Origin of the sequence: Enterococcus silesiacus (assembly GCF_001886225.1) — a bacterium.
Taxonomy (GTDB): Bacteria; Bacillota; Bacilli; order Lactobacillales; family Enterococcaceae; genus Enterococcus_L; species Enterococcus_L silesiacus.
The window spans coordinates 57,672-144,379 of record NZ_JXLC01000008.1 but is presented as its reverse complement, the minus strand read 5'-3'; the positions used below and the strand labels follow the sequence as shown (position 1 = coordinate 144,379).

At 36.9% G+C, this 86,708-nt stretch carries 73 protein-coding genes and 1 CRISPR repeat array (1 of these 74 only partly in view); of the genes, 61 read left to right on the top strand and 12 right to left on the bottom strand.

Annotation, left to right across the window (positions count from 1 at the left end; translation table 11 throughout):
* Nucleotides 1-197: 197 nt before the first annotated feature.
* The 14 genes from RV15_RS07665 (at nucleotide 198) to RV15_RS07600 (ending at nucleotide 18,337) form a co-directional block, all read left to right on the top strand.
* Nucleotides 198-893 (top strand): DNA-binding response regulator, encoded by a 696-nt coding sequence (locus RV15_RS07665; RefSeq protein ID WP_071877471.1) that lies wholly within the window; start codon nucleotides 198-200, stop codon nucleotides 891-893.
* Nucleotides 894-1,027: 134 nt separating this feature from the next.
* Nucleotides 1,028-4,993 carry an isopeptide-forming domain-containing fimbrial protein gene (locus RV15_RS07660; protein WP_071877470.1) on the top strand — a complete coding sequence of 1,322 codons (3,966 nt, stop codon included), beginning with the start codon at nucleotides 1,028-1,030 and terminating at the stop codon, nucleotides 4,991-4,993.
* A gap of 12 nt (nucleotides 4,994-5,005) precedes the next feature.
* Nucleotides 5,006-5,362 (top strand): EF2685/EF0750 family sortase-dependent surface protein, encoded by a 357-nt coding sequence (locus RV15_RS07655; RefSeq protein WP_071877469.1) that lies wholly within the window; start codon nucleotides 5,006-5,008, stop codon nucleotides 5,360-5,362.
* Nucleotides 5,363-5,365: 3 nt separating this feature from the next.
* Nucleotides 5,366-6,175 (top strand): WxL domain-containing protein, encoded by an 810-nt coding sequence (locus RV15_RS07650; protein WP_071877468.1) that lies wholly within the window; start codon nucleotides 5,366-5,368, stop codon nucleotides 6,173-6,175.
* A 32-nt stretch (nucleotides 6,176-6,207) separates the two neighbouring features.
* The gene (locus tag RV15_RS07645) at nucleotides 6,208-6,990 is read left to right on the top strand and encodes a WxL domain-containing protein (RefSeq protein WP_071877467.1); all 783 of its coding nucleotides are present in this window, start codon (nucleotides 6,208-6,210) and stop codon (nucleotides 6,988-6,990) included.
* Between the two features lie 105 nt (nucleotides 6,991-7,095).
* Nucleotides 7,096-8,175: a WxLIP family cell surface protein gene (locus RV15_RS07640; protein WP_071877466.1), complete on the top strand. Its 1,080-nt coding sequence runs from the start codon at nucleotides 7,096-7,098 to the stop codon at nucleotides 8,173-8,175.
* A 31-nt stretch (nucleotides 8,176-8,206) separates the two neighbouring features.
* Complete coding sequence (locus RV15_RS07635; RefSeq protein ID WP_071877465.1) at nucleotides 8,207-8,872, top strand: hypothetical protein; 666 nt, start codon at nucleotides 8,207-8,209, stop codon at nucleotides 8,870-8,872.
* Between the two features lie 22 nt (nucleotides 8,873-8,894).
* Nucleotides 8,895-9,653, top strand: coding sequence for a signal peptidase I (gene lepB / locus RV15_RS07630; protein ID WP_083429129.1), 759 nt, complete (start codon nucleotides 8,895-8,897; stop codon nucleotides 9,651-9,653).
* Between the two features lie 23 nt (nucleotides 9,654-9,676).
* Nucleotides 9,677-10,384, top strand: coding sequence for a signal peptidase I (gene lepB / locus RV15_RS07625; RefSeq protein WP_071877464.1), 708 nt, complete (start codon nucleotides 9,677-9,679; stop codon nucleotides 10,382-10,384).
* A 35-nt stretch (nucleotides 10,385-10,419) separates the two neighbouring features.
* Nucleotides 10,420-13,023 (top strand): YfhO family protein, encoded by a 2,604-nt coding sequence (locus tag RV15_RS07620; protein ID WP_071877463.1) that lies wholly within the window; start codon nucleotides 10,420-10,422, stop codon nucleotides 13,021-13,023.
* Nucleotides 13,024-13,054: 31 nt separating this feature from the next.
* The gene (locus RV15_RS07615; RefSeq protein WP_071877462.1) at nucleotides 13,055-14,005 is read left to right on the top strand and encodes a DUF5067 domain-containing protein; all 951 of its coding nucleotides are present in this window, start codon (nucleotides 13,055-13,057) and stop codon (nucleotides 14,003-14,005) included.
* Nucleotides 14,006-14,023: 18 nt separating this feature from the next.
* Nucleotides 14,024-14,773 carry a hypothetical protein gene (locus tag RV15_RS07610; RefSeq protein ID WP_071877461.1) on the top strand — a complete coding sequence of 250 codons (750 nt, stop codon included), beginning with the start codon at nucleotides 14,024-14,026 and terminating at the stop codon, nucleotides 14,771-14,773.
* 304 nt (nucleotides 14,774-15,077) lie between these two features.
* Nucleotides 15,078-15,788 carry a winged helix-turn-helix domain-containing protein gene (locus RV15_RS07605; RefSeq protein WP_071877460.1) on the top strand — a complete coding sequence of 237 codons (711 nt, stop codon included), beginning with the start codon at nucleotides 15,078-15,080 and terminating at the stop codon, nucleotides 15,786-15,788.
* 263 nt (nucleotides 15,789-16,051) lie between these two features.
* Nucleotides 16,052-18,337 (top strand): glycosyl hydrolase family 18 protein, encoded by a 2,286-nt coding sequence (locus RV15_RS07600; protein WP_071877459.1) that lies wholly within the window; start codon nucleotides 16,052-16,054, stop codon nucleotides 18,335-18,337.
* A gap of 135 nt (nucleotides 18,338-18,472) precedes the next feature.
* Here the strand turns inward: RV15_RS07600 and RV15_RS07595 are convergent, their stop codons facing one another.
* Both RV15_RS07595 and RV15_RS07590 read right to left on the bottom strand, forming a co-directional pair.
* Entirely contained in the window at nucleotides 18,473-19,075 is a 603-nt protein-coding gene (locus tag RV15_RS07595; RefSeq protein WP_071877458.1) for a hypothetical protein, read from the bottom strand.
* Between the two features lie 188 nt (nucleotides 19,076-19,263).
* A complete protein-coding gene (locus RV15_RS07590) occupies nucleotides 19,264-20,058 on the bottom strand; it encodes a MurR/RpiR family transcriptional regulator (protein ID WP_071877457.1) in 795 nt (264 codons plus the stop codon).
* Nucleotides 20,059-20,220: 162 nt separating this feature from the next.
* Between RV15_RS07590 and RV15_RS07585 the strand changes: the two genes are divergently transcribed.
* From RV15_RS07585 to RV15_RS07550, 8 genes are all read left to right on the top strand, one after another.
* Nucleotides 20,221-21,669 (top strand): glycoside hydrolase family 1 protein, encoded by a 1,449-nt coding sequence (locus RV15_RS07585; RefSeq protein WP_071877456.1) that lies wholly within the window; start codon nucleotides 20,221-20,223, stop codon nucleotides 21,667-21,669.
* Between the two features lie 202 nt (nucleotides 21,670-21,871).
* Nucleotides 21,872-22,720, top strand: a complete 849-nt coding sequence (locus tag RV15_RS07580; protein WP_071877455.1) for a PRD domain-containing protein — start codon at nucleotides 21,872-21,874, stop codon at nucleotides 22,718-22,720.
* Between the two features lie 4 nt (nucleotides 22,721-22,724).
* Nucleotides 22,725-24,584, top strand: a complete 1,860-nt coding sequence (locus tag RV15_RS07575) for a beta-glucoside-specific PTS transporter subunit IIABC (protein ID WP_071877454.1) — start codon at nucleotides 22,725-22,727, stop codon at nucleotides 24,582-24,584.
* Nucleotides 24,585-24,683: 99 nt separating this feature from the next.
* Nucleotides 24,684-26,111, top strand: coding sequence for a family 1 glycosylhydrolase (locus RV15_RS07570; protein WP_071877453.1), 1,428 nt, complete (start codon nucleotides 24,684-24,686; stop codon nucleotides 26,109-26,111).
* 387 nt (nucleotides 26,112-26,498) lie between these two features.
* A complete protein-coding gene (lplA, locus tag RV15_RS07565; RefSeq protein ID WP_071877452.1) occupies nucleotides 26,499-27,512 on the top strand; it encodes a lipoate--protein ligase in 1,014 nt (337 codons plus the stop codon).
* Nucleotides 27,513-27,527: 15 nt separating this feature from the next.
* Nucleotides 27,528-28,259 (top strand): methionine ABC transporter ATP-binding protein, encoded by a 732-nt coding sequence (locus tag RV15_RS07560; RefSeq protein ID WP_071877451.1) that lies wholly within the window; start codon nucleotides 27,528-27,530, stop codon nucleotides 28,257-28,259.
* Entirely contained in the window at nucleotides 28,256-28,930 is a 675-nt protein-coding gene (locus RV15_RS07555) for a methionine ABC transporter permease (protein WP_071877450.1), read from the top strand. The genes RV15_RS07560 and RV15_RS07555 overlap by 4 nt, the downstream gene beginning before the upstream one ends.
* Before the next feature lie 17 nt (nucleotides 28,931-28,947).
* Nucleotides 28,948-29,769 (top strand): MetQ/NlpA family ABC transporter substrate-binding protein, encoded by an 822-nt coding sequence (locus RV15_RS07550; protein ID WP_071877449.1) that lies wholly within the window; start codon nucleotides 28,948-28,950, stop codon nucleotides 29,767-29,769.
* A 132-nt stretch (nucleotides 29,770-29,901) separates the two neighbouring features.
* Here the strand turns inward: RV15_RS07550 and RV15_RS07545 are convergent, their stop codons facing one another.
* The 3 genes from RV15_RS07545 to RV15_RS07535 all read right to left on the bottom strand — a co-directional run bounded on the left by RV15_RS07545 (nucleotide 29,902) and on the right by RV15_RS07535 (nucleotide 32,945).
* On the bottom strand, nucleotides 29,902-31,398 hold the full coding sequence (locus RV15_RS07545; RefSeq protein WP_071877448.1) for a helix-turn-helix domain-containing protein: 1,497 nt from the start codon (nucleotides 31,396-31,398) through the stop codon (nucleotides 29,902-29,904).
* 146 nt (nucleotides 31,399-31,544) lie between these two features.
* Nucleotides 31,545-31,724 (bottom strand): hypothetical protein, encoded by a 180-nt coding sequence (locus RV15_RS07540; RefSeq protein ID WP_071877447.1) that lies wholly within the window; start codon nucleotides 31,722-31,724, stop codon nucleotides 31,545-31,547.
* 12 nt (nucleotides 31,725-31,736) lie between these two features.
* Nucleotides 31,737-32,945, bottom strand: coding sequence for an MFS transporter (locus tag RV15_RS07535; RefSeq protein WP_071877446.1), 1,209 nt, complete (start codon nucleotides 32,943-32,945; stop codon nucleotides 31,737-31,739).
* A 252-nt stretch (nucleotides 32,946-33,197) separates the two neighbouring features.
* On the opposite strand from RV15_RS07535, the gene RV15_RS07530 reads away from it, so the two are divergent.
* From RV15_RS07530 to relB, 5 genes are all read left to right on the top strand, one after another.
* Nucleotides 33,198-33,854 carry a Crp/Fnr family transcriptional regulator gene (locus RV15_RS07530; RefSeq protein ID WP_069639381.1) on the top strand — a complete coding sequence of 219 codons (657 nt, stop codon included), beginning with the start codon at nucleotides 33,198-33,200 and terminating at the stop codon, nucleotides 33,852-33,854.
* 167 nt (nucleotides 33,855-34,021) lie between these two features.
* On the top strand, nucleotides 34,022-34,960 hold the full coding sequence (locus RV15_RS07525; protein WP_071877445.1) for a helix-turn-helix transcriptional regulator: 939 nt from the start codon (nucleotides 34,022-34,024) through the stop codon (nucleotides 34,958-34,960).
* 486 nt (nucleotides 34,961-35,446) lie between these two features.
* A complete protein-coding gene (locus tag RV15_RS07520; protein WP_071877444.1) occupies nucleotides 35,447-36,067 on the top strand; it encodes a type 1 glutamine amidotransferase family protein in 621 nt (206 codons plus the stop codon).
* Nucleotides 36,057-36,470, top strand: coding sequence for a DUF3224 domain-containing protein (locus RV15_RS07515; RefSeq protein WP_071877443.1), 414 nt, complete (start codon nucleotides 36,057-36,059; stop codon nucleotides 36,468-36,470). The genes RV15_RS07520 and RV15_RS07515 overlap by 11 nt, the downstream gene beginning before the upstream one ends.
* Before the next feature lie 112 nt (nucleotides 36,471-36,582).
* Entirely contained in the window at nucleotides 36,583-36,801 is a 219-nt protein-coding gene (gene relB / locus RV15_RS07510) for a type II toxin-antitoxin system RelB family antitoxin (RefSeq protein WP_069653997.1), read from the top strand.
* A gap of 210 nt (nucleotides 36,802-37,011) precedes the next feature.
* Here the strand turns inward: relB and RV15_RS19050 are convergent, their stop codons facing one another.
* From RV15_RS19050 to mazE, 3 genes are all read right to left on the bottom strand, one after another.
* Nucleotides 37,012-37,146 carry a hypothetical protein gene (locus RV15_RS19050; RefSeq protein ID WP_276205049.1) on the bottom strand — a complete coding sequence of 45 codons (135 nt, stop codon included), beginning with the start codon at nucleotides 37,144-37,146 and terminating at the stop codon, nucleotides 37,012-37,014.
* Nucleotides 37,147-37,248: 102 nt separating this feature from the next.
* The gene (locus RV15_RS07505; protein WP_071877442.1) at nucleotides 37,249-37,521 is read right to left on the bottom strand and encodes a hypothetical protein; all 273 of its coding nucleotides are present in this window, start codon (nucleotides 37,519-37,521) and stop codon (nucleotides 37,249-37,251) included.
* An 844-nt stretch (nucleotides 37,522-38,365) separates the two neighbouring features.
* Nucleotides 38,366-38,593, bottom strand: coding sequence for a type II toxin-antitoxin system PemI/MazE family antitoxin (gene mazE, locus RV15_RS07500; protein ID WP_071877441.1), 228 nt, complete (start codon nucleotides 38,591-38,593; stop codon nucleotides 38,366-38,368).
* A gap of 644 nt (nucleotides 38,594-39,237) precedes the next feature.
* On the opposite strand from mazE, the gene RV15_RS07495 reads away from it, so the two are divergent.
* From RV15_RS07495 to RV15_RS07445, 11 genes are all read left to right on the top strand, one after another.
* On the top strand, nucleotides 39,238-41,667 hold the full coding sequence (locus tag RV15_RS07495) for a CRISPR-associated helicase/endonuclease Cas3 (RefSeq protein ID WP_071877440.1): 2,430 nt from the start codon (nucleotides 39,238-39,240) through the stop codon (nucleotides 41,665-41,667).
* Nucleotides 41,668-41,711: 44 nt separating this feature from the next.
* Entirely contained in the window at nucleotides 41,712-42,443 is a 732-nt protein-coding gene (gene cas5c, locus RV15_RS07490; protein WP_071877439.1) for a type I-C CRISPR-associated protein Cas5c, read from the top strand.
* On the top strand, nucleotides 42,443-44,365 hold the full coding sequence (gene cas8c, locus RV15_RS07485) for a type I-C CRISPR-associated protein Cas8c/Csd1 (protein ID WP_071877438.1): 1,923 nt from the start codon (nucleotides 42,443-42,445) through the stop codon (nucleotides 44,363-44,365). The genes cas5c and cas8c overlap by 1 nt, the downstream gene beginning before the upstream one ends.
* Before the next feature lie 3 nt (nucleotides 44,366-44,368).
* The gene (gene cas7c, locus RV15_RS07480) at nucleotides 44,369-45,232 is read left to right on the top strand and encodes a type I-C CRISPR-associated protein Cas7/Csd2 (protein WP_071877437.1); all 864 of its coding nucleotides are present in this window, start codon (nucleotides 44,369-44,371) and stop codon (nucleotides 45,230-45,232) included.
* A 1-nt stretch (nucleotide 45,233) separates the two neighbouring features.
* Nucleotides 45,234-45,887 carry a CRISPR-associated protein Cas4 gene (gene cas4, locus RV15_RS07475; RefSeq protein ID WP_071877436.1) on the top strand — a complete coding sequence of 218 codons (654 nt, stop codon included), beginning with the start codon at nucleotides 45,234-45,236 and terminating at the stop codon, nucleotides 45,885-45,887.
* Nucleotides 45,884-46,912 carry a type I-C CRISPR-associated endonuclease Cas1c gene (gene cas1c / locus RV15_RS07470; protein WP_071877435.1) on the top strand — a complete coding sequence of 343 codons (1,029 nt, stop codon included), beginning with the start codon at nucleotides 45,884-45,886 and terminating at the stop codon, nucleotides 46,910-46,912. The genes cas4 and cas1c overlap by 4 nt, the downstream gene beginning before the upstream one ends.
* A gap of 9 nt (nucleotides 46,913-46,921) precedes the next feature.
* On the top strand, nucleotides 46,922-47,212 hold the full coding sequence (gene cas2 / locus RV15_RS07465; RefSeq protein ID WP_069653990.1) for a CRISPR-associated endonuclease Cas2: 291 nt from the start codon (nucleotides 46,922-46,924) through the stop codon (nucleotides 47,210-47,212).
* A gap of 167 nt (nucleotides 47,213-47,379) precedes the next feature.
* A CRISPR array of direct repeats spans nucleotides 47,380-50,130; the repeat unit is 33 nt; unit sequence GTCTAGCTCTGTTTAGAGCTAGTGGATTGAAAT.
* Between the two features lie 181 nt (nucleotides 50,131-50,311).
* On the top strand, nucleotides 50,312-51,019 hold the full coding sequence (locus tag RV15_RS07460) for a response regulator transcription factor (protein ID WP_071877434.1): 708 nt from the start codon (nucleotides 50,312-50,314) through the stop codon (nucleotides 51,017-51,019).
* Nucleotides 51,006-52,382 carry a sensor histidine kinase gene (locus RV15_RS07455; protein ID WP_071877433.1) on the top strand — a complete coding sequence of 459 codons (1,377 nt, stop codon included), beginning with the start codon at nucleotides 51,006-51,008 and terminating at the stop codon, nucleotides 52,380-52,382. The genes RV15_RS07460 and RV15_RS07455 overlap by 14 nt, the downstream gene beginning before the upstream one ends.
* A 120-nt stretch (nucleotides 52,383-52,502) precedes the next feature.
* Nucleotides 52,503-53,111 (top strand): PepSY domain-containing protein, encoded by a 609-nt coding sequence (locus RV15_RS07450; RefSeq protein ID WP_167364085.1) that lies wholly within the window; start codon nucleotides 52,503-52,505, stop codon nucleotides 53,109-53,111.
* Nucleotides 53,112-53,324: 213 nt separating this feature from the next.
* Entirely contained in the window at nucleotides 53,325-53,861 is a 537-nt protein-coding gene (locus tag RV15_RS07445; protein WP_071877431.1) for an HdeD family acid-resistance protein, read from the top strand.
* Nucleotides 53,862-54,194: 333 nt separating this feature from the next.
* Here the strand turns inward: RV15_RS07445 and RV15_RS07440 are convergent, their stop codons facing one another.
* On the bottom strand, nucleotides 54,195-54,560 hold the full coding sequence (locus RV15_RS07440; RefSeq protein ID WP_071877430.1) for a hypothetical protein: 366 nt from the start codon (nucleotides 54,558-54,560) through the stop codon (nucleotides 54,195-54,197).
* Nucleotides 54,561-54,752: 192 nt separating this feature from the next.
* Between RV15_RS07440 and RV15_RS07435 the strand changes: the two genes are divergently transcribed.
* The 13 genes from RV15_RS07435 (at nucleotide 54,753) to RV15_RS07370 (ending at nucleotide 69,927) form a co-directional block, all read left to right on the top strand.
* Complete coding sequence (locus RV15_RS07435; protein ID WP_071877429.1) at nucleotides 54,753-55,580, top strand: AraC family transcriptional regulator; 828 nt, start codon at nucleotides 54,753-54,755, stop codon at nucleotides 55,578-55,580.
* Nucleotides 55,581-55,693: 113 nt separating this feature from the next.
* Nucleotides 55,694-56,962: a PTS sugar transporter subunit IIC gene (locus RV15_RS07430; protein ID WP_071877428.1), complete on the top strand. Its 1,269-nt coding sequence runs from the start codon at nucleotides 55,694-55,696 to the stop codon at nucleotides 56,960-56,962.
* A gap of 2 nt (nucleotides 56,963-56,964) precedes the next feature.
* Nucleotides 56,965-59,181 carry a beta-glucosidase BglX gene (bglX, locus tag RV15_RS07425; RefSeq protein WP_071877427.1) on the top strand — a complete coding sequence of 739 codons (2,217 nt, stop codon included), beginning with the start codon at nucleotides 56,965-56,967 and terminating at the stop codon, nucleotides 59,179-59,181.
* A 203-nt stretch (nucleotides 59,182-59,384) separates the two neighbouring features.
* On the top strand, nucleotides 59,385-60,008 hold the full coding sequence (locus tag RV15_RS07420) for a nitroreductase family protein (RefSeq protein WP_071877426.1): 624 nt from the start codon (nucleotides 59,385-59,387) through the stop codon (nucleotides 60,006-60,008).
* A 34-nt stretch (nucleotides 60,009-60,042) separates the two neighbouring features.
* Complete coding sequence (locus RV15_RS07415) at nucleotides 60,043-61,134, top strand: FecCD family ABC transporter permease (protein ID WP_071877425.1); 1,092 nt, start codon at nucleotides 60,043-60,045, stop codon at nucleotides 61,132-61,134.
* A gap of 2 nt (nucleotides 61,135-61,136) precedes the next feature.
* A complete protein-coding gene (locus RV15_RS07410) occupies nucleotides 61,137-61,901 on the top strand; it encodes an ABC transporter ATP-binding protein (protein ID WP_071877424.1) in 765 nt (254 codons plus the stop codon).
* A 37-nt stretch (nucleotides 61,902-61,938) separates the two neighbouring features.
* Nucleotides 61,939-62,946: an ABC transporter substrate-binding protein gene (locus tag RV15_RS07405; protein WP_071877423.1), complete on the top strand. Its 1,008-nt coding sequence runs from the start codon at nucleotides 61,939-61,941 to the stop codon at nucleotides 62,944-62,946.
* 882 nt (nucleotides 62,947-63,828) lie between these two features.
* Entirely contained in the window at nucleotides 63,829-64,758 is a 930-nt protein-coding gene (locus RV15_RS07395) for a phosphate/phosphite/phosphonate ABC transporter substrate-binding protein (RefSeq protein ID WP_083429127.1), read from the top strand.
* Between the two features lie 83 nt (nucleotides 64,759-64,841).
* Complete coding sequence (phnC, locus tag RV15_RS07390; RefSeq protein ID WP_071877420.1) at nucleotides 64,842-65,606, top strand: phosphonate ABC transporter ATP-binding protein; 765 nt, start codon at nucleotides 64,842-64,844, stop codon at nucleotides 65,604-65,606.
* Nucleotides 65,606-66,385, top strand: coding sequence for a phosphonate ABC transporter, permease protein PhnE (gene phnE / locus RV15_RS07385; protein WP_071877419.1), 780 nt, complete (start codon nucleotides 65,606-65,608; stop codon nucleotides 66,383-66,385). Before phnC ends, phnE (RV15_RS07385) begins: the two co-directional genes overlap by 1 nt.
* On the top strand, nucleotides 66,385-67,164 hold the full coding sequence (gene phnE / locus RV15_RS07380) for a phosphonate ABC transporter, permease protein PhnE (RefSeq protein ID WP_071877418.1): 780 nt from the start codon (nucleotides 66,385-66,387) through the stop codon (nucleotides 67,162-67,164). Before phnE (RV15_RS07385) ends, phnE (RV15_RS07380) begins: the two co-directional genes overlap by 1 nt.
* A 17-nt stretch (nucleotides 67,165-67,181) precedes the next feature.
* Nucleotides 67,182-68,378 carry a bifunctional metallophosphatase/5'-nucleotidase gene (locus RV15_RS07375; RefSeq protein ID WP_071877417.1) on the top strand — a complete coding sequence of 399 codons (1,197 nt, stop codon included), beginning with the start codon at nucleotides 67,182-67,184 and terminating at the stop codon, nucleotides 68,376-68,378.
* Between the two features lie 22 nt (nucleotides 68,379-68,400).
* Entirely contained in the window at nucleotides 68,401-69,927 is a 1,527-nt protein-coding gene (locus RV15_RS07370; protein WP_071877416.1) for a bifunctional metallophosphatase/5'-nucleotidase, read from the top strand.
* A 122-nt stretch (nucleotides 69,928-70,049) separates the two neighbouring features.
* Here RV15_RS07370 and RV15_RS07365 read toward each other — a convergent pair whose 3' ends face one another.
* On the bottom strand, nucleotides 70,050-70,589 hold the full coding sequence (locus RV15_RS07365; protein WP_071877415.1) for a LysM peptidoglycan-binding domain-containing protein: 540 nt from the start codon (nucleotides 70,587-70,589) through the stop codon (nucleotides 70,050-70,052).
* A 419-nt stretch (nucleotides 70,590-71,008) separates the two neighbouring features.
* Nucleotides 71,009-72,157, bottom strand: a complete 1,149-nt coding sequence (locus RV15_RS07360) for an ROK family transcriptional regulator (protein ID WP_071877414.1) — start codon at nucleotides 72,155-72,157, stop codon at nucleotides 71,009-71,011.
* 137 nt (nucleotides 72,158-72,294) lie between these two features.
* On the opposite strand from RV15_RS07360, the gene xylA reads away from it, so the two are divergent.
* The 10 genes from xylA (at nucleotide 72,295) to RV15_RS07310 (ending at nucleotide 85,974) form a co-directional block, all read left to right on the top strand.
* Nucleotides 72,295-73,602, top strand: a complete 1,308-nt coding sequence (gene xylA, locus RV15_RS07355; protein ID WP_071877413.1) for a xylose isomerase — start codon at nucleotides 72,295-72,297, stop codon at nucleotides 73,600-73,602.
* Between the two features lie 21 nt (nucleotides 73,603-73,623).
* The gene (locus RV15_RS07350; protein ID WP_071877412.1) at nucleotides 73,624-74,910 is read left to right on the top strand and encodes an ABC transporter substrate-binding protein; all 1,287 of its coding nucleotides are present in this window, start codon (nucleotides 73,624-73,626) and stop codon (nucleotides 74,908-74,910) included.
* Nucleotides 74,911-75,010: 100 nt separating this feature from the next.
* Nucleotides 75,011-75,874, top strand: a complete 864-nt coding sequence (locus tag RV15_RS07345) for a carbohydrate ABC transporter permease (RefSeq protein WP_071877411.1) — start codon at nucleotides 75,011-75,013, stop codon at nucleotides 75,872-75,874.
* Nucleotides 75,871-76,695 carry a carbohydrate ABC transporter permease gene (locus RV15_RS07340; protein WP_071877410.1) on the top strand — a complete coding sequence of 275 codons (825 nt, stop codon included), beginning with the start codon at nucleotides 75,871-75,873 and terminating at the stop codon, nucleotides 76,693-76,695. The genes RV15_RS07345 and RV15_RS07340 overlap by 4 nt, the downstream gene beginning before the upstream one ends.
* A gap of 34 nt (nucleotides 76,696-76,729) precedes the next feature.
* The gene (gene yicI / locus RV15_RS07335) at nucleotides 76,730-79,015 is read left to right on the top strand and encodes an alpha-xylosidase (RefSeq protein WP_071877409.1); all 2,286 of its coding nucleotides are present in this window, start codon (nucleotides 76,730-76,732) and stop codon (nucleotides 79,013-79,015) included.
* A gap of 16 nt (nucleotides 79,016-79,031) precedes the next feature.
* Complete coding sequence (locus RV15_RS07330; protein WP_071877408.1) at nucleotides 79,032-80,468, top strand: glycoside hydrolase family 1 protein; 1,437 nt, start codon at nucleotides 79,032-79,034, stop codon at nucleotides 80,466-80,468.
* A 114-nt stretch (nucleotides 80,469-80,582) separates the two neighbouring features.
* The gene (xylB, locus tag RV15_RS07325) at nucleotides 80,583-82,082 is read left to right on the top strand and encodes a xylulokinase (protein WP_071877407.1); all 1,500 of its coding nucleotides are present in this window, start codon (nucleotides 80,583-80,585) and stop codon (nucleotides 82,080-82,082) included.
* A 10-nt stretch (nucleotides 82,083-82,092) separates the two neighbouring features.
* Nucleotides 82,093-82,962 (top strand): ROK family protein, encoded by an 870-nt coding sequence (locus tag RV15_RS07320; RefSeq protein ID WP_071877406.1) that lies wholly within the window; start codon nucleotides 82,093-82,095, stop codon nucleotides 82,960-82,962.
* Nucleotides 82,963-83,116: 154 nt separating this feature from the next.
* Nucleotides 83,117-84,448 carry a dihydrolipoyl dehydrogenase family protein gene (locus RV15_RS07315; RefSeq protein ID WP_071877405.1) on the top strand — a complete coding sequence of 444 codons (1,332 nt, stop codon included), beginning with the start codon at nucleotides 83,117-83,119 and terminating at the stop codon, nucleotides 84,446-84,448.
* A gap of 266 nt (nucleotides 84,449-84,714) precedes the next feature.
* Nucleotides 84,715-85,974, top strand: coding sequence for an MFS transporter (locus tag RV15_RS07310; protein ID WP_071877404.1), 1,260 nt, complete (start codon nucleotides 84,715-84,717; stop codon nucleotides 85,972-85,974).
* Between the two features lie 63 nt (nucleotides 85,975-86,037).
* Here RV15_RS07310 and RV15_RS07305 read toward each other — a convergent pair whose 3' ends face one another.
* Nucleotides 86,038-86,708, bottom strand: partial view of a hypothetical protein gene (locus RV15_RS07305; RefSeq protein ID WP_071877403.1) — the 3' portion only. Its footprint extends 499 nt past the window's final position; only the last 671 of its 1,170 coding nucleotides appear in the window; the start codon falls outside the window, past its right edge; its stop codon occupies nucleotides 86,038-86,040.

Sequence of the window (86,708 nt, the reverse complement as noted above, 5' to 3'; positions counted from 1 at the left end):
TTGATTTCCTGTTCTTATTTAGAATAGGAAACCCAGATATGAATCATAAAAAGTGGCAATCAGAGTCTATTTTACTATAAAACAGAATAAAATAATAATTTTGAACTATGAGATTGTTAGTTTTTATTTAAAAGTAAATACAGGATAAATTTAAAAGGATTAGCAAAGCATTATCATCAAGAAGAAGGAGGAAACAAATGTTTAACATAGGGCTCGTAAATACAGTTGGAAATTATCAATCAGAGTACATAGTTGCTTTAAAAGAAAGAAAATGTCTAATTCATCAAATTAATCTAAATGAAATGGCTGAACGAATCCCTATCATGGATGCAGTGATTATCATAGAACCTACATTAGAAGATATTGGACTGACATGCGAATTAATTATCAAAATAAGAAGCTTAACGAATCATTTTATCTGGATTTTGTCTAGTGAACCAACAAAAGTAAATCGAATCGTTCATCTTCAACTTGGGGCAGACGGCACATTTGATCGTCGCACAGAGTCAGATGAGTTTTGCTTATTCATTATGAATACACTTGAAAGAAGATCGAACAAGAAAGGTCAGCAGACTGCAATTCTTCAAACAACGGAAGGAGCGCGGCCAGCAATCCAACTAGTCCCCAACAATTTCTCCGTGAACATCGAAGGAAAAGGTGAAGTTGGATTGACTAAATTGGAATTTAAAGCTCTGGAATCATTGATTCAAAGAAAAGGTGAAGCAATCACATATGAAGAATTGTATAAAGAAGTCTGGGGAGAGGAAAAGGGCGATAAAAAATATCGGGTAGCCAATCTAGTCTTTCATTTGAGAAAAAAACTTGAAGACGATTCCTTTAAGCCAAAATATATTCGAACAGTTCGCTCTAGGGGGTATATGTTGTCTAGTTGATGGTTACGTAATTAATCTGGTTTCCATTTTTTTATTCAAGACTGGAAAATTCAGCTTGGGTTCAAAAATTGAAATAATATAGTGTGATCCGACACACCAAAAATTATACAAATAGAGAGGAGTTGAGAAAAATAATGAAGATCGGAAAAAAATCGATATTAGTTGTTTTGTTGGTTTCTTTGTTTAGTATTTTAGGATTTCTGATAGTTAGTAATCAAACCAAGATACAAGCTTCTGAGAAGAATAAAGGCCAATATACTCTTGAAAAAATTTCTGAATCAACAGATCAAATAGAGTTTCTTTTGAAGGTTAAAAATCCACAAAAAGAAGAAATTGTATTATCTTTAGATGAAAAAAAAGTAGGTCTTTTATTTGGTGAGGAGCTAATAGAGTCTCTACCATCAAAGGTTGTAAATGAGCTAAGTATTAAAGATTACGACCAAATGAATAAAATAGCTATTCAATTTAAAGAGACTACAGGAGAATATGAACTTCCAATAATTTTAAAGGCGCAGACAGCTGGGAAAAATATAGCAGATACACTTAAAGTCACTCAACAAGATACTGTGGTTGCAAAAGCTAGTTTTGATTTGAACTATCAGAAGCAAGTAGCTGAGTCTAAAAGTAACAATAATGCAATTGCCTCACCTGTTACTTTTAATGCAAGAAATTTAGTCACTGTTGAGGACTGGGGGACATTTGTGAGTGCTTTACAAAATCCTGCAGTCAGTTCGATCAAGTTGTCTAAAGATATTGCTCGTGGGAACTCAGCGCTGAATCCAGGTACTGTAAGCAGAAGTGTAACAATCGATGGTGCTAATGGAGTAGATAATTTTAGTTTAGATTTTGGGGCTAACGCTGGTGCTAATTTTAGAATTACTTTAGGATCAGTTGGAACAGCTTCAGAACTCAGATTTAATAATGTGAATCTGAAAGGTTCTGGTAGTGCAGTTACTAGCGCTGATGCATTGGTCTATGCGGCACCTGCTGTCAGTTCAAATTGGACAGCGGCCTTTAATAATATTTCATTAATTGAAGGACATACTAAACGTATTGCATATCTGCAAAATGGCGCTATTTTGATGGATGGAGGAAACATCCACCTGACTCATAATGGGGTAGGTACTGGCGGTGCTGGTGGAACAAGTATGAATGATAGCTGGCATAAATTGTTTGAAGCTAAAAATATAACTATTACTAATGGAACAAAGATTAGTGGAACATTCTCAGATATGTTCATGGGCTCTCAAGTAAATGATGCAACGATTCTCGTCAATCAAGGTTCAACGCTAGAATTGAATAATAGTAGAACAACCATGATTGCTATCGATGGGGACCGTGCAACAATGAAATTTGATGGTGAAGGAACAAAAGCAACCATTTATAGCTCACAAACTGGGACAGATCGATTTGGGGGGATCCTTTGTATACAAGGAGTGAATTCTTTAATAGAAGTAACGAATTCTGCCCATTTTTATCTAGATTCAGAATCGCATCCAGCAACAATTCTACAAGGGAACGGCAGCATTTTTAATATTAAAAATAAAGCTGTACTGAATGCAAAAATAAGAAATGATGCAAGAGGAAATGGTTTTGGAGCAGTTATGCGTTTTAGAACATCAAGCGATATGCAGTTTAATATTGAAAATGATTCAGAATTTTCAATCATTAAGGACGCTAGTTCAAGTTCTGAAACACTGCGCTTGTCTGGTGGGAACAATGCTGTAAAGGTTACTGGAGGATCAAAATTTAAAATAATTGGTAATGGTAACCAAGAGGCAATCAACTATACAGGTACGGGTAATTCGTTTAAATTGGAAGACAAAAATTCTAAGGTAGAAATAGTTTCTACTTTAGGAAGAGGATTCAGCTCAGGAAATCAAACAGTTATTGCTGGTGATCCAGGAACAGAGTTTACAATTGATGGGTACGGTACAGGTGGTACGTTTAGTTTTGGATCAAATTCGATTTTGGAATTTCACAATATGTTGTACTACGATTTTAGAAATAATAGCGGTAGCGTAGTTTTCAATGGTAGTGGTGATTTAAAAAATGTTTACTCTGATGTCAGTGTTTGGAAGCAGGGAAATGCTGCTCAACTAGAAGGTAATCCATATAGTGCATGGACACTGATCGATATGGGACTTTATGATACTGGCTTTAGATATGATTATCACAGCTCACGTGCGGCAAGATATCGCACATTCGAAATGAGTCAACTAAATTTACCAGGGACCTTTACGACGGATGATTCAGTTCATGCTGTATTAGGAAGTACTGCCAATAATATGCGAACAATGGCACGGATTAGTGGAAATAATGCTAATCCAGTTGTCGATGAATTACGAACACCAGCGAATGCTGATAAGTATGCATTTGGCCATGTTACTATTCCAGAAGGTGTTGAGGGTTCTCGTTCTGCTTGGACAGACGAAGTAACAGTCGTTTTAAAAGTTACCAAAGCGAATACTGGCGAAACCTATGAAATCAATGGAAAAACAGTTGGTGCTGATGAGAACTCACAAGGGCTAAATATTTATGGTGAAGGTGCCCGTCCGGGGTTATTCCAAGCTGAAAATAAGCGTATGGCAAATGGAGATACTGAATTTTTTGAAACAGGTGACAAAATTGAAGTGGTAAGAGCATGGCGTGGTGGAAAAGCTGGAGATTTAAATCCTGATCCTAACACTGTCCATCTAGGTAAGCCAGGTGATGAAGTTCCTGGAGATTTAAAAGACTGGGCAGAATCAGTCGCTACGATTGATGTTACACCACCAACCAAAGCAGTAGTAACAACAGATTTAAATAACGCAACAAAACAACTATCAGGGACAAGCGGTGAAGATGGTGCAAAAGTTTTCGTTAAAGTGAATGGGGAATGGTTAAAAGGTTCAGATGGTCAAGCAATCACAACAACAGTAAATGCTGGAGCGTGGACACTTGACCTGCCTAAATATTTAGATAAGACCGCTACAGTTGACATTTATTTTAAAGATAAGGCAACGATTAGTCCTTTACCAGCCTTTACATTACCGAAAACATATACACAAGAACCAGATGGTGTATTTGGAAATATCAGTGAAGAAGTTACTGGCTATGAAGCTTATTCAGGCTATCATGATGCAGTGAAATCTGGCACCAAAGATGACCGCTTTAATCCGGCAAATCGTTTGGTTGTTAAAGATGTCATTCCAGACCAATCAAAACTGGTTAAAACAGTAGCATCAAGTGGCGGCTCTGATAAAACGGCAATTGGTGATACGCTGACTTATACGTTGCAAGCTGAAAACCCTAAAGCAGAATCTGCCCCTTGGAAAAATATTGAATTAGTCGATGTCCTTGCAGCGGGGTTACAGTTTGATCCAACAAACCATGGTATTACCATTAATGGTGAGTCTATTGGTGCTGATCAAAGTAAATTTAGTTATGTTGAAGAAAGCCGAACATTGAAGATTTATGCTGGAGATTTAGCTGCCAACAAGAAGGTAACAGTAACCTTTAAAGTGAAACTTGGACAAAATGCGATTGTCGGTAGCGACATTAAAAATACAGCGAAAGCTACTGGTGATTCACCGCAAGAAAAACCATTTGTCCAAGGTCCGATCAATCCAGACTCAGCACATGAACTTCTTACAGTAACTTCTAATGAGGTTGGCTTACCGGGCGGAAAGGTCGAAGGCGTTCTTTCATTTGTTTCAGCCCCCAAAATGATTGATTTTGGGCTAAAAGAATCGGGAAGCTATGGTAATTTTTCTGCGGATGATCCAGAGTACGATCAATCTCTTGTTGTTAGTGATAGCCGAGAAATTTTAACTGATTGGAAGCTATCAGCTAAAGTAACAAAAGTGATGGAATCAACAGATGACCAATCTTATAAGTTACCAGAAGCGCTTATCTATAAAGATGGTGCACGTGATAATGTGTTGAAATTAGAAGAACCATACGACATTATCAAAAAAGCCAGAGGCAGCCAAAATGTGAGTGAAGAAGAATGGGTCAAAAAAGGAAATGGTTTTAAAATGGTTCTGGAAGCAAATCAATATAGAAAACTTGGCGAATACACTGCAACGATCAAGTTTACCTTAAGCGAAACCCAATAATGGAGGGATAAAATGAGAACAAAAAAAGTAACATATCTGCTTATCTTTTTCATTGCTTGGTTTACGCTATTCATTTTGCCAGCTCAAATGGTCAATGCACAAGGAGATGAAAATGGCGGCGGTGCTGTTCAAACAAATGGAGAAATTGGCTTTTATGAAGAAGATGGTTCAACTGAACCATCAACATCAACTAGTTTTTCAAAACCAATTGAAAAGGAAATGCCAGTCAAACCTAAAGGTAGATATCCTTCAACTGGTGAATTAGTAAGAACAAGTTTATCCATCAGTGGTGTCGTTGTGGTTGTAATTGTTTTAGCCTATTTTCTTTTGAAATGGAAAAAGGAAAAGCAAGAAGGAAAGGGGCATTAAGCAATGAAACGAATAATGACATTGTCTTTACTTGCCGCAATTCTTCTAGGTGCAGGACCTTTTATTACAGGGAGTCAGACTGTATCCGCTGAAGGAAGTTTAGATGGCACAGGTTCTATCAAGTTTACTGGTGACTATGACGATGTAGGGATTAGAGATCCGGAAAACCCGGATAACACTGTCGATGCAGGAGAAAGTCCAAGTTCATCTGGAAAACTGCGTATTGATTTTGTTCCACAGTTCAATTTTACTGGACGCAATAAAATATCTGATAAAGATATGATTTATTCAGTGAATGCTCAATTATTTCATGACGCAACTGAAGCGCGTGGGAATTTTATCCAAGTTTCAGATTATCGCGGCGGAGCAACGGGGTGGACTCTTCGTTTAAAACAAGAGACACAATTTCAAAATACGAAAACATCAAACAATCAATTAAATGGCGCCGTGTTGTCTTTGGACAAATCATGGACGAATTCTACAGTAGATAAAGCATATGCCCCAGTTGTTTCAGGTGATATTATTCGTCTGGAAAATATTGGAGAAACATATAACTTAGCAGAAGCAAAAACAGGCACAGGAGCAGGCACATGGTCTATTTCATTCGGAGCATCATCTGATAATCCGCTTGGAAGAGAAAATAGCTTGAAACCCAAAGTCGAATCAGACGGAAAGCCAATGCTTGATGCAAGCTTTGAAAATAAGCAAATACAAGAAAACAGCGCAATAACGTTGTCAATACCCGGAACAACGAAAAAAGATCCGGTACCTTACACTACGGTGCTAACTTGGACATTAGCCGAGTTACCATAAATAAAAACACACAATTTTAGGAGGAAATACAAATGAAATTAACACACAAATTATGCGGAGCAGCTTTATTAGCAGCAACAGGAGTAGCTTTAGCATTGCCAAACACAACAAAGGCAAACGATCTTGAAGGGTCTGGACACATTGAGTTCACTTATAACTCAGATGAGGATCCAGTCATCACTGATCCAGGTAATTCAACTGGTACAACAATCACAACAGGGATCACTACAACAAACCCTGGACCTATGGGAATTATCGGTATTAGCCCATTAGAATTTGATTCACACGATATTTTAACAAGTCAAACGCAACGTGATTATAATGCATTACTTATCACAGCAAATCCAGACAGTACAGAAGCAGATAAAGCGACTAATACTGAGAAATTTGACATGCAAAACGCTGTATGGTTCCAAGATTTACGTGCGACTGATAGCCGTCCATATCAAGTAAGTGCTAAAATCACTGAAAACTTCAAAGAAAAAACAAGCGGTACTTACTTGAAAGGTGCTAACATTACCTACAAAAATATCAATGTAACTTCAACAGCAGATCCAAGCTTAAAACCAGCTGAAAAAGCAGGAACATTGAAACTTACAGCAGGAGAAGCTGCAACAGCAGGCGACTCAGTAATTTTTGTTGATAACAAAGAAGCAGCAGACGGCGTTGGTTATGGTAAATTTGAACTTAATTTTGGTTTACACTCTGATGACACTGCTAAAGATGCAGTTGTCTTAAACATTCCAGCAACTACTGCAATTGGTGAAGGAGATTACTCTGCAAAAATCACTTGGACAATGGCTGACGTACTTTAAGTCGTAACCATTAATTCATTTTAAAGTAAAAAATAAGTACTGAGTGAGGTTCGCTGGCTCAATGAGTCGGCGAATTTCATTTCATAGAAAGGTTAGAGAACCGTAATGAAAAAAAGAGCAATTATATTTATACTCTCTCTTATATACATAGCTAGTTTTGTTTTGCCAACGCAACTGGCATTCGCCGATGATTCAAAAAAACAAGAGGAACAAAAAAATCCGTTAGGCTTCAGTTACAAAGTGATTAAACCAGACAATCAACAAAATCCACAAGTTGGTTATTATGATTTGAAGATGACGCCTGGACAAAAACAGACTGTTCAAATTGATTTGACAAATGATGGAGATCAAGAAGTGGAAGTAGAAGTTTCGATTAGTGGTGCCAAAACAAATGGAAATGGTGTGATTGAATATGGTCCGAGTTCAATCGATAATGATAAATCATTGAAATATGATTTTGAAGATATCGTCAAAGGAGAAGAATCTGTAAAAATCCCACCTAAAACAACAGTGCCATTGAAGTTAGCTATTACAATGCCAGAAAGTAGTTACGATGGTATGATTTCTGGTGGTATTGAAATGAAACGTCATATTAGCAAAGAAGAACAGGCAAAACAAAAGGGAGTTGTTAATGAGTATGCGTTTCTAGTTGGTATGGTACTGACTGAAACAGATGCCGTTGTACAACCTGAATTGAAATTGAACAAAGTATATGCTGGATTAAGTAACTACAGAAATAGTATTTTTGTGAATCTTTCGAATACGGAAGCAGCAATTTTAGATGAATTAACATTGGATGTTCAAATCATGTCAAAAGAATCAGATAGTGTTATTTATGATACTAAAAAAGCAGGTATGCGCTTTGCACCAAATAGTATGATGGATTTTCCGATTTCAATGAATGGTGAAAAAATGGTGCCAGGTAAGTATCGAGCACACGTTCTTGCGACTTCAAAGGATAGAAAATGGGAATGGAATGAAGAATTTACAATTACAGATGAGGATGCCGATAAGTATAACAAGCAAGATGTTAATTTAGTTCAAGAACAAGGGATTAACTGGAAGTTAATTGTACCAATCGTTGCAGGTGTCTTTGTTTTAGGAGTGATTATATTCTTTGTAGTTAGGACGCTTAATAAAAAAAGAACCCCAAAGAAAAAGAATGCTAAAAAAAGGAAACGCTAAATAAAAAAACTTAAAGGAGAGAGAGCCGAATATGAGTATGTTGGATTGGTCTTTTGTAACATTACTATCTAGTGCCCTGCTCTTTTTCCTGTTTGCACTATTCTCTGTTGCTCTTTCGATAATGACTAGACGAAAATTACGTCCATTGAAAAAGCGACCACCCAAAAATAAGCGCAAACGGAAACAATTTATTTTGAAACGCCGTAAATTTGAAAAACAAGTCAAACGCCAGCGAAATAGTGGGATCATTCTTTTTGTTTTAATGTTGATGACAACGGGAGGCGCTTTTTACACTCGTCATTACCAAATGAATAACTTGAATGCGAATGATTCAGAGTCTATCGTTCAAAGTTATTATTTGCTGGATGAAGTTGAGCTTCAATTAAGCAATATTAAAAATAATGAAAATCCACAAAAATCAATTAAAAATCTAAGGGAGCTTTCGCTATCTTTATCTAGTTATGGTGCGAGAAGAGCGTATCAAGGCTTAACAGAAGAAGGACAAATACTGTTGAATCGGCACTTTATTTTGCTGAAAGAACTTGGAACAAACTTAAGTAGTCAGACCGTAGACAGCTTAGGAAACACTGATACGATGGAAGGCTATCAAAAGGATGTAAAAAAAGTGAAAGATAGTCAAAAGAAAGTATTCAAACGATTTAAAGTCAATGAAGCTGCTTTGAAGAGCAAAAAGTAGCAGCTAGGTTGAGGTGAATCAAATGGAACAAGGCAATCAAAAGAAGAAACAACGTCCAGTAACCAAAATGAAACCAACTTTGAAAAAGAATACTACTAATCTCTCTAAAAAACGAAAAAAGGCTAGAGCACCGAAAGTAACAAAATCTTCAATAGACGCGAAAACTCGAAACAAACAGAAGCAACAGAGAGGTAAAGGAAAGCGATTAACAAAAAAACAGCGTATCACTTTAAAGAAGCAACAACGTAAAAAGCTGATTTTAGAAGTGATCATTACGATCGTTCTTACTTTGTCCTTGATTTCAGTCATTGCATATTTTACGTTCTCTATCCCTAAAGTTGAAGGCTATTCCATGACACCAACAGTGAATGATAAGGATCGCTTGTTCGTGAATAAATGGGGACAGGTCAAGCGGTTCAATTTAGTCTATTTCAAAGATCCTAAAAATCGGGAAGTCATGATTCGCCGTGTAATTGCTTTACCAGGTGAAGATTTTTCCTATAAAAAAGATAAATTATATATAAACGGAGAAGAAATAGTGGAACGCTTTATGTCTCAAAAAACAGAAGCTAGAGGGGAAAAAGATACCAATAGTACACCCGATTTTTCGTTACAGGAACTATTGCAAGAAACAAGTATACCCAAAGGGAAGTACCTTGTTTTGGGTGATAATCGACGCTATTCAACAGACAGTCGGTACTTTGGGCTGGTAGATGAAAAAGATATTATCGGTGTAGTAACAATGAGAATATTTCCAATTCATGAAATGACTCATTTTTAGTCTATGAATAACGAGGTGAAAAAATGAAACAGCCAAAATCAGAGCAGCTAGTACTTAGAAAAAGTCCTGCTGGTCATGCAAGAAAAAGAACACCTCATAAAAAAAAGAACACATTTAGCTACATACAAAGGCAACAAATGCTTGAAAGAAAAAAAAATCAAAAAGAAAGTCGAGCTGGGAAAGTACGTCGTTATTTTTCGAACTTGATTTTTCTGTTTTTTTTCATTGTTTGTATGCTGTTCTTGTTCCGGATGGCCACACATCAAGTAGCGGGGCATTCTATGGCACCGACTTTTGCTGATAAGGATCGTGTTTTGGTTGCTAAAGGAGTGCATCCATCTAGATATGAGATTGTTACCTTTGAGCCGAAAACGGCGCAGGGCGACTCTTATATCAAACGAGTCATTGGAATGCCAGGTGATGTTATTTGGGTAGAGGAAAATACGTTGTATATCAATCATCAAGCAGAAAACAATCCTAAAAATCTCTATGGCCAAAACTTAGCAGCTAAAGAACTACCAGATGGAACGATTCAGGTTAATGTTACAACCAAGGTTGCAAAGGCATTATCAGTATATTATAAGATACCTGAAAATGCTTATTTTGTTTTAGGTGATAATAGAAATCATTCTGAAGATAGTCGGATATTTGGCTTGGTTGATCAGAATCAAATTGAAGGAATCGTTGTCTATCGGTATTATCCGTTCAACAAGCTAGGGGTTGTCCGATAAAATGCTGGGAACTTTAAAGAAAGTGAGCGCTAAAAATGAAAAAACATAGAATAAAAGAGTTTCTAAAACAAAATAGTTTGGTGATGCTGCTGAGCTTTAGTATACCAGTTGTATTAATGGCAGTGACTTATTATTTTAACGATATTTATCCAGGTAGTAAATTAACGGTTTTAGCGAGTGATTCATTTACACAATATGCAAATTTTCATGCTAGCTTTAATAATGTTTTGCATGGCAAGCAAAATATTTTTTATACTTGGTCCGGCTCATTAGGCTTAAATTACTGGGCGTTGATGGCTTATTATTTAAATGGCTTGTTTACGCCACTCGTTTTCTTTTTTGATAATGGAAATATGGCGGATGCTTTGTATTATTTAACGCTACTTAAGTTTGGGGCAAGTGGCTTGGCTTTTTGGGTATTCGCTCACAACACGTTTAAAATCAATCGTTGGTTCGTTGCCGGTTTAAGTGTATCTTATGCATTAATGTCTTATAGTGTAGGATACTCGGAAGTTATCATGTGGCTGGATACCTTTATGTATTTACCATTGATTATTCTAGGTATCCATCGGTTGATGGACGGTAAGAAACCAATTCTATTGTTTGTTAGTTATCTACTTTTATTTTTATCTAATTTTTACATGGCTTTTATGGTAGGCGTTTTCTCTTTTCTATACTTTTTTGTCAGAGCAATCAGTAATTGGAGTGTTTATAAAAAAAGGATTCCTACCTATTTGATTACTTCTCTACTTGCTGGTGGTGCTTCAATGATCACCATATTGCCGACTATTTTTGATCTTAGTAATAATGGTGAAAGTTTGTCGGCGATTACGACTTTTTTAACACCTGATACTGGCCCATGGGATTTTGTAGCAAAAAGTTTAGTGGGTGTTTATGATACGTCTAAATTTGAAAGTATGCCTTTTATTTATATTGGTTTATTTGCATTGATTTTTTGTACGTTTTACTTTATCAGCAACAAGATTGCACTTAAAAATAAATTGCTTTATGGGAGCTTATTTATCTTATTGATTGCAAGTGTCTACATTTTACCACTTAATCTAGCGTGGCATGGCATGCATTCACCAAATATGTTGTTGTTTAGGTTTAGCTTTTTATTTTCATTTTTAGTGATTTTATTGGCTGGATATGGTTTAGAAGTATTTGAAAAGAGCGACTTCAATCAACTGTTGAATGGTGTACTGGGGATAGCAGGTCTGTTCATTGTCTTTTTGATTGCGTCTAATAAGAAAAGGTATGGTGTTATCACGACAATGTCGTTAGTTGTAACGATTAGTTTGCTTGCAGCGTATGTCTTACTTTTATATTTTTATGTGTATCAGCCAAGGTGGAAAAAGTGGCTACCTGTGTTAATTGTTCTGTTAATGAGTGGAGAGGCTTTTGTAAATGCACAAGCTTTAGTAAAAGGAATTAAACAGGATTGGAATTATCCTTCGCGTGACTTGATTGCTAAGCCCTATCCTCAAATCAAAGAGTTGTCAGATCAAGCCTCTAAAGCAAATGAAACTTTTTTTAGAATGGAAAATTTAAATCCAATTTCTTTAGACGATAGTTTTAATTTTGGCTATCATGGCATCGGGATGTTTTCATCGATTCGCAATAGACATTCTTCGCAATATATGAATGCATTAGGATTTCGTTCTTTAGGCAGCAATCTTCAGGTTCATTATGAAAATAATACTTTGCTGATGGATGCGTTGATTGGGATGAAATATACCGTTGCTAAAGGAAATCTAAACAAGTTTGGCTATGAAAAAATTGGTCAATCAGGTGACTATAGCCTTTATAAAAATGACTATGCATTACCTTTAGGAATTATGACTGATAACGGCATCTACGAAAAAGAAGCAGTCCGAAATCAAACAGAACTTTTCAATTATTTATCTGGTTCTGAAGGTGAATTATTTAGTTTTGGAGAAGCCACGATGGTAGACTCAAAAAATGTCATTATTACAGAGGAAGAAAACACAGTCAGCTTTGGTGAAGAAGAGCCAAATAAAATAAAATCCGTTACGTGGCTAATCACAGTTCCAGCACATTCACAAGGCTATTTAAGCTTAGTACCAACAGATTTAGGTGCAGCAATAGACACCAAAGTACATGTGACAGTCGATGGTGTAACACGTAGAACCGATTTACGTGATGATGGTCAATATCATTCAATAGGCTATTATGAAAAAACAAAAACAATAAAAGTGACGACTAGTTTTACAGGTGGTAAACAGAGAACTACGTTGTTTAAACCAGATGTTGTCTTTTTAAATACACAGGAATTTGAAAAATCGGTGAAAAAGATTCAAGAAAAAAGTGTAGACTTTAAAACGAATGGCCGCAAAGCACAGGCTCAAACTTCTTTTGATAAAGATAGAGTGTTGTTAACAACGATTCCATATGATAAGGGGTGGAAAGCCTATATTGATGGAAAACAGGTGACGATTCCAACATTCAAAGATGCCTTTTTAGCGATCCCAGTACCAGCTGGTGAACATGAGATCAATTTTGTTTTCTTACCGCAAGGATTTGTGCTTGGAGCAGCTTTATTCATTCTTTGTATACTACTATTTATTGGCTATATCTATTGGTTAAAAAAAAGAATTGAAGTAAAGATCGAGGTATAAAATCAAATCAAAGAGACAAAGGAGAAGTCACATGAAGCAATTGAAAGGAGTCATTTTCTGTACACTACTATTTTTTTTGACTAGTTGTGTGCATCCAAAGTTATCTGAAGAAAAAGAATACTTTTCAAAAGAAGGTGTAGAATATTCCTTTAATCTGCCAGCTGGTTGGAAGGGACAAGAGGATTATCAAGAGCAATATAATGAAGCCGCAGTTTTTGGTGCAGAAGATACAACTAGTAATGCTTATATGTTTATTCGTGTGCGCGATAGAGCAGGTCTTAAAGAAAACACGTTAGAAAAAGAAGCAAAAAAATTAGTCAAAGAATCTTTTGGTGTTGATCCTACTTCTTTGGAAAATATAAAATTAGACGACCAAGCAGCACTACGTTTCTCTTTTAAATATGTATTTAAGCAAAACCCAGTCTGGGTATCAGCCTATTATATTCTTCAAAAACAGCATTTAGTCGAGTATATTTTTTATACACCGCAAGATAATCAAGAAAACAAAAGAACAGTCTTTGATCAATCGGTCGAGACGTTAACAGTAGAAAGTATAACAGAGCAAACAACGACATCAGAACAAGCTTCAGAGAAAATACACAAAATTGAAAATGATTCATATGTTTTTGATTTAACAGGTTACAAAATTATTTCTGAAAATAATCAGCAAAATCTTTTGATCGTGCGTTACGTTTTTAAAAATAAAAGTGATATCAAGGTTTCTGCAAATCTATGGGAGACGTTAGTAACCGTGGAACAAGATGGGACAATAGTGAATAAAAGTCCGATAGCAGAACATACACAAGCAGAAGATTTATCCTATTTATTAGACAATGGCAAGCAGCTGATTGGAAAGAATGATTCTATAGAAAGTGCAGTGGTTTATCAGCTAAATGATCAATCGTTGTCAGATATTACTTTTTCGTTTGATAAGGAGCAATTTAAAGGAAAAACAGAGATTATTATGCCAATTAAAAAATAAATAGAAAGCAGGTTTAGTATGAAACAAGCAAAGATTGTCTTAGTATTGTTGCCATTAGTGTTTTTAACAGCCTGTAATGGAAGCGCAGAACAACAACCAGCATCCACTGCAAATCATAAACTGGATAAAAGTGAGCAAAAATTTGCTTGGTGGGGAGATCGTAAGACACCTTTTGGCGATTTTGAATATGGAAATATTTCAGAACAAGAAGCGCAAGAACTTATGGAAAAAAAATTTGAAGTGACAATACCTGAGAATATCGATTCTGCTAAGAAATTAATTACAAAAGATCTGGCAGTTGAAGGAAGCGAAAAAGAACCTGACTCCTATAGTTTATTTACCTCTGAGAATACATTGGAGTTTTCATGCTTTGTAAAATATAAAAGTAAAGCTGGAAAGTATTTGTCGTATGGAGAAATAAAATTGACGTATAACTATATTCCAATTCAAAAGAAAGTCAAACTATCCAGTGAAAAATTGGTTATTTACAACGCACCGGACGAAGGAGTTTTCCATGGACAAGATGTCATTGCTACCTTAAAAAATATGAGCAGTTGGTTAGATTTAACCGATCAAGATAAAGTCGTGAAAAAATTTGAAGAAGAAACAAAGGCCAAGGAATCGCTAGAAAATCAGGAAATAATCCTCTATAGAAATTTGGATGAAGCGAAGGAAAAGCGCCTTTTTGGGAAAAGTTTTGGTGTGAAGTACGGAACAAATGGAATAATATCGGAAATGTATGCTGTGGCTAGAGATTATCGTATTTAAAAATATATTGGATAAGTAGGACATAACAGAGTATAGCGCAAACAGATATTATTAAGAGGGAAACAATTATTTTTTGTTTCCTTTTTTTATTTATACGAAAAATAAAATGAAATTGATCTGGAATAAAAGCGCAGTTTAATCCCTTTTTATCAAAAAAACATTAAATTTACACTCGAATTTAATAATAAAAAAGTGATGTTTTTGCTTATACTAGTTTTTAGGAAGGAAAAAAAATGTGAATATTACGGAAAAATAAAGTGATAGATCTGAAATAATCAAAAAAATATAAATGAGGGAATGTAAAATGTTTAACATAGCAATCGTCAACAATGATAAAAATAGTAATTCTGCATACATAACAGCTTTAAAAGAAAAAAAATATGTGATCCGCCAGATGGATTTAGACGAATTGATGAAAGAAATATCTGGAATTCATGCTGTATTTATCATGGAGTCAGCAATTGAAAATATCGGTCAAACATACGAAGCGATCATTAAAACCAGAAGTTTATCAAATTGTTTCATCTGGATTTTATCCAAAGAAGCAACAAAAATAAATAGGATTATCCATCTTCAACTTGGAGCAGATGGAACTTTTGACAATGAAAACGATCTAGAGGAATTCTCACTCTATATTATGAAGACTCTTGAAAGAAGAGCCGGTGGACAAGAGTCGCAAGAGTCTATCGGATTTACTAGCCGTTCGGAAGAGGGAGCAAACGCTTTTGACATTCGCTTGATTTCTGGAAATTCTTCTGTAAAGATTGATGGAAAAGATGAAGTAACCTTGACGAGGCTAGAATTTAGAACACTAGAATTATTGCTTAAGCGAAAAGGCGAAGCTGTTACCTACGAAGAATTGTATGAGAATGTCTGGGGAGAAGAAGAGGGAGATAAAAAATATCGCGTTGCCAATTTAGTTTTTCATTTGAGAAAAAAACTAAATGATGATTCTTTCAAGTCAAAATATATTCGAACTGTCCGTTCGAAGGGGTATATGTTCCCTAGTTGCTAATAGGATTTCCGTTTATCTAGTTTAGGGTGTGGAGTAAGATAGATTTTTTGCTTATTTCACCCCTTTTTTACTGTCTTTTTATGCAATATATTTTTATTAATAAAAATATATCATTTCAAAGTGTATATCGTTAGCGCTTTCAAACTAAATGTTATATTCTTATGATGAGAATCAGTAGAATAGCAGGAGGGGATACTCAAAATCAGAAACGTAAGATTTATCGGTCATTACTGCACAACTAAAACTTAAACGAGGTGGAAAATTTGAAAAAAGTGTTTAGAAAAAATGTTAACGTTCTATCTGCTCTAGTCCTTATTGCTTCTAGTTTGGTTTTAACTTTATCTGCATTGTCACTAAATAAAACTGTGGAGGCCGCAGAACCTTCCCAATACCGTAATGTTATGTATTATGGTGATTGGTCGATCTGGGGTGGAGAAGACAATTTTTATCCTAAAGATATTCCAGCGGATCAATTAACTCATTTAAATTATGCCTTTTTAGATTTTGACAGTAGTGGGAATTTGAAGTTTACAGATAAAGATGCAGCAGTTGGCGCACCTGTTGGGCAAGAGGGTGTTCAATGGAATAGTGCTAGTGCAGGTGTTCTAAATGCAATCCAAGACATCCGTGCTAAAAATCCCAATTTGAAAATCGGTATTTCGATCGGTGGCTGGTCTAAATCAGGCGATTTCTCTGATGTTGCAGCAAATCCATCCATTAGAGCAAATTTTGTCAGTAATATTGCTAAGTTCATTAAATATACCAACATGGATTTTGTTGACTTAGATTGGGAATATCCTGCATCTGTTCGCGAACCAGATAAAGTCGATAATACTAATGATGAAGGCACGCCTCATGCAAAACCTGCCGACAAACAAAATTTTATTACACTCTTACAAGATATTCGGACTGCTATCGATAAACAAGGAAAAGATTTAGGGAAAACCTATGAACTTTCTGTTGCTTTACCTGCTTCACAAAATACCTTGAAAAATGGTGTGGATGTTGCACAATTATTTAAAGTAATCGATTTTGCCAATGTGATGACCTATGACATGAATGGTGCTTGGACTCCAAATAGTGCTCATCATAGCGCGCTTTATGGCAATCCAGCGGATCCTAATTATGCTAGCGGCTTCTCTGTTGATCAAACAGTCAAGTATTTGCAAACAAATGGGGCACCATCAAGTAAAATTGTGATCGGAGCAGCCTTCTATACGCGTGGTTGGAATAAAGTAGCAGCTGGAACAGATGCAGCGCATCCTGGATTATTCCAAGCGGCTGAAAAAAATAACAAAGATGCTGATTTATCTCCAACGTACGGTGCTAATAATAAAAATCCATTAAAATCAGGTGATGGTGGTCGCGCCGGTGGTGTTTGGCCGTACCGTAATATCGCAGATCTTAAAGTGAAATCACCAGACTTAAAAGAATATTGGGATGATGTAGCAAAAGCGCCATATATGTACAATCAAAAAACAGGTGAATTTTATACGTATGATAATCCTCGCTCAATCGGTTATAAAGCTGAATATGTAAAAAATAACCAATTAGGCGGCGTGATTTCATGGATGCAGTCTCAAGACAAAGCGACAGATACAACCAAGCGTGACGAATTGACCAAAGCAATCAAAACAGGTCTATTTGGAGCAACTGCATTGCCAGGTAATAAAACAATTTATGCTGATTTAAATGTTAAAGCGACTATTGCACCATACAACGAAAATGGCGCAGGATATGAAATCACAGTTAAAAACAATGAGACATCTAATGAAGCTGGGGACGTTTTAAAAGCTGTGGAATCTGCTTTTGAAACAGTGAAACTACCAAAATTATATATCCCTGTCAATGCAGCAGAAACGTTATCAGCAGGCGATTACAAAGCAGGAACGGTGACAATAGAAAATGGCAATGTAGTCGTAGATTTGTCTTCGGTTTATGATGCACAACAAATTCCACAAGGTTCAAGCTATACCTTTAGACTAAAATCCAGTGCTGCTGCAGTTGACGTCAATCGGCTCACTAGCATCGCGTTGACACAACGTATTGCCAAAAACGGTGCTGAACTTAGCAAACAAACTGTTTATGGCGGAGGTGCAGTTAATCCAGATCCGACAGACACAACGCCTCCGACAACGCCAGTGAATCTGGTTGCTGGAACGGTTACCGAAAATAGTGCTGTCTTAAGCTGGTCGGCTTCTACAGACAATGTAAAACTCGCTGGTTATAAAGTATATCGAGATGGCGCATTGGTTGGAACGGTTGCTGAAACAAGTTATACAGACACAAATTTAACCGCTAATACAACCTATAGTTATACAGTAAAGGCCTATGATGCTGCTGGAAATCTTTCAGCAGATAGTAATGCTCTTGCAGTGAAAACAAAAGAAAGTACAACACCTCCTGTAACCAACGCATGGGATGCAGCAAAAGCATATAATGGTGGCGATGTTGTGACGTATCAAGGCAAAACATACAAAGCAAAATGGTGGACGCAAGGAAATGTACCTGGAACAGAACAATGGGGACCTTGGGAACTAGTTGGCTAGAAAATAAAAGAAAGCTGAGGATGGGACAGAAGTGCTTACTTCCGAAGGGGTTACTTCTGCTTCCAACGTTTATTCGGATGCTAAGTGATTGGGTTGTAACTCGTAGAGTTATATCCCAATCACAGCTTCCTTTTTTTATTCTGGAGGTGTATCTAAATAGTCATGAATAAACTCCGCATATTTATCAACGATCACTTGTCCTTTATCCATCAAAACATAAATACCAGGATCGACCATGTTGACGATATAATCAGTAGTGAATTCCTTCTTCAGCAATTTGATTGCTTCTTCTTTAGTCCTGCATTTATTCAGTCCGTTATCTTCAAAGACCTCATTCAATTGACTTAAAGACCAGTAATCGACAACGGAAGCATCGTTTAAAATATCCAGATAATCAGCAAATAATAACTCATTGGTACTGGCTACAGGATCGATCCCAAGCTCCATTTCAAAGAATTCTGGAAAAACTCCAGTGGTGGAATCTTTTTCATTAACCCAATCAAGCAAAAGCACTTCTCCTGGCAGTAAGCCATCCTCATTTCGGATCATACTTTCTTTTGGAACGATTTTACCAGTTCCATTAGCGATCGATGCTACCCATTCATCAACATTTCGATCCGGCGACATTACCGGAAACTCTGGATATGTCTCATAAATTGCTACGATCTTTGCTACTTCAGCATCTAAATTGACGCCTTTTTGTGGTTCTTCTTTTTTTAAAAAATCAAACAATGCCATATTTTCCTCCTAAATTTAAAAGCGTAGCTGGCTCGTTTAGTTTCGAATGAAAAATAGGGGAATATGTATGTGAAGCTCTTTTTCACATACATATTTTATCTTTTTTCCGAGAAGCTAATCCGTTCAGCTAGTTTTTTAACATCATTGTGTTTTTTACGTGTATTAATACCAAAATGAAGTCAGCTCATCTAGCTAACATACAAACTTGCATAGCGTCGCACCAAATAATCCAAAAAGAAGGTCAACGGATAATTGCCGATCCGTACATAGTTTGTGGTTGTTACATTAATAGCTAGGTCAAATTGATTCGTCAAGGTGTTTTGTGTATGTTGGGTCAAAAAAATCGACTTTGCTGGGCTGTCACTGATTTTTCGCATTAGCTCACTGCTTCTGTTAAGTAAAGAGCCGTATGAGGAAATCACGATCACGATTGATTTTTCAGAGAGTTCCTCCACAAAGGCTTGCTGTGTTTCTTCTGTTTCCCCTACAAAAACTAATTTTTGACTTAGTAAAAAAGCAGTCTGTAGATCTTTTGCCAAGTCTAAGGTAGCGCTGTAACCGATCAGGACGATTTCTTCGGCTTGATGAATATCAGCTAATAGTTGATCAACTTGTTGGATATCGATTGTTTGTAAAACATCATTTATGGCAGTGGTGATCTCTGCTCCATAAGAAGTGAGGTAACCTTTAGGATCATTTTTCAATTCTAGCAATTCTTGTTCTTTCATACGTAATCCACTATGCTTTTTCATCGCTCCTAATGAAACTAAAGAATCCCGTAAAGAAGCAAAAGTAGAAATACCAAAGTGTCGACAAAAACGGGTTAAAGTAGCTGGTGAAACGAAACAACGTTCCGCAATTTCTGTAATGGTCAGTGTCCGGATTTCCTTCAGATGTGTAAAAAGATAAATGATGATTCGTGAATAGGTTGCATCACGCTTATTTGTGTTCAGATAATGAAGAAAATCAAATAGATCAAGCATCCAAAAACTCCTTTGCAGTCTTTCATTTTCATAATCATGAAAATGAAGCGAAATAATGAAAATAACACGCGAAACAAAAAAATAACTTTTCCGTTACTCATGCTAAGATAGATGTATTAAGTCAATTATACACTAAATCAATGACCGAGAGGATGGAAAAAGATGAGTGGATTTCCACAAAATTTTTTATGGGGCGGCGCAACAGCGGCCAATCAATTTGAAGGCGCATTTTTAGAAGACGGTAAGGGCTGGTCAACAGCTGATACAGCACGATTTATCAAAGCAAATGGAATCAGTATGGCCGAGTTGTTAAGACCTACAACAAAAGCAGATGTTGAATTTGCAATGAATGACAAAGAAGGCGTTTATCCTAAACGTCACGGGATCGATTTTTATCATCGCTATAAAGAAGACATCGCCTTGTTTGCCGAAATGGGTTTTAAAACATTCCGCTTGTCAATTTCTTGGCCACGTATTTTCCCGAATGGAGACGATTTAGAGCCTAATGAAGCAGGTTTAGCTTTTTATGATGCGGTTTTTGATGAATGTTTGAAATATGATATTGAACCTTTAGTGACAATTTCTCACTATGAGTTTCCTTTGGGCTTAGCGTTTAAGCAAAATGGGTGGGAAAGTCGTGAAACGATCGAAGCTTTTGAACGCTATGCTCGTGTGTTATTCAATCGTTACAAAGGTAAAGTGAAGTATTGGTTGACCTTTAATGAGATCAATATTATCGGAATGACAGGTTATTTAAGCGGTGGTATTTTAGCAGATGGGGAGAAAAATATGCTGCAAGCGCAATATCAAGCGGCACATCATCAATTTATCGCAAGTGCTTTAGCAGTTAAAGCCTGTCATGAAATTATCCCAGATGCACAAATTGGCTGTATGTTAGCTAGAATGGAAGCTTATCCAGAAACATGTAATCCATTAGATGTCATGGAAAGTGTGAACAGCGATCACAGTAACTTGTTCTATTCAGATGTTCAAATTCGTGGTTACTACCCAAGTTACATGAACAAATTCTTCCGTGACCACAATATTACGATCAAAAAAGAAGCAAACGATGAGCAAATTCTACGTGAAGGTACGGTTGATTTCATGTCATTCAGTTATTACATGAGCAGTATCGCTTCTCACAAAAAAGATGGCGATACAACAGGAGGTAATCTGCTTGGTTCTAAGAAAAATCCATACCTAGAAGCAAGTGAATGGGGCTGGCAAATCGATCCAGTGGGACTTCGTGTGACATTGCATAAATTATATGATCGTTATCAAGTGCCTTTGTTTATCGTGGAGAATGGTTTAGGTGCTAAAGATGTAGTAGAAGCAGATGGCAGCATTCACGATAGTTACCGCATTGATTATCTAAGAAGTCATATCGAGCAAATGGAACAAGCGATTGATGAAGGTGTTGATTTGATGGGCTTTACACCGTGGGGCTGTATCGATCTAGTTAGTGCAAGTACAAGTGAAATGTCCAAACGTTACGGATTTATCTACGTTGATTTAGATGATGAAGGTCAAGGGACCTTAGAGCGTTCACGTAAAGATTCGTTCTATTGGTATAAAAAAGTGATTGAAACAAATGGTGCAGATTTAAAGTAAACGTTGAATTCTGAGTGTAAATCCAATGAAAGCGTTGCATATTAAAATCAAATGCATTATACTAAAAACAAGAAAAAAAACGTTAATGGCGATGTAGTCATTTTATAGAGTATGTTACTGAATAATGCAGGCAGAACTCAAATTACCTAGGAATGTCCTTTCCTGGGTAGTTTGAGTTTTTTTTCTGGAAAGGAGTAAAAAAGTGAAAGTAAGTCAAATTTTAAACAACAACGTAGCAATCGTAAATCGTGGAGACAGTGAGGTCATTGTCTATGCGAAAGGTCTGGCATTTAGAAAAAAAGTTGGTCAGGTGATCTATGACAATGAAATCGAAAAGACCTATGTTTTGGATTCAAACGATATGCTGGAGCATTTTAGTTATTTGTTGTCTCATTCTGATGCCAGTCATATTACTTTAATCAATCAGATCATTGCTTACGGGGAAGAAAAGTTGGGTGAAAAATCAAATGATTATCTAAGTTTGACCTTACTGGATCATATTGAATTTGCATTGAAACGTGCAGCCAAAGGACAATTTATTCGCAGCCCATTGACTTGGGAAGTAAAGAAATTTTATCCGCAGCATTTTGACATTGGCATGTATGCATTGAATTTGATCAATGAACAATTTCAACTAACATTTCCAGAAGATGAAGCCGTTTCAATCGCATTGCACTTCGTCAATCTGCAGGAGGATAAGAATAATCTGGACGAAACGATCCGCTCAATGGAAAGTTTAAGAGATATCTTATCGATCATTCAGTATCATTTTCAACTCAAATTAGATGAAGGCTCTATAAATTATATGAGACTGATGACCCATCTGCAATATTTTATTCAACGAATCATGACTAAAAATAGTTATGAAGAAAGTGACACGATTTTAAATGAGCAAATTAAATTGATGTATGCCAGTTCATTTGAATGTGTGCAGAAAATCAGAGTCTATATTAAGCAAAAGTATGCCTGTGATCTAACGATCGACGAAGAAACCTATCTTATGCTCCATATTCACCGAGTGACGAATCGGAGTCAAAAAGAGAGGACATAAGACAATGAAATATCAATCATTCAATGAAGAAATCATCCGCTTGGTAGGCGGAAAAGAAAATATCCAAGCAGTCGTTCACTGTATGACTCGCTTACGTTTTACGTTGAACGATCGCTCAAAAGCGAATACCGAAGAACTGAAAGTCGTCGATGGTGTAATCGATGTTGTTTCAAATAATGTGGCATATCAAGTCATCATTGGCACTCATGTTAGTGAAGTGCATGCAGAATTGATCAATATGCTCGGATTAGCATCTAATACAGATGAAGAAACGGAAGAAAAAGAAAAGAAAAATCCATTCAAAGCTGCCATGGATCTACTTTCTGAAACGATGACACCGGTGATCGAACCGATTATTGCTTCTGGATTGTTAGCTGGCTTTTTATCCTTATTTTCAATCACAGGACTGATTTCAGCTGACAGCCCAACGTATCAATTATTGGATTCGATTCGTTCAGCCGTCTTCTTCTTTTTACCAATTTTCATCGCGATGTCTTGTGCAAAGCGTTTGAAAGCAAGTCCGTATTTAGCTGTGGCACTAGCTGCAACACTTGTTTCAAGTTCGATCAATGACGTAGCTGGACTAAGTATTTTTGGAATTCAACTGCCGCAAATGGCGTATGCAAACTCATTTATTCCAATTATTTTGGCCGTTTGGTTTATGGGGCAATTAACAGTTTTATTAAAGAAATATGTGCCTAAATTTTTACAATATTTTTTAAATCCGTTGTTGATCATGGTGATTTGTTTACCTGTGACGTTATTGATTTTTGGCCCGATCGGCATTTGGATCGGCGACGGTATCGGCTGGTTCTTTGAAGTGCTGCATAATACATTTGGTAGCTGGATCGTTGTGATGCTGTATGCTGCGTTTCAGCCATTCTTGATTATGTTGGGTGCAGGGAATTTCATGATGCCGTTAGCGTTGAACTTTGTGAATAAAATGGGCTATGATCCAATCTTTTTAGCAGCGGCAACTATTTCTGATTTAGCGGTATCTGGTGCAATGCTAGGATATTTCTTAAGAGCGAAAGATTCTAAACAAAAACAATTGTTTGGAACAGTTAGTTTTAGTGCTTTGATGGGGGTAACAGAACCCGCGATTTATGGTGTGTTTATCAAGTATAGAAGACCATTTGTTGCAGTGATGATTGGTGGGGGAATCGGTGGCTTGTTTGCAGGACTGATGAATGTTAAAACCTACTCGATCGTTTGGGGATTGATGGGATTACCTTCTTATGCGGATAATCAAGATTTTTCTAACTTAGTTTTCATGATTATTAGCGTTGTAATTGGTTTTATTGCAGCTGCGGTTTCGGCTTATATTTTAGGGATTCCACAAGAGGAAAAAGAAGTCGTCGTTAAAGAAGAGTTAGAAGGGACGACAGTTGAAAAAAACATTGAATTAAAGAAGGTTCCATTAGCATCAGTAGTTGAAGGGAAAGCTATTTCTTTAACTGAAATCAATGACCAAGCATTTTCGACCGGTGCGTTAGGCAAAGGTTTGGGGATCATACCAGCAGATGATAAAATCGTTGCGCCAGTATCGGGTGAAGTGTCAGCTGTTTTTCCGACCAAACACGCAATTGGTATTAAAACAGAACAAGGAGTCGAAGTGCTGATTCATATTGGGATTGATACGGTGGAGCTGGATGGTCAGTACTTTGACACGATCGTAGAACAAGGGGACAAAGTGAAACAAGGACAATTGTTGTCAACTGTTGATTTTGCAGGAATTCAAAAAGATGGGTATGACCCAACGGTAATCGTGGTCGTGACAAATACGATGGATTATCTAGATGTGATTCCAGCAGTGAAAGAAGATTTAGAGGCTCAGGATGAGTGTTTAACAGTTATTTTATAAATGAGTTACTAGAAAAAGAAGTGCTTCTTTACGTTTCGCTTTCTAGTATAATAAGAATCAAGTAGACGTTTTTTACTAAAGGATCAAGGGGATTTTTAAATGAAAAATAATGAATTTTTATGGGGCGGCAGTATTGCGGCTCACCAATGTGAAGGAGCTTGGGATCAAGATGGCAAAGGTGTTGCAATCATGGACCTTGTTACCCAAGGAACCTATGAAACACCGCGTGAAATCTGTCAGACGATCGAAGCAGATAACTATTATCCTTCTCACGAGGGGATTGATTTTTATCACCGCTACAAAGAAGATATTGCATTGTTTGCAGAAATGGGCTTTAAAGCATTACGCATTTCTATTGATTGGTCACGAATCTATCCTATGGGTGATGAAGAACAGCCAAACCAATTAGGGATCCAGTTTTATCAGAATGTTGTTGACGAATTGGTGAAGCATAAGATTGAACCGATCGTGACCTTATATCATTTTGAAATGCCTATTCATTTGGTGAGAGAATATGGTTCATGGACGAATTCCAAAGTGATCGATTTTTATTTAAAGTACTGTCAAACAATGTTTGAAGCGCTGAAAGGCAAAGTACATTACTGGGTAACCTTTAATGAAATGAATCATATCGATCCACAAACCGAAGCCTCAGATATTTTCACCTACATTATTGCTGGCTTGAAATATACAGAAATGAACGATAAAAAACAGACGCTAGCAACGATCAGCTATAATATGACTTTAGCTAGCGTGAAAGCTGTCAAATTAGCACGTATGGTCGATCCAACCAATCAAGTTGGCTGTGTATTTGGTTTGACACCAGCTTATCCGTTAAACTGTGATCCGCAAAATGTGATGAATTCATTGAAAGAAACTGACCGCGAATTTTACCAAATTGATGCCATGTGTATGGGCAAGTTTCCAGAATACAAATTTAAAGAATATCAAGCTCAAGGGATCAATTTAGAGGTCTCAAAAGCCGATCAGGAAGCTTTTAAAGAAGGAAAGTTAGATTTTATTGGTTTGAACTATTATTCTTCTAGTGTGGCACATTACGAAGGGGATGAGGACAATGAAGAAACGTTATTCGGCGGCGTCCAAAATCCGTATTTAGAGCAAAGCAAATGGGGCTGGGCAATCGATCCAACTGGGTTGCGGTATTTATTAAACTATGTGTATAGACGTTACGGACTACCAATTATCATTACTGAAAATGGCTTAGGTGCAGTAGATCAATTGGAAGCAGATGGTTCAATTCAAGATGACTATCGGATCGAATATGTCCAAAAACACTTAGAACAAATGGAAAAAGCCATTGTAGAAGACTATGTTGATTGCTTTGGTTATCTGATGTGGGGACCGATCGACTTAGTTAGCGCAACGACTGGTGAAATGAAAAAACGCTATGGTTTTATTTATGTGGATAAAAATGACGACCAGACAGGGACGTTGGAAAGGAAAAAGAAAAAATCCTTTGATTGGTACCAAGCGTATATTAAAAAGCATCCTCATTTTATTGTCTAATACTTTAGTGATCTCAAGCGACAACAAAACCAGAAGTGTAAGAAATAGTGACATTACCTACTGAAAATAGAGCGCCAAAAAAGCACTGATTTTTTACCACTGTTTCTTCTGAAGTAGAGCTCGAAGCAAAACTGATTTTTAGTTTTGTTTCGAGCTCTTTCGACTTTTTACTAGTGCATGTGTACCAAAATCTGTTCTAAATGAAAATTTCTGTTATATAAAATATCGATTTTCCTCACAATATAAAGCTTTTTTGAGCAAATATGTGTAATATTATAATTAGGAATGCTAGACTAAACCTATTGTTGGAATAATCAGAAATTTTTTAGCTTTTCGATTGAAAGCACTTTTATAGGAAAGCTATACAATTAAGAAAAGAGGAATAAAATGTATTATGTTATTATGCCCTCTCACGATATTCGTCGAAATTTAGCAACGGAGCAATATTTGTTGAATCAGCGAACATTTGATGAACCACTTGTCTTATTTTATATCCAAAAACCTTGTGTTATCGTCGGGCGCAATCAGAATGTGCGCGCGGAAGTTGATCTAAAGTATGCCAAAGAGCATCAAGTCACGATTACGCGAAGATTATCTGGTGGCGGAGCAGTCTATGATGATTTAGGAAATCTGAGCTTTAGTTTTGTTGTGAATGCTGACCATGCTTCTTTCGGTAATTTTAAGCTTTTTACCCAGCCAATCATTGATGCTTTACATGAAATGGGAGCAACAGGGGCTGAGGTCAGTGGTCGCAATGATTTAATGATCGATGGGAAAAAATTCTCTGGAAATGCTATGTATACAAAAAATAAAAAAATGTATTCCCATGGTACCCTGATGCTAGATGTTGATTTGGAGGAAGTCAGTCGAGTTTTAACTGTTTCTGAAAAAAAATTAGCCTCAAAAGGCACAAAATCAGTTAGAAGTCGTGTGACCAATCTTAAGCCATATTTAGCGAAAGAATATCAAAATATTACCACTGAAGCGTTTCGAGATCGTTTATTATTGCATTTATTTAAGGCTAAGACGATGGAATCCATCAAAACACAGGAATATCATTTGACCAAAGTGGATGAATTGGCGATCGATCAACTGGTCGCAGATATTTATGCCAATGATGCTTGGGTATTTGGTGAAGAACCTAACTATACGATCAAACGAGAAGAGAAGTTTAAAGGCGGACTAATCGAAGCGAATATTTCTGTGGAAAAAGACCGAATCACAGCACTCACAATTTATGGGGATTACTTTAGTCAAAAAGATACGCAGGAAATAGCGAACTTATTGATTGGCTGTCAATATGAACAAGAAGCAATCAAGCAAGTCTTAGCACCAGTCGCAATCGGGGATTATTTTGCAAATATTACTAAAGACGAATTTGTTCAGTTGCTGGTCGATTAAGCTGGGGGATATAAAATGATTACATTTGAACAGGTTTCAAAAAGTTACAGTCATGATGGTACTTTCGTTACAGCATTGGATCATGTTGATTTGAAAATTCAGGAGCATGAGATATTTGGCGTAATCGGTGAAAGTGGTTCTGGTAAATCAACATTGTTGCGTATGATCAATACCTTAGAGCTACCAAGCCAAGGGCAGATCAAAATCGCCGGAACTGATTTAATGCAGTTAAGTGATGCACAAAGGCGACAAAGCCGAAAAAATATCGGTATGATTTTTCAACAATTTAATTTACTTTACAATCAAACCGTGAATGAAAACATCGGACTGCCATTACGCTTGAATAAAACCTATGATCAACAGAAAGTCCGGGAAGTTCTGGAATTTGTCCGTTTGTCAGATAAAGGGAACCATTACCCTAGACAGCTGAGCGGTGGTGAAAAACAGCGTGTAGGGATTGCTCGAGCACTGATCACAAAGCCGGAGATTTTGCTTTGTGATGAGCCAACTTCGGCATTGGATGGACAAAATGCGTATGATGTTTTGGCATTGTTGCGGAGAATCAATGAAATGTTTGGGACTACGATGGTCATCGTCAGCCATGAATTAAATTTGATCAAACAATTGTGCAATCGGACGGCAATTTTAGAACATGGCAAAGTTATAGAAACGCTAGCAATTCAAAAAGCACAACAACAGCCACAATTTAGTTCTTATTATGAAAGAGTTCGGGAGAGTTTGGGATGATGACTGAATATATTGATAAAATTAGCTATTACCTCCCCGAATTAAGCAAGGCTTTGTCAGAAAGTGGCATCATGATTTTGATTTCGATCAGCGCCGCGCTGATCATTGGCTTACCACTAGGGACTTTTGTCTATTTAACCAAAAAATTACCAACAAAAACGAATCATTGGCTAGGGCTTTTATTAAATGGGTATATCAATATTGTGCGCTCATTTCCATTTTTATTGTTTGTAGTGGCACTAATTCCTTTTACTCGTTTGGTATTAAAGACAGCTTTTGGGACTTATGCAGCAGCATTGCCACTAAGTTTTGTCGCTGTTGCGCTATATGCCCGACTTGTTGAACAAGTATTATTGGAGATTCCAAACGATATTTTAGAGCTTGCCCAATCTTTAGGCAGTACGAAGTTTCAGCTGATTGTCCGTTTTTTATATGTTGAAGCGCGCTCTGGCTTGGTCCTTTCATTGACCTCGGTGATTATCAGCATGGTTTCTTATTCAACGGTTATGGGCGTGATCGGTGGCGGTGGTATCGGTGATTTTGCACTGCGTTATGGTTATCAACGGTATGAATATGCTGTAATGTATACAGCCATTGTACTTATGATTATCTTTGTCAGTTTGATTCAAATTAGCGGTAGTTGGTTAGCGAAAAAAATAAATAAAAAATAATAGTTAGGAGCAAAATCATGAAAAAAAAATTATTGATCAGTATGTTAGTGTTGGCAGGGGTAGCAATTGTTGGATGCGGTGGTCAGAAAAAAGCTGCGGATACAGAGAAAAAAGAAGATAAAATCATCAAAGTTGCTTCACACATCCCATCAACGGTTGAAGTAGTTGAGTTGGCGGCAAAAGAGATTGAACCTGGCTACAAAGTGGAACTAGTTCAAGTCAATGACAATATTCAATACAATGAATTACTGAATGCCAAAGAAATCGATGCAAACTTTGCGCAACATGAGCCTTTTATGCAAAAATTCAATGAAGAAAAAGACGGTAATTTAGTCATCGTACAAAAAATTTATAATGCAAAAGTTGGTTTTTATTCTAAAGAGTTTAAAGATATCAGCGATCTTCCTGAAGGGGCTAAAATTGCTTTGCCAAGTGACGTTTCCAATGAAGGTCGTGCATTAGCTATTTTAAATGAAGCTGGTTTGATCAAATTAAAAGAAGAAGTAGGGTTTAATGGGACAATCAAAGATATCACAGAGAATCCGAAAAAATTTGAATGGGTATCTGTCGACTTATTAAACTTAGCCGAAGCATACAACGAAAAAGATATTGCCATGGTCTACAATTACCCGACCTATATTGCTAAAATCGGTCTAACACCGAAAGATGCAATTTTATTAGAGCAAAAAGTTGATGATCGTTTTGCGATTAGTTTAGTTGCTAGAGAAGATAACAAAGATTCAGATAAAATCAAAGCACTTAAAAAAGCCATGACAAGTGATAAAGTGCGTGAATTATTGGAAACTAAATATAGTGAAACATTAACGCCAGCATTTTAAATCAGAATAAAGAGTGTGCTGATCTTCCATTATTTGATGGCTAAGATCCGTACACTCTTTATTTAGAACCAGAATTATTTGTCCAAGTATTTACCATACGCTGTATGGCTGATGTAGAGATTCAGGAGCTGACTAGACCTGTTTGTAGAAGACCTTCTTATATAATTGAGTACTAATATAACTAACCAATGATGCCCATTCGTTCTGATTTAAAGGGTTATCAAAATAAAAGAAGTTCTCATTTGGATAGCCTTTTTCATAGCAGTCAGAAATCAGAAAATCCGATTGGTTAATATCGTCAACGAAAGCAATCGATTCAGAGCTAAAGAAACTTGAAAGACTTCGCTCTATTTCTGCAGTAGTAATATGATTTTTTGAATATTGAATAAAAATTTTTAGTTGTTGCGGCTTTTTAGAATAATCTATAATGAAATAGAATAAATAGACCATGTATGTGAAAGAACCTTTTGATTTTAATTCACCGAGATAAGGTGCTTCAGAAAATAATTGTTTCGCAAGCTCTGAAAGTTCGGCTTCCATTTGCGGAAAGTCAGCAAAATCAGTACCTAATTCGGTGAGATTCTGGTTATGTTCAAACAAGTCAGTATTATCAATATCTAGATACGTAATGAAGGTCAACATAACTAGGAGTGAGTGATAAGAAAAAAGGTAATCCTCATAAGTAGGTTCAATAGAATAAGTTGTATAAATTCTATCTAATATAAATGTGCAACTCTTAGAAATCGGCAAATCAGATTGAATAAAAGCTCTTGCAATGTCTAGCTTCTGAGCTTTTGTGTCACTATTGTAGATGTAAAACCGACATAAAAAGCCAAAATAACTTTCTTCTTGAATAAGGGCTGCTTCAGAAATATTCATGTCAACTGAAAATTTTATTGGATGAATTGTATTCATTAACTGAGCGACTTCTAAAAAATCAGAATCAAGGGTTACTAGTTTATTCCTATAAAAAATCCTCCATGTACTGAGAGTTTGATAATAGTTTAAACGTACTTTTTGGGATTCGGAAATATTGTCTATAGGCACATCGATCTCTTTAAGGTAGCTTAAAGATTCCCTGAACGGCCAAATGATTCCCTTAAAAATAGCCCAATAATAATAAAAAAGAAATAATCGAATATTTATTTCTAAACCCTGAAAATTTGAATGGGATTTTTCACCTGTAAAAATGAGTTTTACACCGAAATAACCTAAGGCTCTATTGATCGCATTTAAGCTTTTATAAGTTTGAGCAACGCTTAAATTGATTTTTTGAGAAAGTGCTTCCACACTGCTAAAATAGTTCGTTAAAATAGAATGGAAAATCAAATACTCATGGGATTGTTGTATATAATGGAGTCTTAACGTATCAATAACAAAATTTATATTTAACGACTCATCTATCAAAATGGTGAAAAAAGTATTATTTTTAATTAGACGAACCTTGTTAGAAGAAAAAATTTCGGCTAAATCATTGTTAAGTGCTTTAAGTTTTTGGTAAATTAGATTCAATGATATATCAGATTTCTCTGAGAGTGGATTGACAGAAATACCATTTTTACTAAATAAAATCAGTTTGAATAGTTCAAATTTGTGCTGATCACTTTTCCTCATAAAAAAACCTTTCATAGTTTATAACCTCCTCTGCAAATCATACTGCTTATTATTAAATAATAAATAATAAATAAAAATATACAATAATTAAATGAGAAAAAACAAAAAATGACGAGAAAAGAAGCTTAGTTTCCCGAGCTTCTTTTCTCATCATTGATTTATCACATGATATTATTATTTTCTGTGGCCATCTCGATTGCTTGTGCGTAGTGATTCATATTCATCTGATACTTATCGATCGATGTAAGGTCTTTTTCGATATGACCTAAGCGTGCGTTCAATTCTTCTATTTTAGCTAAAGTTTGTTGTAAAACCTCAAGCATACGTTCATCTGTATTCATCTTGTATCTCCTTTACTGTTCGTTCAATTTATTTTCGTAAGTGGGTGCTTTTGATTGGTAAAACAAGGCGTAAAGAATTGTACAAATCACTGGAATCAACCCTGCAACGAAGTATAATCCTTGGAATGATAGCACTCTCTGTAATTCTCCTAAAACGTAAGGGCCAACACCCAAACCAAGATCTAAGCCAATGAAGTAAGTAGACAACGCAATACCGATGCGATGACTATTGGGACTAGCTTTTAAACAAATTGCTTGACCATTAGACATGAACGTACCATAACCTAAACCAATCAATCCACCTGAAACAAGCAACATCCAACCACTTGTGGTTACGCTCAATAAGAGTAATCCTGCCGTTAGAAAGACAAAACTAGGATACATCACCGCATTTTCACCACGCGCATCAAAGATTCTGCCAGACATTGGCCGAGTCGCTGTGATCACCAGCGCATAGACCACAAAGAAAAAGGAACTAGCACCGACTAGATCGATCACTTTGGCATAAGAGGAAAGAAATGAAAGGACGCTTGAATAAGAAAGTCCCATTAAAAAGGCAATAAACGAAATAAACAGCACTTTTTTTTCAATAAAACTATCAACTGTCCAACGAGATAAACTAGCTTTGTGAGCTGCACTTAATTGAATATTTTTTACAGGGAAGATAAAACAGGCAATCGTTGTCAAGAAAATCAGCACGATCGAAAACAGAATAATAAAATAAAAACTCGTTGTATTTAACAAAATCATCCCAATAAATGGACCAATTGCGGCTGCTAAACTAGTGCTTAGCCCATAATAATTGATTCCTTCACCATGTTTTGATTTAGGAATATAGGCCGTCACGATCGCATTTGTCGCAGTCGACACCGTTCCATAACCAAAGCCATTGAGTAAACGAACAAAATAAAGAATTCCGATACTTGGAATATAAAGATAAGCAATCGTTGTGATCAGATAAAACAAAGCGCCATATCGCAAGACCGCTTTTCTACCAAGTAACTCCAACATTTTTCCCATAAATAGCCGAGCAAATAAAGTCCCAATAATATAAATACCAGAGGCCAGACCGGCTTGACCTAATGAAGCATGAAGGGTATCTTGCGCAATCACTGCGATGATCACCATCAATAAGTAATAAACGAGATAGACCACAAAATTGATCAACGTAATGCTGATAAACCCTTTATTGAATAATTTTTCTTCTGAATGTTCCGTCATTGTTGCACGTTCCTTCTTTCTTGTTAGGATAAGCTTAAATTGCAAATTACAATTCTTTTCTGAAAGCTAGTTGTATAGATACTATACGAAAAAAGCCATTAAAAAAAATGTGGATTTGTTTCTAAAAAAAGTCATTAACAAAAAAGAACAACAAAAGTCATATACATTTGTTGTTGCTGTTCGATGTGTTATCATCTTAAATAAGAATAGCTTTTATAGAAAATTTTCATATAAACCGTGAGGAGTTACTAGATGGATAGCCACGTGTTACAAGAATACTTAGACGATCATTCGTTTCCAGTCGTAGTGAAGAAAAAGAGAACGTACCTTACTTATGAAGGGTTACAAGACCGTTATGCTTATATTTTAAAAAGCGGCATTATCAAAACCAGCGTTATTTCGCCAGATGGACGAGAATTCAATCTTAGATATATCAATAGCTTGGAAATCGTTTCGCTTTTAAGGGATGAATATTCTCAGTTTATCGATGCGCCGTTTAATATTCGAATCGAGTCAGAGCAGGCAGAGTTGTATCAGATCGATCGTGTTCAGTTTTGGAAGGATATCAATCAAAGCAAAGAACTGCAGATGTATGTGAAAGATTATTATCGTGTGCGTTTGATGTATTCAATGAAAAAGATGCAGCAGATGTTGATGAATGGGAAATTTGGTGCGGTTTGCACTCAGATTTATGAGTTATATGATACGTTTGGTGTGCAAATAGATGACGGATTATTGATTGATTTTGTGGTGACAAATGAAGAGATTGCTCATTTTTGTGGCATTACTTCTGCTAGTAGCGTCAATCGAATGATGCAGCAGTTGAAGGATTTAGGAGCAATTAAGATTCAGGAACGGAAGATTGTCATTACAGATCTGGAGATTTTGAAGGATAATATTATTTTGTAGAGTCACGTAGAGAAATTCTGATTTTGGACTGTTTGCTTACTGGATTAAATTGTGTGATAACCAGTTACGAAGTATAATGATATAAAAATCAAGAAAGAAGGAATCGATGAGCATTTAGCAAATGGATTCCTTTTTTATCTATATAGATACAGTGAAAAGGAGAAATTATGAAAATCGATCGCTTGCTCAGCTTGGTAAATTTATTGACGGAAAATGACCGAATGACCGCCAAAGGGTTGTCAGAACGGCTGGAAGTATCTAAGCGAACCATTTATCGTGATATTGAAACCTTGAATTTAGCGGGGATTCCGATTATTTCTTATTCAGGGATTCATGGTGGTTACGGTATTGTCGATGGTTACAAAGTAAGTAAACATGTTTTCTCAACTGAGGATATTTCGACGATTATGACAGGACTTTCAGCGATTCAAAGTATTTCAACATCTTCTGAAATTAGTCCTTTGTTGGCAAAAATTGCCCCGAATACGAGCAGGCAACAACCGCAAAGTGATTTGTTGATCGATCTATCTTCTTGGTATAAACCAAATGAAGGAAACAATAAATTGGATGATTTACGACAAGCGATAGCAACGCAGCAAATCATTGTGATTCAATACCATTCCAAGAAAGGCTATTCTGAACGGAAAATAGAACCATACAAGCTTATTTTTAAAGCTTCACATTGGTATCTGTATGGTTTTTGTTTAAAAAGAAAGGCATTTCGCATATTTAAACTGACAAGGATTCAAACATACGCGCTGTTAGGCGAGACATTTGAATCTAGACCACTAGACCCTGTAGAGCTAACCAGAGAGTCCAAAATTGATTATTTAGAAGCGATGGTATCGCCAGACGTTCAGCAAATCGTCTTAATTTACGAGCGAAAAGATAAATTATACTTGATCGATAAACTAGGGGCAGAATTTTTTCAGGAACATGAAAAGGATTCAACTATTGGAACAATTGTATTTCCACTGATAAATCATAAAAAATCAGTAGACTTTATTTTACGTTTACAGGATAAGGTACGAGTTGTTGAACCGCCGAGCATAGTAGAGGCAGTCAAAGCGAAAATCGAAGAAATGTATTTTCTTTACAAAAGCTGACAATCAGTTGTCACACTTCTGTTGTATGATGAACTCCAACAGGTACCTAGCTTATCCTTTTTCCATCAAAGCGGGAAGTTGTTACCGTTATCTAGCTATGCGGGCTAGCTCCTCAGTAAAAAGACAAAAATAGTTTGTGGTAAAAAGCACCACAATCGATTTTTCCTATTTTCCAGTCGGAGCTGAACGAGCCCGCTTCGCTTTTGCTTTGAAACATGCCAAGAAATACAACGAAGTTATGAGTTGATATTGATTGGTACAAGGTGACTGAAAGGAACGTTGCTTCCTCCTGTTATTAAGATGTTGAAAAGTACAAGGTGTAGCATAGCGGAACGTTGTTACCGTAAGTTATCTAGCTACGCGGGCTAACTCTTCGAGAAAAAGATAAAATCTAAATGAGGCAAAAAGCACCTCAGTTAGATTTTCCTATTTTCCTTTCAGAGTTAAATGAGCCCGCTTCGCTTTTATATTAAGGAGGAATAAATCATGACAGAAGTATTTTTTGTATTATTAGAAGATTATGCAGATTGGGAAGCAGCATCGATTGCAGCAGCCCTGAATCAGCAAGAGGGGTTCACGGTTAAAACTGTTTCAAATGAAAAACAAGCGATTCATTCAATGGGCGGTTTTTCAACATTACCAGATTATACGCTTGCCGAAGCGTGTCAAAAAGAGTTTGCTGCGTTGATTTTAATTGGTGGAAAATCTTGGCGAACGGATAAAGCAAAAGAAGTCGATGCTTTAGTAGCCAAAGCGGAGCAACAAGGTGCTGTGATTGCAGCGATTTGTGATGCGACTGTCTATCTGGGAAGTCTAGGGTTACTAAATGATCACAAGCATACGAGCAACCAATTACAAGACTTACAAGAGTATGCTGGCGCGTGCTATACTGGTGGGAATTTGTATGTAGAAACCCAAGCAATCAGAGTAGGTAACCTGATTACAGCCAATGGGACTGGGCATTTAGAGTTTGCAAGAGAAATTTTGTTGGCACTTCAAGTAATGCCTGAAAAAGAAGTGGAACAGTGGTATAACTTTTACAAGTTAGGTTACTATGAAGCAATCAAACAAGAATTAAGAAATGCAGGTGAGGATCATGTTGGCTAAAAGTACCTTTGAGCTTGTTTCATGGGAGGAAGAATTATTGGCAGATATCCCAACAGAACAACCAGTGGCGAAAGCTTCTGCTTGGTATAAAGCCTTACAAGAAATCACAGGCAGTTTCAAAGCAGATTATTTATTGCATTACTCGCAGTACAATCAAGAAAACCCTCATCTATCAGAAGCGACCTATTTAGGGTATCTGTTCTTTGAAGGGGTGCTAAAAGGCCGCAAAGGCACGTTTGTCTTAGAAGAACGAGGGACTTTTGAAAAGGGACTTCCGCACAATGAATTAGTGATAAAAGAGAACACTGGAACGGAAGAACTTTCAGGAATTCAAGGTACGGGTAAGTATTTTTTAGATGGAGCTAATTTGGTTATTGAGATTGATTATGGGATTGAGAAGTAAAGTGTTTATTAGTAGCGGAACAATCCAAAATGTAGTTTTAGTACAATTGAAAAATGTATGTAAATGTATTACGATAATCAGTAAGACGAATGTTTGAAGAGGAGGTAACTGAATGAATACAGTGTCATTTAGATTATCTAACGATGAAAAAGATTTTATGCAAAGGCTGGCTGACTCTAAAGAGATATCCTTATCTGAACTTGCTAAGACAACAATTTTGGAAAGCCTAGAAAATCAGATTGATTTAGAAACATACAATAATCTGATGAAAAAGCATCAAATAAATGACGAAAGTATTTCTCATGCTGAAATGATGCAGGAGCTTATTTAATGATAAGTGGACAGGTTGTTTATCGTGATAGGACAAGATAATAACAATTTTTATCACAGTGATTTTGCATAGGAAAACTGTTTATCAGTAATAGTAGCGAAAGGCTTAGAAAATAGTATTCATTTCTAGGTCTTTCGCTTTTATACGAAAACTACTTGAAAACAAGCGCCTATTAAAATTTTTAATGAATTGTTTCGTGAGAAAGACGTTCTATTTTGGAATAAATGAAATAATCCCTTCTTTATTTTTATAGTAGTAGAATTCTTGATTTTCTTTTATAGCTAATTTTTTTGGAAAGATAATAACAATTCTCTCTCCTTGTTTTGTTGCTTTTAGTAAATCCAACATAATCCCTCCCATTTTTAATGTGACTTAAAATAGTCCAATCATATTTTTGTTCCTGACACTATCTAAATACGCAAAAGATCATTCCTTTCATTTTTTTAATCAACTATTTTGATTTTGTGTAATAATAGCCAATTGTTTTTGCGACTCTGCTATCAATAACTCAAATTCTTTATTAAATGTTTCAAACAATTTGGCACTAGCGTAATATTGTTTTACGACCTGTTTTTTGTTGATTGGTGTCGTTGGATTGGTAAAATACTTTTCCAAAACTTCCAAGGGTTCTTTCCAAGATTCTAAACGTTCCAGTGAATCTCGAAGATTTAGAATCTCTTGATACGGGACCGTTTTAATGCAGATGACGGAATTATTCATGATAGTTCTCCTTTTCTTATTGGGATGTAGAACAAAAGAAAAAATGAAAGCTGTCCGTCTCTATCGTTGAATTAGGCCAGTATGTAGGGAACTTCTTTGTGTAACCAGAGAAAAATTCAAAAAGTGTCTAGAAATTCTTACAAGAATTAGGTACAATAAAGAAGCTAGTGCTTCGGTACTGGTAAATGGGCAACTTGGATAGAGAGGTACTGCTTTCTATTCAGGGCTTCATTGAACGGTTGGCGCCGAACAATGAAGTGCCTTTTTTGCTTTGAATCACTACGCTGTCGTTTCGATCGCATCAATTTCTAAGAGCTAAAGCTTTAAGAATTGAAGGACTGCGACTGGCTATAAGACATAGCGGATGATGAAAAGTACAACGTGAATAAAATGAACGTTGTTCCCCTGAAAGTTCTTCTTCGTCTCAAATTTTCTAGGATAGAAATAAAAAAAGACGATCCACAGGTGACCTGTAATCGTCTACAAATAGGCAAGATAAAGAAACTATAAAATGTGTCGTCACTATAGAAGTGTACAACAAAAATAGATCCATCCTTACGCTATTGGCAAAGTTGTTTTACAGATACTGCTGTTTAAACAAGGCTTCTGGTTTGGTTGGCGCCAGACCACGAAGAGCCAATTTATTTATTTTTAATGTTAGTTATTTCTATCCTATGCGTTTTATTATACAGAAAGAGTGGCTTGTTCACAACGAATTTTTTTGTGGGAAGGGATTAAATAACAGGGAAATTAGGTTCCTTATATATAAGGAAAAATAACAAAGTTTTTTTATGGTCGATTATTTTTGTTGATTTTGAATTATGCCGAATGGAAAAGTTCTCTTCTACCAAGGGGCTAATTCAGACCACTCATCAGCTTCGTAAAATTCACCCTCGTAACCTTCTGAAAATGGATCGTCTATTTTTTGTATTAATGCAACTGAGCCGCTAATTGCATAGACAACTATATATTCTTTATTTAGTTCAGTATTTAATTCAGTTTTTTCTCTGTTATGTGTAGGAAAATCTGTAATTGCAGAGTTTCTTTGTAATCTTGATTTTGCAAATAACATATTTATCACTCCTGGGTTATTATTTTGCTATAGGATATATAATTTTGTGGAAAATAATTGTTGAGTAAATAGTTATTGGAGTAGTCTTAGAACTATTCCAGCAATGGCTTAATGAAATTGTTTAAGTAAGCTTAGGTATTTATAAAGAATATCAGCCCAGAATATATAATCTGGGCTGACGATAGATGAAAATAGTAAATATAGAATCTTTTCAATCCACACACTAAAATGTGACAAATTACAAAGTATTATACCATAATAGTTGTTAAAATAAATTGAATTTCAAAGAAGTATTGACTGTCTTTAAATCATTTGTTACAATTTGACTATATAATCAAATTTTTCTGAAAATAGTATATATTGAATCGAATGTGAGGTAGAAGTGTGGAAAATAAGCAGTCTTTCGAAAAGTTATTGTTTGTCGTTATTAGTGGACTAATTCCAGTTATTATAGATAAATTTTGGGAGTATCAAATTAAACTTTCTACTTTATTCATACTAGCATTAGTAATTTTGTTAGTCGTCTACTTTTTTCTCTATCAATCAAAAAATTAACTCAACTATTTAAAATTTTAGATAGTTCTTTTTTTTATAAATGATATAATGTATTTAAGACAATTAGAAATCAATTAAGGAGATTAAGTATGTATATAGCACATGTGAGGAAATCAGATAAAGAGAACCAATATTTAAAAGATCATCTAGCAGAATGTGCCGAATTAAGCGCTGATTGGGGCGAAAAAATAGGACTGAGAAAAACTAGCTATTTAGCTGGTTTGCTTCACGATCTAGGAAAATATTCAAATGAATTCCAAGTGTATTTAAAAAAAGCAGTGGCTGATCCGAAAAGCGTGACACGTGGCAGTGTCGATCATTCAACAGCTGGCGGTAAGCTTCTGTTTGATTATTGTCACAAAAATAGTCGTGATCCATTTTCATATATTCTTGCTGAATTGGTAGGTAATGCAATTATTTCTCATCATAGTAGCCGAGGTCTACAAGACTTTTTTACCCCAGAAGGAGAAGCGACTTCAGATTATCTCAGACGAGTAGATGAAATTGAGGTCGTTGAGTATGAACTAATCAAAGGTCGTTTTTTCCAAGAAGTAATGTCAGAAGAACAGTTTCAGAAATTACTGTTGGAAGCAACAAAAGAATTGAAAGGGTTTTATCAAACTGACGGAAAGAACCGAGTCAAACAAAACGACACCTTTTTCCTTTTGAAATTCATCTATAGTTGCCTTCTTGATGCAGACCGAACAAATACGATGTTATTTGAAGAAAATAAAATATTTAAACAGCATGAAAATGACGTATTACTTCAATCCTATAGCCAAAGCTTAGAAGAATATATCTCAACATTTACAGCTGACACGCCAATCAATCAACTTCGTAGTCAAATGTCAGAACAGTGTAAAAATTTTGCTGAAAGAAAAACAGGGATTTACACCCTGTCGATTCCAACAGGAGGCGGGAAGACGTTGGCAAGTTTACGTTTTGCCTTGAATCACGCTATCAAACATGGAAAAGAACGCATTATTTATGTCGTGCCCTTCACGACTATTATTGAGCAAAATGCTGCAACCGTTCGAGAAATTTTAAAAGACGAAGTAAATATTCTAGAGCATCATTCCAACATTTTTACGGATCAGGAAGAAACGAAAGAAAGACAGTCGGAAGAATCAGAAGCAGAAAAAGAAGCCTTAGAGCAGAAACAAGCATTAATGAAAGACAATTGGGAAAGTCCAGTAATTTTTACCACAATGGTGCAGTTTCTAAATACGATATACAGCCGAGGAACGCGAAATCCACGTCGTTTTCATAACTTAACAAATGCGGTGATTATTTTTGATGAAGCACAAGGTGTTCCAACAAACTGCACTCATTTATTTAATGAAAGCTTGAACTTCTTAAAAAATTACGGCACAACGACAAGTGTTTTATGCACTGCAACTCAGCCATCTTTAGAAAATGTCGGTAGAGCGTTAGCCAAAGAATCCGATGGCGAAATGGTTTCTAACTTATCAGAAGTAGAATCAAAGTTTAAACGAGTAGAGGTTATTGATCGGACAACAGATGAAGCATGGACGCTTGAAGAGCTAGCAGAGTTTAGCGAAGAAATTTTAGCAGAAAAAGAAAACCTGCTGATTATTTTAAATACAAAAAAAGCTGTTCGAAGTCTCTATCAGTATTTGGAAAATAAGCAATTAGAGAATATTGAATTATATCATTTGAGTACTTCAATGTGTGCCAAGCATCGGAAAAATTTATTGGATGAGCTGCGTGAAAAGCTAAAAAGGAACGACACAAAACTCATCTGTATCACAACGCAATTAATTGAAGCTGGTGTGGATATCAGTTTCCAATCCGTTATTCGTTCAGTAGCAGGATTAGACTCAATTGCGCAAGCGGCAGGACGTTGTAATCGTCACGGCGAAATCAAACAGCAACCAGTCTATCTAATCAATCTTTCAGCAGACCTTGAAAATCTGACTCATTTACCAGAAATTAAACAAGGTCAAGAAATTACGCTAGATATTCTTAAAGAAAGCAGTGAACTAGAACAAAAGGAATTACTTTCTCATGATGTTCAAAAACGGTATTTTGATCGATATTATGATTGTTTTAAGGATGAATTAAATTATCCCGTAAAAAGGACATCCCTCAATCTCTTTAGTCTATTAGGTGAAGGGGCTAATGCTCTAGAGCACTACAAACGAACACATGGCTCTGCTCCTCTATTGGCTTTTAGAAGTAGTCCTAAAACAGTAGGAAAATATTTTCAGGTCATTGATAGCCCAACAACATCAGTACTTGTTCCGTATAAAAAAGGCAACGATCTAATCGCTGATTTAAATGGAGAGTTGAGACCAGAAGAGTATGCCCCTACTTTAAAAAAAGCACAACAATATATGGTCAATGTGTTTCAGCACGAACTGATGGAACTTCAAAAAACGGGTAGTATTTATCCGCTTCTGAATGGAGATATTCTAGCACTTACAAGTAATGCATACGATTTGAAATTTGGTATCGATTTAGAAGCTGAGGCTGCGAGCGGCTATTTAGAATTTTAGTTTTATCTAGCTGCATGGGCTCATTCAAAAAGGAGGAAGCATCAATGAAATATAAAAATCAAATTTCTTTTAGAGTTGAAGGTGAGTATGCTCTTTTTACTGATCCTTTGACAAAAATGGGTGGAGAAAAGATGACCTATCAAGTTCCTACCTATCAAGCCTTAAAAGGAATTACCGAAAGTATCTACTGGAAACCATCAATTGTTTATTACATTGATGAAGTACGTGTAATTAAATCAATTCAAATGGAATCTAAAGGCATGCGCCCAATGAAATACAATGACAGCAGTGCAAGTGATTTAGCTTATTATACGTATTTGAAAAAGCCTGTTTATGAAGTGAAAGTCCATTTTGAGTTTAATCAACATCGTCCTGATTTAAAAGGCGATTGGAATGAAGATAAACATTATCAAATTTTAAAACGTTCAATCAAAGCTGGCGGAAGAAGGGATATTTTTCTAGGTACGCGAGAATGTCAGGGATATGTGGAACCTGTTGAGTTTGGTGTGGCAAAAGGGGACTATGATGCGTATGAAGGTGAGCTACATTTTGGCACAATGGTGCATGGGTTATCCTATCCAGATGAAACAGGGAGAGACGAACTAGCTGTTCGTTTGTGGCACCCGATTATGGAAAAAGGGATTATTCAGTTTCCTCGCCCAGAAGCATGTACCTTAGTTCGACCGCTTAGAACGATGCAAGCTAAAACATTTGAACTTTCAGAAATAGAACCCGTCGATCAGTTATTTGAATCCTTGGAACAGGAGGTCGAATGATGAGTTGGTTGAATGACTTATATGAAACGTACAGAGAAAATGCCGACCAAGTAGGAAAAGTCCAACGAACTTCGGCTGGAAAAGAAATTGTACTTTTACCCATTGCACATGCGTATCAAAATGCTCAAATCGAAGTAACGATAATGCCAGAAGGTGAATTTTATTCAGCAAGCGTCGTTCCAAAAGAAGACGCTCAAACAATGATTCCTGTAACGATCGAATCTGCTGGAAGAGCAGGTTCAACGTCTGCACCACATTTAATCCATGACAATTTAGTTTATGTTGCGGGTGATTTTGAGCACTATGGTGGTGTTTACAAAAAGAATAAAGCTGGAAAAAATTCTTATCAGATGTATTTAGAAAACTTGCAGGCTTGGTGTGAATCAGATTATTCTCAGCCAGTCGTTAAAAGTGTTTTAAGTTATTTAAAAAAAGGCAAACTAATTGAAGATTTAATACAGGCAAAGGTAATGGTTGAGAAAAATCATCAACTTATTCCCAAATGGTCAAAAGAACTAGAAGCAGAATTTGGCGAGAAACCAGCATTATTCAGTGTAGTAGTTGGAGAACAAGCAACCTCTTTCGTTCGATTTGCTGTTCAAGAACCAGGAACAGGAAAACGACCACTCTGGGGAGATTCAGAAATCATTGACTCCTTTGTCGCTTATTATACAAACGAACTGACGAACGAAGGGCTGGATTATGTGACGGGCAAAATGTTACCTCTGACAGAAAATCATCCTTCGAAAGTGCGTTATGGCGGTGATATGGCGAAAATAATTTCTGGCAATGATTCGGTGAATTTCACCTATAAAGGTCGTTTTACAGATAAAAATCAAGTGGCTTCGATCAGTTATGAAGTCTCTCAAAAAGGCCATAACGCCTTAAAATGGTTGATTGGCAAACAAGCATTTATTTTAGATGGACGAGTCTTTTTAACCTGGGGGAAAAAAGAAACGAATGTTCCTAATCCAGAAGAATCCAGTGCTGATTTTCTTGATTTCGATGCTATTTTTGCAAAAGATGAAGAAGCAGAAGTTTTACTAAACCCAGATACAACCCATCAACAATTTTCTGAGTTGTTTAAAAAAGCCTTGAATGGTTATAGTGTAAAGCTTGCTTATCACGAACCAATTTACATCATGATTCTAGATGCAGCTACTCCAGGCAGAATGGGGATTCTGTACTATCGTTCGATTGAAAAAGAACAATACTTTGCTCGAATTGAAGACTGGCATCAAACTTGTTTCTGGCGACATACTTATGGCAGTAAAAATAAGCAGCGTTATACTTTTTGGGGAGCGCCATCTTTGAGGGATATCGCCGAAGCAGCCTATGGTTCACGAGCGAGTGATACGCTGATAAAAAATACAATTCATGAACTATTTCCTTGTGTTGTAGATGGAAAAAGGATTCCAATAAATCTAGTTCGAAATCTCCTACAAAGAGCGTCAAATCCTGTAAGCATGGAAAAATGGGAATGGGAAAAAACATTAAGTATTGCCTGTGCAGTAATGAAAAAACACTTTAATTTTAAAAAGGAGGAAAAAAATGTGGCTCTAGATAAAAATCAGAAAGATAGAAGTTACTTATTTGGAAGAATGTTGGCAGTTGCTGATGTGTTGGAAGAACGTGCCTTATATAAAGCAGGTATTAATAGAAGTACAAATGCGATTCGCTATATGAATGCTTTTAGTAATCATCCGTTAAAAACTTGGAGGATCATTCAAGAAAATTTGATTCCGTATCAAGCAAGGTTAAGAGGAAAAGGAAGTTATTATCAAAAATTATTAGATGAAATTGGTGATTCTTTTGAGTTTGAAGACTATACAGATAAAGCTTTAGACGGGAAATATTTATTAGGTTATTATAGCCAACGAGCAGATTTGAAGAAAAAAACAGAAGAGAAAACGGAGGAATAAATCATGACAGTTTTAACACACAAAATCGACTTTAAGGTAATCACATCAGTAACAAATGCTAATCCAAACGGAGATCCGTTAAACGGCAACCGACCACGTCAAAATTTTGAAGGTTATGGCGAGATTTCGGATGTAGCGATCAAACGGAAAATACGCAATCGTCTACAAGATATGGGAGAGAAAATTTTTGTGCAATCTGATGATCGGGCAGATGATGGATTGAAGAGCTTGAAAGACCGCGTAGATTCTGTCGAAGAATTAAATAAAATTGCTGCTGATAAAAAGAAAGCAGATGTGAACCGATTTAGTGAAGTAGCTTGTGAAACGTGGATCGATACGCGTAGTTTTGGACAGGTATTTGCATTTAAAGGATTGGAACTTTCTGTAGGTGTTCGTGGTCCAGTTTCCATACAAACTGCAGTCAGCCTTGAACCAATCGACATTAATACAATGCAAATCACAAAAAGTGTCAATTCAGTCAGTGAGGGTGGCGGAAAAAGCTCTGACACCATGGGAACCAAACATTTCGTCGACTTTGGCGTCTATGTCTTCAACGGCAGCATCAACGTCCAACTAGCAGAAAAAACAGGTTTTACCGAAGCGGATGCAGAAAAAATCAAAGAAGCCCTAACAACTCTTTTCGAAAACGACGCATCATCCGCTCGTCCAGATGGCAGTATGGCAGTCGAAAAGGTTTACTGGTGGGAACACCCAAGCAAAATGGGCAAAGCATCATCCGCGAAAGTCCATCGCTCTGTAAAAATCGAAAAAATTCCTGAAGTTGATCGTGCAAAATCATTTGACGATTACACAGTAACTGTTGAACCACTAGAAGGAATCGAGCTATCTGTCATCGAAGGGCTATAACATGTACGATGAACAAGATTATTTAATGATTTCAGGTATTCAACATTTTCTGTTCTGCCGTCGTCAATGGGCGTTGATCCATATTGAGCAGCAATGGCAAGAAAATGTGCTGACGTTGGAAGGTCAATATTTACATGAAAAAGCCGATCAACCAACAATTCGTGAAAAGCGCAAAGATCGTTTGATTGTTCGCGCATTGCCAATCCATTCACCAACTTTAGGAATTACTGGAATCTGTGATGTGGTGGAATTTGTGCAAGATCCAAACGGTGTAACATTAAACGGAGAAACGGGAACTTATTTACCTGTACCAGTTGAATACAAGCATGGTAAACCCAAACAAGAGCTTAGTGATATATTACAATTAACAGCTCAAGCCGTTTGCTTAGAAGAGATGTTAGTATGTGAAGTACCGAAAGGCTATTTATATTATCATGAAACAAAACGCCGAGAAGAAATCGAAATTACGCCTGCTTTACGAGAAGAATTACAAAAAAATGTAGCAGAAATGCATCAATATTGGAAAAGACGCTATACACCAAAGGTTAAAACTGGAAATTTTTGTAAAAAGTGTTCATTACAAAATATCTGTTTACCTAAATTAATGAATGTTCAAACAGTCAAAGGCTACTTAGATCGGAGGTTATGTGAATGAAAAAGCTGTTGAATACCTTATTTATAACATCCTCAGATGCCTATTTAGCTTTAGATGGTGAGAATATTGTTGTCAAAATAGATGAAAAGAAAAATCGAGTTCCACTTCATAATATAGAAGCCATTGTCACTTCTGGTTATTTAGGTGCTAGCCCTGCGCTAATGCGCAAATGTGCTGAAAAAAATATTGGAATTACTTTTTTAACGAATTCTGGTAAGTTTGGCAGTCGAGTGACTGGTGGTACAACTGGCAATGTCACATTGCGGAAAAAGCAATATCGTTTATCTGATATTGAAGCCGATAGCTTGGAAATTGCCCGTCATTTTATTATTGGCAAATTATATAATCAACGCTGGATGTTGGAACGAATGACAAGAGAGAATACGATGCGAGTTGATGTCGAACGTTTTAAACAAATTTCTGGCGAATTAAAAAAATACATTGAAGATATTCGCGAAGTCGGGGATTTAGAATCATTAAGAGGAATCGAAGGACAAGCAGCAAATCGTTATTTTCTATTGTTTGATCAAATGATTTTACAGCAAAAAAGTGATTTCGGTTTTTATGGTAGAAACCGCCGACCACCTTTGGATAATGTAAATGCAATGCTTTCCTTAGCTTATACTTTGTTAGCGCAAGAATGTGCTGCTGCATTAGAAACTGTTGGACTTGATCCTTATGTTGGCTTTATGCATCAAGATCGACCGGGTAGAGCTTCTTTAGCACTAGATTTGATGGAAGAGTTGCGAGGCATTTATGCGGATCGTTTTGTCTTAACCTTGATCAATAAAAAAATAGTGACTGAAAAGGATTTTGTGAAAAAAGAGAGCGGTGCAGTAATTTTGACGGATGATGGTAGACGTACTTTCTTTCAAAAATGGCAAGAAAAGAAACAAGAGCAAATTCAGCATCCATTTTTAGGTGAGAAAATCAATTGGGGGTTAGTTCCTTACGCTCAGGCATTGTTATTAAGTCGCTTTTTAAGAGATGATTTAGATGGTTATCCACCGTTTTTATGGAAGTAGGTGAAAAGTATGTTAGTGTTGATCACTTATGATGTCGCAACAAGTTCTAAGAATGGAACTCGTCGTTTGAGGAAAGTAGCAAAAAAATGTCAAGATTATGGACAACGTGTTCAGAATTCTGTTTTTGAATGTGTTGTTGATGCAACGGAGTTAACTAAGTTGAAGAAAGAACTGGTTGATTTAATTGATGAAGAATTAGATAGTTTACGTATTTACCGCTTGGGAAATAATTATCAAAATAAAGTAGAGCATATTGGTGCAAAAGAAAGCTTTGATGTAGAAGCTCCTTTGATATTTTAAGTAAAATTGGTGCGAACCCCAAGTGCACATGAAATCACTGGGGGATCCGCACCAAATTTTAGGTATATTTTATTTAAAAAAAGCCGTTTTTCTCATCTGAATTTAATTTAATTGCGGTTTATTTGTGAAAAGGTGAAGAAATGACATGTATTTATGTCATTTTCACAGTCTAGCTCTGTTTAGAGCTAGTGGATTGAAATTTCCCAATTGGTTTTGTCTGTTGCTAAGTTTATGTCTAGCTCTGTTTAGAGCTAGTGGATTGAAATGTATGTACAACATTGCAGAAGATAATCTATACAACGTCTAGCTCTGTTTAGAGTTAGTGGATTGAAATCCCTGTAATATCGTTTTAAAAGACGATCGCACGATTGTCTAGCTCTGTTTAGAGCTAGTGGATTGAAATATATTGATGATATTTACATTAGCTGCATTAAGTATGTCTAGCTCTGTTTAGAGCTAGTGGATTGAAATGAATCCACACACGTTTTAGTATTTCCTCACTTAATGTCTAGCTCTGTTTAGAGCTAGTGGATTGAAATGTCATTCAAAGCAAGTGACTATCCATCCTTTAGTGGTCTAGCTCTGTTTAGAGCTAGTGGATTGAAATAATTTCGTGTATATTAAAAATGTGATAGCCGATGTCTAGCTCTGTTTAGAGCTAGTGGATTGAAATCTCCACGTGGATTCTCGATAAAGTAATACATTGGGGTCTAGCTCTGTTTAGAGCTAGTGGATTGAAATTTCCAGTATAACCATTGAAGTGCCAGTAAACATTGGTCTAGCTCTGTTTAGAGCTAGTGGATTGAAATATAATGATGCTGGAAGTCAAGCGGCGACAGCATCAGTCTAGCTCTGTTTAGAGCTAGTGGATTGAAATAATCTATGATTTAAGAGAGGGGCTTAAAGATGAGTCTAGCTCTGTTTAGAGCTAGTGGATTGAAATGTAACCACCGCTTTTGATTGTGAATTCCTTTTTTAGTCTAGCTCTGTTTAGAGCTAGTGGATTGAAATGTTCTGTTTCCTGTTCGGCGTAAAGCTTCATTACGATGTCTAGCTCTGTTTAGAGCTAGTGGATTGAAATACTTTAGGAGTGATCACATGATAAGAATTGATATAGTCTAGCTCTGTTTAGAGCTAGTGGATTGAAATCGATTCTTGGACGTCTTCAAGTGTTTTGGTTAGTAGGTCTAGCTCTGTTTAGAGCTAGTGGATTGAAATGTTCTGTTTCCTGTTCGGCGTAAAGCTTCATTACGATGTCTAGCTCTGTTTAGAGCTAGTGGATTGAAATACTTTAGGAGTGATCACATGATAAGAATTGATATAGTCTAGCTCTGTTTAGAGCTAGTGGATTGAAATCGATTCTTGGACGTCTTCAAGTGTTTTGGTTAGTAGGTCTAGCTCTGTTTAGAGCTAGTGGATTGAAATCATAGGGATTTCTTTTGCATACCCCCACTTAAAGTCTAGCTCTGTTTAGAGCTAGTGGATTGAAATTTTAAATGTTTCTTTGCTCAATCCGATCCACTCATGTCTAGCTCTGTTTAGAGCTAGTGGATTGAAATTTGATACATATTTGCGGGCGTGATCCCGCTGAAGTGTCTAGCTCTGTTTAGAGCTAGTGGATTGAAATTTTGCATCCACTTAATCTGTTGTTTACCTTTGACGTCTAACTCTGTTTAGAGCTAGTGGATTGAAATAAACATTTCCACACCCCCTTTCGATGATTAAACGTCTAGCTCTGTTTAGAGCTAGTGGATTGAAATAGTGATCGTGTGTTCTTTGTTATATCTATAAATTGTCTAGCTCTGTTTAGAGCTAGTGGATTGAAATTAAATATAAAATGCTTGAAGATAATGAAACAAATACGTCTAGCTCTGTTTAGAGCTAGTGGATTGAAATTAAATAAAAACCGTAGTTATTATTTTCATGTGATGTCTAGCTCTGTTTAGAGCTAGTGGATTGAAATTTTTTATGTCTGGATGTCCGCCACCGCCTGGTGTTGGTCTAGCTCTGTTTAGAGCTAGTGGATTGAAATCTCGGTTGCTAAAGACGTGGCAGGACTCGAACCTACGTCTAGCTCTGTTTAGAGCTAGTGGATTGAAATTGATTATGAAACAGAAGGTGTTTTGTATATTTTAGTCTAGCTCTGTTTAGAGCTAGTGGATTGAAATTCTATGTATAAACTCCTTACGACCTATACTTCAAAGTCTAGCTCTGTTTAGAGCTAGTGGATTGAAATAAAACGTCCACCTTTTATCGCATCGGCTAAATCCGTCTAGCTCTGTTTAGAGCTAGTGGATTGAAATATTTTCGACAATCGGGTGACATTTTGAACATAAGAGGTCTAGCTCTGTTTAGAGCTAGTGGATTGAAATAGTGAGCCAACCCAGCCATTTATCAAAATTGTGACGTCTAGCTCTGTTTAGAGCTAGTGGATTGAAATGTTTAGTTAAATATCGTAATCTCCTGCTACTTGCCAAGTCTAGCTCTGTTTAGAGCTAGTGGATTGAAATCTTTCGTTTTGCTCTAACACCCAAACAGTAAAAGTCTAGCTCTGTTTAGAGCTAGTGGATTGAAATATTAAATCGCTATCCTTCGTTTTTACAATTTTTTTCGTCTAGCTCTGTTTAGAGCTAGTGGATTGAAATCCAATGACCGATGAGGCATTAAAAACAGCAAGAAGGTCTAGCTCTGTTTAGAGCTAGTGGATTGAAATATTTTATTCTTATACTGCGATACACTCATTAGACTCGTCTAGCTCTGTTTAGAGCTAGTGGATTGAAATTTTAGAGGTATTGGCGATGTTGACTTATGGGGAGCGGTCTAGCTCTGTTTAGAGCTAGTGGATTGAAATCTCCGTTACTTAAATCAATCCAAGGGTTATTGGAGTCTAGCTCTGTTTAGAGCTAGTGGATTGAAATATCCTGGTATCCTTTCCAAAAAAAGCGGACACAAAGTCTAGCTCTGTTTAGAGCTAGACCCATCAAAAATACCAACCACTCGCAATCCCACCAGTCCCATAAAAATGAAGATTTTTTCATCATAATTTGCTTGACCAAGCTAAAAATAGTGGGTACGCTATGTAAAAAGGCGGTGGAAAAAATGGATAAGGTAGTTATTTTGCTAGTAGAAGACGAAGCGAGTTTGGCTAATTTTATTTCAGAAGAACTTAAGTTTGAAGGTTATGAAGTACTTTATGCCCCTGATGGAGAGCTGGCGTTGGAACTATATAAACAAAATCAAGAAACCATTACACTACTCTTGTTAGATTGGATGTTGCCAAAATATGATGGAATCACCGTTGCAAGAAGGATTCGCCGTAACAGCCAAGTGCCAATTATCATGATGACTGCTAGAGATCAGTTGGCCGATAAAGTTAGCGGTCTGGATGCTGGTACAGATGATTACATCACGAAGCCCTTTGATATAGAAGAATTATTAGCCAGAATTAGAGTGATCCTCAGACGAGCAGAACAACAAGAAAAACTTCAGCAGCAATTGGTTTATCGGTACAGTGACTTGTCCTTAGATTTGACCAAGCGAACCGTTGAACGTTTTGGAGAGCTGATTCAATTGACACAAAAGGAATTTGAATTATTAGCAGAATTGATCAAACAGCCTGAAGTCGTTTTAACACGAGATCAATTGCTCAATGCGGTTTGGGGCTATGATTATTTTGGTCAGACGAATGTTGTGGATGTCTATATACGCTCACTGAGAAACAAGATCGATCACAATCCGAATCAGCGTTTGATTCAAACGGTTCGTGGAGTAGGCTATGTTTTGAGGTCCAGCGATGGAGAAAACTAAAAAGACGTTCCGTGAACGGAAAAATACTACCCAATTTCAATTGACACTTCGTTTTATTGGCTTACTTGTTTCTGCTGTATTGGTTTTAAGCCTAGCAATCATGGGAATCACGATTGCAGAGTTATATGAATCGACGAAAGAACAGACGGTATTAGTAGAAGAGTCGCTGAAAAGTGATCAGAAAAAAACGGCAAATGACTGGCAAAAGACTTTAGCTGGTTCGGTTCCTAAAGAAAATTCTCCTTATTTGATTCGCGTTGGTTTAGAAAGCGGAGAGGTGATTTTTTCATCTGATGATGCCGCAGAATTGTATGATGAATTTCCTACTTTGAAACAATTCATTTTATTTGATCGGGTGTTATGGACAAGTGAGATAGAACCTTATTATTATACAAGTTTTCAAACAGGACAGACCAAAGTCACTATTCTAGTGGATATGGAAGATCAATTTGAAGTGATTGAAAGAATTTTTTCAGTTACCATTTTTCTAACCATTATCGTGATTGGCATTGGTTCATTGGTCACGTATCGTTTTTCAAGGAAAATCAGTGGCGCATTAGTTGCTATGGATCAGGAAATTAGTCAGCTGGAAAGTTCATCTGCTGAACAAGAATTAACGGTTCCAAAGACGCCACTGGAAGTTCAAAATATCGCGAAATCATTTAATGTATTACTCGTAAAACAGCGTGCATCATTAAAAAGAGAGCAGCAATTTGTCACCGATGCATCACATGAATTACGTACACCGCTAGCGGCTATTCGTGGGCATGTCAATCTGATTAAACGCCGTGGAAAAAACCACCCTAAAGTGATCCCAACGTCATTAGAATATATTGACAAAGAATCAAAACGAATGGAAATACTGGTTGAACAACTGCTGACTTTAGGTCGTCTGGAAAACCAAATGGAGACAGAAGTAATTGATTTATCATTGTTGATCCAGCAAACGATCAACGAGCTAAAAGTCATGATGCCTCAAAGTTTGATTGTCCAAATTGAAGAAAAAATAGTGATCAAAGGATGTTCAGAACATTTCTATCAGATGACTAGAAACTTGCTTGAAAATGCTGTGAAATACACAGATGATACTGGAAAAATTAGCGTTAAGCTTTTTACTAAGGGTCAGCACATTTATCTAATGATAGAGGATTCTGGAATCGGTATTTCAAACGAAGAAAAAAGTAAGGTGTTTGAACGATTTTATCGAGTGGATCGATCGCGTTCTAGTGAAATTCCGGGTACAGGAATTGGTTTAGCAATTGTTAAAGAATTGGTTGAGTTGTATCAAGGAGATATCGTAGTAACGGATGCAAGGCCTACAGGAACTTGTTTTACTCTAACCTTTGCAGCAACTAGTCTATAAAAAATGAAGATTTCTTCATTTAACTTTCACATAGATTTATTTTTTTCTGTTCGCTCTGCTGTTAAGATAATAGTGTAAAGCAAAGGAAAATTGAAAGGAATGAACAATATGAATAAAAAAATGATTATAACAACAGTTTGTTTAGGCGTTATCTTGGCAGGTTGTACAAGCAACAACAAATCACTGGAAAGTAACGAAAAAAGTCAGGCCGGCAGTGAAACGCTCAGCCAGTCAACGACGAATGAGTCTAGTATAAAAACAACAGATAAAGCAAATTTGTCTGAAATAAAAGTGACTGTTGAAGAAGCAATCAAAGCATACGAAGAAGCGTATCCCAACACAGCGATTACTTCACTTGATTTAGATACCTCTTTTGGCTCTTATTATTATGAGATTCAAGGAGTCGATGATAGTAAGGAATACGAAGTGAAAATCAATGCAGCAACCGCTAAATTAACAAAAGAGCGAGAAGAAACACTAGATCGTGAAGAGCAAAATGGTGTAGAAAAAGAAAATAAAGCCTTGGATTTAAAAGGATTGAAGTCCTTGGAAGAAGCTTCAAAAATAGCACAGGAAAGTGCTGGACAGGGAGAAGCTGTTGAATGGTCTTTAGACCGAGAACTGTCTATCACCTATTGGGAGGTCAAAGTACGTTCTGGAAATGATGAAATATCCATAAAAATCGATGCACAAACAGGTGAGGTCATTGAAAAGGAAATAGAGGATTAAATAATAAGCGACAGTTAGAAATGTTTTTTTTTAATAAGAGTGAAAAGATTGTTTTTAACTGTTGCTCAGATTTTTATTTAAGAAAAAGAGCATTAGCTGAGTAAAGAGTGTTATAAAATATCGTGAAAGTTGGACCTTATCATTCGTCTTATTCCAAGAAGTTCTATACAATATAAGTAGAAATCAAGTAAAGCGTTAATGGAGGGGATAACAATGAATAACGTTATGGAACAATTAAGAAAATATGCACTTTTGCGAGGAATTGTTTATATTATTTTTGGTCTATTGATTTTAATTAACCCAAGAAGTGTCTTCCAATTGGCTGTTTATTTTATATCGGCTTATATTGCCATTATGGGTGTACTAAATCTGTATGATGGTTTTAAGGTCAAAAAAGCAACAGGTACCTATGGAATGAGTTTTCTAGGCGGGATCATTTTACTAGTAATTGCAGGAATCGTACTGGTTTTTGCAAAAGGAATCGTAAGTATCTTACCAATTTTCCTAGGACTGGTGATCGTGATTGTGGGAGTTACTCGGGCCATTCAATCAGTCAATTTACGGACGTATGTCAATGTCAGCTGGTTACCGATGTTGATTTATAGCGTGATTTTAATCATTGCTGGATTAGTTTTGACATTTAATCCTTTCAGCAGTCTGTTGGTATTATTCCAATTGTTCGGCGGAATTTTGATATTTATGGGAATTGGTGAAGTTGTTTCATTTTTCCAATTGCGCAATATTGACTAATTAAGAGGATGGGACTGAAGCGTTTAACTCCGATAACCAAGTAGGTACTGTGCAACATCAACTCATACTTCGTTGTGTTTTACAGCAATAAGAAGGAATTCACGAAAATTGCCAAGAATCACAGTAAGTTTACGAACTGATGATGATTGGTAACTACTCGGTGTTTTTCAAATTTTTGTGACCAAGTAGGTACTGTTCTACATCAGCTCGTACCTTGCTGTGTTTTACAGCAATTTCAGCTTATTTCCGAAGGAGTTGTTTCTGCTCCCACCGTTTATTCGGATTCCTTGAGGCTGGGATGTAACTCATAGAGTTACATCCCAGCCTTTTTATTTATTTCAATTCTTCTAATTCAGCTTCGGAATCCTTTAATTGAGCTTGTAGATCCTCAATCCCTTGTTTGCCTAATACGACACCCTCATCATAGTTGGCTTGCATGTCTTCCATGGTATTTTCTGTTGCCATTTCTTCAGCTTGCTTTTGGATCTTCTGCATTGAAGCAATAGATTCTTTTAGAATTGAGATTTCTTGAACTAATTCTTGCTTTCTTTTTGCGTCTTCCTCGCGCTTTTTAGATTCTTTTTCAAATTGAGCTTCTGTTTTTGTACTTTCAGAAGTTTTTTTGCCCTCATTAGAATTACCGCAGCCAGCTAGTGTCACCATAGACAAAGCAAGGACTGCTACTAGTGTTTTTTTCATATTATTCTCCTTTTCCCCAACCAAAGTCAGATTGAAACGAATTATAAAAACATTTGTTCAATCAGTATTAACCGTATCATAAAAATGAGTTTCCCTCAATATGAAAAATCAGCAGAAAGAACATTCTCTTTTTATTGACCTAAAAAATAGCTTATAATTTAACCGTCAAATCAAAGTGAAAGAGGGCTGATTATGAAACATGAAATGATCTCACCAAATAAAGATTATCCATTTAAACTATTTTCTTTTACATCGAGAAATCCAGATCGACTGATTTCTACCCATTGGCATGAAAGCGCAGAGTTATTGTATTGTCTAAAAGGAAACTTAGAAGTCCGTTTTCCTCAAGTAACGTATTTACTGGAACCAGGCGATACCTTATTTATCAATTCCAATATTATTCATTCCTCTAGAAGTCCTTTACCAAATGAAGTTTTTGTCATGCAGTTTCCTTTAAAATTTTTGCAGGAAATGACGCAAAATCAATACAATGATCAATTCTTATTCAATTTGATCCCTTTGAAGGAAAAAGATGAGCAACTTCAAACATTATTGAATCAAATTTTTAAAGATTATCAAGTCAATGATTTAGCAACAAACCTACTTGTTAAGAGTCGGACATTGGCGGTTTTATCACTGTTGACAGAAAAATACAGTATTCCTTTAGCCACTAAAAAAACAATCAAGAGCTTAAAGCATCTTGAACGCTTGAAACAAGTGAATGAATATGTGCAAATCAACTACAATCAATCACTGAAATTAGAACAAGTGGCGGAAGTGTTTAACTATGACCCAGCCTATTTTTCACGATTTTTCAAAAAATATATGGGCATTCCTTTTTCTGAATATGTGAATACTGTGCGATTGGAGAAAGCGTATTATCAATTAAGAGATACTGATATGACCGTTTTAGATATTGCGATGGCTAATGGTTTTTTCTCAGTAAAATCCTTCTACAATGTGTTTAAAAAGAATTACAGCTTGTCTCCACAACAATATCGACAAAAATATTTCAAATAAAAAAGTCATTATTTTTCCGATTTGAAGACGAAATAAGCACAGAAATGAGGGGGAATACTCAGTATACTGAATTCAAGTAAAGCGCTTACTGGATATTGAGAGGGGAAATATACATGAAGAAAAAGATAATTGGTCTGTTTGATAAGGTAAGTCCATTTTTTGATAAGATGGGCAATAATCCTTATCTCCAAGCCATTTCTGGGGCAATGATGTCAACGTTGGGTCCAGTATTTATAGGCTCCGTTGCGGTATTATTAGTTGTTTTTATGAATATGTCTAAAACGTTGCAAGGATTCACACAAGTGATTGCATTATTAGGGAAAGTCAATACATTTACGATTGGTTCTCTGGCATTATATATTTCTGTTTTGATGGCGATTAATTTGGTTCGTAAATTAGATGAAAAAGAAGACTACGTTGCAGCTGGCATCATTTCACTGATGAGTTTTCTTTTGATCACACCTCTTGATAAGACGGCGGATGATATTGCAGCACTACCTACCACTTGGCTAAGTGCACAAGGTGTCTTTTCAGCGATGATCGTAGGGTTAGTTGTTGGACGTTTGTTTATAGCGATCAAGCGTAGAGGTTGGACGATCAAAATGCCGGAAGGTGTACCGCCAATGGTAACACGAATGTTTGAATCATTGGTTCCTACTGTATTGATTGGGATTTTATTTATTTTAGTTGATTTAGGCTTTAGTTTAACTACATTTGGAAATATGCATCAATTTGTTTACACGATTATTCAAGAACCGTTAAAAGGCATCGGTGGCTCGATCGGTGCAATGATTATTCTAAGCTTAATTCAGCAGATTCTTTGGTTTTTTGGGATTCATGGGACCAATGTGATCATCCCTTTGGTTACCCCTTTATGGATGGCTATGGATGTTGAAAATATGAATGCAGTAACGGCTGGTCAAGTACCACCGAATATTGTTGGGTTGGCCTTTTTCAATATTATTACGTTTGGCGGCATGGCCTTAGGGTTAGTGTTATTGATGTTGCGGGCTAAAAGTAAGCAATATCGGGAAGTTGGTAAGATTTCTATTGTGCCAGCGTTATTTGGAATCACAGAACCTGTGATTTTTGGAACGCCTTTAGTATTGAACTTTGATTTAGCGATTCCGTTTATTTTTAATAATAGTATTGGTTTGATTTTAGCGTATGTGTTAACGAAAATCGGGCTGGTTTCAAGATTTGTCGGAGTACAAGCGATTTTTGGATTACCGATCGGATTTCATGCTGCGGTTCAGGGAAGTATTTCTGTGATTATTTTACAATTGGTGATCCAACTGGTATTATCGCCACTGCTCTGGTACCCATGGTTCAAGCGTTTAGATAAAAAGACTTATTTGAAAGAGCAAAGTGAAGAGGTGTAAAAATGGAAGAGACAAAATTAAAAGAACTACTTAAGTCATTGACTTGGGAAGAAAAAATTGGACAGTTAGTTCAGTTGTCAGGCGATTTTTTCCATGCAGATGAATTAGCTGTTGGACCACAGAAAAAATTAGGGATCGATCAAAAAATCGTCGATCAGGTCGGTTCAGTCTTAAATGTCACTGGAGCGGACAAAACAAGGGAAATCCAAGAGCGTTATTTAAAGAAAAGTCGCCATAACATTCCGTTATTGTTTATGGCAGATATTATCTATGGTTATCGTACGATTTTTCCGATTCCGTTAGGTTTAGGTGCGACTTGGAATCCTGAATTGATCGAATTAGCTTATCAACAGACAGCGGAAGAATCTAACGCTGCAGGAGCGCACGTGACGTTTGCCCCGATGGTCGATCTAGTCCGTGATGCACGTTGGGGTCGCTGTTTAGAATCAACTGGGGAAGATCCAGTTTTAAATTCAGCATTTGCCAGAGCGATGGTGACAGGATTGCAAAAAGATTTGCTTAATGGTGGTGGGATTGCTGCTTGCGTGAAGCACTTTGCGGCGTATGGCGCTGCAGAAGGTGGTCGTGAATATAACACTGTTGATATGTCGGAACGTAGACTACGCCAAGACTATCTACCATCCTACAAAGCTGCAGTTGATGCAGGGTGTCAGTTAGTGATGACGTCATTTAATACCTACGATGGGATGCCAGTAACTGGAAATAAATTTCTACTTGAAGATATTTTGCGCAAAGAATGGGGCTTTGATGGCGTGATCATTTCCGACTACGCCGCAATTCAAGAATTGATAGCTCATGGTGTCGCAGCTAACGATCGTGAAGCAGCAAAATTGGCGATTGAAGCCACCACAGATATCGATATGAAGACACCCTGTTATGCAAAAGAATTAGAGCCCTTGATTGAAGCGGGAGAAATCAGTGCCGATTTAGTCGATCGCTCCGTTTACCGTGTATTAAAATTGAAAAATGACCTTGGTTTATTTGAAGATCCTTATCGTGGTGCAAGTGCGGAGCAGGAAGAACAAGTCTTTTTGACAGAAGAAAAACGTCAATTAGCTAAAAAAGTTTCGTCTGAGTCAGTCGTACTATTGCAGAATAAACAATCAGTTTTACCTTTGACACCAAACAAGGAAAAAGTGTTATTAGTCGGACCCTACGGTGATAATCAAGAGCTGATCGGTTTATGGGCGGTGCATGGAAAACGTGAAGATGTCGTGACAATCAAGAAGGGCTTCGAAAGCTATCTTGATTCAGAGCATTTACTTTATACACAAGGCTGTGACATGCTGGAAGATTACACCTTTTTAGGGGAATTTGGTGCAACGAAAGATCAAATTGAACAAATCGGCTTAAATGAACAAACAAAAGAGCAAGAACTCACTCAGGCGTTAAACTTAGCTAAACAAGCCGATACGATTGTCTTTGCATTAGGTGAACATACGATGCAAAGTGGTGAAGCTGGCAGTCGGACTGAGATTACGTTACCACATATACAACAAGAATTTTTACAAAAGTTGACAGCTATGAATAAAAAGACAGTCTTGATCGTGATCAGCGGCAGACCACTTGTTTTAACCAAAGAAGTCGAACAAGTAGACGCAATCATCCAAGCGTGGTTCCCTGGAACAGAAGGGGGTAATGCGTTAGCAGATATTATATTTGGTCAAACGAACCCAACAGGCCGCTTAAGTATGAGTTTTCCTCATTCAGTTGGACAGCTGCCAATCTATTACAGTGAGTTCAAAACAGGGCGCCCGCTAACTAGTACAACTCACAAAGGTCGTTTTGTTTCCAAATATCTAGATAGTCCTAACGATCCGTTATTCTCATTTGGCTACGGATTATCTTATAGTAAAGTTGACTATTCTGAATTGACATTAAGCAGTGAAAAAATGGAAGAAACACTTGAAGTATCAGTCAAAGTTAAAAATAGCTCAGAGCGTGCAACGACCGAAACAGTTCAATTATATATACAGGATGTGACAGGATCTGTCGTACGTCCGGTCAAAGAGTTAAAAGCGTTCAAAAAGGTCGAACTTGCCGCTGGTGAGGAAAAAGAAGTTATCTTTACCTTAACGAGAGCAGACTTGAAATTTTACACGAAAGAGATGCTATTCGAAGAAGAAGCGGGAGAATTCATCGTTTTTGTCGGAGCTAACGTGAAAGAAACGCAGCAATTAACGTTTGAATTAGTGTGAGCAAGCTAGTAAAAAAATGCATTGTCTGATTCACTCGGACGTGCGTTTTTTTTGCTTTAAAAAGCAAAAATGGGCTTGCAAAAAAAATAGTGAAATGGTACTCTTAATTTCTAATTGAGAATGATTTTCATTTTCAGTTGAGAACGGAATTATAAATTACGTTTGTATTTATCATAAATCGATTAGAGAATGGGAGAAATGAGATGGAAAGTAATTCAATCGATCAAATCATCAGAGACCGTAGAACGATTCGCACGTTAACAGATCAAATGATTTCTCTAGAAACAATACATGATCTATTAGAAAGTGCTAGCTATGCCCCCTATCATTCTAAAGAAGAGCCTTGGGAAGTCGTGATGGTTAGTGAGCAGCAAGAGCGACAAGCATTTGTGAAAGAAATCATGAATAGCTATGAACGGTTAGATATTTGGGCACGTTATGATCAAGAAAATCTAGAAAAGGCTAAGAAGAGAACGCAGGATTATTTCTTAGATGTTCCCATAACCTTAATTGTCACTGCACCTATTTGTACAAGTGAAAAATCGAACTTGGAAGCAATCGGTGCAGTCTCAGCTTTTATTCAAAATTTTCAATTAGCAGCTTGGGCTAGACAAATCGGTGTGACATGGCGTACGATTCCAGTGATTTTCGATCAAGTATTCAAGCAAAATGTTGGTGTGGCAGTTGAGCGACAAATCATTGGTTTACTTGATATTAGCGCAGTCGATGACAAGATGAAGTTACCCATGAGCCGTAGGAAACCTGTGGCACAGTGGACTAAGAGTTTGAAAGAGCAAGTGTCAGAAATGAGTGAAGGAAACAAGTAGTTGAGATTTTCAGATACACAGGAGGCGTATTTTTTTGCAGGCAATCAAGACAAATGAGGTAAGGATCAAGGCCAAAACACATCAGTATTATCCATTGATCCTTATGTTTTTAGTCGTACTTATTTTTTTATCCATCGTCTATTCATTGATCAATGGACAGGCGAATATTTCAATTGAGGATATCGTTCAGATTCTTTTAAATAAAGTTTCTGGCGGTCGCTTAGGGTCTTTAGAGGGAGTTACTAGTCACTCTGCAGTGAATATTATTTGGTTTGTAAGGACACCGAGAGTGATCTTAGCAGTTTTTGTTGGGATGGGCTTAGCGATTACTGGAGCTGTGATGCAGGCAGTTGTTCAAAATCCTTTGGCGGACCCTTATATTCTAGGGATCTCTTCTGGCGCTTCACTTGGCGCAACATTTGCGATTCTTGTAGGCTTTGGCACAGGGAGTATTTTCTCTCAGTTTGGCTTGGCTTTTGGCGCGTTTGTTGGAGCAATGGCCGCGGCGTTTGGTGTCCTTGTTTTATCAGGGATTGGTGGACGAATGACATCGGTCAAATTAGTTTTATCTGGTTCAGTGATTGGAGCGTTATGTAGCTCGATTTCTAGTTTTATTGTTTATCTGGCGAATAATGCAGAGGGCATGAAGACAGTGACGTTTTGGGCAATGGGGAGTTTAGCTTCTGCAAGTTGGAATAAGTTAGGTGTTTTATCAGTCGTTGTTGTGCTGATCACTAGCTTCTTTTTGTTTCAGCATCGGATTTTAAATGTAATGTTGTTAGGAGACGAAGCAGCGATTACTTTAGGGGTTCCTTTGGCGAAATATCGTCAGCTGTATTTATTACTAGCAGCTCTTTTGACAGGTGTGATCGTGGCTTATTCTGGAATGATCGGTTTTGTGGGACTCATTATTCCACATATCGTGCGTGGGTTAATCGGCTCTGACCATAAACGATTACTGCCGATCGTAGCATTGTCCGGAGCGCTGTTTATGATTTGGGCAGATGTTCTTTCTCGAATCATGATTCCAAACGTTGAGTTGCCGATCGGAATCATTACATCAGTGATCGGTGCACCGTTATTTATCTACATTATTGTTAAAAAAGGCTACAATTTCGGAGGCTAACAATGGAACTAAATGTAAAAGACTTAGAAATCACGATTGGGCAAGAAGCGATTGTAAACAGTATTTCTTTTCAAACAAAGAAAAAGCAATTTGTGGGAATCATTGGCGCAAATGGCTGTGGTAAGTCAACGATGCTTAAAGGAATTTACAAAGGAATCAAGCCGAAAGCTGGACGTGTTTTTTTAGATGATCTAGATCTGCTCGCTGTTTCTGAAAAGAAAGTGGCGCAAAAGTTAGGTGTGGTCAATCAATTTAATGAACTAAACTTTGATTTGAGTGTTTTTCAAATGGTTTTGCTAGGAAGAACGCCGCACAAAAAACTGTTAGAGTCAGACACTCAAGCAGACATCGATATCGTAATGGATGCTTTAGCTAAAACCAACTTGGTCAATTATGCTGAGCGAAGTTTTCTGTCTTTATCTGGTGGTGAGAAGCAACGGGTCATTTTAGCCAGAACGATCGCTCAACAACCAAGCTATATGATTTTAGATGAACCGACCAATCACTTGGACATTCGCTATCAATTAGAAATCCTGAGCTGTGTGAAAAATCTAGACATCGGTGTTTTGGCGGCACTTCATGATTTGGAATTGGCGGCACATTATTGTGATTATATTTATGCGATGAAAGCTGGCAAAATCATTGCGGAAGGAAAACCAGAAGAATTATTTACAGAACGATTGATCGAAGAAATTTATGGTGTTAAGTGTACGATTTATAAAAATCCAGTGACGAACCGATTGGGTTTTGCGTATTCGTTAGAGTAGTCACTTGCATTAAAATACAGGAAGAGGATGCGAAAAAATGAAAAAAGCATTTATTATTAGTTTATTAGGTTTAACACTGTTAGCCGGTTGCGGTCAACAAGAGCAGAAAGCTACTGAAAAAAATCAAAGTGAGGGGTACCCTGTAACCGTTCAAAATTTTACTAAAGCAGAAGGCGCAGAAAGCTGGCAAAAGAAAGAGCAAACATTTGATAAAGTTCCGGAAAAAGTTTTAGCGAATACACAACCAGCGGCAGAGTTATTACTGCATTTAGGGTTAAAGGATAAAATCGTCGGCGTGGGCGCTGTTTTTGGTGAGCCAGATAAAGCCGTTGAAAAAGAGTTTAATGAATTGAATCATTTATCCACTGACTATATCGGAAAAGAAATGGCTTTAAGCGTTGATCCAGATTTAGTCTATGGGCGTGGGGGACTATTTGATAACCAAGATTGGGGTGTCGGAACAGTTGATACACTAAATGATATGGGGATCAAAACTTTCGTGTTGAACTCTTCTGTCACAGGCGGTACCTTTGACTCAGTGTATGATGATATCGACAATTTAGGGAAAGTGTTCAATGTAACGGAAAAAGCAGATGCCTTTAAATCAGATCTAAAGGAACGCCAAGCAACAGTGGATAAAAAGTTAGCAAAAATCAACGAGGATCAAACATTTGCCTATCTACACACCTCAGATCCAGAAGAATTATACGTTTATCCAGCAAATAATGAAACGTTTTTTAATGATATTTTCAAAATGGTGAAACTGGACAATGTGTTTAAAGACGAAAAAGGTGAAGTCAGTGTGGAGAAATTGATTGAAACTGATCCTGATGTCTTGATCGTAGCTGATTGGGGCACGATGAAAGGTGGAATTTCAGGAGAAACAATGATTGATGCTGTGCTGAAAAATCCTAAACTTTCAAGCATGAAAGCAGTTAAAAACAAAAAAGTCTATGCAGTTGATTATAACTATATGTTTGGTTATGGCTATCAATCGTTAGACGGAATCGAAAAATTAGCGGATGAGATGTATCCAGAAAAATAATCAAAGCGACTGACGCAACGTTGAAAAGAACGATGTGTCAGTTTTTTTGATTTGATTGGAAATCTAAATGGTTTTTCTTATCTTGTATGATAAAGTTGAATTGATGCTGGCATTCTATAAGTAGATTTTGACAATAATACACAAAGGAGAAAAGAATGGGTTACTTGAAAAAAATAAGTTGGTTTGTCTGGGGAATTCTAACAGCACTTATTTCGTATAGTATATTGAGAATGATAGCGGGCGCAAGTTCAATGGACTTTGTAGGTAAGGGAACCAGCATTTACTTGTTTATTCTAATGGTATATAGTGTAGCAACGTTTTTCTTGGGGCTAAAAAACGCTAAGAAGTGGTATTATTATTATCTGCTGCTTGTGTTGATATGTTTGGCTTCTCCATTGGTATTGATTTTGTATCTAAACTATTTTGGAAAATAAGTGATCGTAACAGATTATGTTTTTTCATAATCATCTCATAAGATTAAAGTATAACAAAAATTGCTGTGTATACGAATGGTAACAATTAGTAATAAACGCTAGAAAGTCCACCTAATAAAGGTTTTTTTTACCTTTTTTTTTAAAAGGTTTATGAGGAAAAAATAAGTGAAAAATGAAAACTAGTCTAGAAAAAAGTCGAAATTATGCTATACTGATTTTAGCTTGATCATTCATTTTTTAATGAGAAATCCAGTGGAATTTACTGAAAATAATCAAGTATTTGTACTGTAGTTTGACATCAATAATAGAGAAGTAGATTTCAGAAAATTTACACAATATTTACTTCGATATTATGAGAAATTTACACCATTAAAATACAATAGGTATAACTAGAACAGTAAAATAATCAACTGTTTTAGCGATACCGAAATGCGAAGGGATGGAAAGAGTGAAAAAGAAAACGAAATTGTTAGGGTTGCTGTCTGTTATTGGATTGAGTGTAGGATTACTTACAGGGTGTGGGTCAGGTGGCGATAAAAAAGCTGCAGATGAGACAAAACCACTAGAATTACAATTTGTTCCAACCAACAATGATGGCTCAATGGAAGCAAAAGCGAAACCTTTCGCAAAGTATTTAACTGAAAAATTAGGTCGCGAGGTTAATGTTACCTTAGCGACGGATTATTCAACGATCGTTGAAGCAATGGCATCTGGCAAAGTAGATATTGGGATCATGCCGCCATCCGCATACGTTCAAGCCCGCAATCAAAAAGCTGCAACAGCAATTTTATCTTCTGAATTAAGCGCTTTTAATCGTGAAACTGGGAAACCAGAAGCAGATAAGCTGTCTAGTACCTTTAAAGGTGAAGTGCTAGTTAGAGCAGATAGTGGCATTGATTCTTTGAAAGACTTGAAAGGCAAAAAAATTGCGAGCTTAAGTCCGAACTCAGCTAGTGGCTATATTTATCCAGTCGTTGAAATGAAAGAAGCGGGCATCGATCCGACGAAAGATGTTACGTTGACAACAGTCAATGATATCCCAAGTGAAATTACAGCAGTCTTAAATGGTCAGCAAGACGCTTGCTTTGTTTTTGAAGGAGCACGTAATGTGTTTGCTTCAAAATTTGAAACAGACGATTTGTTTAAAGATTTAAAAGTATTGTATTTAACAAAAGGCGATATTCCCAATGATGCGATCGCTGTTCAACCGAAAATGGATAAAGACTTACAAGCAAAAGTCAAAGAGGTTTTCTTGGCAATGCCTAAAGATACAGAAGGCGCAGAAGCGATGGCTATGTGGGGACACAAAGGCTATGTAGAAGCCGATGATAAAAACTATGATACAGTAGAAGAGTATACGGAAAAAGCAGCAGAATAAAGCTTTGCTACATGAATGAGTGACTTAAAAGCTGAACGGAATTTGTTCAGCTTTTCTATTTTTCAGAATAAAAAGGAGAAATCATGATTCAGTTTGAAAATGTAACGAAAACCTATAATAATGGGGTCAAAGGGCTTAAAAATATTAATTTAACCATCAACGATGGCGAGTTTGTTTCAGTCATCGGTTTAAGTGGTGCGGGTAAAAGCACATTGCTTCGCTCCATCAATCGCTTAAACGAAATCAGTGAAGGAAATATCATCATTGATGAGGCTTCGATCACAAAAGCCAATAAAAGAGACTTGCGCAAAATTCGCAGAAATATCGGTATGATTTTTCAACACTTTAATTTAGTGAAAAAAAGTTCTGTTCAAAAAAACGTTATTTCGGGTAGATTAGGCTATTATTCTACATTTAAGAGTATCTTCGGAATTTTTTCAAAAGACGACTATGCATTAGTCAATGATGCTTTAGGTCGCGTTGGTCTAGCAGATAAGCTTCACTCAAGAAGTGATGAATTAAGTGGTGGGCAGCAACAGCGTGTATCAATTGCCAGAACCTTGGTTCAACAAGCGTCGATTATTTTGGCTGATGAACCGGTAGCGTCATTAGATCCGATTACAACTCAAAAAATCATGAAGGATCTAAAGAAAATCAATCAAGACTTGAATCATACGGTAGTGATCAATTTGCACTCAGTTGATTTAGCTCGTGAGTTTTCAAGCCGTATCATTGGTTTGCGTGATGGCGAAGTGGTTTTTGATGGAACAGCAGAAGAGGCGACAGATGAAGTATTAACCAGCATTTATGGTGCAGATATTTTGAAACAAACTGAAGGTGTTGCCTAATGAAGCTAAAAGATACGATTCACCGTGATTTATATAAGCACTTATTTATTGTCGCGTTAGTTCTTTTGTGCGTGTATTCAAGTGCACGTGTGACTGGGGCCGAGCTGGCAGATGTCTTTAATAACTTAGATCAGATGGGTCTTTTTTTACAACGTTTTCTTAGTCCTGATTGGAGCTATATTCCTAAAATTATTGAACCAATGTTGAAAACAATTAAAATGTCAGTAGTGGGAACAACACTTGGTGTCGTTTTTGCTGTGCCGTTTGCATTTCTAGCGACAACCGTTGTGACTAGAAACTTTTTTGTAACAACGATCATCCGCTTTTTAATGAGTATTGTGCGGACGATCCCTAACTTACTGTTGGCTGCCTTATTTGTTGCGATGTTTGGGATCGGTGAGTTTACAGGTGTCTTAACGATTGCTGTGTTTACCTTTGGGATGGTCTCACAATTAGTTTATGAAGCCATCGAAACAATTGATCATGGTCCAATCGAAGCGGCTGAATCAGTCGGTGCGACAAAAATGCAGATCGCTTTTTGGTCGATCGCACCGCAAATATCTCACCAAATTGCCAGTTATTCTTTGTATGCATTTGAAGTCAACATTCGTGCATCGACGATTTTAGGCTATGTTGGTGCGGGTGGAATCGGTGTGATTTTGAATTCTTCGTTGAGTTTGATGCGCTATGATCGGGTGTCAATCATTATTTTAGCTATATTAGTTGTTGTGATCACGATCGACTGGATCAGTGAAATTATCAGAAAGAGGTTGGTATAATGAGCATAAATCGAAAGTTAAAAAGCTATTTGCCAATTATCGTTGTTTTAGCGATCATTCTGTATTCAGCAGCAGGTATCGATTATTCGGAAGCTGGAAATATGTCGTTCGATATGGTCAAATCTGTTTTTTCAGGTTTGTTTCATCCGGATTGGGCGTATGTCTATGACGGCAGTGGAGAAGATTTACTGAGCTTGTTGCTATTAACAATCGGAATTGCCTTTTTAGGAACAGTGATTGCGACGGTTTTAGCATTACCATTAACATTTATCAGCGCGCACAATCTATGGAAATCAAATACGATCGTTTCTAAAATCGGCAAGTTCATTTGCAATGTATTAAGAGCTTTTCCAGAACTTGTTTATGCCATTATCTTTGTGAAGATGGTAGGACCTGGGCCATTTGCTGGCGTTCTAGCAATCGGCGTTCATCAGATCGGTATGTTAGGTAAATTATATACAGAAGAAATCGAATCAATGGATGAAGCGCCAGTAGAATCAATGACGGCCGTCGGTGCTAACTTTTGGCAAACCATGTTTTATGCACGCTTGCCACAATTGATTCCCACCTTTTTATCACTGGCATTGAATCACTTTGAGATAGCCGTCCGCAGTGCAGCAACGCTTGGTTTAGTTGGAGCAGGAGGAATCGGTGCACCGATGATATTTGCCATTCAATCAAGAGCTTGGGATAAAGTTGGCATCATTTTGTTTGGCATCATTATTACAGTATTTTTGATCGATGCTGGCACTGGTTATTTACGTAAAAAACTACAGTAAGTCGTGAGGATAAAAAAATGAATGAATTAACGATATTAAGTACAACGGATGTTCATGGTTTTTTGACAGCGACAGCAAAAGAAGAGAACGGTATTTGTTCTCTTCCTGCAATTGCTGCAAACTATCATGAACCCATTTTGATCGACAATGGCGATTTTTTAGTAGGTAGTCCTCAGACTACTTTTTTTAATACAACTAGAGCAATCTCACCTTTGATCGAGCTTGCAAATAAGATTGGTTTTGATGTCATGGTTCCAGGAAATCATGATTTTGATTATGGTATCGATTTTTTGAAACGTCAAGTTGCCGTATTTTCAGGCAAGTATTTGTGTGCCAATGTGTTGGATTTGAAAGATGAATTGATTTTTGAACCGTACACGATTATTGAACGTAGTGGTCTTAAGGTTGGTGTGATAGGCGTGATCACCAGTGCTATGCCGCAAATTACTGATTATGATCAAATTAGTGACCTTAAATTTATCAACGCAATAGACAGCTTAAACAAATGGGTGCCGCTTGTTCGTAGCCAAGTCGATGTATTGATCGTAAGTTATCATGGCGGGATTGAACGAGATATGCTTACAGGGCAGCCAACGCAATATGACACTGGTGAAGATCAGACATATCGAATCATCAGTGAAATAGCTGGGATCGATGGTGTGATTTGTGGTCATCAGCATCGAGTAAATGCCGGTATATTAAATAATACTGCCTTTGTACAGCCTGGCTATCAAGGAAATTATATTGGAGAATTAACTTTTTCTATTCAAGCGGGTCAAGTGATGAATAGAAAGGGTCAATTGATTGATACAAAGGCCTACCCAGCCGCTCGTTATCATCTATATGATGAAGTGGACTATGAGAAATGGCTGGAAAAAGAACTTGACCTAAGCTTTTTGGATCAGTATATAGCCAAAAAAGTGCCAGGTACATTTTATGCAGTAGAACTGAAAGGGCCAACGAAAGGAAACTTTTTATCCAGTTTTAAGCCACCATACACGCTTTCAACTTATCATGTATCAAAAAGTGAATTGGCAGAATTATTATTAAGACAAGAAGTGCAAGGAGTAAGGTTAGAAAAAAATCAACTCCTGCCTGATCAATCAGATTATCGTGTAACGAGCAATGGACCGATCTTTCCAAGCTATCGTGTGGAAACAACTTATATTTATAACATTTTCGACGGATACATTGCGAGTGTTAATAAGTATTAATATAGAAGTGAGGTAAAACGAAATGAAGCAACAACTGAAGATTTATTATACATCTGATGTTCATGGTTATTTATTCCCAACTAGCTATGCTGATACGCAAGAAAAAGCTATGGGATTGTTAAAATGTATCCCTAACTTTAAAAAAGATGAGAATACATTAATCATCGATGGTGGGGATATGCTTCAAGGATCAGCTTTAGCAACCTATTGTCAAGACCATTCAGAAGCCGGATTTCCTCAGGCAACGGTATTGAATCAGGCAGGCTATGATTTTGTTACCTTAGGAAATCATGATGTCAATTATGGCACAAGTTATTTGTATAAGTATTTAGAAGCACTTGATGCAACATGTGTATGTGAGAATGTATTGGATGCAAAAAGCCAAACGGAAAAATTCCCATGGACGATCAAGACGTTAGCGAATGGTTTAAAAGTCGGGATTGTTGGCGTAGTGACAGATTATATCAATGTTTGGGAAAAAGCTGAAAACATCAAGGATATTACCATCACTGATCCGTTTATAGCTGCAAAAAAAGCATTAGAGAAAGTCAAACCGCAAGTTGATCTTACGATTTGTATCTATCATGGCGGCTTTGAACGAGATGTAAAATCAGGTGAGGTCTTATCTAAAACAAGTGAAAATATCGGTTATAAAATCTGTGAAGAACTCGATTTTGACTTATTGTTGACCGGACATCAGCATTTATTGATTGAAGGGCAGCTCTTACATGGCACTTATATTGTGCAGCCTTCAGCGAATGCACTGAATTATTTTGAAATTGATATTGAAAAAGTACAAAATAACATCAAAATAACGTCGACTGTGGGCAAACCCACGTCTTCTCCAGAAACTGAGCTGGTAGGTCGACTACAGCCTGTGGAAAAAGAAGTACAAAATTGGCTGGATCAAGCGATCGGAAAATTGAACAGCGATGCATTAGCTGAAGAGAAGTTGGCAATGGCATTGAATGGAAGCCCCGTCGTAGCGTTGATCGGAGAAGTTCAACTGCAAGCCAGCAACGCACAGATTGCAGTGGTTTCTTTAGCGAACACGTCCCCGGGTTTTCATAAGGCTGTAACGATGAGAGACGTGATTGCAACCTATCCATACACCAATCAGCTGATTACATTAAAGATTACTGGTGCGCAATTGAGACGGGTTATTGACAAAAACGCGGATTACTTTAGTTTAGATGAACAACATAAAGTGATTATTTCACCAAGTTATTTATATCCTAAAGTTGAACATTATCATTTTGACTTTTTTGTTGGGATCGATTATACAATTGATCTTTGTGCAAAAGCAGGCGAGCGTGTAACGAAGCTGCTCTACAAAAATAAAATCGTTCAAGAGACAGATGAATTTACCATTGCTTTAAGTGATTATCGAGCAAGTGGAGGCGGAGGCTTTCCAACCTATCAGGATTGTCCTATAATCAATGAAGGGTCTAAGGAAATCGTTGAGCTGATTGTTGAGTTTATCCAATCAAAAGATGAGATCAACATACCTAAGAACCTGAATTATAGAATCAATCAAACGTGTGTATAATGTGATATTTTGTGAGTGATATGCGATAAAAATCGTATCAAAAAATCCCTGCTCTTAATTATAGAGTGGGGATTTTTTGATAAATAGTTTGTTGAACAAAATTATGTAGGGAAAAATATTGCCTATTGTAAAGATAACACTTGTCCAATATAAACAGTTGAATCAGTTAAATTATTTTTTGACATTAAATCTTGAAGGGATATCTTATTTTTTTCAGCGATTACAGAAAGCGTATCGCCAGATTGAACAGTATAAGAAGTTGCGGCAGGCGTTGTTGTAGGTTCTGTCGAGCGTTCTGTTTGTTGTCCAACGACCTCTGTTGAAGGAGTAGCTTGAACTGGTTGACTTGAACTTTCAGCGGTTGAGCTGGTTTCATTTATGCTACTTGGTTGAGTAGCGCTTTCTCTTACAGGGACATTATGCTCTGTATTGTCCGTTGCGTCTGCTTGCTCAGTTGCTCGGGGTCCTTTTTCAAGCTGGCTCACTTGTTTTTCGATACTGTTTAACTGTGTTTCTTGTTTAGAACTTGCTTGAACATTTAAAAATAGCAATACGCCCAATGCGATTGTATTTATTAATAACAATAAAATAACAGTTACGATACTGAATTTAGAGGCTGATGCCGGACGCTGTTGTTTACGTCTTGAATATTCTTCTTCCAAAATAGTTTCACTCCTTTCATAACAAATTCACAAGAGAAATACTGTGAAACAAAGCATCTCTAGTATATCACAATAGTATAGCACTCTCCAACAGGAAAATAATAGGCGTGTCTATCGACTGTTTTTCGTTTGTAAAAAAAATGAAATAAAAAAACGTTTAAAAATAATAAAAAACAGGATTACTAAAAGAACCATTAATTTAGAGGATTAAACTATTTTATTTGAATAAAAAATGCGTTTTTTTATTTTTAATTTGCAGAAATATATTTTTTTGTTATTCAATATTTTTTTCTATTACAACTAATTTGGGTTTAAAACGATCGATTTTCTGCTATGATTTCAGCATTTTAATAGATGTAATCGCAATGAAAATCAATCGTTTTAGTGGGCGTTTCAATTGTTCGTTTAATGGACTCTACTTAGTTAGAATATAGTTTCAATTCTTTTATATTCAAAAAATTCTGGCAGCATAAAGCAATCCCGCCAAATAAAGTTGCTTGACTGCCTAATTTGCTATTTTGAATTTGCACATTTCTTGCAAAGCGGCTAGTCAGATGAGTTGTAATCATCGATAGCAGTGCAGGGTTATTGCGATAAATAGAACTGTTGATCACAACCACTTCTGGATCATACACTGTAAGAATGTTGTTGATTCCAATACTTAGTAGAAAGGCGTTGTCAGCTAGGGCAGCCGCTGTTTTTTCATCGTCGCTTTCGACTAGCTTTTGTACAATGGTCGAATCGACATATTCTAACCCTTTGATTGAGGCTAAGTTTTCATATAAAACAGAGTTTGAAGCGTACTGTTCCAGACACCCGCGGTTGCCGCAAGGACATTTCTTCCCATTTGGATATAAAATAGAATGACCGATTTCACCAGCTTCACCAAAATGGCCTTTTCTTAGAATCCCTCCATCAACAATCCCAGCACCAATGCCACTGTGAATACTTAAACTAACTAAGGTTTTACTATCTAAAGAAAAAACATATTCTCCCAAGGCCGCTAAGTTGGCTTCATTTTCGATAAATATTGGAAATTCAAAGTGATCGGACAGCTTTTGATGAAGATCAATTGTATCTAAATCATAATAGGGGGTAAAAACGATCTCGTTTTGATTTACCACGCCGTGCACAGCTACACACATGCCTACAATCAAGCTATCTGTTTTGACCGTTAGTTCCTTGATGCTTTGTTGGAGTAAGGCAATAACTGTTTCCGATGAGACTACGATCCGTTTTTTTTGAATAGTGACTACTGCTTCACCGTCTAAATAGGCAAGTGTCCCTTTCAAATAATCCACACCGATATCAAAAGATAAAATCAATGCAGCTTTAGGATTGAACTGCAGTAAAATCGGCTTTCTGCCACCGAGTGTGCTGGCATTACCGATCCCTGTTTCAAAAATAAGTCCGTCATCTAACAAGGTCTTAGTAATAGAAGAAACCGAAGCTTTATTCAAGCCAGTTAATACCGCAAGCTCTGCGCGGGAAATATTTTTATGGTCAATGATTCCTTTTAATATGAGTGATTCATTTTGCTCTCTGATTTTATATTTGTTTACTACCAATTTATCCACCTCTTTATTAAATATAATAAAATGTTTGAAAGCGCTTGACAACTAAATTCAATTGTTTTATATTCTTTATGTAAGTTAGTTTAACTTACTAACTAACTAGAAGCAAGTCATTTATAGGAGGAATTTAGATGAATTATTTTCCGCAAGTAGAAAAGGTAAACTATGAAGGCACTGAGACAGAGAATATGTTTGCATTTCGTCACTACAAGTCAGATGAAGTTGTATTAGGGAAAACGATGAAAGAACAGTTGCGTTTTGCTATTGCGTATTGGCACACTATGACCCAAGATGGTTCAGATCCTTTTGGAAAACCAGTGAATGTTCGTACTTGGGAAACAACTGATCCAATGGAAACTGCGAGAAATAGAGTATCGGCATTCTTTGAATTATTAGTTAAACTGGATGTTGAATACTTTTGTTTCCATGATGTAGATGTGGCGCCAGAAGGAGATTCATTAGAAGAGTTCTTTGCTAATTTAGATGAAATCACAGACTTGATTAAAGTGAAAATGAATGAAACCGGTATCAAATTATTATGGAACACAGCGAATATGTTTTCAGATCCACGTTTTACCAATGGAGCCGCTTCTTCTAATAATGCAGAAGTTTTTGCGTATGCGGCAGCCCAAGTAAAAAAAGGACTGGATATCAGCAAAAAACTTGGCGGGAAAAATTATGTATTCTGGGGTGGTCGTGAAGGATACGAATCATTGCTGAATACGGACATGAAATTAGAACAAGACAACATTGCCCGCTTATTCAAAATGGCTGTGGCGTACTCTAAAAAAATCGGACACACTATCCAATTTTTAATCGAACCAAAACCAAAAGAACCAACAAAACACCAATATGATTTTGATGCAGCAACAGCGATGGCTTTTTTACAAAAATATGATTTAACAGATGATTTTAAATTAAATTTAGAAGCCAATCATGCAACTTTAGCAGGTCATACATTTGAACATGAACTAGCAGTAGCACGTACGTATGATGCATTGGGCTCAATCGATGCCAATCAAGGAGATATCCTGTTAGGTTGGGACACAGATGAATTTCCAACGAATATCTATGACACAACTTTAGCGATGTATGAGATTTTAGAAAATGGTGGAATTGCTCCAGGAGGTATCAATTTTGATTCAAAAGTTCGTCGTTCTTCTTTTGAAATGGAGGATCTATTATTGGCACATATCGCAGGAATGGATACCTTTGCCAGAGGGTTAAAAGCTGCAGCTAGATTGAAAGAAGACCGTTTCTTCGATGAGCTAAAAGAAAAACGCTATGAATCTTACCGAACAGGGATCGGTGCTAAAATCATCGAGGATCAAGAAAATTTAGAAACGCTGACAGAGTATGCTTTGAAACATGATGATGTCACCTTAGAATCTAGTCACTTGGAATATGTCAAATCACGTTTGAACGACTATTTAGTCTAAAGAAAAGGGAGCGGAATAAGAATGAAACGAAGTAAACTTATTTTTTCGGTAACAATTTTGGCAGCAGCAGGCTTACTCTTGAGTGCATGTGGAAGTGGTAGTTCGAATTCAGGTTCAAAAGATGATGCGGTAGTAGATGTGTTCAATATCAAAGTTGAAACAAAAGATCAACTGGATGAATTGGCTAAGAAATATGAAGCAAGTCACGAAGGGGTTAAAATCAACGTGACGACAGTTGGCGGCGGACAAGATGCTAATGCAGCTTTGCAGTCAAAGTTTTCATCAGGCGATGAGCCAAGTGTTTTCCTTCTAGGAGGTTTAGCTGATGTTGAAAAATGGGGCGACAGTCTAGCTGATTTATCGGATACCAAATTAGCTGAAACTGCAATCGAAGGTACCTTAGATGGGGCAACTAAGGATGGCAAAGTTTATGGCTTACCGATGAACATTGAAGGCTTTGGCTTTTTGATCAATAAAGAGTTATTCAAAAAAGCAGGAGTAGATGTTGAAGCAATTAAATCTTATGAAGATTTTGAAAAGGCAGTGAAGACATTAGACAGTAAAAAAGATAACTTAGAAATGAAAGCGGTTTTTGGATTTAGTGCCAAAGAATTCTGGGTAGTGAGCCAGTATAGCGCTCACTTTGTTTCCCCAGAATTTGATAATAATCTTCAAAAAATTTATGATGCTAAAACGATTGATTTCAAATATGGTGATCAGTTTAAAAAATACACAGACCTAATCAATAAATATAACGTTCAACCAATATTATCATTAGATTATAGTACCTCTGTAGAAGAAGATTTCGCCAATGATCAAGTGGCGATCGTGCACCAAGGAAATTGGATCGTCCCAACACTGAATAGTTTAGACCCAGAATTTACGAAAGAAAAACTTGGCATTTTGCCGCTATATGTTCAAGATGAAACGGATGGGAAAATTGCCGCAGGAGCACCATGGTACTGGGGTGTAAATAAAAATAAAGATGAAAAAGTGGTGGAAGCAAGCAAGGACTTTCTAGAATGGTTATACACGGATAAAGAAGCAATGAAAGTTGTCACAGAAGAAATGGAATTTATTCCAGCCTATACAAATTTTTCTTCTGATTCGATTCAAGACCCAACGTCAAAAGATATTTTCAACTATTTATCTGATGGAAAAGTGGTTCCTTGGGGACATAATCAATACCCTGATGGTTTTTCTCAAACACAATTTTATCCTGAATTCCAAAAATATTTGAATGGGGATATTTCATGGGATGAATTGATTACGACAAGTAAAGAAGCGTGGATAGCAGACCGCAAGTAGGATGTTCGTCAGTTAAATGAATATCTTGGAGATAGCGCCGGCAGAATCGGGAAACTCTGTTTCTGCCGCTGTCTGATCTCATTTAAGGAGGAAAATCATTATGCGTAATAAATCAAAATCATTTTGGTTGTTTTTGGCGCCTAGTTTGATTGGGATGGCAGTGGTTTTATTTATTCCACTGATCACAGGCGCTTATTATTCTATGACAGACTGGAATGGGATCAAAGTTGGTGAATTTTTAGGATTAGAAAATTACCTTCGAGCATTTCAAGATGAACGTTTTTTGAGTAGTATTTGGTTTACTACTAAGTTTTCGGTCGTAGCTATTATTTTAGTCAATGTTATCGGGTTAGGATTGGCAATGCTTGTTACGCAAAAAGCAGACAAGTTGAACAATCTATTTCGAACAGTTTTCTTTATGCCTAATTTGATTGGTGGAATTATTTTAGGCTTTATCTGGCAATTTATTTTTATCAAAGCCTTTGCAGCAATTGGAGATGCGACAGGGATTGAGTTTTTCAAAGGGTGGCTTTCAACGACAAATACTGGTTTTTGGGGCTTGGTGATTTTATTTGTCTGGCAGATGAGTGGTTATATTATGATCATCTATATCTCATTTATCAACAATATCCCAGATGAATTGATCGAGGCTGCAGAAATCGATGGCGCAACTGCTTGGCAGACATTTTGGAAAATCAAGTTTCCGATGTTAGCACCGGCGTTTACTGTGAGCTTATTTTTAACCTTGTCTAATGCGTTTAAAATCTATGACCAAAATTTAGCCTTGACCGCAGGTGGTCCGTTTGACTCTACACAAATGGTCGCGATGAATATTGTCAATGAAGCTTTTGCCGTGAGAAACATGGGCTATGCTCAAGCTAAAGCTGTGATTTTCTTAGTGATCATTGCCGTGATTTCTGTCGTGCAAATTAGTATTACCAGAAAACGGGAGGTTGACCTATGATCAAGCAGAAAAAAAGAAAAGCGCTGTGGATCAAACTTGCTGGGATTATCCTAACGCTGTTGTGGTTATATCCATTCTATTTGATCGTGGTTAATTCGTTTAAAACAAAATCAGAAATTTTTAAAAACACGTTGAATGTCCCGCAAAATTTTACAACAGAAAATTATCCAGTCGCCTTTGAAAAATTAGATTTTTTTAGAAGTGCTTTTAATTCGATTATGATTACTGCGATTTCTTTATTTGTGATTGTCATTTGTACATCGATGGCAGCATATGCGTTGTCTAGAAATAAGAGTAAATTGAGTAATACCTTGTATTTTGTGATTGCCATTGGTTTATTGATTCCGTTTCAAGCGATCATGATTCCTTTAGTGTCATTTTTTGGGAAAGCCAATATGTTGAACCGACCTGGATTAGTCATTATGTATCTTGGGTTAGCTAGTAGTATGGCAATTTTTCTCTATTTTGGCGCATTAAGAAGTATTCCTCAATCTCTGGATGAAGCAGCAACGATCGATGGTGCTTCTAAGTTCCAGATTTATTGGTATATTATTTTGCCTTTATTAAAGCCAACGACCGTTACGGTGATCGTGTTGAATGCAATTTGGTTTTGGAATGACTACTTGCTTCCTTCTTTAGTTATCAACAAAGAAGGCATGTATACGATTCCTTTGAAGATGTTTTATTTCTTCGGACAGTATTCAAAACAATGGCATTTAGCGTTGGCAGCCTTGTTTATAGCGATTGTACCGATCATTATTCTTTATGTATTCCTACAAAAATATATTATTAAGGGCATTTCGGATGGTGCAGTGAAATAAAGAATATTAGTAGCATTTAAATGAGGAGGATTCTATGAAATTTACAGATGGGTATTGGATGACAAAAGAAGGATATACGATTCAATCGCCGAAAGAGGTTTTTTCGGTGCAAAAAAAAGCAGATTCAGTGATTCTATATGCTCCCTATAAAAAAATTGAGCGCCGTGGCGATACGCTTAATTTAGGCATGAGTACAATCACTTTGTCTAGTCCACAACCAGACATGGTTTCAGTTAAAATCGTTCATCATGAAAAAAATAATCATGGGCCCAATTTTGAATTGAACATAGCTGAGGTTCAGCCACTGATTGAAGAAACCGAAAATCAAGTAGTATTGACGACTGGAAATTTAAGTGTAACAGCAACTTTAAATGATGTTTTCCAACTACAATTTTTTGGTGAGAATAAACTGCTGACAGAATCAAAATTTGGTGCGCAAGGAGCAATCACACAAGTTGGTGGTAAGCATTATATGAGAGAGCAGCTATCTTTAGGGGTTGATGAGCAAATTTATGGCTTAGGTGAACGTTTTACGCCGTTTATCAAAAATGGCCAAACAGTTGATATCTGGAACGAAGATGGTGGTACAGGTAGTGAACAGGCCTATAAAAATATCCCGTTTTATCTAAGTAGCAATGGTTATGGTGTTTTCGTCAACCAGCCGGAGAAAGTATCATTTGAGGTGGCGTCTGAAAATGTTTCAAGGGCACAATTTAGTGTCGAAGGTGAAAGTTTAGAGTACATCATTATCTATGGTCCTACCCCAAAAGATATTTTAGAAAAATATACTCATTTAACTGGAAAACCAGGCTTGCCACCAGCGTGGTCATTTGGGTTATGGCTGTCAACGTCATTTACAACGGATTATAGTGAACAAACGGTCATGAGCTTTATTGATGGAATGCTGGAGCGTGAAATTCCTTTAGAAGTTTTCCACTTTGATTGTTTTTGGATGAAGGCGTTTGAATGGTGTAATTTCAAGTGGGATGAGGAATTATTCCCAGATCCTAAAGGCATGTTGCAGCGAATACATGATAAAGGTATCAAAGTTTGTGTCTGGATCAATCCTTATATCGGACAAAAATCACCTTTATATGAAGAAGGAAAGAAAAATGGCTATTTCTTAAAACAAGCGGATGGCAATGTTTGGCAATGGGATTTATGGCAAGCGGGCCAAGGAATTGTCGATTTTACCAATCCAGATGCAGTGAAATGGTACCAAGGATATCTATCTGACCTGTTGGATATGGGCGTGGATAGTTTTAAAACCGATTTTGGAGAACGTATTCCAACAGATGCCGTTTATTTTGATGGATCCGATCCTAAAAAAGCCCATAATTATTATAGCTACTTGTATAACGAAGTCGTATTTTCATTGTTAGAAGAAAAACGCGGTAAAAATGAAGCGGTTCTATTTGCACGCTCTGGTACCGTTGGCTCACAAAAGTTCCCTGTTCATTGGGGCGGTGATAATTTATCAGAATACGTTTCGATGGCCGAAACATTAAGAGGCGGTTTGTCATTCTTATTATCGGGCTTTGGTTTTTGGAGTCATGATATTGGTGGCTTTGAAGAAAGTGCTTCGGCAGATATTTACAAACGTTGGACGCAATTTGGCTTATTGTCTACGCATAGTCGATATCATGGAAATATTGAATACCGCGTACCGTGGCTATATGATGAAGAAGCTGTAGCTGTAACACGGAAATTTACCAAACTAAAGGTTCAGCTAATGCCTTATTTGTACAGGCAAGCCGTTTATACTGCAGCAACGGGTGTTCCAATGATGCGCCCACTATTCATGGAATATCCAGAAGACAAAAATACGTATTTTATCGACAAACAATATTTCTTAGGCGATTCATTGATGATAGCACCCGTTTTTACTGAGACAGGACAAGTCGATTACTATTTACCAGAAGGAAAATGGACGCACTTATTAAATGGCGAATACAAAGAAGTTGGTAAAAATGGTCAATGGCAAACGGAAACCCATGATTATTTAAGCTTACCTGTATGGGTCAAAGAAAACACGATTTTAGTAACAGCCCATAAAGAACACCAAAGTGTAGCTTATGCCTACAATGACACGATCGCGATTCATTGCTACCAATTATCAATAGGTCACCATGAACAAATAATCGTAAATAGTAGTGGAAATCCTCTTGCTAAGATTATAATAGAGAAGGATAATAAAAACGTGGTGATTCGTACAGATGGTTTGGTCGGAGCAAATTACGTTTACATCCACGACAATGAGCGCGTGATTGAGTGTCCGTTGGCACAATCTGAGCTGACGATTTCACTAGAGGCGCAATAAAACTGGAGGCAATACGATGGAGCATAAACAACTGGATCAATTTCCAAAGAATTTTCTATGGGGATCGGCATCTGCTGCTTATCAAGTAGAAGGTGCATGGCAAGAGGATGGCAAAGGTGTTTCCGTATGGGATGAATTTGTTCGAATTCCTGGCAAAACATTCAAAGGCACTAATGGGGATGTGGCGGTCGATCATTATCATCGTTATAAAGAAGATGTTGCGCTAATGAAAGAGCAAGGCTTAAAAGCCTATCGTTTCTCTGTTGCTTGGACACGGATTTTTCCAAATGGCCGTGGTGAAATTAATCAAGCCGGTTTGCAATTTTATATTGATTTAGTGGATGAATTGATCGCCAATCAAATTGAACCTGTTTTAACGCTTTACCATTGGGATTTGCCGCAAGCGCTGCAAGATGAGTATCAAGGCTGGGAATCAAGAAAAATCGTTGCTGACTTTACGAATTATGCGACTGTTTTGTTTGAGACATTCCGTGGAAAAGTCAATTACTGGGTCAGTTTAAATGAGCAGAATATTTTTATCAGTCATGGGTATTTAATGGCATCTCATCCGCCGGCAGTGAGTGATCCCAAACGAATGTATCAGGCGAATCACTATGCTAATTTAGCGAACGCAGCGGTCATCAAGAAATTTCATGATATGGATATGCCAGGACAAATTGGACCAAGTTTTGCTTATGGGCCAAATTATTCTTTAAATAGTGATCCAAAAAATGTTTTAGCGGCAGAGGACTCAGAAGATTTAAATGCACATTTTTGGATGGATGTTTACTTATTCGGGAAATATCCGATTGCAGCTTTGAAAATGTTGAAAAAACAAGGATTAGCTCCAATAATCGAACCAGGAGATGAAGAACTTTTAGCCGCTGGCAAACCGGATTTTTTAGGCATCAACTATTATCAAACCAATACGGTTGTCTTCAACCCACTTGATGGTGTTGGCTTAGGCAAAATGAATACGACAGGTGAAAAGGGTTCGTCAGAAGAATCTGGTCTACCAGGCGTCTTCAAACGTGTGGAAAATCCGTTTTTAGAACGGACAAATTGGGATTGGGAAATCGATCCTGAAGGGTTACGTATCGGACTAAGAAGAATCACAAGCCGCTACCGTATTCCTGTGCTGATTACAGAAAATGGTCTTGGCGAATATGATGAACTAACTGAGGATAAAGCAATCCATGATGATTATCGGATTGATTATCTGAAGGGCCATGTACATGCAATTAGAGAAGCAATCACAGATGGCGTGGATGTTTTAGGCTATTGCACATGGTCATATACAGATTTATTGAGCTGGTTGAATGGCTATCAAAAACGCTATGGTTTTGTGTATGTTGAGCAAGATGAAAAGCAAGATGGTAGTTTGAATCGCTACAAAAAAGACAGTTTCTATTGGTATCAAAAAGTGATTCAAGAAAATGGAACGAATGTTTAACCGATAGTAAAAATCAATAGGCTGGAGCAAAGCTCAATGAGTTTGATCCAGCCTGTTTTATATCTGATGAAAATGTGAGCGCTTTATTTTAGTTTGAAAGAAAGGTGGAACAAGATGTCCTATGTGATTGGAATCGATCTTGGAACAGGATCAGTCAAAGGATTAGTTGTCAATAAAAAGGGAACTGTTGTATTGGAAGCTTCAGAACCGTATCCCTTATTTCATATAAAGAAAGGGTATAGTGAGCAAGATCCAGCTGATTGGTTACACGCCACAGAAACGATTTTAAAAAAATTGATCGCTAAAATGCCTGAGTTAAAAGAACAATTGCAGGGAATCAGCTTTTCAGGGCAAATGCATAGCTTGGTCTTATTAGATGAAAAACAGCAACCTCTGAGAAATGCAATTTTATGGAATGATGTCCGAACCACGAAGCAATGTGAAGAAATCACGCAAAAACTTGGAAAACGATTAGTAGAAAAGACAAAGAATCTAGCCTTAGAAGGGTTTACCTTACCAAAAATATTGTGGATCAAAGAACATGAACCAGAAATTTGGGCAAAAGCAAAAAGCTTTTTATTGCCTAAAGATTACCTTGCTTTTTGGCTGACTGGAAACCAACAAATGGAATGTTCGGATGCTGCGGGTACTTTATTACTGAATGTAATGGATAAACAGTGGGATATGGAAATAGCTGAAACGTTTGGCATTGATCGGACATTGTTGCCGAGTTTAGTATCTTCTTTAGAAAATATTGGCACGGTCAACCCAGTGCTTGCTAAAGAGTTAGGTCTTAAAACGGATGTATGTGTTTTTGCAGGCGGTGCAGACAATGCTTGTGCGGCGCTAGGGGCTGGGATCGTTGAGGAAAATCGCGGGATGTGTAGCATTGGCACTTCAGGTGTTTTTCTTTCTTATGAGGGTGAACAAGAAAAGGATTATCAAGGAAAATTGCATTTTTTCAATCACGTGATTCCAAACACCTATTACTCAATGGGTGTCACGTTGGCTGCAGGTCAAAGCCTGACTTGGTTTAGAGAAACCTTTGCAAAGGAGCAGACCTTTGAAGCGTTAGTAGCAAGTAGTAAAAACAGTACGATTGGCGCAAATGGATTACTCTTTACACCTTATATCATGGGAGAACGGACCCCGCATGTAGACAGTAAAATTAGAGGTAGTTTTATAGGTATGGATGCGAGTCATGTTATTAGTGATTTTACGCGAGCAGTATTAGAAGGAATTACATTTTCACTAAAAGATTCACAAGTCATGATGCAAACCATTGCAGGAAAACAATTTCAAGAAATCGTATCTGTAGGTGGTGGGGCAAAAAGCGAGTTATGGCTGCAGATACAAGCAGACATTTTTAATGCAAAAATCGTTACCTTAAAAACAGAACAAGGGCCAGGACTGGGGGCGGCAATGATAGCTGCAGTAGGCGTTGGCTGGTTTGCTACGGTAAAAGAATGTGCGAAACAATTTGTTGTCTATGATAAAGAATATTTTCCAAATGAAGAAGCCGTTGCAAGCTATCAGGCTGTTTATGAACTATATAGGGAGATTTATAATCAAACCAAAACACTTTGTCATCGATTGAATGAAGCGTTAAATTAAGGAGGATAAGATGTGTATACTAGCATTTGATATTGGTGGTAGTTCAGTGAAATATGGTATTTGGGTGAATGAACAATTGGTTCAACAAGACTCGTTCTCTTTACCAGCAGATTGGTCTCTAATGAAAATAGCACTTAAGCAGGTTTTTGATAGAATTCAGAGTGAACGACAGATTACAGGCGTCGCCTTAAGTGCACCAGGATTAGTGGATGAAGCAAAAGGTAAGATTCGCGGGGTTAGTGCTGTACCATACCTCCACCATTTTCCTATACAAAAAGAATTAACGGAGCTATTTAACGTCCCTGTTTCGATGGAAAATGATGCCAATTGTGCAGCGTTGGCAGAAGTCTGGCTAGGAGCTGCAAGTGATGTTGCAAATTCGATCTTTTTTGTGATCGGCACAGGTATTGGAGGAGCAATTGTGATCAATCGGAAACTCGTCAAAGGTCGCAATCTATTTGGTGGTGAGTTTGGCTATATGGTGTTAAATGAATCCTCTTCATTAAGCGATTTAGGGAGTTCAGTAAAATGTGTGAAAAAATATAACCAGCTTACTGGCGCTAATATTGATGGGCAGGAGTTGTTTGAACTAGCGGAAACAGGAGATGAATTGGCGAGCCACTTGTTGAATAAATTTTATGCATCTGTAGCAAGAGGAATTTATAATCTACTCGTCTGCTTTGATCCAGGGAGAATCGTGATCGGTGGTGGCGTGTCTGGAAATAGCCAACTGATTCCAATGGTCGATCGTCAATTAAAACGGATTTTACTAGAAAATGCTGTGACAGAGTTGACGTATGAAATAGTGGCGTGTCAGTTTGGAAATGATGCTAATCTGATCGGCGCAGTCTATCATTTTATAGAAAATCATCCAAAATAAGAGAAACGTTCGGTGATGCATCCGTCATCTGAACGTTTTTTTAGCGTCGTAACATATGCGCTTTTAGGGATCGATTGCTATAATGAAAGTGTAGTAGCGATGAGATGTGTACGCGACAGTGTTTAAACGAGAGCAACTAGAGGAGGAAATCACCATGAAACGATTTGATGTAATCATTATCGGTAGCGGACCAGGCGGTATGGCAGCGGCTTATGATCTGGCGTCAGAAGGAAATGAAGTAGCAGTAGTAGAAGCTGATCTTTGGGGCGGAACTTGCCCAAATCGAGGATGTGATCCTAAAAAAGTTCTCTATGGAGTCGTTGAAGCGAAAGATAACCTAGCTCAATTGCAAAATCGTGGGTTCAATAGTGTTCCTAAAATCAATTGGGCAGAATTAATGGGCTTTAAAGAAACCTTTACGAAACCTGTTCCAACCGAGCAAAAAAAAGGACTAATAAATTCTGGTATCCAAACGATTACTGGGCGAGCAGTGTTTAAAGACAAGCAGACGATCCTTGTAGAATCAACGGAGTATCAAGCTGATAAATTTATCCTAGCGACTGGACAACGACCAGCTATATTGGATATTCCCGGAAAAGAGTATTTCGGTACAAGCACTGATTTTTTGTCAATGAAGGAGCTACCTGCGAAAATCGCTTTTGTTGGCGGCGGCTATATTTCACTTGAACTAGCGAATATCGCCAATAGTTGTGGCAGTGAGGTTCACTTGCTTCATCATAACCAACGACCATTGAAGGGGTTTGATGAAGCCTTAACAAGTGAGTTGATTGGAAATCTTGAACAACGAGGAATTCATTTTCATTTTAATGAATCTGCTGAAACGCTCACGAAGCAAGGACGACAATTTAAAGTTGAGCTGACTAATCAGGGGAGTCTAATCGTCGATCGCGTATTTTGTGCTACGGGCCGAATTCCGAACCTTGAAAATATGGGATTGGAAAAAATAGGGGTTGAGTATGCGCACAAAGGCGTTAACGTAAATGATCATTTACAAACCACTGTGGAAACGATTTATGCTTTAGGAGACTGTTTACAAAAAAATGAACCTAAATTAACACCCGTTTCTAGTTTTGAAGGGAGCTATCTTGCTAAGCTTTTCACTGGAAGCGTCCAAGAAGCAATTGACTATCCAGCTATCCCAACCATTATTTTCAGTTCTCCTAAATTAGCCCAGGTCGGTTTAACTGATGACAAAACAGTAGCTAATGACAACTATGAAGTGAAAGAGTTAGATTTATCACATTGGTTTACGTATAAGCATCTCAACGAGTCTTTAGTCAAAGCGAAAATCGTCAGTGAAAAAGCAACTGGATTATTGGTCGGTGCAACCGTTTTAGGAAATGAAGCTGATCAATTGATCAATTTGTTTACAGTAATGATCAATCAAAAATTAGCAGCAAACAAAGTCAATAGTATGATCATGCTTTACCCAACGGTAGCGAGTGATTTAAGTTATTTATATTAAAGATAAACTGTAAACAAGTAGTTATTAGACTCGTTTACAGTTTTTTTATTATTTTTATATGAAAAAACATTGACTTGCCGCAAAGCATAGGCAATAATAAAATAATTATCTTCAAAATTAGAAAAAATCAATTCATACATGTAATCAATAAATATTATTTATCGATTATATGAAAATAAAGCATTAGATATTATAGGCATTTCTTCTTAAACTATAGATAGTGAAATGTTGAGCAAAGTTAATTTTAAACAATTAGGAGAATAGCGATGGACACAACGAAAAAAAACTACAAACCTTTGATCGGTTCTTTATACACAAATTTCATTTTTCAAGGGATGGCAGCGATTATTTTATCTCAGAACCTGCATGCATTGATGGATAGTTGGCAAGCCACTGTGCAACAAGTAACTTTAGTGATTAGTGGCATTGGCTTAGGACGTGTCTTGATTTTATATTTTGCAGGGTACTTTTCGGATAAATTTGGTCGGAAAAAAACAGTTCAGCTTGGTATTATTAGTTATCTGATTTTCTTCCTGGGGATCTTGATCAGTCAGAATTATTTACAAGGGCTCTTTTTTGCACTATTTGCTGGTTTTAGTAATGCTTTTTTAGATACGAGTACCTATCCAACGTTGATGGAAGCTTATCCAAACGAAAAAGATAATAGCTCACTTAGTGTTTTAAATAAGGCTTTTATTTCTTTGGGACAGTTTATTTTGCCGTTATTAACGCGGTTTATGCTGGATAATGGGATTTATTATGGACTTGTTTTTATTGGCTGTGCGTTGGGTCTGTTTCTTAACTTATTGTATATATCTAGACTTGGATTTCCGCAAAGAATAGAAACGAATGCAAGTGAATCATCAATAATCGCTGAAGCTAACCATGAACCAGCGGCGAAAAAACCGTTGTTTAAAGTCGAAGGAATTGCGTTATTGGTTTTTAGTTTTACTTGTGTGTCTACTTTCAATATCTTTATTTTATGGGTACCGTCATTCGCGGAATCATTAAACCTTATGAACCATTCAAATAGTTTGGTTTTAGTTAGTGCGTATAGTATCGGTTCATTTGCTTCAGTGTTTTTAACATCATTGATCGTTAAACGAGGTGTTGCCCCGACTTTATTACTTGTTTGGTGTACATTCGTTTCATTGTTTTTATTGATTGGCATGACATTATTTCCAAGTGTACCAATGTTTTTAGTTGGATCAATCGGTATCGGTGTTTTTGCCGCAGGGGGAATTTGGCAATTAGGGCTGGCAGTGTTATTAGAGTTGTTTTCAAAAGGCAAAGGTCGAATCACCAGCTATTATTCTATTGCAACGTCTGTTTCTGTGATGGTCATTCCTTATATTACTGGGCAATTAGAAAAAATCAATGTTTCACTGATTTTTGGATTAAATATCTGTTTGACTGCTATTGGTGTTGTGGCAGCAGTGATTATTCGTTATCGCTATAAGAAAGTAATGAATGAATGGAAAGAGACAGAGAAAGAAACCATTGAGTTAAAAGGGATCACTGAATGATACGAAGAGAAATAAAAAATAAAAGTAAGTCGGAAAGAAAACGACTTACTTTTATTTTTTTCATTATCCAATTAAATTAACTAAGATCCCTGTAATAAATACAGATGTGATCGTAACAGTAGAAAAACCTGCAATGACCATCTTAGGTAAAATTTGCCCTTCGATCAATGCAATTTCTTCTGGTGTACCATTGATACTTTTTGCGGCTTCTTGACTCAAAATCATTGTCCCAGGGAAGCCGTACAATGAAGTTAAACCAATTGCAATCGACATCGATAAGCTATAGCCAAGAAACTTCCCAGCAATTGCAGCAAATAATACATTTCCGGTAACACCAACTAAAAATGAAAGAGTCAACGGTAGAATCAATTCAATTAAATCATGAATAGAAATCGTGGCTAATGGACCAAAAATAATGATCAAAATAGCAAGCATCATCAAACCATAAGCATCAATGCCATTTAAAATATTTGGTTTGAAAATATTCAATTCTCTTAACGCGATCCCAAATAGTAAACAGAGAATAAATGTGTTAATCATGCCATTGGTTAGATTATTAACGAAGGTAGCAAGCAATACTGTTACCCCAACAACGAATAGTGTACCTGCTGTTGTATGAAAAAGTTCAGGTAAACGTGTTTTTTTCGTTTCTTTTTCTACCACTTTTTCAGTGCTGGCAAAAGCCGCTGGATTTTCTTGATATTCTTGATGTAAGCGATTGGCTTCTTTTCTTA

Excerpts from the sequence above, each read along its gene's own strand:
- RV15_RS07665 (WP_071877471.1), top strand. The coding sequence starts at position 198 with ATGTTTAACATAGGGCTCGTAAATACAGTTGGAAATTATCAATCAGAG.
- RV15_RS07660 (WP_071877470.1), top strand. The coding sequence starts at position 1,028 with ATGAAGATCGGAAAAAAATCGATATTAGTTGTTTTGTTGGTTTCTTTG.
- RV15_RS07655 (WP_071877469.1), top strand. The coding sequence starts at position 5,006 with ATGAGAACAAAAAAAGTAACATATCTGCTTATCTTTTTCATTGCTTGG.
- RV15_RS07650 (WP_071877468.1), top strand. The coding sequence starts at position 5,366 with ATGAAACGAATAATGACATTGTCTTTACTTGCCGCAATTCTTCTAGGT.
- RV15_RS07645 (WP_071877467.1), top strand. The coding sequence starts at position 6,208 with ATGAAATTAACACACAAATTATGCGGAGCAGCTTTATTAGCAGCAACA.
- RV15_RS07640 (WP_071877466.1), top strand. The coding sequence starts at position 7,096 with ATGAAAAAAAGAGCAATTATATTTATACTCTCTCTTATATACATAGCT.
- RV15_RS07635 (WP_071877465.1), top strand. The coding sequence starts at position 8,207 with ATGAGTATGTTGGATTGGTCTTTTGTAACATTACTATCTAGTGCCCTG.
- lepB (WP_083429129.1), top strand. The coding sequence starts at position 8,895 with ATGGAACAAGGCAATCAAAAGAAGAAACAACGTCCAGTAACCAAAATG.
- lepB (WP_071877464.1), top strand. The coding sequence starts at position 9,677 with ATGAAACAGCCAAAATCAGAGCAGCTAGTACTTAGAAAAAGTCCTGCT.
- RV15_RS07620 (WP_071877463.1), top strand. The coding sequence starts at position 10,420 with ATGAAAAAACATAGAATAAAAGAGTTTCTAAAACAAAATAGTTTGGTG.
- RV15_RS07615 (WP_071877462.1), top strand. The coding sequence starts at position 13,055 with ATGAAGCAATTGAAAGGAGTCATTTTCTGTACACTACTATTTTTTTTG.
- RV15_RS07610 (WP_071877461.1), top strand. The coding sequence starts at position 14,024 with ATGAAACAAGCAAAGATTGTCTTAGTATTGTTGCCATTAGTGTTTTTA.
- RV15_RS07605 (WP_071877460.1), top strand. The coding sequence starts at position 15,078 with ATGTTTAACATAGCAATCGTCAACAATGATAAAAATAGTAATTCTGCA.
- RV15_RS07595 (WP_071877458.1), bottom strand. The coding sequence starts at position 19,075 with ATGGCATTGTTTGATTTTTTAAAAAAAGAAGAACCACAAAAAGGCGTC.
- RV15_RS07590 (WP_071877457.1), bottom strand. The coding sequence starts at position 20,058 with ATGCTTGATCTATTTGATTTTCTTCATTATCTGAACACAAATAAGCGT.
- RV15_RS07585 (WP_071877456.1), top strand. The coding sequence starts at position 20,221 with ATGAGTGGATTTCCACAAAATTTTTTATGGGGCGGCGCAACAGCGGCC.
- RV15_RS07575 (WP_071877454.1), top strand. The coding sequence starts at position 22,725 with ATGAAATATCAATCATTCAATGAAGAAATCATCCGCTTGGTAGGCGGA.
- RV15_RS07570 (WP_071877453.1), top strand. The coding sequence starts at position 24,684 with ATGAAAAATAATGAATTTTTATGGGGCGGCAGTATTGCGGCTCACCAA.
- lplA (WP_071877452.1), top strand. The coding sequence starts at position 26,499 with ATGTATTATGTTATTATGCCCTCTCACGATATTCGTCGAAATTTAGCA.
- RV15_RS07560 (WP_071877451.1), top strand. The coding sequence starts at position 27,528 with ATGATTACATTTGAACAGGTTTCAAAAAGTTACAGTCATGATGGTACT.
- RV15_RS07555 (WP_071877450.1), top strand. The coding sequence starts at position 28,256 with ATGATGACTGAATATATTGATAAAATTAGCTATTACCTCCCCGAATTA.
- RV15_RS07550 (WP_071877449.1), top strand. The coding sequence starts at position 28,948 with ATGAAAAAAAAATTATTGATCAGTATGTTAGTGTTGGCAGGGGTAGCA.
- RV15_RS07545 (WP_071877448.1), bottom strand. The coding sequence starts at position 31,398 with ATGAAAGGTTTTTTTATGAGGAAAAGTGATCAGCACAAATTTGAACTA.
- RV15_RS07540 (WP_071877447.1), bottom strand. The coding sequence starts at position 31,724 with ATGAATACAGATGAACGTATGCTTGAGGTTTTACAACAAACTTTAGCT.
- RV15_RS07535 (WP_071877446.1), bottom strand. The coding sequence starts at position 32,945 with ATGACGGAACATTCAGAAGAAAAATTATTCAATAAAGGGTTTATCAGC.
- RV15_RS07530 (WP_069639381.1), top strand. The coding sequence starts at position 33,198 with ATGGATAGCCACGTGTTACAAGAATACTTAGACGATCATTCGTTTCCA.
- RV15_RS07525 (WP_071877445.1), top strand. The coding sequence starts at position 34,022 with ATGAAAATCGATCGCTTGCTCAGCTTGGTAAATTTATTGACGGAAAAT.
- RV15_RS07520 (WP_071877444.1), top strand. The coding sequence starts at position 35,447 with ATGACAGAAGTATTTTTTGTATTATTAGAAGATTATGCAGATTGGGAA.
- RV15_RS07515 (WP_071877443.1), top strand. The coding sequence starts at position 36,057 with ATGTTGGCTAAAAGTACCTTTGAGCTTGTTTCATGGGAGGAAGAATTA.
- relB (WP_069653997.1), top strand. The coding sequence starts at position 36,583 with ATGAATACAGTGTCATTTAGATTATCTAACGATGAAAAAGATTTTATG.
- RV15_RS07505 (WP_071877442.1), bottom strand. The coding sequence starts at position 37,521 with ATGAATAATTCCGTCATCTGCATTAAAACGGTCCCGTATCAAGAGATT.
- mazE (WP_071877441.1), bottom strand. The coding sequence starts at position 38,593 with ATGTTATTTGCAAAATCAAGATTACAAAGAAACTCTGCAATTACAGAT.
- RV15_RS07495 (WP_071877440.1), top strand. The coding sequence starts at position 39,238 with ATGTATATAGCACATGTGAGGAAATCAGATAAAGAGAACCAATATTTA.
- cas5c (WP_071877439.1), top strand. The coding sequence starts at position 41,712 with ATGAAATATAAAAATCAAATTTCTTTTAGAGTTGAAGGTGAGTATGCT.
- cas8c (WP_071877438.1), top strand. The coding sequence starts at position 42,443 with ATGAGTTGGTTGAATGACTTATATGAAACGTACAGAGAAAATGCCGAC.
- cas7c (WP_071877437.1), top strand. The coding sequence starts at position 44,369 with ATGACAGTTTTAACACACAAAATCGACTTTAAGGTAATCACATCAGTA.
- cas4 (WP_071877436.1), top strand. The coding sequence starts at position 45,234 with ATGTACGATGAACAAGATTATTTAATGATTTCAGGTATTCAACATTTT.
- cas1c (WP_071877435.1), top strand. The coding sequence starts at position 45,884 with ATGAAAAAGCTGTTGAATACCTTATTTATAACATCCTCAGATGCCTAT.
- cas2 (WP_069653990.1), top strand. The coding sequence starts at position 46,922 with ATGTTAGTGTTGATCACTTATGATGTCGCAACAAGTTCTAAGAATGGA.
- RV15_RS07460 (WP_071877434.1), top strand. The coding sequence starts at position 50,312 with ATGGATAAGGTAGTTATTTTGCTAGTAGAAGACGAAGCGAGTTTGGCT.
- RV15_RS07455 (WP_071877433.1), top strand. The coding sequence starts at position 51,006 with ATGGAGAAAACTAAAAAGACGTTCCGTGAACGGAAAAATACTACCCAA.
- RV15_RS07450 (WP_167364085.1), top strand. The coding sequence starts at position 52,503 with ATGATTATAACAACAGTTTGTTTAGGCGTTATCTTGGCAGGTTGTACA.
- RV15_RS07445 (WP_071877431.1), top strand. The coding sequence starts at position 53,325 with ATGAATAACGTTATGGAACAATTAAGAAAATATGCACTTTTGCGAGGA.
- RV15_RS07440 (WP_071877430.1), bottom strand. The coding sequence starts at position 54,560 with ATGAAAAAAACACTAGTAGCAGTCCTTGCTTTGTCTATGGTGACACTA.
- RV15_RS07435 (WP_071877429.1), top strand. The coding sequence starts at position 54,753 with ATGAAACATGAAATGATCTCACCAAATAAAGATTATCCATTTAAACTA.
- RV15_RS07430 (WP_071877428.1), top strand. The coding sequence starts at position 55,694 with ATGAAGAAAAAGATAATTGGTCTGTTTGATAAGGTAAGTCCATTTTTT.
- bglX (WP_071877427.1), top strand. The coding sequence starts at position 56,965 with ATGGAAGAGACAAAATTAAAAGAACTACTTAAGTCATTGACTTGGGAA.
- RV15_RS07420 (WP_071877426.1), top strand. The coding sequence starts at position 59,385 with ATGGAAAGTAATTCAATCGATCAAATCATCAGAGACCGTAGAACGATT.
- RV15_RS07410 (WP_071877424.1), top strand. The coding sequence starts at position 61,137 with ATGGAACTAAATGTAAAAGACTTAGAAATCACGATTGGGCAAGAAGCG.
- RV15_RS07405 (WP_071877423.1), top strand. The coding sequence starts at position 61,939 with ATGAAAAAAGCATTTATTATTAGTTTATTAGGTTTAACACTGTTAGCC.
- phnC (WP_071877420.1), top strand. The coding sequence starts at position 64,842 with ATGATTCAGTTTGAAAATGTAACGAAAACCTATAATAATGGGGTCAAA.
- phnE (WP_071877419.1), top strand. The coding sequence starts at position 65,606 with ATGAAGCTAAAAGATACGATTCACCGTGATTTATATAAGCACTTATTT.
- phnE (WP_071877418.1), top strand. The coding sequence starts at position 66,385 with ATGAGCATAAATCGAAAGTTAAAAAGCTATTTGCCAATTATCGTTGTT.
- RV15_RS07375 (WP_071877417.1), top strand. The coding sequence starts at position 67,182 with ATGAATGAATTAACGATATTAAGTACAACGGATGTTCATGGTTTTTTG.
- RV15_RS07370 (WP_071877416.1), top strand. The coding sequence starts at position 68,401 with ATGAAGCAACAACTGAAGATTTATTATACATCTGATGTTCATGGTTAT.
- xylA (WP_071877413.1), top strand. The coding sequence starts at position 72,295 with ATGAATTATTTTCCGCAAGTAGAAAAGGTAAACTATGAAGGCACTGAG.
- RV15_RS07350 (WP_071877412.1), top strand. The coding sequence starts at position 73,624 with ATGAAACGAAGTAAACTTATTTTTTCGGTAACAATTTTGGCAGCAGCA.
- RV15_RS07345 (WP_071877411.1), top strand. The coding sequence starts at position 75,011 with ATGCGTAATAAATCAAAATCATTTTGGTTGTTTTTGGCGCCTAGTTTG.
- RV15_RS07340 (WP_071877410.1), top strand. The coding sequence starts at position 75,871 with ATGATCAAGCAGAAAAAAAGAAAAGCGCTGTGGATCAAACTTGCTGGG.
- yicI (WP_071877409.1), top strand. The coding sequence starts at position 76,730 with ATGAAATTTACAGATGGGTATTGGATGACAAAAGAAGGATATACGATT.
- RV15_RS07330 (WP_071877408.1), top strand. The coding sequence starts at position 79,032 with ATGGAGCATAAACAACTGGATCAATTTCCAAAGAATTTTCTATGGGGA.
- xylB (WP_071877407.1), top strand. The coding sequence starts at position 80,583 with ATGTCCTATGTGATTGGAATCGATCTTGGAACAGGATCAGTCAAAGGA.
- RV15_RS07320 (WP_071877406.1), top strand. The coding sequence starts at position 82,093 with ATGTGTATACTAGCATTTGATATTGGTGGTAGTTCAGTGAAATATGGT.
- RV15_RS07315 (WP_071877405.1), top strand. The coding sequence starts at position 83,117 with ATGAAACGATTTGATGTAATCATTATCGGTAGCGGACCAGGCGGTATG.
- RV15_RS07310 (WP_071877404.1), top strand. The coding sequence starts at position 84,715 with ATGGACACAACGAAAAAAAACTACAAACCTTTGATCGGTTCTTTATAC.